This is a genomic window from Pseudomonas sp. NPDC079367 (genome assembly GCF_044542195.1).
Lineage (GTDB): Bacteria > Pseudomonadota > Gammaproteobacteria > Pseudomonadales > Pseudomonadaceae > Aquipseudomonas.
In genome coordinates this window covers 173,015-287,605 of sequence record NZ_JBITTW010000001.1, presented here as the reverse complement: position 1 = coordinate 287,605, position 114,591 = coordinate 173,015, and the positions used below count along the sequence as shown (strand labels likewise).

General features: G+C 59.2%; 100 protein-coding genes and 5 pseudogenes (1 of these 105 running past the window's edge). 48 read left to right on the top strand and 57 right to left on the bottom strand.

Annotated elements, in window-relative coordinates; translation table 11 throughout:
- The first annotated feature begins 106 nt into the window (after positions 1–106).
- Positions 107–1,432, top strand: a complete 1,326-nt coding sequence (locus ACIGDJ_RS01195; RefSeq protein ID WP_101159568.1) for a sigma-54 dependent transcriptional regulator — start codon at positions 107–109, stop codon at positions 1,430–1,432.
- Between the two features lie 89 nt (positions 1,433–1,521).
- Here the strand turns inward: ACIGDJ_RS01195 and ACIGDJ_RS01190 are convergent, their stop codons facing one another.
- The 9 genes from ACIGDJ_RS01190 to ACIGDJ_RS01150 all read right to left on the bottom strand — a co-directional run bounded on the left by ACIGDJ_RS01190 (position 1,522) and on the right by ACIGDJ_RS01150 (position 9,892).
- Entirely contained in the window at positions 1,522–2,838 is a 1,317-nt protein-coding gene (locus ACIGDJ_RS01190) for a hypothetical protein (protein ID WP_101159569.1), read from the bottom strand.
- A 45-nt stretch (positions 2,839–2,883) separates the two neighbouring features.
- Positions 2,884–3,630, bottom strand: a complete 747-nt coding sequence (locus ACIGDJ_RS01185; protein WP_397478160.1) for a hypothetical protein — start codon at positions 3,628–3,630, stop codon at positions 2,884–2,886.
- 43 nt (positions 3,631–3,673) lie between these two features.
- Positions 3,674–4,354 (bottom strand): C39 family peptidase, encoded by a 681-nt coding sequence (locus tag ACIGDJ_RS01180; protein WP_039760558.1) that lies wholly within the window; start codon positions 4,352–4,354, stop codon positions 3,674–3,676.
- Positions 4,355–4,419: 65 nt separating this feature from the next.
- The gene (locus tag ACIGDJ_RS01175) at positions 4,420–5,403 is read right to left on the bottom strand and encodes a heme utilization protein (RefSeq protein WP_397478159.1); all 984 of its coding nucleotides are present in this window, start codon (positions 5,401–5,403) and stop codon (positions 4,420–4,422) included.
- Between the two features lie 73 nt (positions 5,404–5,476).
- On the bottom strand, positions 5,477–6,049 hold the full coding sequence (locus tag ACIGDJ_RS01170; RefSeq protein WP_101159573.1) for an adhesin: 573 nt from the start codon (positions 6,047–6,049) through the stop codon (positions 5,477–5,479).
- A gap of 1 nt (position 6,050) precedes the next feature.
- Positions 6,051–6,500, bottom strand: coding sequence for a hypothetical protein (locus ACIGDJ_RS01165; protein WP_397478158.1), 450 nt, complete (start codon positions 6,498–6,500; stop codon positions 6,051–6,053).
- Positions 6,501–6,833: 333 nt separating this feature from the next.
- On the bottom strand, positions 6,834–7,358 hold the full coding sequence (locus ACIGDJ_RS01160) for an AAA family ATPase (protein WP_101159612.1): 525 nt from the start codon (positions 7,356–7,358) through the stop codon (positions 6,834–6,836).
- Positions 7,355–7,918, bottom strand: coding sequence for a nicotinamide riboside transporter PnuC (gene pnuC / locus ACIGDJ_RS01155; protein WP_101159575.1), 564 nt, complete (start codon positions 7,916–7,918; stop codon positions 7,355–7,357). The genes ACIGDJ_RS01160 and pnuC overlap by 4 nt, the downstream gene beginning before the upstream one ends.
- A gap of 339 nt (positions 7,919–8,257) precedes the next feature.
- Entirely contained in the window at positions 8,258–9,892 is a 1,635-nt protein-coding gene (locus ACIGDJ_RS01150) for a methyl-accepting chemotaxis protein (RefSeq protein WP_397478157.1), read from the bottom strand.
- Between the two features lie 303 nt (positions 9,893–10,195).
- Between ACIGDJ_RS01150 and ACIGDJ_RS01145 the strand changes: the two genes are divergently transcribed.
- Entirely contained in the window at positions 10,196–11,026 is an 831-nt protein-coding gene (locus ACIGDJ_RS01145; protein WP_101159577.1) for an undecaprenyl-diphosphate phosphatase, read from the top strand.
- The gene (locus tag ACIGDJ_RS01140) at positions 11,023–11,451 is read left to right on the top strand and encodes a DUF1294 domain-containing protein (RefSeq protein ID WP_101159578.1); all 429 of its coding nucleotides are present in this window, start codon (positions 11,023–11,025) and stop codon (positions 11,449–11,451) included. Before ACIGDJ_RS01145 ends, ACIGDJ_RS01140 begins: the two co-directional genes overlap by 4 nt.
- Positions 11,452–11,487: 36 nt before the next feature.
- Here the strand turns inward: ACIGDJ_RS01140 and ACIGDJ_RS01135 are convergent, their stop codons facing one another.
- The gene (locus ACIGDJ_RS01135; protein WP_397478156.1) at positions 11,488–11,847 is read right to left on the bottom strand and encodes an MmcQ/YjbR family DNA-binding protein; all 360 of its coding nucleotides are present in this window, start codon (positions 11,845–11,847) and stop codon (positions 11,488–11,490) included.
- Positions 11,844–12,752 (bottom strand): LysR substrate-binding domain-containing protein, encoded by a 909-nt coding sequence (locus ACIGDJ_RS01130; protein WP_397478155.1) that lies wholly within the window; start codon positions 12,750–12,752, stop codon positions 11,844–11,846. The genes ACIGDJ_RS01135 and ACIGDJ_RS01130 overlap by 4 nt, the downstream gene beginning before the upstream one ends.
- 126 nt (positions 12,753–12,878) lie before the next feature.
- On the opposite strand from ACIGDJ_RS01130, the gene ACIGDJ_RS01125 reads away from it, so the two are divergent.
- Both ACIGDJ_RS01125 and ACIGDJ_RS01120 read left to right on the top strand, forming a co-directional pair.
- The gene (locus tag ACIGDJ_RS01125) at positions 12,879–13,490 is read left to right on the top strand and encodes an FMN-dependent NADH-azoreductase (protein ID WP_312999463.1); all 612 of its coding nucleotides are present in this window, start codon (positions 12,879–12,881) and stop codon (positions 13,488–13,490) included.
- Between the two features lie 167 nt (positions 13,491–13,657).
- Positions 13,658–14,695 carry a dienelactone hydrolase gene (locus ACIGDJ_RS01120; protein WP_312999466.1) on the top strand — a complete coding sequence of 346 codons (1,038 nt, stop codon included), beginning with the start codon at positions 13,658–13,660 and terminating at the stop codon, positions 14,693–14,695.
- Between the two features lie 52 nt (positions 14,696–14,747).
- Here ACIGDJ_RS01120 and ACIGDJ_RS01115 read toward each other — a convergent pair whose 3' ends face one another.
- Positions 14,748–16,451, bottom strand: coding sequence for an amidase (locus ACIGDJ_RS01115; RefSeq protein ID WP_101159582.1), 1,704 nt, complete (start codon positions 16,449–16,451; stop codon positions 14,748–14,750).
- 308 nt (positions 16,452–16,759) lie between these two features.
- Between ACIGDJ_RS01115 and ACIGDJ_RS01110 the strand changes: the two genes are divergently transcribed.
- Complete coding sequence (locus ACIGDJ_RS01110; protein WP_101159583.1) at positions 16,760–17,875, top strand: AI-2E family transporter; 1,116 nt, start codon at positions 16,760–16,762, stop codon at positions 17,873–17,875.
- A gap of 10 nt (positions 17,876–17,885) precedes the next feature.
- Positions 17,886–19,499 (top strand): mechanosensitive ion channel family protein, encoded by a 1,614-nt coding sequence (locus ACIGDJ_RS01105; RefSeq protein WP_397478154.1) that lies wholly within the window; start codon positions 17,886–17,888, stop codon positions 19,497–19,499.
- Between the two features lie 3 nt (positions 19,500–19,502).
- Here the strand turns inward: ACIGDJ_RS01105 and ACIGDJ_RS01100 are convergent, their stop codons facing one another.
- The 6 genes from ACIGDJ_RS01100 to ACIGDJ_RS01075 all read right to left on the bottom strand — a co-directional run bounded on the left by ACIGDJ_RS01100 (position 19,503) and on the right by ACIGDJ_RS01075 (position 28,703).
- On the bottom strand, positions 19,503–20,780 hold the full coding sequence (locus ACIGDJ_RS01100; RefSeq protein ID WP_101159585.1) for an OmpP1/FadL family transporter: 1,278 nt from the start codon (positions 20,778–20,780) through the stop codon (positions 19,503–19,505).
- An 86-nt stretch (positions 20,781–20,866) separates the two neighbouring features.
- Positions 20,867–22,369, bottom strand: coding sequence for a glycine betaine/L-proline transporter ProP (gene proP, locus ACIGDJ_RS01095; protein ID WP_024013032.1), 1,503 nt, complete (start codon positions 22,367–22,369; stop codon positions 20,867–20,869).
- 331 nt (positions 22,370–22,700) lie between these two features.
- The gene (locus ACIGDJ_RS01090; RefSeq protein ID WP_397478153.1) at positions 22,701–23,999 is read right to left on the bottom strand and encodes a carbohydrate porin; all 1,299 of its coding nucleotides are present in this window, start codon (positions 23,997–23,999) and stop codon (positions 22,701–22,703) included.
- A 97-nt stretch (positions 24,000–24,096) separates the two neighbouring features.
- Positions 24,097–26,502 (bottom strand): glucose/quinate/shikimate family membrane-bound PQQ-dependent dehydrogenase, encoded by a 2,406-nt coding sequence (locus ACIGDJ_RS01085; protein WP_397478152.1) that lies wholly within the window; start codon positions 26,500–26,502, stop codon positions 24,097–24,099.
- Between the two features lie 340 nt (positions 26,503–26,842).
- A complete protein-coding gene (locus ACIGDJ_RS01080; RefSeq protein ID WP_397478151.1) occupies positions 26,843–27,859 on the bottom strand; it encodes an NADP-dependent oxidoreductase in 1,017 nt (338 codons plus the stop codon).
- 55 nt (positions 27,860–27,914) lie between these two features.
- Positions 27,915–28,703 carry an SDR family NAD(P)-dependent oxidoreductase gene (locus tag ACIGDJ_RS01075; protein ID WP_397478150.1) on the bottom strand — a complete coding sequence of 263 codons (789 nt, stop codon included), beginning with the start codon at positions 28,701–28,703 and terminating at the stop codon, positions 27,915–27,917.
- Positions 28,704–28,841: 138 nt separating this feature from the next.
- On the opposite strand from ACIGDJ_RS01075, the gene ACIGDJ_RS01070 reads away from it, so the two are divergent.
- Entirely contained in the window at positions 28,842–29,444 is a 603-nt protein-coding gene (locus tag ACIGDJ_RS01070; RefSeq protein WP_397478149.1) for a TetR/AcrR family transcriptional regulator, read from the top strand.
- A 94-nt stretch (positions 29,445–29,538) separates the two neighbouring features.
- Here ACIGDJ_RS01070 and ACIGDJ_RS01065 read toward each other — a convergent pair whose 3' ends face one another.
- The 4 genes from ACIGDJ_RS01065 to ACIGDJ_RS01050 all read right to left on the bottom strand — a co-directional run bounded on the left by ACIGDJ_RS01065 (position 29,539) and on the right by ACIGDJ_RS01050 (position 34,804).
- The gene (locus ACIGDJ_RS01065; RefSeq protein WP_397478148.1) at positions 29,539–30,651 is read right to left on the bottom strand and encodes an alkene reductase; all 1,113 of its coding nucleotides are present in this window, start codon (positions 30,649–30,651) and stop codon (positions 29,539–29,541) included.
- Positions 30,652–30,822: 171 nt separating this feature from the next.
- On the bottom strand, positions 30,823–33,057 hold the full coding sequence (locus tag ACIGDJ_RS01060; RefSeq protein ID WP_397478147.1) for a molybdopterin cofactor-binding domain-containing protein: 2,235 nt from the start codon (positions 33,055–33,057) through the stop codon (positions 30,823–30,825).
- The gene (locus ACIGDJ_RS01055) at positions 33,054–33,527 is read right to left on the bottom strand and encodes a 2Fe-2S iron-sulfur cluster-binding protein (RefSeq protein ID WP_313005868.1); all 474 of its coding nucleotides are present in this window, start codon (positions 33,525–33,527) and stop codon (positions 33,054–33,056) included. Before ACIGDJ_RS01055 ends, ACIGDJ_RS01060 begins: the two co-directional genes overlap by 4 nt.
- A complete protein-coding gene (locus tag ACIGDJ_RS01050; RefSeq protein ID WP_397478146.1) occupies positions 33,524–34,804 on the bottom strand; it encodes a c-type cytochrome in 1,281 nt (426 codons plus the stop codon). The genes ACIGDJ_RS01055 and ACIGDJ_RS01050 overlap by 4 nt, the downstream gene beginning before the upstream one ends.
- A 286-nt stretch (positions 34,805–35,090) precedes the next feature.
- Here ACIGDJ_RS01050 and ACIGDJ_RS01045 point away from each other — a divergent pair, with 286 nt between their 5' ends.
- From ACIGDJ_RS01045 to ACIGDJ_RS01035, 3 genes are all read left to right on the top strand, one after another.
- On the top strand, positions 35,091–36,293 hold the full coding sequence (locus ACIGDJ_RS01045) for an MFS transporter (protein WP_397478145.1): 1,203 nt from the start codon (positions 35,091–35,093) through the stop codon (positions 36,291–36,293).
- Positions 36,294–36,936: 643 nt separating this feature from the next.
- Positions 36,937–37,851 carry a LysR family transcriptional regulator gene (locus ACIGDJ_RS01040; protein WP_101159597.1) on the top strand — a complete coding sequence of 305 codons (915 nt, stop codon included), beginning with the start codon at positions 36,937–36,939 and terminating at the stop codon, positions 37,849–37,851.
- Positions 37,852–37,981: 130 nt separating this feature from the next.
- Positions 37,982–39,484, top strand: coding sequence for a diguanylate cyclase (locus ACIGDJ_RS01035; protein ID WP_397478144.1), 1,503 nt, complete (start codon positions 37,982–37,984; stop codon positions 39,482–39,484).
- A gap of 6 nt (positions 39,485–39,490) precedes the next feature.
- Here the strand turns inward: ACIGDJ_RS01035 and ACIGDJ_RS01030 are convergent, their stop codons facing one another.
- The 3 genes from ACIGDJ_RS01030 to ACIGDJ_RS01020 all read right to left on the bottom strand — a co-directional run bounded on the left by ACIGDJ_RS01030 (position 39,491) and on the right by ACIGDJ_RS01020 (position 43,521).
- Entirely contained in the window at positions 39,491–41,029 is a 1,539-nt protein-coding gene (locus ACIGDJ_RS01030; protein ID WP_397478143.1) for a cryptochrome/photolyase family protein, read from the bottom strand.
- Between the two features lie 590 nt (positions 41,030–41,619).
- A complete protein-coding gene (locus ACIGDJ_RS01025) occupies positions 41,620–42,741 on the bottom strand; it encodes an alkene reductase (RefSeq protein ID WP_397478142.1) in 1,122 nt (373 codons plus the stop codon).
- 102 nt (positions 42,742–42,843) lie between these two features.
- The gene (locus ACIGDJ_RS01020) at positions 42,844–43,521 is read right to left on the bottom strand and encodes a type 1 glutamine amidotransferase domain-containing protein (protein ID WP_397478141.1); all 678 of its coding nucleotides are present in this window, start codon (positions 43,519–43,521) and stop codon (positions 42,844–42,846) included.
- Positions 43,522–43,733: 212 nt separating this feature from the next.
- On the opposite strand from ACIGDJ_RS01020, the gene ACIGDJ_RS01015 reads away from it, so the two are divergent.
- Positions 43,734–44,318 (top strand): TetR/AcrR family transcriptional regulator, encoded by a 585-nt coding sequence (locus ACIGDJ_RS01015; RefSeq protein ID WP_397478140.1) that lies wholly within the window; start codon positions 43,734–43,736, stop codon positions 44,316–44,318.
- Between the two features lie 255 nt (positions 44,319–44,573).
- Here the strand turns inward: ACIGDJ_RS01015 and ACIGDJ_RS01010 are convergent, their stop codons facing one another.
- Positions 44,574–44,903: a hypothetical protein gene (locus ACIGDJ_RS01010; RefSeq protein WP_313005854.1), complete on the bottom strand. Its 330-nt coding sequence runs from the start codon at positions 44,901–44,903 to the stop codon at positions 44,574–44,576.
- Between the two features lie 216 nt (positions 44,904–45,119).
- Here ACIGDJ_RS01010 and ACIGDJ_RS01005 point away from each other — a divergent pair, with 216 nt between their 5' ends.
- Positions 45,120–47,246, top strand: a complete 2,127-nt coding sequence (locus ACIGDJ_RS01005) for a TonB-dependent siderophore receptor (RefSeq protein WP_397478139.1) — start codon at positions 45,120–45,122, stop codon at positions 47,244–47,246.
- A gap of 237 nt (positions 47,247–47,483) precedes the next feature.
- On the top strand, positions 47,484–48,890 hold the full coding sequence (gene gabP / locus ACIGDJ_RS01000) for a GABA permease (RefSeq protein WP_101160149.1): 1,407 nt from the start codon (positions 47,484–47,486) through the stop codon (positions 48,888–48,890).
- Here the strand turns inward: gabP and ACIGDJ_RS00995 are convergent.
- The 4 genes from ACIGDJ_RS00995 to ACIGDJ_RS00980 all read right to left on the bottom strand — a co-directional run bounded on the left by ACIGDJ_RS00995 (position 48,887) and on the right by ACIGDJ_RS00980 (position 53,820).
- Positions 48,887–49,099 carry a hypothetical protein gene (locus ACIGDJ_RS00995; RefSeq protein ID WP_101160152.1) on the bottom strand — a complete coding sequence of 71 codons (213 nt, stop codon included), beginning with the start codon at positions 49,097–49,099 and terminating at the stop codon, positions 48,887–48,889. The two genes, gabP and ACIGDJ_RS00995, sit on opposite strands and share 4 nt — an antisense overlap.
- Before the next feature lie 17 nt (positions 49,100–49,116).
- On the bottom strand, positions 49,117–51,168 hold the full coding sequence (locus ACIGDJ_RS00990) for a pyridoxamine 5'-phosphate oxidase family protein (RefSeq protein ID WP_313005850.1): 2,052 nt from the start codon (positions 51,166–51,168) through the stop codon (positions 49,117–49,119).
- A gap of 537 nt (positions 51,169–51,705) precedes the next feature.
- Entirely contained in the window at positions 51,706–52,482 is a 777-nt protein-coding gene (locus tag ACIGDJ_RS00985; protein ID WP_313005848.1) for an alpha/beta hydrolase, read from the bottom strand.
- A 204-nt stretch (positions 52,483–52,686) separates the two neighbouring features.
- The gene (locus tag ACIGDJ_RS00980) at positions 52,687–53,820 is read right to left on the bottom strand and encodes a lactonase family protein (RefSeq protein WP_313005846.1); all 1,134 of its coding nucleotides are present in this window, start codon (positions 53,818–53,820) and stop codon (positions 52,687–52,689) included.
- A gap of 274 nt (positions 53,821–54,094) precedes the next feature.
- Here ACIGDJ_RS00980 and ACIGDJ_RS00975 point away from each other — a divergent pair, with 274 nt between their 5' ends.
- The gene (locus ACIGDJ_RS00975) at positions 54,095–55,387 is read left to right on the top strand and encodes an Nramp family divalent metal transporter (protein ID WP_370695140.1); all 1,293 of its coding nucleotides are present in this window, start codon (positions 54,095–54,097) and stop codon (positions 55,385–55,387) included.
- 42 nt (positions 55,388–55,429) lie between these two features.
- Here the strand turns inward: ACIGDJ_RS00975 and ACIGDJ_RS00970 are convergent, their stop codons facing one another.
- The 11 genes and pseudogenes from ACIGDJ_RS00970 to ACIGDJ_RS00920 form a co-directional block, all read right to left on the bottom strand.
- On the bottom strand, positions 55,430–56,233 hold the full coding sequence (locus ACIGDJ_RS00970) for a DUF1206 domain-containing protein (RefSeq protein ID WP_397478138.1): 804 nt from the start codon (positions 56,231–56,233) through the stop codon (positions 55,430–55,432).
- 126 nt (positions 56,234–56,359) lie between these two features.
- Positions 56,360–56,665 carry a DUF6482 family protein gene (locus tag ACIGDJ_RS00965; RefSeq protein ID WP_016774774.1) on the bottom strand — a complete coding sequence of 102 codons (306 nt, stop codon included), beginning with the start codon at positions 56,663–56,665 and terminating at the stop codon, positions 56,360–56,362.
- Between the two features lie 55 nt (positions 56,666–56,720).
- Positions 56,721–57,263 carry a DUF3833 domain-containing protein gene (locus tag ACIGDJ_RS00960; protein ID WP_397478137.1) on the bottom strand — a complete coding sequence of 181 codons (543 nt, stop codon included), beginning with the start codon at positions 57,261–57,263 and terminating at the stop codon, positions 56,721–56,723.
- Positions 57,264–57,308: 45 nt separating this feature from the next.
- On the bottom strand, positions 57,309–57,866 hold the full coding sequence (folE, locus tag ACIGDJ_RS00955) for a GTP cyclohydrolase I FolE (RefSeq protein WP_101160167.1): 558 nt from the start codon (positions 57,864–57,866) through the stop codon (positions 57,309–57,311).
- 283 nt (positions 57,867–58,149) lie between these two features.
- Complete coding sequence (locus ACIGDJ_RS00950) at positions 58,150–59,460, bottom strand: NTP/NDP exchange transporter (RefSeq protein WP_397478136.1); 1,311 nt, start codon at positions 59,458–59,460, stop codon at positions 58,150–58,152.
- Positions 59,461–59,489: 29 nt separating this feature from the next.
- A pseudogene (locus ACIGDJ_RS00945) lies at positions 59,490–60,146 on the bottom strand (SDR family NAD(P)-dependent oxidoreductase); the annotation flags it as partial.
- Positions 60,147–60,334: 188 nt separating this feature from the next.
- Entirely contained in the window at positions 60,335–62,725 is a 2,391-nt protein-coding gene (locus ACIGDJ_RS00940; RefSeq protein WP_313005837.1) for a TonB-dependent siderophore receptor, read from the bottom strand.
- A 120-nt stretch (positions 62,726–62,845) separates the two neighbouring features.
- The gene (locus ACIGDJ_RS00935; protein WP_397478135.1) at positions 62,846–63,826 is read right to left on the bottom strand and encodes a FecR domain-containing protein; all 981 of its coding nucleotides are present in this window, start codon (positions 63,824–63,826) and stop codon (positions 62,846–62,848) included.
- Positions 63,813–64,331: a sigma-70 family RNA polymerase sigma factor gene (locus tag ACIGDJ_RS00930; protein ID WP_101160493.1), complete on the bottom strand. Its 519-nt coding sequence runs from the start codon at positions 64,329–64,331 to the stop codon at positions 63,813–63,815. Before ACIGDJ_RS00930 ends, ACIGDJ_RS00935 begins: the two co-directional genes overlap by 14 nt.
- A gap of 138 nt (positions 64,332–64,469) precedes the next feature.
- The gene (locus ACIGDJ_RS00925) at positions 64,470–64,679 is read right to left on the bottom strand and encodes a 4-oxalocrotonate tautomerase family protein (RefSeq protein ID WP_101160178.1); all 210 of its coding nucleotides are present in this window, start codon (positions 64,677–64,679) and stop codon (positions 64,470–64,472) included.
- Positions 64,680–65,059: 380 nt separating this feature from the next.
- A complete protein-coding gene (locus ACIGDJ_RS00920) occupies positions 65,060–66,121 on the bottom strand; it encodes an SDR family oxidoreductase (protein WP_397478134.1) in 1,062 nt (353 codons plus the stop codon).
- 101 nt (positions 66,122–66,222) lie between these two features.
- Here ACIGDJ_RS00920 and ACIGDJ_RS00915 point away from each other — a divergent pair, with 101 nt between their 5' ends.
- Both ACIGDJ_RS00915 and ACIGDJ_RS00910 read left to right on the top strand, forming a co-directional pair.
- Positions 66,223–66,855, top strand: a complete 633-nt coding sequence (locus ACIGDJ_RS00915; protein WP_101160183.1) for a dTMP kinase — start codon at positions 66,223–66,225, stop codon at positions 66,853–66,855.
- 96 nt (positions 66,856–66,951) lie between these two features.
- The gene (locus ACIGDJ_RS00910; RefSeq protein WP_397478133.1) at positions 66,952–67,341 is read left to right on the top strand and encodes a low affinity iron permease family protein; all 390 of its coding nucleotides are present in this window, start codon (positions 66,952–66,954) and stop codon (positions 67,339–67,341) included.
- 235 nt (positions 67,342–67,576) lie between these two features.
- On the opposite strand, the gene ACIGDJ_RS00905 is transcribed toward ACIGDJ_RS00910, so the two are convergent.
- Complete coding sequence (locus tag ACIGDJ_RS00905; RefSeq protein WP_397478132.1) at positions 67,577–68,464, bottom strand: LysR family transcriptional regulator; 888 nt, start codon at positions 68,462–68,464, stop codon at positions 67,577–67,579.
- A 169-nt stretch (positions 68,465–68,633) separates the two neighbouring features.
- Here ACIGDJ_RS00905 and ACIGDJ_RS00900 point away from each other — a divergent pair.
- From ACIGDJ_RS00900 to ACIGDJ_RS00850, 11 genes and pseudogenes are all read left to right on the top strand, one after another.
- Positions 68,634–69,371, top strand: a pseudogene (locus ACIGDJ_RS00900) (MFS transporter); the annotation flags it as partial.
- Between the two features lie 242 nt (positions 69,372–69,613).
- The gene (locus tag ACIGDJ_RS00895) at positions 69,614–71,431 is read left to right on the top strand and encodes a Mu transposase C-terminal domain-containing protein (RefSeq protein WP_024075432.1); all 1,818 of its coding nucleotides are present in this window, start codon (positions 69,614–69,616) and stop codon (positions 71,429–71,431) included.
- Positions 71,428–72,288, top strand: coding sequence for a TniB family NTP-binding protein (locus ACIGDJ_RS00890; protein ID WP_024075431.1), 861 nt, complete (start codon positions 71,428–71,430; stop codon positions 72,286–72,288). Before ACIGDJ_RS00895 ends, ACIGDJ_RS00890 begins: the two co-directional genes overlap by 4 nt.
- A 1,462-nt stretch (positions 72,289–73,750) precedes the next feature.
- Complete coding sequence (locus ACIGDJ_RS00885) at positions 73,751–73,909, top strand: TonB-dependent receptor (protein WP_023628987.1); 159 nt, start codon at positions 73,751–73,753, stop codon at positions 73,907–73,909.
- Positions 73,910–74,187: 278 nt separating this feature from the next.
- Complete coding sequence (locus ACIGDJ_RS00880) at positions 74,188–74,577, top strand: PepSY-associated TM helix domain-containing protein (RefSeq protein ID WP_090515957.1); 390 nt, start codon at positions 74,188–74,190, stop codon at positions 74,575–74,577.
- A complete protein-coding gene (locus ACIGDJ_RS00875) occupies positions 74,564–74,704 on the top strand; it encodes a PepSY domain-containing protein (protein WP_196448528.1) in 141 nt (46 codons plus the stop codon). The genes ACIGDJ_RS00880 and ACIGDJ_RS00875 overlap by 14 nt, the downstream gene beginning before the upstream one ends.
- An 11-nt stretch (positions 74,705–74,715) precedes the next feature.
- Positions 74,716–75,546: a PepSY-associated TM helix domain-containing protein gene (locus tag ACIGDJ_RS00870; protein ID WP_196448527.1), complete on the top strand. Its 831-nt coding sequence runs from the start codon at positions 74,716–74,718 to the stop codon at positions 75,544–75,546.
- Positions 75,547–75,709: 163 nt separating this feature from the next.
- A complete protein-coding gene (tnpA, locus tag ACIGDJ_RS00865) occupies positions 75,710–76,030 on the top strand; it encodes an IS66-like element accessory protein TnpA (protein WP_071576116.1) in 321 nt (106 codons plus the stop codon).
- The gene (tnpB, locus tag ACIGDJ_RS00860; protein ID WP_033902865.1) at positions 76,027–76,362 is read left to right on the top strand and encodes an IS66 family insertion sequence element accessory protein TnpB; all 336 of its coding nucleotides are present in this window, start codon (positions 76,027–76,029) and stop codon (positions 76,360–76,362) included. The genes tnpA and tnpB overlap by 4 nt, the downstream gene beginning before the upstream one ends.
- Positions 76,363–76,425: 63 nt before the next feature.
- Complete coding sequence (gene tnpC / locus ACIGDJ_RS00855; protein WP_033902866.1) at positions 76,426–77,961, top strand: IS66 family transposase; 1,536 nt, start codon at positions 76,426–76,428, stop codon at positions 77,959–77,961.
- A gap of 72 nt (positions 77,962–78,033) precedes the next feature.
- On the top strand, positions 78,034–78,351 hold the full coding sequence (locus ACIGDJ_RS00850; RefSeq protein WP_024075430.1) for a DUF3325 family protein: 318 nt from the start codon (positions 78,034–78,036) through the stop codon (positions 78,349–78,351).
- A gap of 897 nt (positions 78,352–79,248) precedes the next feature.
- Here the strand turns inward: ACIGDJ_RS00850 and ACIGDJ_RS00845 are convergent.
- On the bottom strand, positions 79,249–79,539 hold the full coding sequence (locus tag ACIGDJ_RS00845; RefSeq protein ID WP_023628984.1) for a helix-turn-helix domain-containing protein: 291 nt from the start codon (positions 79,537–79,539) through the stop codon (positions 79,249–79,251).
- A gap of 82 nt (positions 79,540–79,621) precedes the next feature.
- Here ACIGDJ_RS00845 and ACIGDJ_RS00840 point away from each other — a divergent pair, with 82 nt between their 5' ends.
- From ACIGDJ_RS00840 to ACIGDJ_RS00825, 4 genes are all read left to right on the top strand, one after another.
- The gene (locus ACIGDJ_RS00840; protein WP_023628983.1) at positions 79,622–80,059 is read left to right on the top strand and encodes a hypothetical protein; all 438 of its coding nucleotides are present in this window, start codon (positions 79,622–79,624) and stop codon (positions 80,057–80,059) included.
- Between the two features lie 401 nt (positions 80,060–80,460).
- On the top strand, positions 80,461–80,661 hold the full coding sequence (locus ACIGDJ_RS00835) for a hypothetical protein (RefSeq protein ID WP_370694611.1): 201 nt from the start codon (positions 80,461–80,463) through the stop codon (positions 80,659–80,661).
- 240 nt (positions 80,662–80,901) lie between these two features.
- Positions 80,902–82,146 (top strand): ATP-binding protein, encoded by a 1,245-nt coding sequence (locus tag ACIGDJ_RS00830; RefSeq protein ID WP_023628980.1) that lies wholly within the window; start codon positions 80,902–80,904, stop codon positions 82,144–82,146.
- Positions 82,147–82,378: 232 nt separating this feature from the next.
- Positions 82,379–82,612 (top strand): hypothetical protein, encoded by a 234-nt coding sequence (locus ACIGDJ_RS00825; protein WP_023048074.1) that lies wholly within the window; start codon positions 82,379–82,381, stop codon positions 82,610–82,612.
- A gap of 329 nt (positions 82,613–82,941) precedes the next feature.
- Here ACIGDJ_RS00825 and ACIGDJ_RS00820 read toward each other — a convergent pair whose 3' ends face one another.
- A complete protein-coding gene (locus tag ACIGDJ_RS00820; RefSeq protein ID WP_028688847.1) occupies positions 82,942–84,060 on the bottom strand; it encodes a site-specific integrase in 1,119 nt (372 codons plus the stop codon).
- A 117-nt stretch (positions 84,061–84,177) separates the two neighbouring features.
- On the opposite strand from ACIGDJ_RS00820, the gene ACIGDJ_RS00815 reads away from it, so the two are divergent.
- Positions 84,178–85,167: a site-specific integrase gene (locus ACIGDJ_RS00815; RefSeq protein WP_023628979.1), complete on the top strand. Its 990-nt coding sequence runs from the start codon at positions 84,178–84,180 to the stop codon at positions 85,165–85,167.
- Between the two features lie 298 nt (positions 85,168–85,465).
- On the opposite strand, the gene ACIGDJ_RS00810 is transcribed toward ACIGDJ_RS00815, so the two are convergent.
- The 5 genes from ACIGDJ_RS00810 to ACIGDJ_RS00790 all read right to left on the bottom strand — a co-directional run bounded on the left by ACIGDJ_RS00810 (position 85,466) and on the right by ACIGDJ_RS00790 (position 88,948).
- Entirely contained in the window at positions 85,466–85,750 is a 285-nt protein-coding gene (locus ACIGDJ_RS00810) for a LysR family transcriptional regulator (RefSeq protein WP_071576115.1), read from the bottom strand.
- Between the two features lie 10 nt (positions 85,751–85,760).
- Entirely contained in the window at positions 85,761–86,093 is a 333-nt protein-coding gene (locus ACIGDJ_RS00805) for a helix-turn-helix transcriptional regulator (RefSeq protein WP_223194054.1), read from the bottom strand.
- 9 nt (positions 86,094–86,102) lie between these two features.
- A complete protein-coding gene (locus tag ACIGDJ_RS00800; protein WP_023048077.1) occupies positions 86,103–86,774 on the bottom strand; it encodes an alpha/beta hydrolase in 672 nt (223 codons plus the stop codon).
- Positions 86,771–87,586 carry a class III extradiol ring-cleavage dioxygenase gene (locus tag ACIGDJ_RS00795; RefSeq protein ID WP_023048078.1) on the bottom strand — a complete coding sequence of 272 codons (816 nt, stop codon included), beginning with the start codon at positions 87,584–87,586 and terminating at the stop codon, positions 86,771–86,773. Before ACIGDJ_RS00795 ends, ACIGDJ_RS00800 begins: the two co-directional genes overlap by 4 nt.
- 462 nt (positions 87,587–88,048) lie before the next feature.
- Complete coding sequence (locus ACIGDJ_RS00790) at positions 88,049–88,948, bottom strand: LysR substrate-binding domain-containing protein (protein WP_023048079.1); 900 nt, start codon at positions 88,946–88,948, stop codon at positions 88,049–88,051.
- Positions 88,949–89,110: 162 nt separating this feature from the next.
- Between ACIGDJ_RS00790 and ACIGDJ_RS00785 the strand changes: the two genes are divergently transcribed.
- The gene (locus ACIGDJ_RS00785; RefSeq protein WP_023048080.1) at positions 89,111–89,467 is read left to right on the top strand and encodes a putative quinol monooxygenase; all 357 of its coding nucleotides are present in this window, start codon (positions 89,111–89,113) and stop codon (positions 89,465–89,467) included.
- A 94-nt stretch (positions 89,468–89,561) separates the two neighbouring features.
- Positions 89,562–90,356, top strand: a complete 795-nt coding sequence (locus ACIGDJ_RS00780) for an SDR family NAD(P)-dependent oxidoreductase (protein ID WP_023628975.1) — start codon at positions 89,562–89,564, stop codon at positions 90,354–90,356.
- A 308-nt stretch (positions 90,357–90,664) separates the two neighbouring features.
- Here ACIGDJ_RS00780 and ACIGDJ_RS00775 read toward each other — a convergent pair.
- From ACIGDJ_RS00775 to ACIGDJ_RS00765, 3 genes and pseudogenes are all read right to left on the bottom strand, one after another.
- Positions 90,665–90,839: pseudogene (locus ACIGDJ_RS00775) on the bottom strand (transposase); the annotation flags it as partial.
- A gap of 291 nt (positions 90,840–91,130) precedes the next feature.
- Positions 91,131–91,535 (bottom strand): DoxX family protein, encoded by a 405-nt coding sequence (locus ACIGDJ_RS00770; RefSeq protein ID WP_023048084.1) that lies wholly within the window; start codon positions 91,533–91,535, stop codon positions 91,131–91,133.
- Positions 91,536–91,618: 83 nt separating this feature from the next.
- Positions 91,619–92,263: pseudogene (locus ACIGDJ_RS00765) on the bottom strand (NADPH-dependent F420 reductase); the annotation flags it as partial.
- 88 nt (positions 92,264–92,351) lie between these two features.
- Here ACIGDJ_RS00765 and ACIGDJ_RS00760 point away from each other — a divergent pair.
- Complete coding sequence (locus tag ACIGDJ_RS00760; RefSeq protein WP_023048086.1) at positions 92,352–93,296, top strand: LysR family transcriptional regulator; 945 nt, start codon at positions 92,352–92,354, stop codon at positions 93,294–93,296.
- Positions 93,297–93,335: 39 nt separating this feature from the next.
- Here the strand turns inward: ACIGDJ_RS00760 and ACIGDJ_RS00755 are convergent, their stop codons facing one another.
- From ACIGDJ_RS00755 to ACIGDJ_RS00740, 4 genes and pseudogenes are all read right to left on the bottom strand, one after another.
- Entirely contained in the window at positions 93,336–93,533 is a 198-nt protein-coding gene (locus ACIGDJ_RS00755) for a 4-oxalocrotonate tautomerase family protein (protein WP_023048087.1), read from the bottom strand.
- A gap of 233 nt (positions 93,534–93,766) precedes the next feature.
- Positions 93,767–94,222: pseudogene (locus tag ACIGDJ_RS00750) on the bottom strand (IS5 family transposase); the annotation flags it as partial.
- A 214-nt stretch (positions 94,223–94,436) separates the two neighbouring features.
- Positions 94,437–95,591 carry an acyl-CoA dehydrogenase family protein gene (locus ACIGDJ_RS00745; protein WP_023048089.1) on the bottom strand — a complete coding sequence of 385 codons (1,155 nt, stop codon included), beginning with the start codon at positions 95,589–95,591 and terminating at the stop codon, positions 94,437–94,439.
- 61 nt (positions 95,592–95,652) lie between these two features.
- Entirely contained in the window at positions 95,653–96,519 is an 867-nt protein-coding gene (locus ACIGDJ_RS00740) for an IclR family transcriptional regulator (protein WP_023048090.1), read from the bottom strand.
- 236 nt (positions 96,520–96,755) lie between these two features.
- Between ACIGDJ_RS00740 and ACIGDJ_RS00735 the strand changes: the two genes are divergently transcribed.
- The 12 genes from ACIGDJ_RS00735 to ACIGDJ_RS00680 all read left to right on the top strand — a co-directional run bounded on the left by ACIGDJ_RS00735 (position 96,756) and on the right by ACIGDJ_RS00680 (position 113,765).
- Entirely contained in the window at positions 96,756–97,541 is a 786-nt protein-coding gene (locus ACIGDJ_RS00735) for an enoyl-CoA hydratase (protein WP_023628973.1), read from the top strand.
- A 3-nt stretch (positions 97,542–97,544) separates the two neighbouring features.
- Positions 97,545–99,086 (top strand): 3-hydroxyacyl-CoA dehydrogenase, encoded by a 1,542-nt coding sequence (locus ACIGDJ_RS00730; protein ID WP_023048092.1) that lies wholly within the window; start codon positions 97,545–97,547, stop codon positions 99,084–99,086.
- A 9-nt stretch (positions 99,087–99,095) separates the two neighbouring features.
- The gene (locus tag ACIGDJ_RS00725) at positions 99,096–100,298 is read left to right on the top strand and encodes a 3-oxoadipyl-CoA thiolase (RefSeq protein ID WP_023048093.1); all 1,203 of its coding nucleotides are present in this window, start codon (positions 99,096–99,098) and stop codon (positions 100,296–100,298) included.
- A 26-nt stretch (positions 100,299–100,324) separates the two neighbouring features.
- Positions 100,325–101,563, top strand: coding sequence for a CaiB/BaiF CoA-transferase family protein (locus tag ACIGDJ_RS00720; RefSeq protein WP_023048094.1), 1,239 nt, complete (start codon positions 100,325–100,327; stop codon positions 101,561–101,563).
- A gap of 56 nt (positions 101,564–101,619) precedes the next feature.
- Entirely contained in the window at positions 101,620–102,384 is a 765-nt protein-coding gene (locus ACIGDJ_RS00715; RefSeq protein WP_023048095.1) for an electron transfer flavoprotein subunit beta/FixA family protein, read from the top strand.
- Positions 102,385–103,329, top strand: a complete 945-nt coding sequence (locus ACIGDJ_RS00710; protein ID WP_023662939.1) for an electron transfer flavoprotein subunit alpha/FixB family protein — start codon at positions 102,385–102,387, stop codon at positions 103,327–103,329.
- Between the two features lie 646 nt (positions 103,330–103,975).
- Positions 103,976–105,337, top strand: a complete 1,362-nt coding sequence (locus ACIGDJ_RS00705) for a cytosine permease (protein WP_033902867.1) — start codon at positions 103,976–103,978, stop codon at positions 105,335–105,337.
- Between the two features lie 147 nt (positions 105,338–105,484).
- The gene (locus tag ACIGDJ_RS00700) at positions 105,485–106,663 is read left to right on the top strand and encodes a porin (RefSeq protein WP_397478131.1); all 1,179 of its coding nucleotides are present in this window, start codon (positions 105,485–105,487) and stop codon (positions 106,661–106,663) included.
- Between the two features lie 499 nt (positions 106,664–107,162).
- The gene (gene ltrA / locus ACIGDJ_RS00695) at positions 107,163–108,536 is read left to right on the top strand and encodes a group II intron reverse transcriptase/maturase (RefSeq protein WP_049950174.1); all 1,374 of its coding nucleotides are present in this window, start codon (positions 107,163–107,165) and stop codon (positions 108,534–108,536) included.
- Between the two features lie 300 nt (positions 108,537–108,836).
- Positions 108,837–110,582 (top strand): hydantoinase B/oxoprolinase family protein, encoded by a 1,746-nt coding sequence (locus ACIGDJ_RS00690; protein ID WP_033902868.1) that lies wholly within the window; start codon positions 108,837–108,839, stop codon positions 110,580–110,582.
- A 35-nt stretch (positions 110,583–110,617) separates the two neighbouring features.
- The gene (locus ACIGDJ_RS00685; protein WP_033902869.1) at positions 110,618–112,708 is read left to right on the top strand and encodes a hydantoinase/oxoprolinase family protein; all 2,091 of its coding nucleotides are present in this window, start codon (positions 110,618–110,620) and stop codon (positions 112,706–112,708) included.
- A 97-nt stretch (positions 112,709–112,805) separates the two neighbouring features.
- Positions 112,806–113,765: a helix-turn-helix domain-containing protein gene (locus ACIGDJ_RS00680; protein WP_033902870.1), complete on the top strand. Its 960-nt coding sequence runs from the start codon at positions 112,806–112,808 to the stop codon at positions 113,763–113,765.
- A 377-nt stretch (positions 113,766–114,142) separates the two neighbouring features.
- Here the strand turns inward: ACIGDJ_RS00680 and csiR are convergent, their stop codons facing one another.
- Positions 114,143–114,591: the 3' portion of a DNA-binding transcriptional regulator CsiR gene (gene csiR, locus ACIGDJ_RS00675; protein ID WP_023048102.1), read on the bottom strand. Its footprint extends 271 nt past the window's final position; 449 of the gene's 720 nt are visible here — the last part of the coding sequence; its start codon lies beyond the right edge, outside the window; the stop codon is at positions 114,143–114,145.

Sequence of the window (114,591 nt, the reverse complement as noted above, 5' to 3'; positions counted from 1 at the left end):
AAGCAATCGGTACAAGCCTGCGTCAATATCTTGCTAGTGTTACAACCGGGTCTGCCAAACGACTGTTTTTACGATCATTTATCAAATTTGGCGCCAAGGAACAGTCATGAGCGAAGCGCCTGCGTCGAGACGTTTACTGGTGGTCGATCCCTGCGACGACTGCCATCGCCTGTTGCCCGGATTGCGCGCCGTGGGCTGGGATGTCGACAGTTGCAATTTGGAAAACGCCGCCGCTCGCGCCTGTGATGTCGGCCTGCTGCGCCTGCAACCTTTTCATCTGGAGCGTCCCGAGGCGGTCAAAGAGCTGATCAGCCGCAGCGGCACCGAGTGGATCGCCGTGCTCAACCAGGAAGTCCTGCGTTTACAGAATGTCGGTGACTTCGTCTGTGAATGGTTTTTCGATTTCCACACCTTGCCCTTCGATGTTTCACGCGTCCAGGTAACCCTCGGCCGCGCGTTCGGCATGGCGCGCTTGCGCGGGCAGGGGACGATCCATGTCGACCAACCCGAACACGAATTGCTCGGCGACAGCAAACCGATCCGCGAACTGCGCAAACTGCTGAGCAAACTGGCGCCCACCGAGTCACCCGTGCTGATTCGCGGTGAAAGCGGCACTGGCAAGGAACTGGTCGCCCGCACGCTGCATCGTCAATCCCAGCGCCATAACAAACCATTCGTAGCGATCAATTGCGGGGCAATTCCCGAGCACCTGATCCAGTCCGAATTGTTTGGCCATGAGAAAGGCGCTTTTACCGGCGCGCATCAGCGCAAGGTCGGGCGCATCGAAGCCGCCAATGGCGGCACGTTGTTCCTCGATGAAATTGGCGATCTACCGCTGGAACTGCAAGCCAGTCTGCTGCGTTTTCTCCAGGAAAAGCACATCGAGCGGGTAGGCGGCAGTCAGCCGATACCGGTGGATGTACGCGTGCTGGCAGCAACTCACGTTGACCTGGAAGCAGCGATCGAGAAGAAGCGTTTTCGCGAAGACCTGTATTACCGGCTCAACGTCCTGCAAGTGGTGACCGCGCCCCTTCGCGAACGCCATGGCGACCTGTCGATGCTGGCCAACCACTTTTCGCATTTCTACAGCCATGAAACCGGGCGCCGGCCTCGTAGCTTCAGCGAGGATGCGTTGATCGCGATGGGCAAGCATGACTGGCCGGGAAATGTGCGCGAGCTGGCTAACCGGGTAAGGCGCGGTTTGGTTTTGGCGGAGGGGCGGCAGATTGAAGCCCGGGATCTGGGATTGATCAGTCAGCATTCCATTGCTACCCCAATGGGCACGCTGGAGGATTACAAAACCCGGGCGGAACGGCAGGCGTTGTGTGATGTGTTGAATAGGCACAGTGACAATTTGAGTGTGGCCGCGAAAGTCCTCGGAGTTTCGCGGCCTACTTTTTATCGGTTGTTGCACAAGCATCAGATTCGTTGATTAGCTGAAGATCAACGGATCGCAACCTTCTGCAGCTCCTGCACGGAACAATGTAAGAGCTGCCGAAGGATGCGATCTTTTGCTTTGCGTTAGAAGTAATACGGGAATTTCAGGCTGAACGAAAAGTCCGGTGCATCATCGGTCATGCCAATCGACAAGTTAGGCACGATCGTCAGGTTGTCCGTGGCTGCAATGGTCATGCCGACGTTGAAGTAACCGGCGTTGGCGTCACTCGACACTACCGACTCCCAATCACCGCCGTCCTGCTTCAGCTTGCTTTTGCGCTGCACCAGATCGGAGACCGAGAACGACATACTCATCTTCTCATTGAGTGCGAAGGCGATACCGGCGCCGATCTGGAAGCTGTCGCCGATGCGCACTTTGCCTGGGGTTTTCTGATTGATGGTGGAGCTGATGTCGTCGAACGACTCTTCGAGGTTGTGCGTGTAGGAAAGGCTGCCGAACAGCACCGCCGGGTCGAAGGTCTTGACCAGCGAGATGCCTGGGGTGATCGACCAGACGCCGTTGCCGGTGGGCAGGGTATCGGGGACGAACAGGTTGGAGTTGGCATCGGTCTGGCGCAGTTTGATGCCGAACGGGTCTTTGCCGGTTGGCGCCTTGACGCGCAGGGTGACAACGGCGTCCGGGGTATTGACCGACTCGTCGAGGAACTTGTAGGCGATACCGAAGTTGACGTCGCCAATGGTTGGATCCTTGGTCACGGTTTCTTCAGTAGTGACACCGGCCGCGCCCTGGTTGCCGCCACCGGATTGGTAAGTCGACTCGCGGTACACCACCGGCACGTTCAGATCGAACTGCCAGCGGTTGTCGAAGTTATAGCGGCCGGTGAGGTCCAGGGTCCAGGTGTCGGCCTTGATCCGGTCGAGGTTGATGTTGCCGAGGAAGATCGAATCCAGCGCAAGGAAACCGTTGAGGATCAACTGACGGGTGTCGTAGCGCGAATAGGTCAGGCCGGTTTCGACGCTGAACTTGCCGCCGCCAAAGAAACCGCTGGCTTCGTCATACAGGTTGGAAACGCTCTGTGCCGGTTGTGAATCATCGGCCAGTGATTGACCGTAGGACGCGCCACTGCCCCCGGCGGCGCCTCCCGATGCAGCGGCCGCACCGGTGCCTGTGGCGGCTCCGGCGGCGACGCGATTGCCTTTCATGTCGGACGGCGATTTGGCCAGCCGTTTTGGCGGTGGGGCGGCGGGTTGTTCTTCTACCTGGCGGACCCGTTGTTCAAGTACCGCCAGGGCTTGTTGTTGTACTTCGTATCGTTGTTTCAGTTCCAGAAGTTCCCGTTTCAGGGCTTCTACGTCGGCGTCGGGTGCTGCTTGCAGCATTGCCGCCGGTAGAAGGGTACTCAAACACACTGCAGCACGCAGTGATACTGATCGATACATGAATAAGCCGTCCCTTTAAGCCCAATGATCGAGACTCAGCGTAGTTCAATATCCGATATTGCGTAGGGCCCCGAGTTGAGTCAGGTTGCAGTCCAGTGCACCGGCGCTTCTGCCGTTATTGTTAAGTACGACGTTGAGTTGCGTGAGGTTGTTGACCACGTTGGCGCTGCCCAGCAAGCGGGTGTTCTGCAGCAGCCCGCCCTGCGCGACCTGTTGCAGCGCGGTGCCTTGGTTGCCGCTGGCCTGAATCGCCATTTGCACGCCACCGCCATTGGCTGAAACCGCAACACTGCCGGCGCCGTTGCTGCCGGTAATGGTCTGACCGGCGACGAGCGCCTGACCTTGCGACGGCGCCAGTGCCGGCGCCTGACTGGCTTCGCTGACATTGATCGCGACATTGTTGTTGGCGGTGTTGCTATCGCCCGCCGCGCGCACGCTTTGGGTCACGCCTTGCGTGCTGTTGAGGCCGGCGCCGCCGATGACAGTGCCGGTGCCCAAGGTGGGCGTGCCGCCGTTGCCCGACTCCTTGATGGTCGAGACATAGAACTCCGGTTTGACGGTTGCAGCCTGGATCTGCATCGAGGTTGCGGCCCCGATCAAGTCGCCGCTGGCGTTGCGCCAAGTGCTGCTCATGACAATGCCGAAGCTGATGATCCGCCCCGGCATGACGTAACGACCGCGCAGCTCGGCGAGCTCCTGGTCTTTGATTTCGATGGGCTTGAATCCGGCATGGGCAAAACCTGACGCACTCGCGGCCAGGCAGGCGGCGGCCAGCCAGTATGAGGTTTTCATCTGCAGCTCCCGGGACGTCCAGTCCCATTCTCTAACTCGGCGATTAAAAGAAGTCGCTCTGAATGAACCCGAAATCCATCAATTCCGCATCTTTGACCGGGTTGAAACCGTCCAGCGAGTTCTTCGCCGTCAGCGGCACCGGAGGGCTGCGCAAGGCGTTGGCCTTGTCGTAACCCGGGCCGACGATGGCAAAGACAATGCCGTTCCAACCTTTGACAAAGTCATCGTGCTTGTAGCGCTTGTGACCCAGAACCGGATCACCGATGTAGACCCAGTCCTTGTCCGAACGCTGCAGGACGACGAAGTGCTTGTAGCCGCGAATGTCCATCAGAACCACCACCGGAATGGTCACCGCTTCGAGTTTCTCGGGCGGGATCCGGTAGCCACGGGCGCGCATGCCGATACTCTCTACGTAGCGCTTCATGTCGAGCATGGAAAAACCCTGGGTTCGCACCAGGTCCTGGTCAGCGTTGACCAGCATGCCTTTGATGATGTGCTCCTCATCGACGTCGAGCCAATAGGCCTGGCGCAGGACCGTCGCCAGTGCAGCCGCGCCGCAGCTGAAATCGGTTTTCTGTTCGACGATGTCGGCAAACTTGCGCTCACGAATACTTTGCACGTCCTTGTAGACCAGCACGCCACCCGGCAGGGCAGCGACGGGCATTTGCGCCGCCTGAGTCAGACCGCACAGACAAAGCAGAGCGAGGAGGGCAGGAGTCCGCATGATCGAATACGCCTGGTGGAACCTGGGAAAAAGCCCCGTTGCCGGGGCTTTCGTTTCGATCGCGATTACATGCAGGCCTTGCAACCTGCAGCGATGGACAGCGAGTTGCTTTGTTGGTTGCCGACACCGGCCGAGACGTTGGCTCCACCGTTACCGGAGAAGTTGTTCATCGAGTTGGTCATGTTGGCGTTGTTGACGACAGGGGTTTTCCAGCCGTCTTTGGTCAGCACTTGTTGGGTGGTGACGCCAGCGAGGCCAAAAGTACCCACGGCTTCGAACTTGGCTTTTTGATCATCGTTACCGCCGTGGCCGCCGCCACGGTTACCCCAACCGCCATGGTTGTCGTCTTCGATGGTCGCGGTGCCTTTGGCTTTGAACGTGCCAGCGGCTGCATAAGTACCGGTAAGGGTGTCGGTTTTGTATGCCTGCACGCCTTTGTTTTCTACAACCAGGCCAGTCGAGGACTGGTTGGCTGAGGCTGCAGCGGTGGCTACACGACCGCCGGACACAGCGATGGCGAGGTTGTTTTTCTGTTGGTTGAAGTTGCCCGAGCTCACGTTGATGCCGATGTTGCCCGAACCGTTGTTGCCGGCATTGTTGAGCGTGGCGTTGTTGAAGGTGGAGGAGTTTTTCACGTAGTTGTTGTTGTTCACCTGAGTCGCGCTCGAGGCTGCAACAGCATTGCCGAAGATGAAGCTTTCGTCAGCGGTGGCCAGCGCCGCAGCGTTGTCCTGTTGGTTGCCGTCGCCGGCTGCAACGTTGGCGCCCATGTTGCCGTTGGAGCCGTTGAGCGAGTCGCTGGCATTGGCGTTGTTCAGGGTGCCCTGGTTTTTCACCACGTTGCCGTCGCTGTTTTGCGCGTCGAGTACAGCGGCGCCGGCGCCTGCAGTGATCTGCAGCAGTTGATCAAGGTTAGGTCCCTGAGGCTGGCCGTGACCATTGCCGTGACCATTGCCATGCCCGTTACCACGACCGTCGGCCTGTGCTGCCATTGCCATCACTGCTGCGAGTGCGAAAACCAGTGGTTTGAGAGCCATTGTAGGTTTCATGGTTGTTTCTCCGTCGTGCTTATTAGTTGGTTAAGTGTTGGGACTTTTCTAATTGCACTGCTTGGTGTTTGGGTCAGTCAGCGACCCGGATGCTCAGGGTGTTAGCCATGCGGTTCCCCACCCCGGCACTCTGGTTCACCTGAATTACCCCGCGGCTGCCGGTGAAGGCCTGATCACTGGTTGTGACCTGGCGACTGCCGATTGAGGTACCAGTTGCTCCTGAGCTCGGTAAAAACGCCACGTTCTGTTGCGAAAGGGCGCTGTCGTCAACGCTCTGCGGGCCGGCACTGATGCTGACCCGGGTAACGTTGGCCATTTGATTGTTGGCGCCGGCGCCCTGGTTCACGCCGAGGATGCCGTTGCCATTGCTGAAAGAGCTGCCGCCGATGTTGGCGCTCGCGTCGATGGCGCGGCTGGCGGGCGCGTCGATGTTCTGCCTGACGCGGGTGCTGGCATGGGATTCGGTGCCGATGGCAATCGCCTTGACGTTGGCTTGTTGCATTTGATCGCCGGCGGCCTGGTTGACGTTGAAGTTGCCGCGATACTGCGCACCGGAATCCTGAATATTTGCCTTGTTGACCGAAGCCGGATCGGCCATGGCGCTGGTGCAGCCGAGCAGGGCGAGAAGCAGCAGGGTGCGATTCATGTCATTGGCCTCCGGCCATGCGAGTCAGAGGCGCCAGCCCGGTGCTCATCGCGCGGTTGACAGTGTTGGAAATCGACGCGCCGGAGCCACCGCCACTGCCAGTGCGCATACCGGGCAGGCCGTTCTGGTTGGTCAGGGTGTTCATGCCGGGCAGGTTGGAACTGGGCGTGGTCATGTTGCCGCGAATCGATGAGCCGCTGGCGACGCTGGCGAAATCGCCATCGCTGAGTTCGGTGCTGCTGAGGGTCTGATTGATCCGCGCCGAAGGGTTGGCGTTGACCGTGGTCGGGTAGGGGTCTTTACCGCCATTGCGGCCGATCGGGATCGGCTGAACATCGCGGTTGAGAACGATCACGCCGTTGCCTTCAGCCTGGGCGCCGACGCTGATCAATGCGCTGGCTGCTGATCCGATCAGCAGGAGGCAGGTCAGGCTTTTATTGAATGTCCCCACGGCTGCGATTCCTTCTTCAGTGGGCTGGGTTGTTCAGCGTTGTGAAGGAGAGAGCGAAAGCTGTGCCGGTTTTGAATTGATCTGTGTTTTCAGTTACTTGGCTGATTTGCAGGATGGCCTGTAGCGGGCACTGTTTCAGCGCTGAGACACCTCAGTGGGCGAGGGAATGGCGACTGGCGTTACAAAGCTCTGGAACAAGGGTTTGCGCCGATGTGTTTCATCGACGTAACAGAGGACGTGACGCAGCCATGAACCACGTTTGGACGGGGGCTTTGCGCGCTCAGGAGTGTTTCAAAAACGGACAGATGTGCTCGAAATGGCGGCGTGTTGACCTTAATCGGACAGCAAACGCTCGACCGCCGCGAACGCTTGAGTCTGACGTTCGACCCAGTTGCCTTCGATGACTTGCAGCGACTGGTGGTGCTGAATCAACCAGGCGCGGGTGGCTTCGTAGAAGGCCATGCGATCTTCAAGATTTGGTTGGCAGCGCTGGCCATCTTCGGCCCAGTCGATCTGTTGCGGCGACAGCAGCAGGTGCAGGTCGTAATGGCGTGTGAGCAATTCGGGTTCCAGCCAGGCGGGGCAGTCACCGAACAGGGTCTGACTCCAGAGAATGTTGCTCAGCAGGTGAGTGTCGAGGATCAGCAGGGAGGGCTGTTTCGCACGCGCCAGATCTTCCCATTGCAACTGGCCTCGGGCGATGTCGGGGATATCCGCCAAACAGGTGTCGCGGGGATTTTGCTCGATGAACCGACGCACATATTCATCAACGCGCACGCCGCCGAAGCGCTGTTCCAACCCTGCCGCCAGCCAGCTCTTGCCGGTGGATTCCGGGCCCGTGAGCACGACGACTTTCATGTGCGCAACGCCGGATCGGCGCGCCATTCTCGCCAGCCTTGTACGGCGAGCAGGGTAAACAGCGCATAGAGGCCAGCAGTCAGGTACAAGCCTTTATAGATGAACAGGCCGACAAAAATGACATCCAGGACAAACCACAGCGCCCAGCATTGCAGGCGTTTCTGCGCCATCCACAGTTGCGCGACCAGACTGAAACCGGTGAGCGCGGCATCGAGCCACGGCTGCGCGGCGTCGGTCCAGTGCGCCATCGCCGCGCCCAGCAGTACGCTGCCGATCGCACCAGTGGTGAGGCCCAGCAGCAACGAGCGCGTGTCGAGGCGGCTGACTTCGCGACCGTCATGCATCGTCCCGGCGCGGGTCCATTGCCACCAGCCATAGATCTGCAGCGCGGCGTAGATCACTTGCAGCAACATGTCCGAATACAGCTTCACTTCAAAGAAGATCCAGCTGTAGAGCAACACCATGACCAGCCCGATCGGCCAGCACCACGGGTTCTGTTTGACTGTCAGCCACACGGCGATCACACCGAGGGCAGCGGCGAACAGTTCAAGCCCGGACATGAAGATTCCTTTGGGGGAATGAAGAAGGGGGCGGATTGTACTGCATTCACCCAAACACTGAAGAACCCGCTGGGAAGGAACCAGCTCGCGAAATGGCCTGTCCAGCCCACATCTTCTTCGCCTGACCGGCCGCTTTCGTGAGCAAGCCCACTCCCACAGGGGTTGCGGTTATGCGCGGATTCCCGCCAACCCCACCCATCTCATGTGGGAGCGGGCTTGCTCGCGAAGACATTGAGTCAGACACAGCAAATTCGCCTGCCCCGCCGCTTTCGTGAGCAAGCCCAGTCCCACAGGGGTTGCGGTTATGCGCGGATTCCCGCCAACCCCACAGGTTATGGGTCAGACCCGGAACTGGCGCAGCAGCCCGTTGAGCTGTTCGCTCAGTTGCCCAAGCCGCAGACTGGCCGCACTGGATTGCTCCGCCGCCAACGCCGTGCTGTGCGAAAGGCCGGCCGCCTGGGTGACGTTCTGATTGATGTCTTCAACCACATGCGCCTGCTGCAACGTGGCGCTGGCGATCGAAGCATTCAGGCCATTGAGATTACGCAACGCCTGGCCAATTGCATTGAGACTCGCACCGGCCAGTCCCGCCTGTTCAATGGTCAATTGCGAGGCCTTGCTGCTGTCGCCGATCACCTTCACCGCAGCTTCGGAGTGATTCTGCAGGCGCTCGATCATCGACTGGATTTCCGCTGTCGACTTCTGCGTGCGCTGGGCCAGCAAGCGCACCTCATCGGCCACCACGGCAAATCCGCGTCCTTGCTCACCCGCACGCGCCGCCTCGATCGCGGCATTGAGCGCCAACAGGTTGGTTTGTTCGGCAATCGAGCGAATCACTTCCAGCACGCTGCCAATTTGCGTGCTCTCGGCCGCCAGCGTGCGAATCACTTCCACCGCCTGATCGATCGTGCCGGACAACTTGTCGATCTGTTGCAGGCTGCCGTCAATGTTGATCTGCCCCTGTTGCGCCTGCGCTTCGGCATCGCGCATTTCTGCGGCGGCGTGTTCGGCGTTTTTTGCCACGTCCTGCACGCCGTAAGTGACTTCGTTGATCGCTGTGGCCACCAGTTCCATCTGCTGCGATTGCTGCTGACTGCGCTCTTGCGCCTGCGAGGCGTCGTTGCCCAGGTCACTGGAAGACTGGCCCAAGGCGCTGGCTGAAACCTGCAAATCACCGATGACTCTGCGCAACTTGGCGGTGAAAGCGTTGAAGTGATGAGCAAGCTCAGTGACTTCATCCTTGCCATGGGTATCGAGGCTGCGGGTCAGGTCGCTCTCGCCGCTGGCGATGTTGGCCATCGCATTGACGGTCTCCTGCAGCGGACGAACGATGCTGCGGGCGATGAGAATCACCAGCAGCGCCATGATCAGCGCAATCGCCAGACCGATTGCCGAGGCCTTGATCATCTGCCCCTTGAATTCGGCCTGCACATCGTCGACGTATACGCCGGAACCGATCACCCAACCCCACGGCTCGAACAGTTTCACGTACGAGGTCTTCGCTACGGGATCCGTCGCCCCCGGTTTCGGCCAGCGATAATCAACCATGCCGGCACCTTTGGCCTTGGCGATAGCGACCATTTCATTGAACACCGCAAAGCCGTCCGGGTCGCGGATCGCCGAGAGATTCTGGCCTTCGAGTTTGGGATTGGTCGGGTGCATGACCATCACAGGCGTGAGGTCGTTGATCCAGAAATAATCGCTCTGGTCGTAGCGCAGGCCACGGATTGCGGTCAGCGCCTGCTTTTGCGCCGCATCCCGGGTCAGGGTGCCGGCGGTTTCCAGGCCATGGTAATAGGTCAGCAGCCCGCTGGCGGTCTGCACAACGTGTTGGGTTTTCTGCGCCTTGGCGTGATAGAGGTCGTCGTGGATCTGCTTGAGCATCAGCACGCCCAAGGTCAGCAACATGACCACTGCCACAATCAAGATGAGCCACAAGCGTCGGCTGATCGACACACTGCGCAAGCTGTTCATAACGCTGTCACTCCGGATTCTTGTTCTTGTAATAAATGATCGCCAGCATCCAGCCGCAGCTGAGTGCTCGGGACTGCGCCAGCCAAGCCACGTCGCGCAGGGAGCGCTATTAAGGCTTGTCTGTTAGGATTTCGGCCCCGCGCGCGAAAACCTGAACCCGGTTTTGATATTTCACGGAATTTTTACTGATTCGTGTGGATCCTGTGCGCGCGCAATCGCTACAGCTTTTACCGGCTACGCTGGACGCAGTGAACGAAAAAATACTATCGGGGCATGCCTCGCGCATCGCTCTCTGGGGGATTGATGGATCTTTGGACCGCCTTGCAGGCACTGATTCTAGGAGTTGTAGAAGGGCTGACGGAGTTTTTGCCCATTTCGAGTACCGGACACCAGATCATCGTCGCCGACTTGCTGAATTTCGGCGGCGAACGGGCCATGGCGTTCAATATCATCATTCAGCTCGGGGCGATTCTCGCGGTGGTCTGGGAGTTTCGCCGCAAGATCCTCGACGTGGTCATCGGCCTGCCGACCCAGCCCAGCGCTCGGCGTTTTACGGCTAATCTGCTGATCGCGTTTTTGCCCGCCGTGGTGCTCGGAGTGATCTTTGCCGATCTGATCCACGAATACCTGTTCAACCCGATTACCGTGGCGGCAGCGCTGGTCATTGGCGGGATCATCATGTTGTGGGCCGAACAGCGCCAACACGAAGTGCATGCCGAAACCGTCGACGAGATCCGCTGGACCGATGCGCTGAAAATCGGTTTCGCGCAGTGCCTGGCGATGATTCCCGGCACCTCGCGCTCTGGCTCGACGATCATTGGCGGCCTGCTGTTCGGCCTGTCGCGCAAGACCGCCACCGAGTTTTCGTTTTTCCTTGCCATGCCAACCATGGTCGGTGCGGCGGTGTATTCGGGCTACAAATACCGCGATCTGTTTGTGCCGGCCGATTTTCCGGTGTTCGCGATTGGTTTCGTCACCGCATTTGTCTTCGCCATGATTGCCGTGCGCGGCTTGCTCAAGTTCATTGGCAACCACAGCTACGCAGCGTTTGCCTGGTACCGGATTGCCTTCGGCCTGTTCATTCTGGCGACCTGGCAGTTCGGCTGGGTGGACTGGTCGGCAGCGAAGGCATGAGTGATTCCCGCATGCGCCGCCCGCAAGGACAACCTTCGGGTGGGCGCCTTCAGCAGGTGAAGTTGAAGCTTGTGGTGCTGCTGGTCGTCTGTGCGCTACCGCTGTTCGGCTCGCTGTCGATGTGGCTGAGCGGCCTTTCACGGGTGCCGCTGGCGGCGTACGGCGCGGTCAGTGTGCTGGCGTTTCTTCTGTACTGGGCCGACAAGCGCAAGGCCCGCGCCGATGCCTGGCGCACCCCGGAAAACATCTTGCACGCGGTAGAGCTGGCGGGCGGTTGGCCGGGTGCGCTGATCGCGCAGCAAGTATTTCGGCACAAGACCCGCAAGGTGTCGTTTCAGATTCTGTTCTGGGTGATTGTGCTGCTGCACCAGGTGTTCTGGATTGACCAGATTTTTCTCGGTTCGAACCTGTTGTCCCTGTTCTGAATCCCGCCGAAATCCCCTGTAGGAGCTGGGCCGCGTTTACAGCAGCAGGCCGATTTGAGTTTTTTTAGGCAACTTGCTCACCACCAATTGATGCGAACGCTGCAACAGCCCCTGCAGTTCCACGGCACCCAGCGGGTAGGGCGGATGCATGATGATCCACTGCGCCCGCGCCAGATACGGCGCCGGATGAATCCCCGGACGGTCGCAATGGCCGAGAAACAGATCCTTGTCGACCTTGAACGCCAGCGAGTCGCCGCGTAATCCCTGCAAGGCAAACATCTTGTTGCCGGCAATCGAGAACACCCGCACGCCGCCCCATTTGTAGTCTTCCCGCGCGCCGGGCAGGGCCAGACAAAACTCGGCAACTTCGGCTTCGCTCATTTTTCCCGGTTTCATAGCAACCGCTCCCCGCAAGCATTGAACGACTCGACCAGATGATCGATCCACGCACGTACCGCTGGCATTACCCCTCGCCGGTGCGGATACACCGCTTGCAGCCAGCCGCCGGGCAATGACCACTCCGGCAGCACCTGCACCAGCGTGCCGTTACGCAGTTCGGTCTCGCAGAACATCATTGGCAGCACGGTAAAGCCCTGGCCGGCCAGCACGCAGGCCTTGCGCACCACGAAGTCATCGATGCCCAGCCGCGCCTCCATACTCAGATCGACGCTCTTGCCTTGTTGGTCGAGCAAACGTACATGGACCATGCGATCGGCTTCCAGGGCGCCGAGTACTGGCAGGGTTTTCAGGTCCTGCGGATGATTGATGATCTTGCCCTGCATGAACGCCGGGCTGGCGATCACGACCGCTTGGGCCTGACGCAAGCGCCGCGTGACCAGCAACGGATCTTCATCACCGTGATCGCGCACACGCAACGCCACATCGATACCTTCTGTGACCAGATCGACTCGGCGGTTGAGCAGCACGACCTCCAACTGCACTTGAGGAAACTTGCCGAGAAAATCGCTGATCACCGTCGGCAGCATTTCATGGGCAAGCCCGGTCGGGCACGACACCCGCAAGCGCCCGCGCGGTTCGCTGGACATGCTCGCCACGGCTTCGTCAGCCATTTCGGCTTCCAGCAACATCGCCTGACAGTGGCGCAAATAGCGCTCGCCGACAGCAGTCAGATTCAGTTGGCGCGTGGTGCGTTGCAACAGACGTGCGCCGAGGCGTTCTTCCAGTTCGGCAATTCTTCTTGAAAGCCGCGACTTTGGAATGCCAAGCAGGCGTCCAGCGGCAGCGAATCCGCCGGCTTCGACCACTTTGGCGAAATAGTAGAGATCGTTGAGGTCCTGCATGTGTGCTTCCAGCCGTTCTATCAGTGGGACGAACTATCGCATTGTCAGCGACTAATCAGCTATTGGTTTGTTGCGTAGGATTGTCTCCATTCCGTCGCCACCGGCGATTCTTTCAGGAGAACCCACATGAAACTGTTGCACATCGATTCGAGCATTCTGGGCGACAACTCGGCTTCCCGTCAGTTAAGCCGTCAAGTCGTCGACGCTTGGCAAGCCGCCGAGCCGAGCGCCGTGGTCACCTACCGCGACCTGGCCGCTGATGCCATCAGCCATTTTTCCGCCAACACCCTGGTTGCCGCTGGCACCACTGCTGAATTGCGCGACGCTGCGCAACAGCACGAAGCCGAGCTGAGCGCTTCGACCCTGGCCGAATTCATCGCGGCCGACGCCGTGGTCATTGGCGCGCCGATGTACAACTTCACCGTTCCAACCCAGCTCAAAGCGTGGATCGATCGCGTTGCCGTGGCTGGTCAGACGTTCCGCTACACCGAAACCGGCCCTGAAGGCCTGTGCGGCGGCAAGAAGGTGGTGATCGTGTCGACCTCCGGCGGCATCCACGCCGGTCAGGCCAGCGGCATCGCTCACGAAGAATATCTGAAGCTGGTGCTGGGCTTCCTCGGCATCACCGATATCGAGATCGTCCGCGCTGAAGGCCTGGCTTATGGCGAAGAAGTGCGCAACAACGCGATGGGCGCTGCGCAAGCGAAGATCAGCGAGCAACTGTTCGCCGCCGCGTAAGGCTTGCGTGAAGAACAGCTACTGTTCAGGCAATCCCCAAAAAACTCTGTATTCTGGTTCTGCAAGGGCCAGATGCGGAGTTTTTTGTTTCCGGCTGTTACATAATCTGGCCCGGGTTATGCAGTTCCGGCACATCAGACGATGTGGTCCAACAGGGTGGGGCGTTCATGAGGCATCTTTGTGCAATGTTGCTGATTTGCCTGCTGGGCAGCCTGAATTCAGTGCAGGCCGCGCCGGGACGCCACCCTGTCTGGAGCGTTGGGTATCACGAAATGACTTTTCTCGACCCGCTTGATCTGCAACCGATGCGCGCCATTGCTTTCTACCCGTCCAGCGACCGCGAGCACATGAGTTTGCTTGAGGGTTACTCGGTCGAGGCCGGCGAAGACACCAAAGTGGCGATGGGGCGTTTCCCGATGTTGATGCTCTCCCACGGCAACACAGGCACGCCGCTGGCCTTGCATGATCTGGCGACATCGCTGGCACGCAAAGGCTTTGTGGTGGTGGCGGTGATTCATCCCGGTGACAACTGGCGGGACCATAGCCGACTCGGCACGTTGAGCAATCTGTACGGGCGGCCGATCCAGATTTCCCGGGCGATCACCGCGACGCTCGCCGATAACATGCTGGCGCCGTTCGTCAATGCTGATCAGGTCGGTGTGATCGGTTATTCGGCGGGGGGCGAGACCGCATTGATACTTTCCGGAGCGCAACCGGATCTGGATCGCCTGCGCCGCTATTGCCAGGAACGCCCGGACGATCACGACGCCTGCAATACGCAGGGCGAGCTGATTGTCGATCGCGACGACTTGCAACCGGTGGCCGATCCACGGGTTCACGCCTTGCTGCTGATGGCGCCGCTGAGCCTCAAATTCGGCCGCCATACCCTCGCCGATGTGCACGTGCCGGTGCTGCTCTACAGCGGCGACGGGGACAAACTGGTGGCCTTCGATAAAAACGCTGCCGCCCTGGCGCGCAAACTGCCTACCGCGCCGGACTTCAAACTGTTGGCAGGGGCAGGCCACTTCGTGTTCCTGGCACCCTGCAATGAAGAGCAGATCCGCGCCATGCCGGCGTTGTGCACCGATGCTGATGGCGTCGATCGCGAGGACATTCACCGCAACCTGATTTCCGAAGCGGGACGGTTTTTTGCCCATGCGCTGGGCAAATCGACGCGGGCAGGAATGCAGACTGCGGATCAGTAAGCCCGCCCCCAACACCCAATCGATGCCGAGAGCGGGCTTGCTGTCGCGCTGATCAGGACAGCGGCGGCGTGCGTGGCGGGATCTGGCGCTTGCTGCCGGTGGATTCGAACGCGGCGGCGAAGCGCAACAGATTCGAATCGTCGTAAGCGCGGCCGGCGAAGGTCAGGCCGACCGGCATACCGATGTCGGCCATCACGCCCATCGGTACGGTCACGGTCGGGACGCCGAGGTGGCGGATCGCGAGGTTGCCGTTGGCCACCCAGACGCCGTTGCTCCAGGCGATGTCGGCCGAGGCAGGATTGATATCGGCATCCGCCGGGCCGACATCGGCGACGGTCGGGAACAGCACCGCGTCGAGGCCGAGCTTGTCCATCCAGTCTTCGAGGTCGACGCGCCGGGTCTGCTCCAGGCCGCGCAGGCCATCGGGCACGGTAGGAATTTCATTCCACGGCGTGATGCCACGTTCGGCCATGCGCACATATTCGTCCATGCCGGCGGCCAGATCGCCTTCGCGGTTGGGTAGGGTGCCCGGGTCGTGCGGGAAGATTTTCGGCCCGTCGACGTCGACCAGGCGGTTGAGTGTCGGGTCGCCATTGGCCTGCAGGAAATCGTCGAACGCCCAGGCAGTCAGATCCCACAGTTCATGGTGGAGGAATTCTTTCGACACTAGCCCACGGGTGAACACGGTTGGCGTGCCAGGACGGTCGCCTTCGCAGTTGGAGACCAGCGGGAAGTCGGTTTCGATAACTTCGGCGCCAGCGGCCTCAAGGGCCTGACGCGCCTGCTGCCACAAGTCGATCACGGACGCGCGGGTGTTGATGCGCTGGCCGGTCGGGCCACCGATGCCGGGGGCTTCGCTGGTGCCGGCGTCCGGGTCGGCATTGATGTACATGCGCGGGATGGCGAAGCGTTTGCCGGCCAGCGCTTTTGCGTCGGCGGCCAGTTCGCGGTACGCAGCCGGGCGTACTTCGCTGACACGCGGGATCGGCACCCAGGGTTGCAGGCGCCACAGGTCGCCACGGGTGTCCGGGTCTTCGGCAACGACCACTTCGAGTACTTCAAGCAAGTCCGCCATGGTCCGCGCGAACGGCACGACGACGTCCATGGTCGGCGTCAACGGCCAGTTGCCGCGCACCGAGATTACGCCGCGCGAAGGGGTGTAGGCGCACAGGCCGTTGTTCGACGCAGGGCCGCGACCGCTCGACCAGGTTTCCTCGGCCAGACCGAACGCAGCGAAACTGGCAGCGGTGGCAGTGCCGGCACCGTTGGACGAGCCAGAGGCGAAGGGCGCAGTGAGGTAAGCGGCGTTGTACGGACTTTCAGCACGACCATAGACGCCGCGCTGCATGCCGCCATTGGCCATCGGCGGCATGTTGGTCTTGCCCAGGCAGATCGCCCCGGCAGCGCGCAGGCGTTCGATGGTGAAGGCGTCGCGATGGGCGACCAGATCAGCGAACGCCGGGCTGCCGGAAGCGGCGGTCAGGCCCTTGACCAGATAGCTGTCCTTGGCGGTGTAGGGAATGCCATCGAGTGGGCCAAGGGTTTGACCTTTGGCGCGGCGGGCGTCGGAGGCGCGGGCTTCGTTCAGCGCTTCAGGATTGCGCACGACGACGGCGTTGAGTGCCGTCGGGGTGTCGGCGCCATCGTAGGCATCAATACGCGCCAGATAGGCTTGCACCAGCTCCACAGCGGTGGTCTGGCCGGATTCGAGGGCAGCGCGCAATTGGGCGATGCAGACTTCGGTGACTTCAATCATGGGGTCACCTGTTGAGCGTGGATGTTCTGGGCAGGGGTATTCATAGCGGTTCTCGTGGCACGGCTTTAAGCGACAAGGTCAAGACTGGCGCCTATTTAACACCATGCGGCGGGCGGAGTAATCGGTGGTGTGATGGTTTTGTTGGTAGGTGGCCTGAGCATTCGTGTTGCCTGACCTTGCGCTTTCCCGAGCAGGCTCGCTCCCACATTGTCTTGTGTAAACCGATAATCCCGCTCTCCACAGGAAGACCGCGCCAACATGTTCTAGGCTCAGCGCATCCGGAATGCTGCGCCCTCAGGAATGTTGCCATGGAAGAGAAGCCGCTGATTGCCTTCAACAGCTCAAAAGCGTTGCTCGACGTGCTGATCCGCGCCGGGTTGATCGCGACCCTGGTGCTGTTCTGCTACGACATTTTTCATCCGTTTCTCAATGTGATGCTGTGGGCGCTGATACTCGCGATCACCCTGTATCCGCTGAACCAGACACTCGGGGCGAAACTCGGCAACCGTTACGGTTGGGCGGCGATTGTGCTGGTGTTGCTGGGGCTGGTAATCCTGCTGGTGCCGCTGAGCCTGCTCGGCGCATCCGTGGCCGATTCGGTGGAGGCGGGCATGCAAACCGTGGAAGCGGGGCACTTCGAGATTCCGCCGCCTCCCGCCAATGTTGCCGACTGGCCGCTGATCGGTGCGCCGCTGTATGGCATCTGGATGCACGCTTCGCAGGACCTGAGCTGGGTGTTCAAGGAACTCGCGCCGCACCTGACCAGTTGGGGCCGGGTGCTTTTGCATCAGGCCGCCGGCGTCGGCGCAGGCATCGTGGTGTTTGTCGTGGCGCTGATTGTCGCCGGGCTGATCATGACTCACGGCGAACGTGGCCATCGCACAGCGGTGGCGATCACTACGCGGATTTCCGGCCCGGTGCGTGGCCCGCAGATCGCTCAATTGTGCACCTCGACCATTCGCGCGGTGGCGCAGGGCGTGGTCGGTATCGCCTTCATCCAGATGATTTTGATCGGCGTGGCACTGGTGATCATGGGGGTGCCCGCTGCCGGCATTCTGGCTTTGATGGTGTTGCTGCTGGGCATCATGCAACTGCCGGTTCTGCTGATCACCGTGCCGGTGGTGGTGTTCGTCTTTGCCCATGACGGCGTCGGCGCCGGGACGATCATATTTGCCGTGTGGATGGTGATCGCCGGGCTTTCGGACAACGTGCTCAAACCGATGTTGCTCGGACGTGGCGTGGCTGTGCCGATGCCGGTGGTGCTGATCGGCGCGCTGGGCGGCATGGTCACCAGCGGCATCATCGGCCTGTTCACCGGGCCGGTGATTCTGGCGGTCGGTTATGAATTATTCATCGGCTGGGTTTATCAACCGACCGACGTCAGCGAAGTGCTGGACGAAACCTCCCACGACAATCAGCCATAAGGAAAGGCGCATGCGTAACGGGCTGATGGTGCTGGCGATGATGCTGGCTGCAACACTGTGGTCCGGGCTCGGCCAGGCACTGGAAGACACCACGACAGCAAAGGACGAAGCGGTAGAACTGAAGGTGGCCAACCGCAGCATCATGCTGTTTCGCGCGACCATCCTCGGCGAGGCGCCGGCCTCACGGGTCAAGCGGGCGAAGCGGGTGATCAGTGAAGCGCTGGAGGAAGACCCGGAACTGAAGATCAGCACGGATTCGATCCAGAACAGTTACATGGTGCTCATCGGCAATACCCGGGCGTTTATCGTTGCGCCCAAGGATGTCGACAGCCTGGCCTATTCCTCGGTGCAGGAAGCCGCCGAAGGCGCAGCGGAAAAACTGCGTCAGGTGGTCAACGAAACCCGTGAAGCGCGTAACGTGCAGATGATTGTGCGTTCGCTGGCGCTGGCGGCGGTGGCCACGCTGATCTACCTGGCGCTGCTCTGGTGCCTGTCATGGCTGCGCCACAAGCTGTTGGCGAAACTGCCGGCGCTGATGGATCGCCACACCCAGGCGCTGAAGGTCGGGCGGGTGCAACTGATCGATTCGAACTTCCTCTACCCGTTGGTCAGCCGCTGTCTGCTGTTCCTGCGTTGGTTGGTGATTCTGCTGCTGACCTACGAATGGCTCGGCTTTGTGCTGTCACGCTTCCCGTATACGCGGCCATGGGGCGAAAGCCTTAACAATTATCTGGTGGAACTGGCCGGTTATCTGTTGCAGGGCATCGTCGACGCGATACCGGGCCTGGGCGTGGCGCTGGCGATTTTCTTTATTGCCCGCGGCGTGACCGCATTTACCCGACGCATTTTGCGTCGGATGGCCGCGCCGGGGACGTTCAGCTGGCTCAACCATGAAACCCTGCAGCCGACGCAACGCCTGACAGCCCTGGCAGTCTGGCTGTTTGCTCTGGCGATGGCTTATCCCTATTTGCCCGGCGCCGGTACCGATGCGTTCAAAGGCCTGTCGGTGCTGATCGGCCTGATGATTTCCCTTGGCGCCACCAGCGTCGTCGGGCAAGCGGCGGCCGGGTTGATCCTGACCTATACACGAACCTTGCGCCCCGGCGAGTTTGTCAGAATCGGCGAGTACGAAGGCACTGTTACCGAGCTGGGCATGTTCACCACGCGCATTCGCACCGGTCTCGGTGAAGTGCTGACGCTGCCAAATTCATTGATCACCGGCACCGTGACCAAGAACTACTCGCGCACCGTGCAAGGTCCGGGCTACGTGGTCGACACGGTGGTGACCATCGGCTATGACACCCCATGGCGGCAGGTCGAAGCGATGCTGCTGGAGGCGGCCAAACGCACTCCGGGCGTAATCGAAGATCCGCCGGCGCAGGTATTCCAGACCGCACTGTCGGACTTCTATCCCGAGTATCGACTGGTGGCCCAGGCCATCCCCAGCCAGCCGCGACCGCGTGCGGTGCTGTTGAGCATGCTCCATGCCAATATTCAGGACGTGTTCAATGAATACGGCGTGCAGATCATGTCGCCGCATTACCTGGGCGATCCGCAGCAGGAAAAACGCGTGCCGCCGGAGCAGTGGTACACCGCGCCGGCGCAGGCACCGAAGGAGCAGTGATCCCTAGAACCGCCAGACCATACCGCCGCCCAGCACGTGCAGGGCGGCGTTTTTATATTCGCCGGAGACCGAGCCGCCAGAGCGCGCTTTGGTCTGTTGCACGTCCATGTCGCCGAGGTAGATCAGCGTGTAGCTCATGTGCACATCGACATCGTCCTGCAATGCATAGCTGACCCCGGTCGCCAGCCGCCACGCTTCGTTCATCGGGTTGTCGACGGTGCGATCCTTGTCATCCACCGCCGAGGAGTCGTAACCCAGGCCGACGTTCCAGCGCAGTTTCGGGTTGATCTGATGCTGCGCGCCGATCGAGGCATGCCAGGTGTCCTTGTATTGGCGCTGCGCAGTTCTTGAGGTCGAGCCCAGGCCAGTGTCGACTTCCACGCCGACCTTGCCGAAATCGCTCCAATCCTGCCAGCCGAGGCTGCCGAGCAGCGTCCATTGCGGATCGAGCTGGTAGGACACGCTGGTGGTGACGGTCTGCGGCACGTTCATGTCGACGTTCAGCTGATCGGCGTCGAGACGGTTGAGCGCCAGACGCAGCAGCGGATTGGTGATTTTCTTCAGCTCGGGTTTGTCTTCGAATTTGAGCTTGATCTTGCTGGTCCAGGCCAGCCCGAGTTTTGTGCGTTCGTTGAGGTTGTAGAGCACGCCGACGTTGGCACCCGTGCCCCAGTCGGTGTCCTTGTAGCGCAACTGACCATCTTCGGCGTTGCCCAGACCGAGCACGTTATTGTTGACGGCCACTTCGGTGCGGAAGTAGCCAAGCATGAAGCGCGGGCCGAGGCCGACGGACAGGTCGTCGGTGATCTTGTAGGCATAGGTGGGCTGGAATGACACGCCGATAATGGCCGACTCCTGAGCGAAATAGCGCCCGGCCCAGTCATCGTCGTAGTCCAGCGCCAGTCCGAAATTGCCGTACATGCCGAAGCCGATCGAGGAGCGATCATCGAGCTGGTGGCTGATGAAGAAGCTGGAGCCGGGCAGGTACTTCAAGGCGTTGCCGCCTTCGTTGCCGCCGAAGGTATTGGCATTGTCTCGGGAGAAACTGATATCGCCGAGAATCAACTGCGCATTGAAGTTGATCTGGGTGCCGGCCAGTTGGCTGATGCCCGCCGGGTTGGTCATCAGAATGCTCGGATCACTGGCCATGACCGCGGAACCGGCGTTGGCCAGGCCGCTGCCTTCGTGGCCGGCTTCGTAAATCATGATGCCGCCGGCTTCGGCCTGGAGGCTGGCGAAGAGCAATCCGCCAGCGACCGAACTTTTCATCAGCTTGAACATGTGAACTCCTTGAATGGCATGCGATCCGGTTTCAAGGCTAGCTCAAGCTCGGCGCTGCGTCGGACAGATTGCCGACGCCGTACCGTTCAATCGATGCGCGGATGCTGGAGCGCCAGTTCCTTGCGCTTGGCTTCCAGCGCGGCGATTTCGGCATCGATGTCTTCGATTTTCTGCTCGATGTTGTCGTGGTGTTCCTGCAGCAGTTCCTTGGCCTCTTCGAGGTCGGAAGCCGCTGGGGCGGCGCCGCGCAGGGGTTTGTTGGCGGTTTCCTTCATGGTCACACCGGTGACCAGGCCGACTACCGCGATAACCATCAGGTAATACGCAGGCATGTACAGGTCGTTGGTGCTTTCCACCAGCCAGGCCACGGCAGTCGGGGTCAGGCCGGCGATCAACACCGAAACGTTGAAGGCACTGGCCAGCGCGCTGTAGCGGATGTGCGTGGGAAACATCGCCGGCAGGGTCGAGGCCATCACACCAATGAAGAAATTGAGCAGCACCGCGAGGATCAGCAGGCCGGAGAAGATCAGGCCGATGCTGCCGCTGTTGATCAGCATGAACGCCGGAATGGCGAAGATGAACAGGCCAATGCTGCCGACGACGATGAAGGGCTTGCGGCCGATTTTGTCGCTGATGAAACCGATCAGCGGCTGCACGAAGAGCATGCCGACCATGATCGCGATGATGATCAGCACACCGTGGTTTTCGCTGTAGTGCAGGTTGTGCGTCAGGTAGCTCGGCATGTAGGTGAGCAGCATGTAATAGGTGACGTTGGTCGCCGCGACCACGCCGATGCAGGTCATCAGGCTGCGCCAGTGTTTGGTCGCAACTTCCTTGAACGAGACTTTCGGGCCACCGGCAAGGCCTTCACGGTCGCCTTGTTCGAGTTTTTCCACGTGCTGCTGGAACGCCGGGGTCTCTTCCAGCGCGTGGCGCAGATACAAGCCGATCATGCCCAGTGGCAGGGCGAGGAAGAACGGTATCCGCCAGCCCCATTCTTCGAAGCGCTGTTCTCCAAGAATGGTCGAAATCAGCACCACGACCCCGGCGCCGAAGACGAACCCGGCGATCGAGCCGAAGTCCAGCCAACTGCCAAGGAACCCGCGTTTACGGTCAGGCGCGTATTCCGCGACGAAAATCGAAGCGCCGGTGTACTCGCCACCGACCGAGAAGCCCTGAGCCATTTTCGCCAGCAACAGCAGGATCGGCGCCCAGATGCCGATCGAGGCATAGGACGGAATCAGGCCGATGGCAAAGGTGCTCAGGGACATGATGACGATGGTCGCGGCGAGGACTTTCTGCCGTCCGTATTTGTCGCCCAGCGCACCAAAAAACAGCCCGCCCAGCGGACGAATCAGGAATGGCACGGAGAAGGTCGCGAGCGCGGCGATCATTTGCACGCCGGGATCGGCGCCTGGGAAGAAGACCTTGCCGAGCACATAGGCGACAAAGCCGTAGACGCCAAAGTCGAACCACTCCATGGCGTTGCCCAGTGCGGCGGCGGTGATCGCCTTGCGCATCTTGGCGTCGTCAACAATGGTGATGTCTTTCAAACCGATCGGTTTGACGGTGTTCTTGCGTGATTTCATTGCGATGTTCCCGCTCGCTGATCCAGATACCGCTGCGATGCCATCTCCATGATGGCGCCGGCTGTTCTGGCTCAGATACATGCGGACACGAAATAATTCACCGATCGCTGGAATTAATTTCGACATATGTGCTGCATGGCCTCGAACCCTCTGGGAGTGGGGTTGTACACCAAGGCGGTGGCGCATTCAGCATTGCAGTGCCTGATCTGGCGCTTTCGCGAGCAAGCCCGCTCCCACGGGGGATTTGTGTGTTGCCGGGGTATTGCGTACGCCGGCAAACAGTGTGGGAGTGGGCTTGCTCACGAAGGCGGCGGCGCATCCAACATAAGGTTTACAGCGCAGCTTTCACCTGCAAGCCCACCACCAGCGCATTGTCGATGTGCTGCCCGGAAAACGCCCCGGGTTCAATGATGTATTGCAGGTTCGGGCGCAGGGTCAGCCATGGGCTGGCCTGGTAGCCGTAGCCCAATTCAATCAGTTGCTCGGCGCTGTCGAGATTCGGGAACGCAGCACCTTTGGCCATTGCGTCGTCCTGTTGCACATCACGGCTGCGCGGGTTCGGCACGGCGCGGCCATAGCCTAGGGCTACGGTGTCATGCGGGCGGCCTTCGAACGGTTTGTACAAAACCACGCCGGTGCCGTACCACTTGCTGAACGGCGAGGCCGCTTTACTGGCTGCCGAATACTGGCCGAACGCATGCAGGCTGCGGCCTTCGGAGGTCGGCGAGCGCCACACCGCCTGATCGATCAGCAAATAATGCCCGCCACGCCCGGACACCTCGTCGTCGCTGCCAATGCGTTTCACGTCTGAGCTGTCGTAGTAATAGCCGAACTTGTACTCACCCGGCAGCTCGCCGGCGTGCTTGTACACCAACTCGATCGGCACAACGGTGCCGGTGGTGTGTTTCGGCCCCAAATGCCAGGCGCGACTCGAATTGCCATTGCTTTGCGGGTCGACGTTGAACGCCGCCACACGCAGTTGCCAGGAAGAGGACAGGTCATATTTGACCCGCACGCCCAAATGCGCGTTCGGGTAGTTTGCCCAGCCGCTGCCACCAGACATGTTCAGCGGATGCCCGCAGAAACCGGCGTTCATGAAGTTGCACAGAATGCCGCTGTCGAGGCCGCCGAGGTCGTTGCCCATGGCCATGTAGCCGAGCTTCACGTTCAGCGCCGGGGTGAACAGGCTGCGCTCGTAACTCAGTTCGGTCAGACGCGTGTACAGGCCGCCGTAGTTTTCCTGAATCGGCAAACGGTTGCCGACCAGATCTTCCGAGGCGCTGTTGCCGCGTCGGTCGTTGACGGTCAGTTGGATCTTTCCGGCATCGTCGACCCCATAAAGTCTGCTCAGATCGAACTGCACGCCGAGCTTGATGTTCTGCGAATAACGCGCCGAGCGGTGCAGGCCGCCGTCGGCGTTGTAAGCGGTTTCGCCGCTGTAATCGCCGGTGAACTTGATGCCGTCTTCATCGAGTTGATGGCGCAGGCCGCCCCAGTCACCGGTCAAGGTGCTGCGGGTCAGCAGATCGGAATCGCTGGCGGCCAGCGCGGGGAGGGCAGTGGCGCAGCTCAGGCCCAGCAACAGGCCAGTGGAAAGCTTGGTACGAGAAAAGCGAACAGCCGATGACATGTGAATCCTTCCTGCTGAAATCTTTAACGCAATAAAACGGCGACGCGGTGCTTTGGGGCACCGCGCGCTGGGGGGAGGTTGGTTGTGCGGCAGAGAGTTACGGCAGGGCGTAAGCCATCACGTAATCGCCACGATCGGTCGACTGGCGTGCGCCGCCAGCGGTGACGACGATGTACTGCTTGCCGGTTTTCGGCGAAACGTAGGTCATTGGGCCGCCCTGGCTGCCGACCGGCAGACGGGCTTTCCAGACTTCTTCACCGTTGCCGCTGTTGAAGGCGCGCAGGTAGAAGTCCTGAGTGCCGGCAATGAAGATCAGGCCACCCTGGGTCGACAGGGTGCCGCCGAGGGTTGGCAGGCCGATCTTGATCGGCAGGTGCATGCGGATGCCCAGGGGGCCGGTGTCTTCAACGGTGCCGACCGGAACCTGCCACGCGACTTTCTGGGTCTTCATGTCGATCGCGGTCAGGGTGCCGAACGGCGGCGCCTGGCACGGAATGCCGGCCACCGAGAGGAAGCGGTTCTTGTTCACTGCGTACGGCGTGCCTTTGAGCGGAACTGCGCCCATGCCGGTGTTCAGCGCTTCGCCACCGCCAGCGGCCTGGCCTTTGTTCTGCGACGGGATCATCTGGATCCACAGACCCAGGCGCATGTCGTTGACGAAGATGAAACCGTGCACCGGGTCAGTGGAGATGCTGCCCCAGTTCATACCACCCAGCGAACCGGGAAAGCTCAGCGATTTGTCGGTGCCCGGCGCGGTGTACAGACCGTCGTAGCGCATGCTCTTGAAGTCGATGCGGCAGAGCAACTGGTCATACGGCGTGGCGCCCCACATGTCCGATTCAGTCAGGTGCTGCGCGCCGATCTGCGGCATGCCCACGGATTTCGGCTGAGTCGGCGAGTACGGCTCGTTCGGGATGTTCGCGGCTTTCACCGGTACTTCCTTGACCTCGGTGAGCGGCTTGCCGGTGGCGCGGTCGAGCACGTAGATCTGCCCGGCCTTGGTGCCGATGACCAGCGCCGGAATACTCTGGCCGTCCTTGTCGAAATCGATCAGGCTCGGCTGCATCGGCAGGTCGAAGTCCCACAGATCGTTGTGCACGGTCTGGAACACCCAGCGTTCTTCACCGGTGCTGGCGTCCAGCGCAAGAATCGAGGCGCCGTACTTGTGGTCCAGTTCGCTGCGCTCGACACCATAGATGTCAGTGGACGAGCTGCCCATCGGCAGGAACACCGTGTTGGTCGCCGCGTCGTAAGACATCGGCGCCCAGCTGTTCGGCGTGCTGCGCACGTAGGTGCTGCCATCGGCCGGCGCGTTGCGGTCCTGCGGGTTGCCCGGGTCGAACGCCCAGCGCATGGCGCCGGTGATCACGTCAAAACCACGGATCACGCCGCCCGGCATGTCGCTTTGCACGTTATCGGCAACGCGACCGCCGACCACAACCGTAGTGCCAGCCATCAATGGCGCGGACGACAACTGATAGTAGCTGTCCGGGACGTCACCCAGACCGGCTTTCAGATCGACCTGGCCGTTGTTGCCGAAACCCTGGCAGAACTCGCCGGTGTCGGCATCGACCGCGATCAGGCGGGCATCGATGGTGTTGGTCAGCAGACGACGCTGGCAGTTGGCGGCCGGCTCAGGTTTGGATTCGATGATCGGCGAATTCGCTGGCTGCGCGATGGCAGCGGTGCGATCGAAATACGCCATGCCACGACACCGCTGCCAGACTTTCGACTGGGCGTTGATCTGGTTCTTCCAGATTTCCTTGCCGGTGTCAGCGTCCAGTGCGATCAGGTTGTTGTGCGGGGTGCAGATGAACACCTTGTTGCCGACCTGCAGCGGGGTGAGCTGGTCTTCAGCGCCATTGCCATCGCTTTCGGCGACGTCACCGGTGTGGTAAGTCCACGCGACTTTCAATTTGTCGACGTTGTTGCGGTTGATCTGATCGAGCGCGGCGAAGCGGCTGCCACCTTCGGTGTTGCCGTAGTGCGCCCAGTCTTTTTGCGCCTTGGCCGGTTCGACCGGGGTCAGGCCCGGACCGGTACCAGTGGCGGCAACCGTTGGATGGGCGACGAACATGTTGCCGGCCGCAACGGCCACACCGACCGCCAGCACCGCGGCAACGGCGTACGCGCCACGACCCGCCAAGCGGCCATTGGCGCGCGCCAGCAACGGATAGACCAGAGCGACGACCATACCGATTGCGCTGAACATGAACAGCCGCGAAAACACCGGCCAGAACACCAGCCCGGCGTCAGCCACGGCCCAGATCGCGGTGGCCACCAGAAACGCGGCGAACAGCCAGGCGCCAGTAGTTTTCTTCAGTGCGATCAGCACACCGGCAACGGTCATCGCCAGACCGCCAACCAGGAAGTACCAGGAACCGCCCAGACTGACCAGCTTCACTCCGCCGGCCGCGAGCGCCAGACCGAGCAGGGCGATGATCACGCCAAGGCCGACCAGAATGAACGTTGAAACGCCTGAGACGCGTTGACTGTGGTTCACATTGAAAGTCCCGTTTGAATGAAGCGCGGGATTATAGCGGTAACTAACCATTCAGTTAACCGCAGTTTTGCCATGAAACCCGGCACTTCTGTGAATCAAGCGTGGTGCAGGTTGAGGAAAACGCAAGCCGAGAGGGTTTTCTCCAAGGTTCAACAGGAGGAGCGTGTTGGGCGTGAAATTGCAGCGCGCATGCTCAGATACCGCAGTGAATTCAAACCTCACCTCAGCCTTCTCCCCGAGGAAAGCGAGCTGATTTGCGGCCTATGGTCACCTCGGTATTGCAGAGTCGGATTCACCCGACCAAACAACTCGGTCAGTTTGTTCCTCCTGTGGCAGAAGGCTAGGGTGAGGGGCTTTGGGGATCCATCGTGATGGCGACCTTGCCCTTGGCCCGGCCTTGTTCAACGTAGTGCAGCGCATCAACTATCTGATCGAACGGGAAGGTGCGGTCGATCACCGGTTTGATCACCCCCGCCTCGATCAGCGCGGTGATTTTCTGCAACTGGTTGCCATCGGCACGCATAAAGACAAACGAATAACCCACCCCGTGTTTGCCCGCTTTGCGGCGAATCCCGCTGCTGAGCAGACGCATGGCCAGCCCAAGCAGCCAGGACAGACCCTGCTCGTGAGCGAACTGCGCCGTCGGCGGGCCGGACAGGGAAATCAGCTGGCCACCCGGTTTCAGCACCTTCAGCGATTGTTTCAGCACATCGCCGTCGAGGCTGTTGAGCACCACATCGTAGTCGCGTAGGTCGTTGGCAAAATCCTGCTGCTTGTAATCGATCACTTCGTCAGCGCCCAGCGCCTTGACCCACTCGACATTTGCCGTGCTGGTGGTGGTCGCAACGAAAGCGCCAAGGTGTTTGGCCAGTTGAATGGCGGCCGTGCCAACGCCACCGGAGCCGGCGTGAATCAGTACTTTCTGGCCCTTCTTCAACTTGGCGACGTCGACCAGTGCTTGCCACGCCGTCAACGCCACCAGCGGCATGCCCGCTGCCTCGGTCATATCGAGATTGACGGGTTTCCAAGCGACCGCTGTCTCATCGACGGCGATGCGTTCGGCAAACGTGCCGCTCCTGTTTTCAGGTGCACGCGCATAAACCTTATCGCCCGGCTTGAAACGCTTGACCGCCGCACCGGTGCTGAGCACCACACCGGCGACATCGTTGCCCAATATCAACGGCATTTGATAGGGCAGGATCATCTTGAATTCACCGCTGCGAATCTTCAGATCCAGCGGGTTGACGCTGCTGGCATGCACTTGGATCAGCACATCATTGGCGCCGACCAGCGGCTCTGGGACGTCGCCAATGCGGCCGTTCTGCTTGCCGTAGCGCTCGATGAAAAATGCCTTCATTGCAGATGCTCTCGTTGTAAGGAACCCGCCGCAATTGCGGCGGGTTCGGTTGAGGTCAGGATTGCGTCAGATAACGCTGCGCCACTGCCGACTGGCGGATCTGCCCCAACAGGCCCTGCCGCGCGGTTTGCAGGGCATCCCAGCGTTCGCCTTCGTGCAGCGGCGGAATGGTCACGACTTCGCGACGATCAAAACCGACCAGCGCGGCGTCGACCATGTCGCCGACTTCCATGATGTCGGTGAGGGTGTTGATGTCGATTCCGGCACGGTCCCAGATCTCCGTGCGGGTGGCGGCGGGCAACACGGCTTGCACGTACACGCCCTGTGGCGACAATTCCAGGCTCAGGCCCTGGGAGAGGAACAGCACGAACGCTTTGGTCGCGCCATAAACGGACATGCCGAACTCCGGCGCCAGGCCCACCACTGAGCCGATATTGATGATCGCGCCGTCGCCAGCCTTTGCCAGACGCGGGGCGACGGCACTGGCCAGCCGCACCAGCGCCGTGGTGTTGAGCGCGACCAATTGCGCCACGCTGTCGGTGCTCTGTTCGATGAACGTGCCGGATTGCGCGGCGCCGGCATTGTTGACGAGGATGCCGATGCGCGCGTCGTCACGCAGACGCGCTTCGACGGTCTGCAGATCGCCGAGGCGGGTCAGGTCAGCCTGCAGCACCTCAACGTTGACGTTGTATTCAGCGCGCAAAGCGGCGGCGAGGGTGTCCAGGCGCGTCTGATCCCGGGCGACCAGCACCAGATCGTGCCCACGTTGGGCAAAACGTGCGGCATACACCGCGCCGATGCCAGTGGAGGCGCCGGTGATCAGAACAGTAGGGCGAGTAGTCATGGTGTTGGCTCTTTTCAGGGGAAGACTGTTTTCGGGCTTTTAGGATGATGACCGAAATCTAAGCTGTCAACGGTTTTGATTATGCCCAACATCTATGTATCATCGGCGCATGATTTTTCAGCGCTGGAGGTATCCAACATGCGCGTATCCAAAGCTCAGGCACAGGCCAATCGCGAGCACATTGTCGAAACGGCTTCCATGATGTTCCGCGAACGCGGTTATGACGGGGTTGGCGTGGCTGACCTGATGGCGGCCGCCGGTTTTACTCACGGTGGTTTCTACAAACACTTCGGCTCCAAGGCCGACTTGATGGCCGAAGCATCGGCCAACAGCCTGGCGCAGTCGCTGGCCGGCGCTGAAGCAATGAGCGTGCAGGATTTCATCGACGTGTACGTCTCGCGTGACCATCGCGACGGCCGGTCGACCGGTTGCACCATGGCGGCGTTGTGTGGCGATGCGGCGCGGCAGTCAGGGGATTTGAGGGCGGCGTTCGCCGAGGGCATCGAGCGCATGTTGCAGACGCTTGGCGAGAAATACCCGAGCGCAGCAGATGCACCAGAAGGTGAGGGCAGATCCCGAATGATCGATTTGCTCGCCCGTGCGGTCGGGGCAATCATGCTCTCGCGGGCCTGCCCGGATGACTCGGCACTGGCCGATGAGATTCTGACGGTGTGTCACGCCTCGATGACGGCGTCGTTGCCAGTCATCAAGGCGCCGGAAGATAAGCCGCAACACAGCTGAAGCAAAAGCCGCTCAGCCTGACCCCCTCTCGGAGGGAGAGGGCTGGGCGGGGGGCGTTGCCAAAGCCGTACGCCAGCGCCTTGCGTGAAGACACTCAGGCATGGAACGGGTAATCGACGTACCCGCGCTGATCGCCGCCGAAGAAACTGCTCGGATCCGGCGTGTTCAGCTCAAGCCCATCATGCAAGCGACGCGGCAGGTCCGGGTTGGCCAGGAATGGCCGGCCAAAGGCAATGATGTCGGCGCGATTGGCCTTTAGCGCTTGTTCGGCAGACTCGGCGTCGTAACCGCCAGCGAGGATCAACACGCCGTTCCAGGCCTGCCGCAGTTGGGCGATGATTGCGTCCCAGCGCGGGTCGAAATTCTCGTCCTTGACCGTGCCGACCATGGCCGGCTCGACCAGGTGCAGGTACGCCAGATTCCACTGGTTGAGCGCTTCGACCAGATAACCGAAGGTCGCCTCGGGCGTGTCATCACCCATGCCCATGAAACGGCCCATCGGCGTCAGGCGCACGCCGACGCGTTCGGCGCCGACTTCCTCGGCAACGGCGGCAACCACTTCGAGCAGAAAGCGCGCACGGTTCTCCACGCTGCCACCATAAGCATCATCGCGCTGGTTGCTGTTGCTGTTGAGAAACTGGTCGAGCAGATAACCGTTGCCGGCATGGATTTCCACGCCGTCCATGCCCGCGTTCAACGCGTTGCGCGCGGCGCGGCGATAGTCTTCAACGATGTCGGCAATTTCTGCGGTTCCGAGGGCGCGTGGTACCGGCACATCACCCCACACGCCGTTGCCGTGTTCATCGACGATAAAGGTCTTGCCCGGCACTGGCAGCGCGCTCGGGGCTACCGGCAGACCGGCGTCAGGCTGGAAACTGGGGTGCGAAACCCGGCCAACATGCCACAGCTGCATGAACACAAGACCTTTGGCCTCGTGCACCGCCGTGCTCACTTCACGCCAGGCCTGGACTTGCGCATCGGTGTAGATCCCCGGCGTCCACGCATAGCCCTGGCCTTGCTGAGAAATTTGCGTGGCCTCAGTGACGATCAGCGCGGCACTGGCACGTTGGCGGTAGTACTCGGCGTTCATCGCAGTCGGTACGTCGCCCGGTTGGCCGGCGCGTGAGCGGGTCAGGGGCGCCATCGCCACGCGATGGGCAAGGGTGTAAGGGCCGAGGGCGATGGGTTGGAACAGGCGACGGGTCATGGGTAGCTCCGGATGTCGATAAGTGGGGTTCAAGCGCGGCCGCCAGGTGCCGCGCGCCGTGCAGGTAACTTAACCGGGGGTGGCGGGGCTGATAATCCGTGGCCGGCGCTACGCAGTGTTGCGCGGCACGCAACGGCGCCCGCGCTCATCGGGCATGAGCGCGGGCGGGGTTCAGGCAGGTTGGCTGGAACGGGTCAGCGGCAGGTTCAGCCAGCGCCGGCCCGTGGCATTGCTGACCGCGTTGCCGAGCGCGGCAGCCATTGGCCCCTGAACGATTTCAGCGGCACCGAGGAAGGGTTCACCCGGTTGGTCGAGCAAGTGCACATCGACTTTTTTCGGCAATTGCGTAAACCGCAAAATCGGATAACCGCTCCAGTCGTAGCTGCGAATACCACCAGCGTCGTAGGCAACTTTTTCATAGAGCGTCCAGCTCGTCGACTGGACGATGCCGCCCTCGACCTGATTTCGCAGACCATCGGGGCTGACGATCTGGCCGACGTCGACCGCTGTCACCACATGATCGACACGGATCTCGCCGGTCTGCGGATGCACTCGCAATTTCACCGCGAGGGCGCAGTAACCCATGATGTTTTTGTAGCGGGCGAAGGCAAAACCGATTCCCGCGCCTGGCTCACTGCTCTTGTGTGGCCAGCCGATTTCGTCACGCACGCGCTCGATCACGGCACGAGCACGCGGATCGCTGAGATGAGCCAGCCGCAACGCCACCGGATTGAGCCCGGCCTTGATCGCCAACTCATCAATACCCGCCTCAATGGCGAAGATATTGATGTGCGCACCGAGCGAGCGCATGGCCGAGGTGCGAAAGGGCATGGTGGAGACGAAGTTCATGTTGATTCGCGTCGCGCTCACCTCGTACAGCGGCACCGCGTTGCGATCACCATCACCTTCGGGCAGGGCGATTGGCACCGATGGCGCCGAGGCGAAGGGTTTGGCCAATAGACGTGCCGGCAGCAGGCGTCCGGCGTTGACGATGCGCTCGTTGTGCGGCGTGGTCCACAGCTCGTAATTCCAGTCCTGCAAACGGCCCTGACTGAGGCCGGCATCGACTTCGGTGACCATCGCCGAACTGTACGGCTCCCAAAGATTTTCCTGCTCGCGCATCCATTGCACGCGCACCGGCGTGCCCGGCAGGCGCATGGCGATCAGCGCGGCATCGGCGGCGGCATCATCGGCGCCGTTGTGGCCGTAACAGCCCGACCCCTCGGTATGAATGCAGCGCACACGCTCCGGCGGCAGACGCAGCATTTCGGCGATGCCGGCGCGCAATGGATAGACGCCCTGGGTGTGGGTCCACACCGTGAGCACACCATCGTTGAACCAAGCCACCGCACAGGACGGGCCGATCGAACCGTGCATCAGATATTGCTTGGTGACCCGCGCCTTGAAGCGCGTTTCAGCCGCGCCGCCAGGATTGCCGTTGTTGCTGATCGGATAGCGCTTGGACGGCAGGTGCTTGAGCAAATCGTGGATGGTGGCGGCTTCGGGAATCGCCTCGCCACTGCTCCACTTGGCACTTTCAATGCCGGTGCGCATGGCTTTGATCGCTTGCCATTCATCTCGCGCGACCACCGCGAGATAGTTGCCGTCGCGGATTACCTTGACCACACCGTTCAACGCTTCAATGGACGCCGCATCGAAGGCCTGTAAAGCGCAGCCGGGACGCGGCGGGCGAATCACCCGCGCATGCAGCATGCCCGGCAAGCGCATATCCTGCACGAATGCCGCGCCGCCGCTGACCTTGGCCGGAATGTCGAGGCGCGGCAGGTTGTGCCCGATCAGTTTGAAGTCGGCCGCCGCCATCGCCGGTGATTGCGCCTTCGCGTATTGGTGCACGTCGACATGTTTGACTGCATCGGCGTAAGCCATGCGCTGCCCGCCCGGGCCTTCGATCACGCCATCGCGGGTGCTCAGTTGCGCAGCATCGACTTGCCAATTGCGCGCGGCGGCCTCGACGAGCATTTCGCGTACCTGCGCGGCCGCGTTGTACAGGGCGGTGCCGCTGTCGAAAATGCTGTGGCTGCCAGCGGTGTAGCCTTCGTTGGGCGTCAATGCTGTGTCGGCGGTGAGCAAGTTGATCGCGCTGGCCGGCACCTGTAAACGCTCGGCGGCGATTTGCAGCAACGCGGTTTTCACTCCGGTGCCCAGCTCGACCTTGCCGGTGTACACGGTGATGCCGTCGGAGCCGATGCGAATCCACGCGTCCAGAAAAGGGTTGGTGCGCAGGCTACCGGGCAGGTCCGGCGCCAACACCACAGTACCGAGGGTGTCGACTTCGGTGTCGGCCAACACACGCCGCGCTACCGGCATCAGCGTGAAGGCCATGAGCAACGCACCGCCGCGCAGGAAGGCCCGGCGGCTGGGGTTCAAGCCGTTTGCTTCGCTCATGTCAGGCTCCCGTTGTGCCCGGCCACCTGTTTGATCGCTTCGATGATGCGCAAATGCGTACCGCAACGGCACAGATTGCCGGCCATGTGTTCGCGGATGGTTTGTTCGTCCGGGTGCGGATCACGTTCGAGCAACGACTGTGCGCGCATCAGCATGCCGGCGATGCAGTAACCGCATTGCGCGGCCTGCTTGTCGATGAACGCCGCTTGCAGCGGGCCGGGTTTCTCCGCGCTGCCGAGGCTTTCCACGGTGCGGATCTTTTTGCCTTCAAGGCCGGCGCACGGCGTCAGGCAGGCGAACACCGGCTGGTCGTCGACGATTACCGTGCACGCGCCGCACTGGCCCAGGCCGCAGCCGTATTTAGCTCCGTTGAGGTTCAAGTGATTGCGCAGCGCGTACAGCAGTGGCATGTCCGGTTCCAGCTCCAGCGGCTGGGCGGCACCATTGACGGTGAGAGTGATCTGGCTCATTTCGTCTCCTGACGTAACGCTTCGATAGTGGAAGAGAGGTCGGCCCAGGGCTGCTCGGGTCGGGCTTGCTCACGCAGGTACGCCGCAAGTGCGCCGAGCTGCGCGTTGTCGAGGCTGGCGGCAAACGGCGGCATCACCGGGCCGGGCGCGCCGGGAATGGCGGGCACGCCTTCGAGCACGGTCTTGAGAAAATTGCGCGGGCTGGCCGCTTGCAGCACCGAGGTGCTGTGCAGGCCTGGGCGGCCGTCGATTTCGCGCATCGGCGCGGCGGCTGCGTGACACCCGGCGCAGGCACTGCTGAAGAGCAGCGCGCCGGTGCTGTCATCCGCTGGACTAGTCGGCTGCTTTTGCGCTGTGATTTCGGTCACCGCGTGCGGGTTTTGCAGGCTCAGCAGGTAGTCGGCAATCGCCTCGGCTTCGCTGGCCGGCAAACGCGCCAGGCTCAGGCTGACCGGGCGCATCGGGCCGGCGGGGGTGCCATGGCCATCGACCACGTCGGCGCGAAGATAGCCGACCAATTGCCCGCGATTCCATGGGTTGGCGCGTTGCCCGAGGCCAACCAGCGCCGGCGCTTGCCAGCCATCGACGCTGCCGCCCTGCAAATATTCCGAGGATTTTTCCGCGCCGATCAGGTTCAGCGGCGAATGGCAGCCAGCGCAGTGGCCCGGGCCGTCAACCAGATAACGTCCGCGATTCCATGCGGCGCTGTGTTCTGCCAGCGGCGTGAGCGGCTCGCCATGTAGAAACAGCAGGTTCCAGAACGACACCAGCGGGCGGATGTTCATCGGGAAATTCATCTGGTTCTGCCTGGCGGGGGCGTGTACGGCGGGGCCGTTCATCAAATACGCGTAGGCATCGGCGATGTCTTCTGCGCTCATGCGCCGGTAGTGCACGTAAGGAAACGCCGGGTAAAGAAAGTGGCCATCGCGGGCTACGCCCTCGCGCATCGCCCGTTCGAAGGCCGGTAATGACCATTCGCCGATACCGGTCTGCGCATCCGGGGTGATGTTGGTGCTGTATAGCGTGCCGAACGGCGTCACCAGCGGCAGCCCGCCGGCCAGGTATTCGCCGCCGGGACGGGTATGGCAGACCGCGCAATCACCGGCCTCGACCACCCGTGCGCCGCGTTGCAACTGCGCAGTATCGAATGACGTCGGGCGTTTGATCGGCGCGATCGCCGGGCGCCACATCAGCGCGACGGCGATGATCAGGCCGATCACCGCGAGCACGGCGACGCTGATCCACAAGGTTCTGGATTTGAGCAGATGGCTGTTCATGGTCGGCAGAACATCGCGGCGGGCAGTGGCAGGACGAGTGCAGTGCGGGTCATGGAAACGCTCCTTGTAGCAGCCGGGGAAGGGCGCCGATGCGGACGTCTGCGCCAGGAGCCAAAGCGTAGAGAAGACGCTTGCTGCGGAGAATCATCGGCCCGCGCAACAGCGCGTTGCGTCACAAGCAACGTTGCGCTCGGCGCATCAGTGCGTTGCCAGCAGCACGGATTCTCGTCGCCGCTGGCTGACCGTAGCCTTGGCAGCACATTCCCGAACTCAACGAGGTGTCACCATGCTTACGGGCAATCCTGCCGTTGCGGCCCCGGCCGAACAGCCTGCTTCACTCTCTGGCCTGATGGTCGCGTTTTTGGCGTTCTGCTGCGGCGCGGTCGTGGCCAACCTGTATTACGCGCAGCCCATCGTCGAACTGATCGCGCCGCAGATCGGCCTGTCCAGCGCCAATGCGAGCCTGATCGTGTCGCTGACGCAGTTCGGTTACGCGCTGGGCTTGTTGCTGCTGGTGCCGCTGGCCGACCTGATGGAGAACCGTCGTCTGGTGGTCGGTTTCACCGTCGCTGCGAGCGTGACGCTGCTGTGCGCTGGGCTGACTCATTCGCCGTCGCTGTTTCTGCTCTTGTCACTGCTGATCGGCCTGACGTCGGTGGCGGTGCAGATCCTCGTGCCGCTGGCCGCGCATCTGGCGCCGGAAGCCAGCCGGGGCCGCGTTGTCGGCAACATCATGAGCGGCCTGCTCTTGGGGATTCTGCTGTCGCGGCCGCTGTCGAGTCTGTTGGTCGAAGTGTTCGGCTGGCGCGGGGTGTTTTACAGCGCAGCGGCGCTGATGGCGGTGATCGCGTTGATTACCGCTGTGGCATTGCCGCGCCGCGTGCCGACGCACAAGGCCACTTACGTCGCGTTGATCGGTTCGGTGTTTGCCCTGGCCCGACGCTTTGCGGTGTTGCGTCAGCGGTCGCTGTACCAAGGCTTGCTGTTCGCCAGTTTCAGCCTGTTCTGGACGCTCGCGCCGATTGAGCTGATGCGTCATCACCGCTTCAGCCAGGCGCAAGTGGCGATCTTTGCGCTGGTTGGTGCGGTGGGTGCGATTGCCGCGCCGATTGCCGGGCGCCTGGCCGATGCCGGGCACGGTCGTCGCGGTACTTTGGTTGCGTTGCTGCTGGCGCCGTTGTCGCTGCTGATCGCCGCGCTGCCGGGCAGTGGTTACGTGTGGCTGGTGGTGTGTGCGGTGCTGCTGGATTTTGCCGTGCAACTGAACATGGTCCTCGGCCAACGTGAGGTCTACGCCCTCGACCCGCACAGCCGGGCCCGCCTGAATGCGGTGTACATGACCAGCATCTTCGTCGGCGGCGCTCTCGGCTCACTGGTCGCCAGCCCGCTCTACGAACACTTCGGCTGGAACCTCTCGGCCGTTGCCGTGGCGGTGTTGCCGGCGTTGGCGCTGGCGTTGTTCCTCGGTCGCAAGGCTGATCGGAGCTGAATTTCTGGCCCACCACAAAATCAATGTGGGAGAGGGGCTTGCTCCCGAAAGCGGTGGGTCAGCAGCGCATGTTTTGACTGGCGGAACGCCTTCGCGAGCAAGCCCGCTCCCACAGGACTTCCGGTACTCCGCACAATCGCTGACCGCCTACATAACCAGTGTGGGAGGGGGCTTGCTCCCGAAGGCGTTGGGTCAGCTTGCACATGCATTGACTGACCCCACGCTTTCGCGAGCAAGCCCGCTCCCACAAGGATTACGGGGTACACCGCCTGATCGCTGGCCCACCACAAAATCAACGTGGGAGGGGGCTTGCTCCCGAAAGCGGTGGGTCAGCAGCGCATGTTTCGGCTGACGGAACGCCTTCGGGAGCAAGCCCGCTCCCACAAGGATTACGGGCACACCGCCTGATCGCTGGCCCACCACAAAACCACTGTGGGAGGGGGCTTGCTCCCGAAGGCGTTGGGTCAGCTTGCACATGCATTGACTGACCCCACGCTTTCGCGAGCAAGCCCGCTCCCACAAAGTGAGGCACTTCGAGATGGAATTGTTTTCCGCACCCGGCGCCCTCAAGCACGACGATACAAGACGTGTGGCGGACGCTGATGCACAATCAGCGGCGCTCCCTCACCACCGGACCCCGCTTATGGACAAGTTGCTGGCCTTGAAGATGTTTGTTGAAACCGTGCGCTGCGGGGGCTATTCCTCGGCGGCGCGCAAGCTCGGGATTTCGACGTCTTCGGTGACCCGGCAAGTGGCCGGGCTGGAAAACGAGTTGGGCGCCAGCCTGCTCAATCGCACCACGCGCAACACCAGTGTCACCGTCGCAGGCCAAACCTATTTCGAAAAAGCCGTGGCGATTCTCGATGCCATCGACGAAGCCGATGCGGTGGTCGCTGATCGTGGCAGTGATGCCCAGGGTCGCTTGCGCATCAGCGTGCCGGTGGAGTTTGGCCGGCGGCTGATCGCGCCGCACCTGAGCCGCTTGCTCGAGCGCCATCCGGGGCTGGAGATCAGCCTGTCGTTGAGCGATCAGGTCAGCGATTTGCTCAGCGAGCAGATCGACGTTTCAGTGCGGCTCGGCTCGACGGTAGTCAGCGAGGACATCGTCAGCAAACGCGTCGGCCACTTTCAGCGCTGGATCGTCGCCAGCCCGGATTATCTGGCGCGCAGCGGCGTGCTGGAGCATCCACGAGACCTGCTTGAGCACCAATGCCTGCGTTTCGATTACGGCGGCAGCCATCACCACTGGACCTTCCAGGGTGACGAAGAGCCGATTCAGCTCAACGTTCAGGGTCGCCTGCAAAGCAACAACGCCGACATCCTTCGCGAAGCCGCGATCGGTGGCGGCGGGGTGACGCTGCTGGCCGACTGGCTGGTGCGCGACGATGTCGCCGCCGGGCGCCTGACGCGCTTGCTCGAGCACTACGAGGTCAACCCCGGCAGCGCCAGCAGTTGCATCAACGCGCTGTACTTGCCCAATCACCGCGGCTCGAGCCGGATCAACGTGTTCATCGATTTCCTCGTGGAAATTCTCAAACCCGCCGCACCCGCCGCTTAGCGCTGCACACACTGATGCTGCGGCCGCTTGAGACTGCTTGTATGCTTGCGCCCCGGAACACATGGCCGCCGTGAGTGCCGACGTTCGAATGATGGCTGGAATGGACACCGGACTTCCCTAAGGTACTGACGTGAAGCGTGATACTCGCCTTGTAATGCTCCTGCTGCTGGTGATCGGCTGTTCCCTGACTTCGCTGACAATCTGGAAAGTCTGGTCTTCGCGTGAACGCGCGCTGGCGGAAGTCGACGTGCATGGTTTGAACCTGACCCAGGCGCTCAACACCTACACCGAAGGCATCGTCCGGCAAAGCTCGCTGCTCTTGCTCGGGCTGGTCGAGCGTCTGGAAGCTGAGGGCGATGGCCCGGCGCAGATTCAGCGCATCAAAGCCCTGATCGACAGCCAGCAGTCATTAATGCCGCAGCTCAGCGGTATCACCATTTATGACCGGCACGGGGATTGGCTTATGTCCTCCAACCGCCCCATTCCAGCCGGTGCGAACAGCAGCGACCGCACCTATTTCAGGCACCACCGTGAAGACCCGAGCCGCGAGTCGTTCATTGGGCCGCCGATCCAGAGCCGTTCCAATCACGAGTGGGTGGTGACCATCAGCCGGCGTTTCAACGACGCCGATGGCCAGTTCGCCGGGGTGGTGTCAGTGACGCTGGGAGTTGAAAACTTTCTTCGCGTATTCGGCAAGCTTGACGTTGGCCAGGACGGCGCGATCGGTCTGTCGTACACCGACGGCACGCTGCTGGTGCGTTACCCGTTCCGCGAGCAGGACATGGGCCGCAACTTCTCCAAGTCGCCGATCTACGCCAAATACCTGATCGACCGCTCGGTCGGCACCGCCTCGTACACCTCCAGCCTCGACGGCGTCGAGCGCTTGTACGCCTTCCGCAAAAGCGAAACCCTGCCGCTGATCACCACCGTAGCTTTAGGCAAGGACGAAGCGCTCGCGGCGTGGCGTATCGAAGCGGCGTTGTCGGCGGTGGTGGTGGTCGGGCTGCTGGGGCTGACAGGGCTGATCGGCTGGTTCCTGATCCTTGATATCCGCCGCCGCACCGAGGCAGAGGAAGCGTTGCGCGATGCACAGCAGCAATTGCTCGCGTCCAATCGCCAACTGGAATTGCTGGCGATGAAGGACGCGCTGACCGGTCTGGCCAACCGCCGCTGCTTTGATGAAACCCTGGCAGTGGAAGCCCGGCGGGCGCAGCGTGACGGGAGCTCGCTGGCCCTGCTGATGATTGATATCGACCACTTCAAATTGTTCAACGATGCCTTGGGTCACGTCGCCGGCGATGTCTGTCTGCAAGCGGTCAGCAAGATTCTTGAAAGCTGCGTGCGGCGTCCGTCTGATCTGGTCGCACGCTACGGCGGCGAGGAAATGGCGGTGATCATGCCCGCCACCGACAGCGCCGGTGCGACGGTGGTAGCGCAACTGGTGCTCAAGCGGTTGCAACAGGCGAACATTGTCCATCCGGGCAGCCCGTTCGGTCGGGTCACGGTAAGTATTGGTATGGCAGTGGCAATGGGCGCGCAGCTGGATTCGCTGTCGGCGTTGATCGAGGACGCCGATCAGGCGCTGTATCGCGCAAAAGCGGCGGGGCGCAACGCTATGGCCGGACAGGCCTGAGGCGCACTAGAAAGCTTCGCCATTATCCAGTTTCGCCAAGAGCATCTGCCCGCGGTGCCACAGTGCATCCTGTTTGGCCAGCGGCATGCGGTCGAGGTTCTTGTACATCATGCCCATGCGCTGATTGCCGCGCAGGATATCGCCGTGGCGCATGAGGAAGTGCCAGTACAGCGCGTTGAACGGGCAGGCATCGTCCGCGCTGCTTTCCTTGACCTTGTAGGCGCAATCGCCGCAGTAATCCGACATCCGATTGATGTACTGGCCGCTGGCGCAGTAAGGCTTGGAGCCGAGATAACCGCCGTCGGCGTGCATGACCATGCCCAAGGTGTTGGGCAGTTCGACCCAGTCAAAGGCGTCCATGTAAATCGCCAGATACCACTCGCAGATTTGCTTGGGCGCAATCCCGGCGAGCAAGGCGAAGTTGCCAGTGACCATCAGCCGCTGGATGTGGTGCGCGTAGGCATGTTGCAGGCTTTGGCCGATGGCCTGGCGCATGCAGTTCATCTGCGTGTCACCGGTCCAGTAGAACTCCGGCAACACGCGCGAATTGCCGAACACATTGCCCTCGGCGTAGTCCGGCATCTTCAGCCAGTACACACCGCGTACGTATTCACGCCAGCCGATCAATTGTCGAATGAAGCCTTCGGCAGCGTTGAGGGCGATGCTGCCCGCCCAGTAAGCGGCCTCGACATCGCTGCATAGCTGGCGCAGATCGAGCAGGCCGATGTTCAGCGCCGCGCTGATCCGCGCGTGAAACAGGAACGGTTCATCACTGGCCATAGCGTCCTGGTAATCACCGAATCCGGCCAGCGCATAGTCGAGAAAGTATTGCCACAAGGCCTGTGCGTCGGCGTGGGTCACCGGGTAGTTGAAGTCATCCAGCGTGCCGTAATGGCTGGCGAAGCGCTCGCCGACCAACGCCAGCACCTCTTGGGTGATTGCGTCATTGGTGAAACGTGCCGGGTAGGGCGGTTTGGCGTGTTTGGGCAGGGCCTTGCGATTCTCCGCATCGAAATTCCACGCACCGCCGACCGGCGTGCCGTCGCCATTGAGCAGCAGCCGACTCTTGCGCCGCATCTCGCGGTAGAAAAACTCCATGCGCAGCTGTTTCTTGCCGCTGGCCCAATTGGAGAACTCTTCGCGGGAGCAGAGGAAACGGCGGTCTGAATGCCAATGCACAGGCAAACCTGAATCCTTGATCGACTGTTCGAGGCGCCAGTCGCCGCATTCGGTGACGTGGATTTCTTCGGCGCCGGTGAGGGTTTGCCAGCGCTGTAATTCCGCCGGGACTGTGCCGCTGTTGTCCGGGTCGTCAAGGGTGACGTATTGGACGCGGTAGCCCTGGCTGCGCAACGCCTCGGCAAAGTGACGCATGGCGCTGAAGATCAGGGCGATTTTTTGCGGATGATGGGCGACGTGGGTCGCTTCCTCCATGACCTCGACCATCAGCAGCAGGTCATGCTGGGGATCGAGGTGCTGCAGGGAGGCCAGGTCGAAAGACAGCTGGTCGCCGAGGATCAGGAGCAAACGGTGGGCAGCGTTCATTTGGGAGATCCGTTAGGGGCCTCCAATAGTTATACAAATATATAGTCATGTACAGGTTTGGGGCAGTAATGGAGTTCACATCCGGGAGGGGCTTGCTCGCGACGGCGTTGGCTCAGCTTGCACCTGCATTGACTGACCCGACGCATTCGCGAGCAAGCCCGCTCCCACAGGGATTACGGGCACACCGCGTGATCGCCGGCCCAGCACAAAACCAGTGTGGGAGGGGGCTTGCTCCCGAAGGCGTTGGCTCAGCCTGCACATTTGTTGGCTGATCCAACGCATTCGCGAGCAAGCCCGCTCCCACAGGGATTACGGGCACACCGCGTGATCGCCGGCCCAGCACAAAACCAATGTGGGAGGGGCTTGCCCCCAACGGCGTTGGCTCAGCTTGCACCTGCATTGACTGACCCGACGCATTCGCGAGCAAGCCCGCTCCCACAGGGGTTACGGGCACACCGCGTGATCGCTGGCCCAGCACAAAACCAGTGTGGGAGGGGGCTTGCTCCCGAAGGCGTTGGCTCAGCCTGCACATTTGTTGGCTGATCCAACGCATTCGCGAGCAGCTCCCTCAGGGAGGGTGTGTTGGTTTGTCAGGCTGGGTACGTCGGGTAATCGATATAACCCTCGGCACCGCCGCCATACACCGTCGCCGGGTTCAACTGATTCAACGGCCAGTCATTGGCAATCCGCGCCGGCAGGTCCGGGTTGGCCATGAATGGCCGGCCAAACGCGACCAGATCCGCCAGCCCCGACTCAAGCAATTGCGCCCCGGTTTTGGCGTTGTAGCGCCCGGCATAAATGATCGCGCCGCTGAAGGTCTCGCGCACGGCCTGGCGAAAGGCATGCGGCATCGCTGGGGCATTGTCCCAGTCGGCTTCGGCGATGGACAGATAGGCGATGCCCACGTCTTCGAGAATCTTGATCGCGGCAATGTAAGTGCTGTGCGGATCTTCCTCGACCAGACCCAGATACGTCCGCGCTTCATCGGTTGTGCTGAACAGCGGCGCAAAACGCACACCGACCTTGTCTTTGCCAATGCATTCGGCGACGCCAGCCACCACTTCGCGCAAGAAGCGCAAGCGATTGTCCAGCGAGCCACCGTACTGGTCGGTGCGCAAATTGCTATGTGCGGAGATGAACTGGTTGACCAGATAACCGTTGGCGCAATGCAGTTCGATGCCGTCGAAACCCGCCTCCATTGCGTTGCGCGCGGCCTGGATATACAGCTGAATCAACTCCTGCACTTGCTCCGTGCTCAGCGCGCGCGGAGCCGACGGCGGTACCAGTTCACCAACACCGGGCGCGGTTTCGATGAACACACTGACGCGATCCGTGGCGACCGCAGAGGCTGATACCGGCGCGTCACCATTGGGCTGCAATGCGGTGTGCGAAACCCGGCCGACATGCCAGAGCTGGGCGAAGATCACACCATCCACGGCGTGCACCGCCTCGGTGACTTTGCGCCAACCGGCGATCTGCTCAGACGTGTGAATGCCCGGCGTCCACGCGTAACCCTGGCCGCGCGGTTCGATCTGCGTGCCTTCGGTGACCAGCAAACCGGCACCGGCGCGCTGTTGGTAGTACTCGGCCATCAATTCGTTGGCGACATTGCCCGGTTGCGTGCTGCGCTGGCGGGTGAGAGGTGGCAGGACGATACGGTTTTTCAGGGCGTGTGTGCCCAATTTGGCAGGCGTGAAGAAAGCGTTGTTCATGAAGTAAGCCTTGAGTCTGATTAGACCAGTCGACTAGTGACTGGGCAAAAAAACAACGCCGGGCTGTACGCACGCGGCGTTGATCGGGGTGGAGCGACGGGTTCAGCCGAGCATCTTCAACAATTTGTCGGCAACGGCGGCGGAACTGGCTGGGTTCTGCCCAGTGACCAGTTGCCCGTCAGCCACTACATGCACCTGCCAGTCGGCGACTTTCGAATAGCGCCCGCCCAGACGCTGGAATTCGTCTTCGATGAGGAACGGCACCACGTCAGTCAGGCCGACCGCGGCTTCTTCGGCGTTGGTAAAACCGGTGACGTCACGACCCTTGACGATTGGCTGGCCGTCAGCGCGCACCACATGGCGCAACACGCCCGGTGCGTGGCAGACAAAACCGTGCGGCTTGTTGGCGCGGTCGAAGGCTTCGATCAGTGCGATCGAGGCCTTGTCTTCGGCCAGATCCCACAGCGGGCCGTGGCCACCTGGGTAGAACACTGCGTCGAAATCTTCAGCCTTCACATCTGCCAAACGACCCGTGCTGGCCAATGCTTTTTGAGCCGCCGGATCAGCGCGGAAGCGATCGGTTTCGGCAGTTTGCGCGCCGGGCTCATCGCTTTTCGGATCAAGCGGTGGCTGGCCTCCGGCAGGCGATACCAGCGTGACATCGGCGCCGGCGTCTTTGAACGCGTAGTAGGGCGCGGCGAACTCTTCCAGCCAGAAACCGGTTTTCTTGCCGGTGTTGCCGAGTTGATCGTGGGAAGTCAGAACCATCAAGATTTTCATAGAGCACCCTTGGGTTGGTCAGGCATCGGCACAAGGCGAGGAATTCGCTCAGCGTCGGCACCGCATGAATTTGTGTGTCGGGGCGCAGCATAGTTTCCAATTAGACCAGTCGTCTAGTAATTTTTTCAGAAAATGTTTTTGCCCGTCGGTTATGGCAAACTCCCGGTCCTGAAAACTATACGACTGGTCTATTGTCTGGAATTTTGCGCACCATGAAGCCGACCTTTGACGACACCCGCCAACACTTGCTCGACACCGGCCACCGGATGATGGCCGAGAAAGGCTTCACCAGCGTCGGCCTCAACGAGATCCTGCAGACCGCCGGCGTGCCTAAGGGCTCGTTCTATCACTACTTCAAATCCAAGGAGTTGTACGGCCAGGCGCTACTCGAGGATTACTTCGTCGACTACCTCGCCGACATGGAGCGCCGCCTGACATTGCCTGGGCTGTCTGCCTTCGAGCGTTTGATGGATTACTGGCAGGGCTGGCAGAACCGCTGCACCCTCGAAGGCCACGGCGATGAATGCCTGGTGGTGAAACTCAGCGCCGAAGTCGCCGACCTGTCCGAATCGATGCGCCTGACCCTGCGCGACGGCGCCGAACGCATCGTCGCGCGCATCACCGAATGCATCGAACAGGGGCAGATCGACAAAAGCCTGCCCCAAGGCGAAGCGCGCAAGTTGGCGGAGACGCTGTATCAGCTCTGGCTCGGCGCCAGTTTGCTGAACAAATTGCAGCGCACCGGTCAGTCGCTGGAAACCTCCATGGCCATGACCCGGCAGTTGTTGCGAGTCTGAGCGTGCCGGGGGGGGGGTCCTTAAGCTTGAAGGCGGAGCCACCGGCCTCTTCGCGAGCAAGCCCGCTCCCACAGGTTTTCGCGGTGGGTGCAAAACCCCGGCAACACACAAAACCCATGTGGGAGCGGGCTTGCTCGCGAAGGCGGCGGCCCATTCAACACTTTCATCGCCTGACCCAATGTATTCGCGAGCAAGCCCGCTCCCACAGGGGACCTGTGTTGATTTTGGAATTGGGGACCAGCAGTCCATTCAAACTCAGGCAGGCGCGCTGTCTTCGGGCAGTTGGGCATACCACTGCGCATACGGGGTATTGCTCACCTTGCGTCGGTTGTAATCCGGGCTGTCGTCGTCCCACCACACCGGCCCGCGTTCACCCAGCGCGACTTTGACCTCGTCCACTCGAGCTCTCGCTGACTTCAACGCCTGTGCATCGTACGCACGTTTCGCCTGCTTCACCGCACGCCGGGCCGCCATGAGATCTGCGACCAGCGACTCGCGTTCGGCGGGTGGCAGCGATGGATTGCTGCAACGCCAGAGCTGCTGCTTGACTACGAAATAGCGGCCATCGGGGGTGGTGGGGTACACGATAATTTCCTTACTCGCCGGTTCTACCAGCGTACCTACCTTCGACGTCCCCTCAGTCACGCACGTTCCGTTCAGTCCCCAACGCTGAACAGCAATCCTGACCAACATGACAAATAAGAATAAGTTTCAATTACTAATGCGCCGGTATACCATGCGCCGCGTTTTCATTGGCGGTTTTGCCCTTCGTTCTGGCCTATTCGTAAAGGTTTACACCTCATGCGTCGAACTCTGCTTTCCATCTGTGTGCTGCAGGCGTTGTCTTCTTCCTCGTGGGCTGAGTCAGCCGAACCGACTTCTTCAACGCTTGAGCTGGACGCCACCAACGTGGTTGGCACAGCAGATTACGAACGGGCAGACGGCCCGGTGCAGGGCTACCGTGCCACGCGTTCGGCCAGCGCCACGCGCACCGACACTTCGATTCATGAAACCCCGCAATCGATCAGCGTGGTGAGCAGGGATGCTGTCGAAGACCTCGGTGCCACGCGTTTGCAGGATGCCCTGGATTACGCCGGCGGCGTCGGTCGGGCGAACAACTTCGGGGGGCAGGGCCTGACCACCTTCACCGTGCGCGGTTTCACCACCGGTGAGTTCTACCGCAACGGTTTCCCGATCAACCGCGGCTACCCGAACATGCCTGACGCCAACACCATCGAGCGTCTGGAAGTGCTGCGTGGTCCGGCGACCATGCTGTATGGCCGTGGCGATCCCGGGGGAACCTTCAACGTGGTATCGAAACAGCCGTTGCCCGAGCGCACCGTCACCTTGGGCAGCCAGTTGAATGACCAAGGCATGAAGCGCGGCACCCTCGACGCTTCCGGGCCGCTGGATGAAGAAGGGCGCCTGGCCTATCGCTTGAATGTGGTGGGCGAGGGCGGTGATACCTTCCGCGATCATGTCGAGACCGAGCGCTACGGCATCACGCCGGTGCTGACCTGGCAGGCGACCGACGCGACCAAGCTGATTTTCGAAGGCGATTTCATGCGCAACAACGCGCCACTCGATCGTGGCGTGACGCGCTATCCGGCGCAGATCGGCACCGCCTCGCGCGACACGTTTTTTGGCGAGAAGGACGTCGGCAAACTGCACAACGACAACAACATGGCCCAACTGCGCTTCGAGCACATGCTCAACGACGACTGGACCCTGGGCGGTGGTTTCCAGTGGCTCGACGGCTCGCTCAAGGGCAACGCGATCGAGGCCAACGGCATTGCCGCCGACGGCCGCACGCTGGGGCGCAACTTCAACTACCGCAAGCTGGAGTGGACCGACAAGGACACCCAGCTCAACCTCACCGGGCACTTCGACACCGGCGGCCTGCAGCACACCTTGCTCACCGGCATCGAATACGAAGATTACGATTACAAGTCGATCATCCAGCGCTCCAGCGGCGCGGTCAGTGCCTACCCGATCGACATCTTCAATCCGGTTTACGGCCAGCCGCGCCCGGCGCTGACCCGTACACCGACCCACGACAAAGAAAACCTCAAGACTTACGCAGCGTTCGTGCAGGATCAGGTCGCGCTGACGGACAAACTGAAAGTGCTGGCCGGCGCGCGTTTCGAGCGCTTCGAGCATGACTACGAAACCTACGTGCCGGACGGCAAAAGCTGGCAGGCCAGCGACAATGCCGTCACCCCGCGCATCGGCGTGATTTACGATCTGAGCGAAACCCTGGCGGTTTACGCCAACACGGCGCGCTCGTTCAAGCCCAACACCGGCGCCAGTCGCGAAGGCGGCGGCTTCGCGCCGGAGAAGGGCAAGTCCTACGAAATGGGCGTGAAGTGGGAAGCGCTCGATCAGCAATTGAGCATCGACGCGGCGATCTACCAGATCGAAAAACGCAACGTGCTGACCACCGACCCGGTGGATTCGACCTTCAGCGTCGCTGCCGGTGAAGTGCGCAGCCGTGGTTTCGACGTCAACGTCACCGGCAACCTCACCCCGGAGTGGCGAGTAGTCGGCGGTTACGCTTACGTCGACGCCGAGGTGACCAAGGACAACACGCTGCGCTCCGGCACGCGCCTGCTGAACATCCCGAAAAACAGCTTCAGCCTGCTCAACATGTACGAATTCCAGGACGGCACGCTCAAAGGCCTCGGCCTCGGCACGGGCCTGAAATACGTCGACGAGCGCGCCGGGCAGACCGCCAACACCGCGTTTTCCATGGGCGGCTACACCGTGGTCGACCTGCTGAGCTTCTACAAAGTCAACGACAAAGTGCGGCTCAATCTCGACGTGAAAAACATTTTCGATCGCGACTACGAAGAAGGTGCCTTCGGTAACGTTTACGCCTATCCGGGCGCGCCAAGAACCGTGCAGGTCGGGATTTCGTACACGTTGTAAACCGCCGCAGCGGTTGTCGCCGCCCTCATGGTGGCCTGAGAGTGGCATGTCGAAATCAGACATCGGCATGCCGCACTCAGGCTAGTTGTACGGCGGTCGGGCCACGTAAGGTGAAGCATCATTTCGTCGGCAAAGCCTCTGCGTCGCTGCTTTCGCTTGGTGTCGACACAAGGAAATGATGATCGCCTGACGCTCAGTCAGTGGCCCAAACGTCGATCATGAGAACAATAAGAACCCATGAATAGCCTGAACCCCAAGGATTCCAACGGCCAGTTGGCGCAAGGTTTCAAACCGCGTCACGTCACCATGCTCTCCATTGCCGGCATCATCGGCGCAGGACTTTTCGTTGGCTCAGGCCACGCCATCGCCGCCGCAGGACCTGCGGTGCTGCTCGCTTATCTGTTCTCCGGTCTGCTGGTCGTACTGGTGATGCGCATGCTCGGCGAAATGGCCGTTGCGCATCCCGACACCGGCTCGTTTTCCACTTACGCCGATCAAGCCATCGGCCGCTGGGCCGGGTTCACTATCGGCTGGCTCTACTGGTGGTTCTGGGTGCTGGTGATTCCCATCGAAGCGCTGGCCGCCGGGCACGTCCTCAATCAGTGGTTTCCCCAGGTCGATGCCTGGCTGTTTGCCTTGCTGTCGATTGTGCTCCTGGTGATCACCAACCTGTTCAGCGTGTCGAAATACGGCGAGTTCGAATTCTGGTTCGCCATGGCCAAAGTCATTGCGATCATCGGTTTCATCGGCTTGGGCTTTGCGGTGCTGATGGGCTGGATCCCTGAGCGTGAGGCCAGTGGCTTGAGCACGCTGATGGCCGAGCACGGCGGCTTTGCGCCGAACGGCATGTCGGCGGTGGTCGGCGCGTTCATCACCATCATGTTCAGTTTCATCGGCACCGAAGCGGTGACCATTGCCGCAGCGGAATCAAACAATCCGGCGCAGAACATCGCCAAGGCCACGCGCTCGGTGATCTGGCGCATCGGGATCTTCTATCTACTGTCGATCTTCGTGGTGATTTCCGTGGTGCCGTGGAATGACCCGCAACTCGCCTCGGTCGGTTCCTACCAGCGCGCACTGGAATTGATGAACATCCCCAACGCAAAATTCCTCGTCGACGTGGTCGTGTTGATCGCGGTGGCCAGTTGCATGAACTCTTCGATCTACATTTCCTCGCGCATGCTCTATTCGCTGGGCCGACGCGGCGATGCGCCGCCGGCCTTGAAAGTGACCTCGGCGGCCGGCGTGCCACGGGCTGCGGTGATCGCCAGCACGGTGATTGGCGCGGGCGTGACCTTGCTCAGCTACTTCATGCCGGCCGGTTTGTTTCAGTTCCTGCTCGCCAGCTCCGGTGCGATTGCCTTGCTGGTGTATCTGGTGATCGCCATTTCGCAGTTGCGCATGCGCCGCCGACTGGAACGGGAAAAGGTCGAAATGACTTTGCGCATGTGGCTGTTTCCCTGGCTGACCTGGCTGGTCATCGCCTTTATCTGCGCCGCTTTGGCGGTGATGATGATCACGCCCGAGCATCGCCTGGAAGTTACCTCGACCATTGGCCTGGCATTGCTGATCTCGTTCATTGGCTTGGTCACCAGCCGCCAGCATGGGCCGGCGACCAGCGTGGCGGCGGTGGGCAAAGCCTAAGCAAACAACGCCTTGAGCCCACGGATAAACCAGCCGTTCGGGCTCGAAGGCAGAGGCTCGCGCTGATTGGATGAGCCAGTCAACGCGCAGGTTTCACCGGCGAGCGAGCCCATCAATTGCGGCAGCAAAAAGCTGCGCTCGCATTCACTGGCGGACAGTCCGGTTTTCTCTTGCGGCCAAACGACGTTGGTTTCGGCAAGCGGCTTCATGGCACACCTCCTCAAATTCAAACATCCACCACCAGGGTGTCGCTGCCCTGCGCCGGGGCGGCGCAGCAGATCAGCACTTCGTCGTCCGCCAGACGCATGGCCGGCGGGGTAAGGTAATGCACCTGGCCGCTGGTAAGGCGGGTTTTGCAGGTGCCGCACGAACCGCCGCGACAGCTGAACTCGGGGTTCAAGCCACGCGCCTCGGCCAGTTCCAGCAAGGTGCCGCTGCCCGGTTCCCAGCGTGCTTCCTTACCGGACGTGGCGAACAACACCTTGACCGGTTCTTGCGCGACCGGCACTTGCGGCGGCGCCGGGGTGCTGATTTCGACATCGCGGATCAGCGTCGACGGGCCGAAGGTTTCGGCGTGGATGCGATCGTCGGCAATGCGCATTTTGCGCAGGCCGTCGTACAGCGCCTGGGTAAAACTGCCCGGGCCGCACAGGTAGAAATCGTAGTCATCCAGCGGCAGCAGGCTTTTCAGCAAGGCTATGTCGATGCGCCCGGCGTGATCGTAACCCTGCGCTGTTGCCGCCAGCGGCGGTTGGCTGACCACGCGCAGCACTTTGACCTTGTCGCTGGCACTCGCCGCCAAGGCATCGATTTCTTCGCGAAAGGCCAGATCCTCAACGGTGCGACTGCTTTGCACCACCCAGGTCGGGCGCATGCGGCTGATGCGTTTGCCCTGATACACCACTTCGCGCAGCATCGACAGCAATGGAGTCACCCCGACCCCGGCGGCCAACAGCACCAGTGGCCGGCGTTCGGTGGCGTCGACGGTGAAGTCGCCCTGTGGAGCGCGGGCTTCGATCAAGTCCAATGCCTGAACCCGATCATGCAAGTGTGAAGAAACCTTGCCATCACGTTTGACGCTGATGCGCAGGAACTCATCGGACGGTGCGCTGGACACACTGTAAGTGCGGATCGACGCGGCGTCCTGGCCGTCGAGCAAGACCTTGATCGGCAAGTGCTGGCCCGGTTCGAAGCGCGGCAGGCCGAAGCCGTCGTTGGCTTGCAGGTAAAAGGAGCGGATCTGCGAACTCTCATCGACCACCCGCGTGACGTGCAGCGCGCGCCATTGATTGCGCAGCACCTCGGCCTGCAGACGCTCGCGGGTCTGTTCCCAGCTGCCGGTCATTTGCGAATTGGGCGAATCGCCTTCCGGCTGCTCGGCCCAGCGCAGCGGCAACGCGGCCTGACGGTAAACGATGCGCTGCGGCTTGAAGCGCCACAGACGCTCGGCGCCCTGGAACGCAGCGATCTGCGGATCGTCGAGCAGCACTTCTGCGCTGCCGGTCATCTGCAACAGATCACCGCTTTCGAAATCGATAAACGTCAGCCCGGCGCGCGGGTTGAGCAGGATGTTGCCCAAGGTGTTGAAGAACAGATTGCCGGAGAAATCCGGGATGGTCAGGGTGCCGTCCTCGTCCATGTGCACGAAGCCGGATTTGCCGCCGCGATGGGACACATCGACCTGGCGCTCGCCGTCGCGCACCACGTAAGTGGCCACGTAGAACGAGTCGGCGGCGGTGATCATGTCGCGCACCAAGGGTTCGCTGACCGGCAAGTCGAGCGCGGTGTCGGTGGTCTCGTCGACGAAGGCGTAATGGCGCAGATTGATGTAGCGCGGGCAGTTGCCGTAAGCCTGGGTCACGCCGATCTCAAGGATGTTGTCATCGCGGCGGCTGATGTTGCCGTTCATGCGATTGCGCCGACGGGTGTGCAGCTCGATGCCGAGCATGCCGATCGCGTCGCCGGGCTGCAGGCTTTGATTCGCCGGATCGTTAGGCTGGGCGTCGAGTTTGATCTTCAGCACCTGCGGCGACGGCGAATCCATGAAGCCCGGTTGGCCGGTGCGCAGCGTCGCCCACGGGTCGCCCTGGCCATCAACGGCGCCGAGCACGACGAAGGGCAGTTGCGCATAGAACTCGCGGTGCTGGTCCGGCATCCAGTCGCGGGCCAGTTGCCGCTGGCCGACACCGACCATCATCTCCACCGCGCCAACGGCACGTTGCAGGGTCAGCTCACCTTCATGCCAGGGCGAGGGCTGCGGTTTCGACGCTGTGTCCATTTCGATTCTCCTCGGGGTGCAAACGGGCCGGTGAGCCGCCAGGGGCTGAAGCTCAAGTGGGCTCATGTTCGCCCTCGGCCGGTTGCGAGGGAATGGCCAGAAACTGCAATCCACTGTTTCAGTCAGTGAAATGATCCATGCGCTCGCTCAAGGAGCAGTGTGTGACTTAACCCCGTGCAGTGCACGGCGGTAAGCCTGCAAGGCACTTGATGTCAGCACACGCCAAACCTCTGTGGGAGCGGGCTTGCTCGCGAAAGCGGTGTGTCAGTCAGGATCGATGTTGACTGAGCTGACGCCTTCGCGAGCAAGCCCGCTCCCACAGGTACAGCGTGCACCCTACCAAACGCAGTGTGTGACTTAACCCGGTGCAGTGCACAGCGGTGGGCCTGCAAGGCACTTGATGTCAGCACACGCCAAACCTCTGTGGGAGCGGGCTCGCTCGCGAAAGCGGTGTGTCATTCAGAAACGATGTTGACTGAGTTGAAAGCCGTGAACAGGGTTCACGGCTGACGCTTCAAGGTTCACCTCAGCGATGGATCACTTCGCGGTCGCAGCGGTTTCGATCAGGCTGGCGACGGCTTTCGGGTTGGACACCATCACCACGTGCGACGCGCCTTTGACCACAACGGTTTGCTTGGAGTGAGCGCGCTCGGCCATGAATGCCAGGGCTTGCGCCGGGATGTTCTTGTCCTGGTCGCCGTAGACGAAGTACGACGGCACGGTTTTCCACGCGGGCTCGGTGGCGGCTTCGTTGAGCGCGGCGACGGTCACCGGACGTTGGGTCGCGGCCATCAACTTCGCATCTGCTGTGGAAACGTCGGCAGCGAACTGTTCGTGGAACTTCTCCTGCTGGATGTACAAATCCTTGCCGCCATCGGCCAGCTCAACCGGGGCCGACAGGGTCGGGCCGAGGGTGCTGCCGGGGAAACGCCCGGACAGCTCTGCTGCGGTTTCACCTTTTTCCGGGGCGAACGCGGCGACGTACACCAGCGCTTTGACATTGGTATTGCCATAAGCGGCTTCGCTGATCACCGGGCCACCGTAGGAGTGGCCGACCAGTACCACCGGTGTTTTCACGCTGGCCAGCACATCCGCCACCGATTGCGCGTCACTCTTGACCGAGCGCAGTGGGTTGGCGGCGGCGATCACCGTGTAGCCATCCTTCTCGAGAATCTTGACTACGCCGTTCCAGCTGCTCGAATCGGCGAAAGCGCCGTGTACCAGCACCACGGTAGGTTTGACCGGCGCTGCGAACACGGCAGTGGTACCGAACATGGCTGCGGTGAGGGCGAGGGTAGCGAATACTTTGTTCATGGTGATGTCCTGTCGATTGATTAAGGTCGGAATGAAAACGACAGGGTTATTTAGCGCGCTAAATGTGTCAGTTCTGTGTGCGCATGACCCAACTTCGCATGCGCGTGTATCCGTGTCGGCGAATGCTACACAGTGATACAAAAGCCGCTGACAGCAACGCCGTTCAGAGGCCGGACAGCGGAGCAGTTGCTGCTCCGCACATATTCATGCATCAGGCGTTTGCAATATCTCTATCCATAAGGCGCCTTTGCCTGATGCGGCTTCACCGACCCGCTTCAGTGCGCCATTGTTGCCTACCGCGTAAGTAGCGACCTTGGCGCTTTTTTCGCCAGTCACCAGCAACCAGCGGCCATCGGGGGAGAAAGCGATGTTGCGTGGTTGCTGTTCTTGCACCGGGTAGCTGTCGAGAAACTTGAGCCCTCCGGTTGCCGGATCCACGGAAAATGCCGAAACGCTGCTGCTGGTCCGCTCGCTCATCAGCAGCAGTTTTCCATCCGGTGACATGCGCAGGTCAGCGGCCCAGATGCGCGGGGTCGGGTCGTCTTTCAAGTCGTTGTTGCGCGCATCGCGGACTTCGCCGTGGGCCAGTTTCAAGCGCTCGGGAATGCCATTGGCTTCAGCGATTCTCGTCAACGCGCCGCTGGCTCCGTCGATGGAAAACGCAGTTACGGTGCCGCTCATTTCGCCAACGACGTATAGAAATTTGCCGTTGGGCGAGAACGCCAAGTGCCGAGGGCCGGTGTTGTCCGGGACGCTGACCGAGCCGCTGCCGATCGGGCTGAGCTCGCCAGTCTTGGCGTCCAGGCGATATTGCAGCACCTTGTCGGTGCCCAGGTTGCCGGCGTAGGCAAAGCGATTGCTCGGCTCGGTGCGAATCGAATGCGCATGCAGGCCGGTCTTGTAGCGAACGATATCAGCGGAAGGTTGTTGATCTTCGCCGATCGCTTGAACGCTGAGCGTATCGGCGCCATAGGATGCCGCGAGCAGGTAGCGACCTTTTCGATCGGTCGACAGATAAGCCATGCTCTCTGCCAGGGGCGCTTGGGTAAATGGTGTCAGGTGGCCGCTTCTGGAATCGATCCGATAGCCCAGGACCTGGAAGGGTTTGACCCGCAAGGCTGCAAACAGCACTTTGCCGTCCGGGGACAGGGCCATGGGATTGACCTGATCACCGGCCCGGATCTGCTCGATGAGGGTGAGCGCCCCGTTGGCCTGATCGAGGCGGTACTGCGAGATCAGACCGTCACCGGGACTTGAGATATACGCGTAAGTAGCGGCGTGGGCAGACACGCTCAGCGCCGAGGCGAGGGCAGCGATCAAGAGGGGTTTTTTCATCATTTCCAGCCTTATTGTTTTTGTGATCAGTCATCCTATGAGTGATTTACCGGGACATCAATGGCTTTCCGGTAAGCCTGCAACGTCGCCAAGCTTATTTAATGTGCGCGTAATAGATGGCTATGATCAGAAGAAATGATCGAAGAGCGTAGTCGTCATCGAGGTTTGACACATTTTTACATACTCTCCCATTAGCGTTGTTGTACGACATCCTACCTAATGTGCGCAGTGCAACAACTCTCACAAAAACAATAACGGAGATACCCCTATGACGAGCATGGCTCCACTCGATCATCAGGCCGCTGCGAAACCGCAAAACCTTTTCCTGCGAACGCTGAAACTGCTCGGCCCCGGCATTATTGCCGTGCTGTCGTGGCTCGGTGCGGGCGATCTCATCACGTCTTCAGTGGCCGGTGCGAATTACGGCTACGCCATGATGTGGGTGCTGGCCGTCTCGTTGTTGCTCAGATACCTGATCGTCAACATCATTGCCCGTTTCCAGTTGTGCAATAACCAAGGCATGACCATTCTGCAGGGCTACGCCCAGCTCAACCCGGTGTTTGCCTGGTTCATGCTGGTTTATGCCCTGTTGATGGGGCACTTGATGAACGCCTACATGATCAAGGGAGCAGGGGAGTCGCTGGCGATGCTGTTCAAGATCGACCAGCCATTGCTGTGTTCGGTGGCGGTGGTGCTGGCGGTCTGGATGTTGGTTGGGCGCAACATCTACACGATGATCGAAGGTGTCATGAAACTGCTGCTGGCGATCATGACGCTCGCGTTCATCGCCTTGGCGGTGATGTCTGGTCCGGATGTCAGCGGCATCATCAAAGGCACCATCGGCTTCAGCATCCCGCCTGATGAAGGCGTGCATGGCGCCTTGCTGGTGGCCGTCTCGGTGATTGGCGCAGTTGCCGGTTCGATCGCCAACTTCGTGCACCCCTATGTCATGCGTCAGAAAGGCTGGACCGGGCCGCAGCACAAGCGCATTCAACGTAACGATCTGCTGTTTGCGGTGTTCGTCGGGATCATCATCAACCTGGCCATCTGGATCGTCGGTGCGGAAATCCTGCGGCCCAATGGCATCGAGGTGAAAACCTTGGGCGATCTGGGCAAGGCGCTGGAAATCTTCTTCGGCCCGATCGGCTGGTACGTGTTCTTCATTGGTGTGTTCGCGACGTTGTTCGCCAGCATTTCAGGCAAGACCACGGCGTTTCCGATGCTGATCACCGATGCCTTCCAGCATGTTCGTCCTGAGCGTCGCGAGAAGTACGGCAAAGAGTTCCATCATGACCCGATGCACAAGTGGTTCATGCTGTTCATTCTGGTCACGCCGCTGATCTGGTCGATGCCGGGCATGCCGGATTTCGTCACGCTGACCATCGGTGTCAGCGCATTGAACATCATTGGCTTGCCGGTGATTTCCCTGGGCTTGCTGATCATGTCCAACCAGAAATCACTGCTGGACAAGCAATACCGCAACAACCTGTTTGAAAACATCGCGCTGCTGTTTGCTACCGGTCTGGCACTTTGGGTGGCTTTTCAACTGGGCGTTGATCTGTTTACTTGATAAGGAAAAACCGAGGGGGCAAAAGCCCCCTCGAATTGCCGCTTACAACGGCAGGTCCATCTCGATCCTGCGCCAGGCTGCTTCGGAAAAGCTGTACACCGAGAATGCGATCAGCCCCAACGCCATCAGCATCAACAGCACACCGCCTGCCGGCAGATTCTGCAAAGCATCCAGCGCTTCCTTCATGCCGGGTGGATTGGTTGCCTGGTAAACCGAGCCGCTGACCGCCATCAACACTGCAATCTCGATAAACACCACACCTCGGGCGATCAGGCCAAAGCGCGACACCGGGCGCACGTAGCGCATCACTTCTTCATCGGCTTCGAAGTACTTCTCGAACGAAGCCTTCCAGCCTTTGATGATGTGCGCGATACCGACGCCAAGCGGAATCAGCGCGATCAGGTAGATCAACAGGTTCGAGTGCTCGAATGACAGCAGATGCGCAAGCAGATCCTTGGTCTTGCCATCGCCGGAACCGCCCGAACTTCTGAGGCCGCTCACCAACAGGCCCAAGGCAAAGAGAGCCAGCGCCGCGTTAACCATGCCGCCAGCAAGCAAACCTGCGCGAATGACCAAGCCTTTGAACTCGGTGCCGTGGTGGTCGACATCGCGGATTGCTTGCAGCGCACGCCAAGCGGCGAAGGCCAGCAGGCCGGCAACCACAATCCCGATCAACATGTAGCCGAACGGCTGACTGAGCAATGCTTCGAGGCTCTTGTGGCTGTCTTTCGGTTTGGTGGAATCGTGGGCGGCGAGCAGCGCGAAGATGCCAATGATCAGATACAGAACGCCGCGCGCGGCGTATCCGCCTCGGGCAAGCAGGACAAGTGTGTGTTGAGTGGACATGGGGTTTACTTCCAGGGAATCGATGTGAAGCAGACCCGTGGACGGGGCAGGGGTTCGATAAATGCGTCGCCCGTTGGCCACGCGCGCCTTATCAGCCTGCCATTCAGCGCTCGCCAAGCTTCTGCGTCATAACGGCGTGGTCAGCGAAAATGGAATGCGCAGCTCTTCGACTGGCCCTGAATCCCGACCGCACATTTCGTCGTGCACGCATTGTTGCACCAGCACGCAGGGAAACGCCGGAACGGTCTGCAGCAAGTCGCGCAAGTGGGTGATCGAACGCAAATGCATCGGCTTGGCAGCGTCATCGAGCAAGGTGAACTGGCCTTGATCCACGCGAATCCTCGCCAGATAAAAACCACCTTCGAGTGACAGCAGCTCCAGTTCGCGAACTTCACTGTTGGCCGCACGTTCGGTGAGGGTTTGCAGGTTCATGCTTCACTCCTTGCCTGCCGGGGCAGGCGCTTTTCATCGTCGAGGTACGTGCGGTTCATGGGTTCGCGTCAGCGCTCTGACGACGGAAGAACACCGTCACCTGGCCTACCTCCACACCCAACTTGGACATGCTGGTGCGGTTGATCAATGTGTTCTCGTCGATCAGGTACATCCAGTCGTCCATGCTCATCTCGTAGGTCGAGTCGTCGACTGGCAGGTTCAGGCGATAACGCCAGTGGAAGGTATTTCCAGCAATCTGACCCTGTGCAACACCGATCACATCATGCGCGCGGCCGCTCCACTGACCATTACCCCCGGGAGTGAGGGTCCAGACTCTACGCTCACGACTGCCGTCGCTGTACACAAAGCGCTCGTCGAGGATCAGGTTGTCGCCTTCGCGACGACTGACAATGTCGACCTCGAAACGCTTGGCGACTTCGCCATTGCGCTTCTGGAACATGCCCCAGGCTTTGACGGGCTGGCTGAAAAAGTGCTCAAGACTCAGTGCCGGTTGCTGATCTGCGTAACGAGCAACATCGACACTGCCGCAGCTTGCGATGCTGAGCGCCAGGCCTAACAGCAGGAGGAATCGGGTCATCTTGCTACTCCTTGAGCTTGTACAAACAACAGGATGTGTATAGGCCTAGCGCCGCCCGATGAGCTGGAGAAATTCCTGTCGGGTCGTCGAGCTGTCGCGGAAGGCGCCGAGCATCACCGAGGACGTCATGATCGAATTCTGCTTCGCGACACCACGCATCATCATGCACATGTGCCTGGCTTCAATAACCACCGCAACGCCGGCGGCATCGGTGATCTGCTGGATAGCTTGAGCAATCTGTTGAGTGAGGTTTTCCTGGATCTGCAGGCGCCGCGCGAACATATCGACCACCCGCGCGACCTTCGAGAGCCCTAGCACCCGGCCAGTGGGGATGTACCCCACATGCGCCTTGCCGATAAATGGCAGCATGTGGTGCTCGCACAGGGAATAGAGCTCGATGTCGCTGACGATCACCATTTCATCGCTCAGCGATTCGAACAGGGCACCGTTGGTAACGTCTTCCAAACTCATCGCGTAACCGTTGCACAGATACTGCATCGCCTTGGCGGCTCGCATGGGCGTATCCAGCAGACCCTCACGCTCGGGGTTTTCACCCACGCCAACGAGGATTTCACGGTAATGGCTGGCTAATTGTGGGCTCATTCGGGTTACTCGTGGCGGTTCTGAGTGAGGGCAAACGTGGTGGCGAAATGTTGTACGTTAGCGATGCATTTGTATAGGTTTTATTGAAGATAGGCTGAAATAGATCAACTGACAACGAGTCGGTGGTTTTTTTGTGCGGGCTTGAATTTTCAGGCGGGACAAACCGAAGGGCAGGTTTAGTAAATGGCTTGCTTGAGGCGGACATAGAGCAAATTGGACAGGGAACGTACACAGCGACTGAGCCAAACAGTCATTCGTCCGCGATCTCAATGTCCCTTGAACGCTAGGCGGGGGTTTGTCGCGCTGCCGACACACTGGATCGTCGGTCCGCCCACTCGCCGAGCCGCCACCCCAGCACAGCCCAAAGCAATGCACACAACGCGCCGACCAGCGCTGCCATGCCTGCCCCCTGGCCGAGCGCGTCCAGCGCGCTTTTCGCCCAGGCACTGATGGCGTCGCCGGCGCGGTAGACCACGGTGTCGATGACGTTCTTTGCCTTGTATTTGCTTTGAGCATCGAGCGGGGCAAACAGCATCTCCCGGCCTGGGCGCACGAAGGCGTATTCACCGATGCGCCGCACGATCATCAGCGCGGCGATCAGACCAAAGCTGGGGGCGAAGATCAGCCCGATAAACCCTGCGCACATGACCAGCGGCACCATGGCCAACAGCACGCCGACGCCGAGCCTTTGCGCGAGGCGTCCAGCGATGAACAGCTGACAGAGCAGGGCGCCCGCCTGCACGACGAAATCGATGATGCCGAACACGCGCACCTGCGCCTCGCGGTCCGGAAAGTGTTCGGCGACGACGCGTGCCTGCTCGAAGTAAAGGAAGGTGGAGACAGTCGCCAGCAGCACCACAAAGGCGCAAATGCCGAGCAGATAGGATGATTTCAAAATGGCCGTCATACCGCTGAAGGGATTGCCCGGCAACGGCCTGCGAGGGCTTTCGCTCGGCGCGGCATCGGGGCGTCCTGCGCCACCGCGTTCACGCCAGCGCATCAACTGGCGCTTGAACCACATCGCAGCGCCGAGCAGAACAGCGGCCAACAGCACCAGGCCGGACTCGCCCACTGGACCGATCAGCAAGGCACTCAGTGCAGGGCCACTCAAGCCGCCAACGCTTGCGCCCGCTGCGATGAAAGCAAACAGGCGTTTGGCCTGGGCACTGTCGAATACATCGGCCATCAGGCTCCAGGCGACCGATACGACAAACAAGTTGTAGACCGATATCCACACATAGAACACGCGCGCCAGCCACGGGCTTTCCTCGCCCAGGAACAAGGCGGCGAATAACAGCAGGTTGGTGCAAAAAAATCCGTACACCCAGTCCACGAAATGCAGGCGCGGCACGCGTGCGCTGAGCCAGGCGAACAGCGGAACGGCCGCCAGCATAACGAAGAAGGTTGCGGTGAACAGCCATTGCAAGTTCTCGATGCCGGCAGTGATGCCCATCGATTCGCGGATCGGACGGAGCATGAAATAGCCGGCGAACAGGCAAACGAACAGCAGAAAACCATAGATCGCAGGGCGCAGCTCGTGAGCCTTGGCATTGATGACGGCGCTGGTGCGGTGGGCGAGAAGGGACATATCCATGTTGCGCTCCTGTAGGCGTGCCAGCGGGCTCAGCGGTAGGTGACGCCGGTCAGTCGCTCGGAAAGTTGCCACAGCACGTCGGAGTTCGAGCGATCGGCAGCGGCTGCGGGCATCTTGGCGAAGCCCAGCGGCCCGCGCTTCTCGTTGTCTCCGGTGGGCCCGTAGTAAGCGCCGCCAACAGCCTCCAGCGCCGTCGCTGCATACAGCGTGGGCAGCGCGCCCTGCGCTGCGCAATGATACCTGTCGCGCTCTACAGCCCATTGTTTGCCGAATTCACTGTCCAGGCCAGGCCCACGGGCGATCAGCTCGGTCACGGCAACGCCGGGGTGAGCGGCGATGCTGCGTATCCCCCAACCGGCGGCATCGCTGCGCTGCTGCAGCGTAATACTCCACTTCAGAACCGCCAGTTTCGATTGGCTGTAGCTGGCGAAAGGGTCGTAACTGCGCTCAGCCTGCAGGTCATCGAAGTTCAGGCTTGCGCGCCCGGCGGCGATGCTCGACAGGCTGACCACCCGACCATCGTCGCTTTGGCGCAGCAGAAGCATCAGCAGGCCGGTCAAGGCGAAATGCCCCAGGTAATTGGTCGCCAGCTGCATCTCGTAACCGTCGGCCGAAACGCCTCTAACCGGCGGCGACATGATCGCGGCGTTGTTGATGAGCACGTCGAGCCTTGGCAGGCGCTCTTGTCGCAGAGAGCTCAGGCGCCTTCAGCATCGTTTCGTAAGGCCAATCACCCATTGGCCGGTCGTTGCCTGTTTTGTATTTCTCTGCGTGATTCATTCAAGCGTAGATCAACTCGAGTATGCCCGTAGTTGACGGTGCCCGCGGTAAGGCGGGCACCGCTTCCAGCATTGGAAAAGGCTCACCCGCCTGTTTACCAGTTGTAACTCAGTTTGGCGGTAATCTCGCGGCCCGGGTTGTAGAAGTTGGCTGTACCGGAACCGACGACGTGCTGCTCATCCAGCAGGTTGCTGACGTTCACCGCCAGGTCGGTGCCTTTGGCGATCTTGTAGTTGAAAGCGGCGTCGAACAGCGTGGTGCCATCGCTCTTGCCGGAGTTGGCTGCATCGAAGTAATAAGCGCCAACGTAACGCGCACCCAAGCCAACGCTGACATCAGTCGCGGGCACGTCGTAATAGCTCCAGAGCGACGCGGAGTGCTTGGGTGCCGTGGCGAACTCGTTACCCTTGAGCGAGCTGCCGTCGTACAACGAACCGCGTAACACCTCGGATTCCATATAGGAATAGCCGCCGATCAGGCTGAGGTTCTGTGTCACTTGTGCCTTGGCTTCCAGGTCGAGGCCACGCGCCCGTGATTCGCCCACCGTCTGCTGCTCAATGATGCCGCTCGGCAGCACCACGGCGATGGTGACGTTTTCCTGGGTCAGGTCATACACGGCGGCGGAGAACAGTGCGTCCATCCCCATCGGCGCATACTTCACGCCGACTTCGTACTGCCTGCCTGTCTGCGGTGTCACGCCAACCTGAGGCGGCGAGACGGATTCGACCATGCTCACATAGGTCGACACTTCATCGTTGACGATGTAGGTCAACGCACCTCGGTAGGAGGTCTCGGAGAAGGTGTCTTTCTCAGTCGATTGCAAGCCTTTGCTGGTCAGGTCCATCGAGTCGTTGCGCACACCCCCGGTGACGATGAAACGCTCGTAGAACGACAGGTTCTGCTGAAGGAATACGGCTTTGGTTGTCGCGTCTCGTTTGTTGACGGCATACGGCGTGATCGAGCGTGGCACACCCGTAAACACAGGGTTGGCAATGTCGATCGGGGTCGTCAGCGCGTAGACCGAGCTTTCCTTGGTGGTCGAATCCAGGTATTCCACGCCCACCAGGCTGCTGCTGTCGATGTTCTCGAAGCGGGCATCGTATTGCAGCATCAGATTGCCGTTGAACTGGTCGGCGTCAGTGTCCGTTCCAAACAGGTACCGATCGACGCTGGTACCGACACGTGCAGCGCTGTCGCTGAGGTACACGTAGCCGAAATCATCGGTCAACTTGCTGTAACGCAGATTGCTGCGCAGTACGAAGCCGTTATCGAAGTCATGGGTGACGTTACCGCTGAGGCTGGTGCGCTCGACGTCATGGAAGTTGTAGCTGGGCTCACCGTAAAACTTGCTGCGGTCGTACTCCCTGTCCAACGGATAACCGCCGCTGTTGGGCGAACTTTCGGTTTTCAGGTAGTCCAGAATCACCGTCGCCGATGTGTAATCCGTCGGGGCCCAGGTCAGGCCACCCATAAACAACTGGTTGTCGTCCTGTGAGTGATCGTACTCGCGGTCGCTGTTCTGGCCTTTGGCAGTAAAACGGCCGGCCAGGGTTTTCTCGTCGTTCAGCGCATCGCCGACATCGATGCCTGTCTCGACATGATCGAACGAGCCGTAGGTGACATAGCCCTGGCCAAACTTCTCGAAGCGCGGCTGCTTGGTCACGAAATTCACCGAACCGCCCGGGTCCGCTGGGCCGAACAGCGTCGAGTTGGCACCGCGCAGAATCTCGATGCGCTCATAGGCGAACGGATCTTCGCGTACGCCGCGCATTGAACTCAGGGTCAAGCCGTCACGGTAGGTGGTGGCCTGAAAGCCACGGATCTGAAAATAGTCGTTGCGGTCATCGGTACCATAGAAATCACTGACCACGCCCGGCGTGTATTGCAGCGCCTCTTCCGTGGTGCTGACGCTGCGTTGCTGCATTTCCTTGTTGGTCACCACCGACACCGACGCCGGTGTATTGAGAATGCTGGTTGCTACCTTGCCGCCGACCCAGAGCTCCTTGGCGACCACCGAGTTGGTGTCGTCGTCGGCACTGACCCTGACCTTGGCATTGATGATGAGCGGGGCGAGGCGGTAGTCCTCGACAGCCGTTGCGTCGAGTTCCAGCGGGCCGGCGACTTTTGCTTGAGGGGTCAGCAGGTAAGCATTCGGGCCTTGCTGTTCGATCTGCAATTCGCTGCCCTGGAGCAACGATGACAGCGCTGCCGATGTATCGAGCGTGCCATTCACGCCAGCCGTGTTGCGGTTCGCCACACTCGACGCGTCGAAGGAAAGACTGATGCCAGCCTCGCGTGCAAAGCGGTCAAGCGCCGGCGCCAGTGGGCCGGGGGCGATATTCCACTGTTTGACTTGATTGCTGTGATCAGCGCCCGAGGTTTGCGCCAGCGATGGCAATGCATAGCTGCTCACGATCAAACCCAAAATCGCACCGTGCATGGCACGACTTAATGGATGGCGCTGCGAAACAGGGGACGAACTCATTTTCTCGCTCCAAGAAAGGACATCGGCAGACTGGCCTGTATTCCGGCCTTCCTTAGAGGTCGAACGAGAATGAGAAACCACCTCATTATTTTTCAAGTAGCAGAAAATATTCAGGTGGACTCAGGTGGCAGCGCTCACGGTGACCCAATAACGGGTTCGGTAATCAATGTGCAGGCGCAGTGACTGGGCGACCAAAGCCAAGACCCGATCGTTGTCGGCGAGCTGGAAAGTACCCGAAACGCGACGATCGGCGACCTCTTCGGCGCAGCGCAAGACTCCGGGGCGATAACGCGACAACTCCGCGATGAAGTCACCAAGGCGCATATGGTTGGCACTGATCACACCGTCACCCCAGCTCCATAGATCCAGGCCGTTGTCGCTGAACATTCGGGTGCCGCTTGATGTGAACAGCAGCTGGTTTCCTGCCGAGACGCTTCGGCTCGCAGGCGTTTGGCTGGTTCCGGGGAAAACCGTAACCGACCCTTCCTGAGCTGCGACCAGAGTGCCGTCGTCACGCTCGCGGACCAGAAAGCGGGAGCTATGGGTTCGCATGATCCCGTCGCGTGATTGCACCCACAGCGGTCGCGCTTGAGGCGAGTGTTGATCTGCGCCGACGTTCACGATCATTTCACCACGTCGCAGGATGATCAGCCGCCGCTGGGCGTCAAAATCGCTGTCGACGGCGCTATCGCTATTGAGCTGGATGAGGCTGCCATCATCGAGTTCGAAACGTCGTTGCTCGCCGGTGCTGCTGCGCTGTTGTGCAAGCAGGGCGGGCAGGGGGGTGTAGTCGCGGCCGAGCCAGGCTGCCGTGCCGACGGTCGCCAATACGCCCAGCAGCTTCAGGCTTTCCCGCCGGCGCATTCCATGCTTGGCGCCATCAAGGGTCTTTCGAGCCAGTTGAGCTGGCACGCCTTCGAATTCATCTCCAAGCGTTTCCATACGCTGCCATGCCAACGCATGCTCTGGGCGCTGCTGCAGCCAGTGCTCAAAAGAGCGCTGTGTCTGTTCATCGGCTTGATTGAAGCGAAGGCGCACCAGCCATTGGATCGCCTGCTCGACAATGGCCGGATCCAGCGCCTCGGGCTCAGGCCTCGACATAACGCAAGCGATAGCAATGTTGCAGGGCCGTGGCCAGGTCGCGTTCCACCGTCGCGCGGGAGACACCGAGTTTTTCGGCGATTTGTGCGCAGGTCAGACCGTCGAGCCGGGCAAATAAAAAGGCCTGGCGAACTCTTGGTTTAAGCGAGTCGAGCAGACGGTCTATGCGCTCGAGCGCATCGAGAATCATCAGCCGGCTCTCTTCCGAGGGAACCTCGTGATGAGGCAGCAAGGTGATGCTTTCCAGGTAAGCACGTTCGAGTTCGCGACGACGATACTGATCAATCATCAGTCCGCGAGCAATGCTGCTCAGATAGGCGCGTGGTTCGCGCAGGGCGCCGGACTGATGACGGTGTTTGAGCACACGGACGAAGGTGTCTTGCGCCAGGTCTGCGGCGTTATCGCGACAGCCGATGCGGCGGATCAGCCAGCCCTGTAACCACGAGAAATGGGTGCGATAGAGCAGCCCTGGATCTGCAGTACCTAGTGTTTCGTCGCTACGCATCGGCATCCCGGGACATACATGATTGATAATGAATCGCATTCTACTCACGCGATGGGCCCGAGAGCAAATACGTCGCGTTCGGCGTCTGTTTTGGGTGAAAAGACGCCTCAGGTTCCTTTCTGACGGGGACAGTCACGTCTACGACTCCGTCAGTTGCTGGCGGTACTCAGTGGTGGTAATTCCGGCATAGCCCCAGTTATCGGTGTCGACCTCTTCAATGACGATATGAGTGAGGTGCGGGTCCTTATTGAGCACGGTTTGCATGGTTCTGGTTATCTGAGCGATGACTTGAGATTTCTGTTCTTTGGTGACGCCATCGCGAGTGATGCGAACGCTGATGAAAGGCATGGGAAAGTCTCCTGTTGGCGCCCCATCGACATGATGAGGTGGCAGTGGATGGACTTTAGGGCGTTGCTTTCAATGAATAAATGAGGGGCAGAGAACATCACTTACAACGCTGTGTAACCAATGACGGCCTGGCCTGTGGCATTGGTTTTTTGCTTTGTGTCTGGATATCCGATCGGCTGCGTTCTGCCGCTGACACGCGGGAGGATTTCACGGCGCAGTCTTTCCCATGCGCAGCGACGAAGGCTGTGGAGCATGGGAATGACTGGATGCCGCAGAGGAGGGCTGGGCGAGGGCGCGTAGGTGGAGTTTCGCAATGGGCCACTCGTTGTAGCAACTCAGGGGCTGCCGACAAGTTCCGCTCCATCTCTGGTCGAAACCGCCTACGGTATCAAGCGCATCTCGCGTAGTTTGTCGAACACGTCAAAAAATGCCTGATCGCTTGCCTGGTAGGCAGTAAAACCCATCATGCGACTTTTCGACATGTCCGTGACTACTTCGATGGGGCGGCCGAGGTCTGCATCGGTGTGCCATGGGGAAATCAGGCGATCAATGTCGGGTTCTTTCAAGCCGTGCTCCGCGACTATTTGCGTCCATACGGCATGATCGTCAGCCATCTGCTTCTCGAGGGGTGAAAGCGAAGCGGGATAATCGGCAGCAGGCAAGTTGAAGTATTCGGCGATCCGGCTCCACATCCATTTCCACCGGAATACGTCGCCATTAGTGACATTGAATGCCTGGTTGGCCGCAGCCGGCGTGGTGGCTGCCCACAATTGTTGTTTCGCCAACTGCCGCGCGTCCGTCATGTCGGTGAGGCTGTCCCACTGCACTCTGGATCCTGGAAACACAAAGGGGCGATGGGTGTGTTTGCAAATCGAGGCGTAGACAGCGAGGGTAGTCGCCATGTTCATCGCATTGCCGACAGCCACCCCAGTGACGGTGTGAGGGCGATGAACGCTCCAGGTGAAGCCGTCCTTTTCGGCAGCGGCGAAGAGCTCGTCCTCTTGGGCGTAATAGAAATTCTCGACATCCAGACGGCCCTGCTCCTCGCGAAACGGTGTCTGCGGCAGGCTGCCTTTACCGTACGCTTCGAACGGGCCCAGGTAGTGTTTCAGGCCAGTGACCAGTGCGACATGCTTGACACTTTTGGCTGGGCGAATGGCGGCGAGGACGTTGCGCACCATGGCGGCATTGACGCGTATGTTCTGCGCTTCCGTGGCTTGGCGCGACCATGTGGTAATAAATACATGAGTGGGCTTCAAACCCGCCAGCGCGCGGTCCAGCGAAGCCGGATCCTGAAGATCTGCCGCGACAGGGATCACGCCTTGCGCTTGCGACGGGTGCCTCGATAGCGCGGCGACTTGCCATTGGTTGTCGATGAGTAACTGCGTGATGGCGCTGCCGACGATGCCGCTGGCGCCCACGACTAAAGCGGTCTGGGTCATAGGTTTCTCCTGGATTCAGATGTCGGAGTACGTCCGGGTAACAGAGGTTCAACCTGAAATCCGTTAGAGTGTCCGCTCCCCCCCGTTGAAGCCTGTGAAAAATGAATCGTCCGCTGTTTGTCGCTCTGGATGGCCCCAAAGGCGTCGGCAAAACCTCGCTGTTGGAGGCCATCACTGAAGTCTTGAGGGCGGACAACCAGAAAGTCATCCGATTGTGCGAGAGAAAAAGCGACCCGTTCAGGGGCGAGACGATGCGTTTGGTGAACAGGCTCGTCCGGCATCCTGACCGGGATCTGGAGCTGGAAGTCTGCCAACGCCTGGCTGATAGCCGCAGCTGGATTTCCCGGCACGTGCTGAGCAAACAACCCACCGACAGCATTATCCTGATCGATCGCTGGTATCCCTCCGATGCTGCGTTTCGCCGGATAGTCCCGTTCGCCGAAATCCTGCAATTGAACCTGGATCGCAGCGTTCAGGTGCCAGACCTGCATGTCGGGGTGGTCACAGCGGCGCAGATTTCGTGGGCGAGGGCGGGGGCACGACGGCGCGGCTTGAGCAGTACAGTGCTTCGTGGCCTGGAAGAGCATGCCGCTTGTACTCGGGCGTTTGAGCAAGCCGCTATCGATCAGGGTTGGTTTTTATGCCGGAACGAGGGAACGATCGAGGAGGCGACGAGGCGGGTGGTCGCGCAGATAAATCAGGTGATGAGCTCCCGGTGTGTCCCCTTGGTCTGACGGCAGACCATGCCCTGCCGACGAGCGGCGCAAATATGACAAAGTATTTCACTGTTGAGCGAGGTCAAGTAATCAGGTTTATTCAGAGGTATCAAGATGAGATTTGCACGCTTTTGCCAGGCACTTTCCACGTGGGCAGGTAGCCCGAAGACCTTTTTGACTGCGATCCTTTTGATCATCGCCTGGGCTGGAACAGGGCCGTATTTTCATTACAACGACACTTGGCAACTCATCATCAACACCTCGACCACGATCATCACTTTTCTGATGGTGTTCCTCATTCAAAACACCCAGAACCGCGACAACGATATTTTGCATCTGAAGATCGATGAGCTGATACGAGCCACGAATGAAGCTCAGAATGCCACGTTGGGCCTGGAGAAGATGGAGGCGCGCGAACTCAGAAGGCTCCGTGATCGATATCGCGCGTTAGGCGAGTCGAGTCAGGTCGATGTAGCGCCTGCCCATGACGATCCGGGTCGTTAGAATACTGGCTGCGAGTTTTTTTTCGCCATCGTGACGATTCACAAGCGGCAATGTTTGCGGTCTTCAATCGTTCAGCACGGCTGGAAAATGCGCGCTCTGTTCCGGGGTAGTTCAGCGGTATAACACTCGGCGTCAAAACTCAAGGGATCGGGTATTTTCAGGATGTACTCACGCGCCTGCCAACTCAGCGCGCGAGTGCCGTTGGACAACTGTTGCCACTGTGGGCCAGTCCGGATCAGGTTTTGAAAAGCTCCGCGCCCATGAAATCGATGAATGCGCGCAGCTTCGGCGACCGGTGCTTGCTCGATGGCCAAAGCATGCGGAAGGTGCCCTGATGCTGGTTGAAGTCGTCCAGCACCGTCACCAGTTCGCCGGCCGCAATGGCATCACGCACCATGAAGTCCGGCAGGCAGGCGATTCCAAGGCCATCACGGGCGACGTGAAACAGGGCCTCGGTGGTGTTGCATACCATCGAGGCCAAGAGGACGGGTTCTGCCTCGCCCTCCTGCCTGCGCAAGGGCCACGACTCGAGCTTTCCGATACTCGGGAACTTATGTTGCAGGCAGGCGTGGCCCGTCAGGTCGGCGGGCTCGCGCGGAGTGCCGCGCGCGGTGAAGTACCGGGGCGAGGCAACTAGCAGCAGCTTGAAAGTGCCCAGTGCGCGGGACATCAGCCGGGAATCAGTCGGGTCTCCGGTGCGAATGACCGCATCGAACCCGTCCTCGATTACGTCGACCATCCGATCCGAGAAATCCACGTCCAGTTCGATGGCGGGGTAGCGGTGCATGAAGGCCGTCAGCGCCGGCATGACCAAGCTGCCTACCAACGGCATGCTCAGGCGCAGCTTGCCTTGGGGCGCTTGCCGGGTTTGCGACAGTTCCAATTGCGCCGCCTCGACCTCGCAGAGGATGCGTCTGCAACGCTCCAGGAACAGCGTGCCCTCGGCGGTCAGCGTGATACTGCGCGTGCTGCGGTGCAGCAGGCGTACGCCCAGTCGCTCCTCCAGCCGGGCCACGCTCTTTCCCACGGCGGAAGACGAGACGCCGAGCACGCGCCCAGCTTCCGAAAAGCTACGGGCTTGCGCCGCCTGCACGAAGAACGCGATGCCATTGAGCGAATCCATTCTTCACCGTTCTAGGAAAATTTGTCCGATATGTTCGGAACCTTAGCCCATTTTTCTTAATCGAGCCCGCACTTACTCTCACGGCTGCACAGGTTGGATGCGGCTGTCCTGGCTTTCGAGATATGTGACGCCTGCCTGACCCTCTAATGACTCTTTGCGGATGTTTCCCATGACACAATCCCTGACCGCCACAAGCGGTACCACCGGACGCGACTGGCTGCAACTGCTTGCCGCCTGCCTTACCGGCATTCTGATCCCGCTGTGCTTCACCGGGCCGGCCGTCGTGCTGCCGTCAATCAGTCAGGAACTGGGCGGGACGGCGGTGCAACTGAACTGGGTGGTCAACGGCTACATCCTGACCTACGGTAGCGCCATGATGGCGGCCGGCAGCCTGACCGACACCTATGGCCGCAAGCGCGTGTGGCTGGTCGGCCTGGCGCTATTCGTGCTGATAACGTTCTCGATCCCGCTGGCGCCGACGGTCGGCTGGATCGACGGGCTGCGCCTGGCGCAAGGGCTGGGCGGCGCAGCCGCCTTCGCGGGCGCCATGTCCTCGCTGGCACAGACCTTCCACGGCCCGATCCGTACACGCGTGTTCAGCCTGCTCGGCACCACGTTTGGCATCGGCCTGGCCTTCGGCCCGCTGGCGGCAGGCTTGCTGGTGGAGGTGGCGGGCTGGCGCTGGGTGTTCCTGGCGACGGCGCTGATCGGCGTGGCCGGTTTCCTGCTGGTGTGGGTCAGCGCCACAGAGTCGCGCGACCCAGACTCTACCGGCCTGGACTGGCCCGGCGCCCTCAGCTTCACCGCCGCGCTGAGCTTGTTCACCTACGGCATCCTGCTAGCGCCGGAAGAAGGCTGGCGCAGCGCTTCGGTGCTCGGCACGTTATTGGCCTCAGTGGTGCTATTCATCGCCAAGGTTTATTGTGATGCCCGATCAAAAAAAAGAATATCATTTATCTCTAATAATCAATCACATACCTTGATTAACTTTTAAAAAATAGACTGACGCGGCAGAAAAGCTAGCAATAGTCTATTTTTTGAACGTGACGTCGTATCGTGTTCGGCAGCCAATTTCGATCGTTGATAGAGACTGATGTAAGTCGCCGCTCGGCAGACTTCGCCTAGATTAGCGTTGTGGAGAGTACATCCATGGCAAATCAGCTAACCCCTGGGGAACTCATTGTCGCCAAGGGAAAAGTTGCGAAAGTCAAACAGGTATTTAGTGACAAAACGATAAGGGTAACAATTGTCGACTCTGGTGAAGTAATACTGGTGTCGGCGCGCGACATTCAGCGAATCCCTAGTGTTACGGCAATTAATGGTAGTGATCATGGGGAGGGTTTGAATGTCAATGATTACACCGTTGATCAACTTTCATTGGCAGCTGAGCGTTTTGAAATTATCAGAAAGTGGAAGGTTGAGGGAGGGGTAGTCACTAAGTACTGTTCTTTACTGGGTGTATCAAAGAGTTACTTCTATCGTTTGGCTAAAATTTTTGACGCTGACGTAGGCCCACTATCTTTAATTGCGCAGACACGGGGTGTCAAGAAAGGCGTTACGAGACTGGATGAGTCGGTTGAGGTCATAATTTTCAAGGCTGCTAAAAAATTCAAGTCGAAAGGAGCCAGCTACAGCAAAGTGTGGAGCGAGGTGGATGTTGCATGTAAGGAGCAAGGTTTTTCATGCCCTTCCAAAGATACGGTATTGAGGCGTGTACGCTTAATCCTCTCAGAAAAAACAAGAATGAGAATTAAAGAAGGTCCTGATGCCGCGACGCAAGAATTTTCAGCTCGCCCGGGTAAAAAAAATCTTGAAAGGCCGCTGCAATGGGTACAGATGGATCACACCCTCGTCGATATAATTCTGTTGGCTGATGATCGCATAAATATTATTGGACGCCCGTGGCTGACAATTGTAATTGATGTCTATACCAGGGTTATTCTTGGTTACTATCTTAGCCTTTACGTCCCGTCTACTGTTTCAGTGGCTTGCGCTCTTAGTCATTCTGTCCTTCCTAAAGTAAACTTTTCGGCAAGTGTTGGCTTGGATCCAGAAGACTACCCCTACTATGGAAAGCCTGAAGTCCTTCATATGGACAATGCCGCAGAGTTCACCAGCCCAAAATTTAAAGTAGGGTGTGAATCTTTTGGGATTTCCCCCGAATACCGACCTGTAGGAAGAAAACATTTTGGCGGTCATGTTGAACGGCTGATAGGCACGTTCATGACTACTAAGGTGCATTTCTTGCCGGGGACTACAATGTCAAATTCTGTTGCGCGCAGAGGACTTAACAGCGAAAGAAATGCAACCATGACCTTCTCTGATTTTTTTCGCTGGTTCTCTCGCGAAGTAGTTGTCTATCACTCAACAGTTCATAGCGCATTAAAGTGTAGCCCGCGACAAGCGTGGACAAACTATTTCGCGCCCAACGGAGGGCTTCCTTACCCCCCGGCAGGCTTGAATTCCGAGCAATTAAAGATTTGGTTCATGCCTCAAGAAGACCGAAAAATTAATCCTGGTGGCATTAATTTGCATGGCCAAGTTTATTGGGATCCTATATTGGGGTCTCATGTGGGGACTAGAAATGTCATAGTCAAATATGACCCGTACGATATGAATGTTGTATGGGTGAAATTGGATGGCCAATTTTGCCCAATACACCTGTCTGACGTAACCGTTGAGGCTCCTACCTATGAGGAATATCGTGCCGGCAAGCTCTATCGTCACCCAGTCCGCATCGGAGCCATAGATAGTGATGGCGGGTTAAAAGCCTACAGAGGGAAGCAAAAAATTGAAGAGGAAAGTAAAAAGTTAACGCAGAAGGAAAGACGCCGAGAGGCCGCTGAAAAAGTCTATACTGAGGCAAATCCAAATCCTAGAAGTAGTAGCTTTAACGCTGACAGGGAACATATCAAGCCAAATTATTCAGCCTCTCCAAAAAAATTTCGACCTGGGGATGAGTCATGAGTGATGAGCACGTCCGGTCGGACATCAGAAAATATTTGTCTTCTAATATTGATACGCGAATAGCCTTAATTCATCAAGAAATATGGGTGAACAATAACTCTAGTGCAGCTGTTTTTCGCATGATGAATAATATCGCGGATGTACCAGATCGTATGAGTGCGCCTGCTTTGCTTGTGGTTGGCCCAGGTGGCTCTGGAAAGACGGCTATAATATCTAAGATTCCAAACCATGTAAAAAGGAGTGCAGGGTTGATTTTTGTCTCCTTGGCTGCATCCCCAGAAATAGATACCAAAAAAAGCCTTAAAGATGAGATAGCTTTAGCGCTCGGAATACCAGTTGGCTCTGGCTCAAGTCGCCGAAGTAGCTCTGACCTGCCAAGCGAGATTAGAGAGGTTATTAGGCTGAGGCAAATTTGGGGGCTGGTGATCGACGAGTTTCATGATGCACTGCTACGCTCGAAGCAAGAGCAGCGTTTTAACATGTCTATTCTTAAAAAGCTGCTCGGCCCTGAATATGGATTGAAACTATTTTGCTTTGGCACTGCTAGTGCGCGCAACGCACTTAAATCCAATTATGAATTTAAGAGACGTTTTCACGAAGTTGCTCTTGATGACTGGATAGAGAGTGAGGAGTTCAGGTCATTCCTCTTGGAGGTAGAGGAGTCCCTACCGCTAAAACAGCCATCACATTTGTACTCTGAGGAGATGGTAGGCACTATTTTATCTATGTCGAATGGGCGCATGGACAAAACACTCGAATTGATAAGGGCGGCTGCCTGTTATGCCATAAAAATGGGGGGGGAGAAGGTGGATGTTGATATGCTGCGGCGAGCAAACAAGAATCCTTGGGGCTATTAGTAGTGAGTTTCTCTGGCTTGCCAACACCAAGTTCTGAAGAAACACTTTCATCTTGGTTGTTTCGATGCAGCATTAATCCAAACGCCGCTGGCTTCCCTCGATTATCATCAACAGAACGCCCAGCGTATTGGTGGGAGGGTGTGGAGATCAAATATTCGGACCCAGACTCAGAATTCTTATCCGCCAGCCAGCGATTAAGTTGTGTAGCCGGGGACATTACCCCTGAACTATTACGAAATTTTTTTTGCCTTCGAGGCGATAAATTAGTCGAATGGAGGTATCGCCGTTTTTTTTGCCCTGATTGCTTACGCGATGATGTGGCGAATGGTCGTTTGCCTATATGGCGGAAGGACTGGTGTTACATTTATTCTTGTGTCTGCGCTGCCCATGATCGAGAGTTGGTGAGACTAGTTGATACACCGCGTTACTCAAGGGCATGGGATGCGTTTGTCCAAAGCTGCAATTCGATATCAAACAATGCCTCCATAGAGGAAACTCTATTCTTTCGTTTTTGCTCAAGTACCTTCACAAAGATTGAGCATGCTCTGATCAGTAGAGACAATCAACAACCTACATTGCACGATTTATTTTATAGGCTATTCAATATTTTCCTTCAATGTCCCTTTCGTGGTAGTAGAGGCGGAATCGCTAGAATCCACTTGCAAACGAGGAAAGATGCACGAGCACCCGACGCAAGCTCTTTTGAGCAGAGTATATTATTGGGGGCGTCCACGGCCGATCCATCAAGTAGATTTGGTAGTTTGGTCTTAACCGCATCACTACTGGAGATTATCCCCTACTCAAGGTTTTTGATATTTACTAAACTGTGTGAGAAAAGAAGGGGCGGGATGCTGATCCCAAGAGACCTGCATAAGGCAGCGATTTTTCCATATATCAACAGGGCAGGCTATGAAACCTTGTACCGTTTTTTAGGGGGTTTCCCTAGGAAAGATTTTCCGTTGCTAGATCGCCATCTTCAACTTCAAGAACATTCGTATGTTCAAGATGGTGTCCTTGGCAAGCGTCTATTCGGATACTCACAATGAGCTATTAAATGCGCATGCCTATCGTTGCCGGCTGGCTGCAAGGAGAAAAACTCCACATGCTAGATGCACGCAGGGCTTTTAACATTTAATTTCCTGCTAGTTAATGTAAGGATTATGCCGAGATTAAGGAAAATCAGGACATAAGACCTGTATATTATTGATATAAAGCAGTTTATATATTTGCGCCTTGCCCCTCCTGCGTCATACCTGCGAGCGTCTATGCTGATCTTTTTGCATGCTTGGGTGCTAAGCGATGGCTGCTTTGGAGAGAACGGCATACCCACGACTCCGCAGCTATTCGTTTCCTCAGAAGAGCTTGGCTGGATTTCCAGAACAGCGCAATCCTGCTCTTTCGCTTGGGCTGACGGTTCAGTTCAAGGTATTTCAATGACACCGGCGAGAGCGAGGCGACGACCTTGTTTGATGCAGCCTTCAATTACCAGATTGCCAAGGACACGGATCTGGCGGTCAATGTCAGTAATCTTTTGGATGAGCAGCATGTCGTGGGCTCCGGAACTGCGGATTACTACAATCCGGGCCGAGAACTCACCGCCAAGCTGAGCTACAGCTGGTGAGCCTGTCAGTAATGGCTCCTGTTGTGGTGGTATCTCGTGTTCTGGCCGCGATCTTCGGCTGCTATGCATTCGTCTAGGGCGTGGCGGCGCTGAATGGGGTTGGGGTCGATTACCATGCCGCCGAGCAGGCGATGATGATGCTGGCCTTCGTCCTGTATCTCGCGCTGTTTCCGCAGCCAGTCTGTGGCGGGTCTCGATGGTACTGGCGCTCGGCAGCGTCTTGATGCTGGCTGTTGCCTGGCAGCTGCAGCGCATGATCATCGGATAGGAGCAGAGCCATGCTGAACAACTTTCGCCAATCCATGGCCTGGGTACACACCTGGTTCGGTTTGGTGCTGGGCTTCGTGCTGATGGTCGTCTTCTTTTTCGGTGCACTGTCGGTGTTCGACCGCGAGATCGATCGTTGGGCGATCCCCGATACGCGCTTCGAGCCGCAGCCTATGCCGTCCTACAACAACCTGCTGAAACAGGTATTTGCCGATCTCAAACCGCATCCGGTGGATATGGCGGCAACCAAAGGGCGGGTAATCGGCGACCTGCCGGCGCCGGAAACCATGCCCATGGTCTCGCTCTATGCCTACACCACCCACCGAGATCCCGTGCTGAGCATTGGTGGCGAGTTTGGTATCCCCAACCAGCCAAAGGACCCAGCGGATGATCAATCGTAAGATCTTCAAGGAGTTTTTCACCTTCCGTCCGCGCAAGCGGACCCAGCGCAGCGCGCTGGACCTGCATAACATGACTGGCGTGGTGGCGTTGCCGTTCCACTTCTTTTTTGCCTTCACCGGTTGGTGATCTTCGCGTCGATGTACTACTTCCCGGTCTCCGGGACCTTGCTCAAACCGCTGCATAATCGGCATGAGGTGATCGAGGCGGCGCATACCGGCTTGCCCCATGATGAGGCCGGTGTGCCCGCGAAGATGGCCTCCGCCAATGCCATGGTGGCCGAGGCCAAGCGCATCTGGGCTACGCGCGATATGCCGGGAGAGGTCGGGCTGCTGACTATCGAGCATCTAAATGACGCCAACGGCTACGTCAGCATCTACCGCGCCGGCAGTGATCGTGTGGCGCTGGTCGGGGAGGGCATTCACTTCAAGGCCAGTACCGGCGAGCTACTGCGCAACGACCCGCCGAGTGACCCGGTTGGTTCCGTCAATCAATTTCTCACCGGCTTGCACCTGCAGCACTTCGAACACTGGGCGCTGCGCTGGCTGTACGTGGCGGGCGGTCTGCTCGGCTGTGTGTGCATCGCCAGCGGTTTTGTGTTCTTCGTCGAGATACGCAAGCAGGAGCACGCCCGACTCGGGCTGCAGGGCTGTCGGTTGGTTGACGCCATGGCAGTCACCACGGTTACCGGCATGCTGCTGGCAGCGGTCGCCATGCTGGCGGCCAACCGGCTGCTGCCTGAGCCCATGCCTGGCCGTGGCGAATGGGAAAAGTGGGTGTTCTGGGGTGCCTGGCTGCTGAGTTTGCTGCATGCGCTGTTGCGTAGTGCACCAGTGGCCCAGGCGCGGCACAATCCGGCCTGGCGCTGCTCTGCGTCGCTGCGGTGCTGCTCAACTGGATCACCACGGGGGACCACCTGGTCAAAAGGATGCTGCTTGAACCCTACTGGGCCGTGGCCGGCGTCGATCTGAGCCTGTTGGCCTGCGCGCTGATAGCGCTACTCACCGCGCGTCGTCTGGCAAGGCCGGTTGAGGGTAAGCGTCCGGCGAACTCACCTTCCGAACTCCAGCATTAAGGGCGATGGTGTCCGCGTATTTTTAAGCGGACGCGATCACCCTTATCGCCAGGATTTCCATGCGCCAACGAAGCTCTTATCCCAAACCATTCAAAGCCCAGGTCGTTCAGGAATGCCTGCAACCTGGCGCAACCGTGTCCAGTGTCGCCATCAGCCACGGCATCAATGCCAACGTCATCCGCAAATGGCTGCCGCTCTATCGAGATCAGCCCGCAGCGGCTTCACTACCGGCTTTCGTCCCGCTAAAAGCCCCACCTAAACGGTCAGTCGAAACGTCAGTGATCATCGAGTTGCCCGTGGCCGGGCAAGTGATTACGGTGAAATGGCCAGCCTCGGATCCCGAGGGTTGTGCGCAATTTATTCGGGCTGTCGCTCAATGATCCGCATCGATGCCATCTGGCTGGCCACCGAGCCGATGGACATGCGCGCTGGCACCGAGACGGCATTAGCCCGGGTGATTGCGGTGTTCGGTGCGGCGAAGCCGCACTGCGCTTATCTGTTCGCCAATCGCCGGGCTAATCGAATGAAAGTGCTGGTGCACGATGGCGTCGGCGTCTGGCTCGCAGCGAGACGACTGAACCAAGGCAAGTTCCATTGGCCCGGCATTCGCCACGGCGGCGAGGTCGAACTCGACAGCGAACAACTCCAGGCATTGGTGCTGGGCCTGCCGTGGCAGCGCGTCGGTGCAGGCGGTGTGATTAGCGTGCTGTAAACGCCGGCCATTTGGCCGGTCTGCTTGTCGTCGCCCCGTGCCTGCTCTGGCACAATTGGCGGCATGACTTTCTCGCCCAGCCTCGACCAGATGACCCCGGAACAGCTTCGTGCCTTGGCGGCACAGGCGTTGCAGTTGCAGTCCCAGGTCGAGGCGATGAGCAGGAAGATTCAGAACGATGAAATCCTCATCGAACAGTTCATGTTCGAAATCGCCCTGCTCAAACGGCACAAGTTCGCCAAGCGCAGCGAACAAATCAGCCCGGCGCAAAGCAGCTTGCTGGATGACCTGCTCGACACCGACCTTGAGGCTATCGAGGCCGAGCTGAAACAGCTTCTTCCCGCTGCGCCACAGGTCGAACCACGGCAATCGCCGAAACGTGCGCCATTGCCGCCACAGTTTCCACGCACGGTGATTCGTCACGAACCCGAAAACACCCAGTGCGCCTGTGGCTGTCAACTTCAACGCATCGGCGAAGACGTCAGCGAGAAGCTGGATTACACGCCGGGCGTGTTTACCGTCGAGCAACATGTGCGGGGCAAATGGGCCTGTCGCCAGTGCGAAACCCTGATCCAGGCGCCGGTGCCGGCGCAGGTTATCGACAAAGGTATACCGACCGCAGGCCTACTGGCCCACGTGATGGTGGCCAAGTTTGCCGATCACTTGCCGCTGTACCGGCAGGAGAAAATCTTTGGTCGCGCCGGACTGGCAATTGCGCGCTCGACCTTGGCGCAATGGGTCGGAGAAACTGGCGTGAGACTTCAACCGCTAGTTGATGCTCTGCGTGAGGCGGTGTTGAACCAGCGTGTGATTCACGCCGATGAAACACCGGTGCAAATGCTTGCGCCAGGCGAGAAGAAAACCCACCGGGCCTACGTCTGGGCCTACAGCACGACGCCGTTTTCGGCGCTCAACGCGGTGGTTTACGACTTCAGCCCAAGCCGTGCCGGACAACATGCACGCAACTTCCTGGGCGACTGGAACGGTAAGCTGGTTTGCGATGACTTCGCTGGCTACAAGGCCGGATTTGAGCAAGGCATCACTGAAATCGGCTGCATGGCTCACGCCCGTCGCAAGTTTTTCGATCTGCACGTGGCGAACAAAAGTCAGCTGGCCGAACAAGCGCTGCACTCGATCAGCGGCTTGTACGAAGTCGAACGCCAAGCGCGGGAAATGAGTGATGAAGATCGGTGGCGAATACGTCAGGAACTGGCGGTACCGATCCTCAAAAAACTGCATGACTGGATGTTGGCCCAGCGCGACCTGGTGCCCAACGGATCAGCCACGGCCAAAGCCCTCGACTACAGCCTGAAACGCTGGGTAGCGCTGACGCGCTACCTGGACGATGGAGCTGTGCCGATCGACAACAATCAAGTCGAGAACCAGATACGGCCCTGGGCACTCGGGCGCTCGAACTGGCTGTTTGCCGGGTCGCTACGCAGTGGTAAACGGGCTGCGGCAATCATGAGCCTGATCCAGTCGGCGCGTATGAATGGGCATGATCCGTATGCCTATCTCAAAGATGTGCTGACTCGGTTGCCAACACAGAGGGCCAGTGAGATCGGGCAGCTGCTGCCACATCAGTGGGTGCCTGCCTAACTTACGCAAGGTGAGTTGGGCGGACGCTTACGGTTGAGGTCGCGGACCGGACTCGCATCGGTGGGGTGGCCTATGAGTAATGCAGGTCTGTGGTTGCTGGGTGCCGCCGCCAGCATGGGCTTGGCGACCAGTTGGTTGGCGTTGTCCCTGCCGGCGCACTGGCGCCAGGTGTTCAGCGCCGACGAGGTTGCGCCGGACTATCTACGCAGCCTGGGCTGGCTGGCGCTGATGGTATCGGCTGTGTGCTGCTTCAAGGCTGACCATCCGTCGATGGCGGTGCTGGTCTGGCTCACCCTGTTGCCGGTCGCCGCCGTAGCAACGGCCATAACGCTGAGCTACCGGCTGGGGCTGCTGCGCCTGTTTTGCCCGTTATTTCTGCGCACTCGATAAGAGTGCGCGGCTTCTGTATCTGCAACATTGTGGTTGATCCGATCGTACTGCTCACCTCAAACCGGGCGAGCTTGTTCACACTGGATACGCCGACCATCCCATGTCACCTCGTTGTGGGATGCTTGCAGGATCGAGCGACGCGAACTCTTACCAACGTATTTGCGCTCTAGCGTCGGCAACAGTTGGCTGACCTCGGTTCGTTTCCGGCTAACACCCGCCCCCAACGTTTAAAGGCGCTAGACGCGATGCAGGTCGAGCCGAACGACATTCTGGCAGGAACTGTGTTGAAGTCGCAATCCGGGTTGTACCGTCCGCTTCTGGCCGTTTGCGGAAGCTAGAGGTATTTAGCCCGACAGTAGGATCACTGTTACGGTGAAAAGTGTTCGTAGGCGTCAGAGCGTCCCTTGGGCAGATCTGCCTGCTGGAGCACCCGCCGCAATCGGGAAAGAATGTTCCGTTCAATACCCTGTTCCCTGCGGCAAAATGGCCGACATCACACCTTACCATTCAGAACGGCGGTACCGAACACTTCCCATATCAAGAGCAGATGGTCGGCGTGTCGCTATCTCAGGCGCCCTCGAAGGGTTAGACATCGCATGTGCACAGGCCCTCCGGAACAGCATGGAACGCCTGCCGAAGGTCCCTTGGGGAGTAGCCTTGCCGGATCAGTGGAGGCGTGACTCTTCAAGGCTTGCGTCACGCTAAGCACGTGTCATCGATGTTTGTTGCGATGGGCGAGGTCTATCACTCGAATTCATGCAGTGGCTATTCGCGACTGAATTCATGCTCGCTGTTGATTGCGAGCAAGAAAGCCCGCGCGCCGGGCAGCAGAGCAACTGGCGACGTTGCGATCAAATGCTTTTTGGGATCGGTTGCCGATTCGATTCCATGTCGAACCTACTCAAGTCTCAGGCAACCCTTCAAGCTCGTGATTTCTCGATGGATTTTTTTCAGTAAGTCTTCGGGTTTTAGTTCGGGTGTTTGCCTTTGATAAGCCAGGAACAGAAGCGTTAGGGGATGAATGCCAATGATCTCAGCAATCTGCTCAACCTTTTCAATCGATGGTTTCCATTTGCCGCGCTCGATCGCACTGATATAGCTCTGACTAGGCCCAAGCCCTTCCTGAGGCATATCCTTCGAAATACGTAGATTCCTGATCACCAAACCAAGCGCTTCATTCAGTTCCATTTGCTGTCTCGCAAAAGGAACGATGAAGCCTTTTTAGTGCTTCTGGAGCTATGCTATATACAGCTTAAAAGAGGGTGTGCTGATGTTTATTACGTACAAGCGCGCTGAAATCATGTATCCAGCGCTGTTTGGAGACGACTCCCAGATGTGGCGATTCGTCGAGCTCGATGATCATCGCCCTTGGTTTTACGTGATGATTAACCGCCGCCAGAAGGCAGCCGCATGGAGGACGATGCTCTTGATTCCAACGGAGGATGAGTTCGAGCAGATGCTAGTGAAACGCGCTGAAGGAACACTGATTGAGGCAGTTCAGGTGGTGTTGCCATCGCGGCTGAATGGATCCGGTAATTGGACGATGGAGATGCTCATAGAGCTCGTTAGGGTCTATGATCAGGACGAGCGAGTCATGGGTTACGACTTTAAGACGGCCTCGGGCCATACCTACTCTCAAAGAGACTGCCGCCACACCTTGGCTGCAGCAAAGCAACAAATTTACTGCTCTTCGATGCGTCTTGTTTGAAGGAGGGGTCGCTGACTGGAGCAAGCCTTGAAGGAGTGCTAAAGACGCCCACGTCAGCGCCATGGCATCAGTGGCGCGCATCGCGCACATGCAATTTGCTAGTTCGTCCAGAACGGATAGCTTGGATCGTCTGTCGCCGATCAGCACTGCCCCAAGTGCGGTCTTATCTGCGCCGCAAATGCTGCACAAAATGGCGTCCGCCATTAACTCGATCTGCCGACCGTACAACAGGCCATGCCGAAAGGTACGCATGGCGAGATAGGGCGGGATCCGGGCTCATTGTGGTCCGCCTGTGCCAGGCGTTGGCGACGCCTGACCGTACAGGCGGTTACCGGAGTGATGCTGGCGGGTCGCAGGCTCGCTGCAGCAAGCTGATTCACTGGACCCAAAGGAGCCTCTCAATGAAAATCACAGCGGCGGAACAGTTCGAATGCGTCAGTGACGTCCTTTGTGATGTTTGCGGCGATAGTACGCGTGTTGAAGGATATGGGTTGCAATTTGGGACCCTTCAGGGCAGTTGGGGATTCGGCTCGGTTCATGATGGTGAGCGTTATGAGGTCCATCTCTGCGAACCCTTTTTTTCAGAACAATGGCCGACCTGAAGAGCGCGCGGATGGTGAATACCATGTTCATCGACGTCGACGAAGACTTAGGCAATTTCGGACGGGTCGCTCGCGATGATTTTTTTCAATGACGGAGGCAGCTTGGCTTGATAGGTAACTCCAGCTGGACCAACATTTGCCGAGTCTCGGGTATGCAGGTGATGGCGGGGTGAAAAGCTTGGATTTAGCTGTTTATCGGCCCATTCCCGCTGTTCGCTATTCCTATTAACGCGGGTGCATATGGACCCCGTCTGCAATCCGTACTCCCCTGGCGCTGGTACGCCTCCACCTGAGCTGGCAGGTCGCGATCAACTGCGCGAGCGGGTCCGTCAGTCGATCGGGGGAATTCGCGTGGGCCGACCTGCCAAAAGCGTAATCCTGGTTGGGGTGCGGGGTGTCGGCAAAACAGTACTGTTGAACCAGATGCTGCGAGATGCCGAAGCCTCGGGCAATCTCGCCGTCTACGTTGAGTCATCCGAGTATCGCTCTCTGCCAGCGATACTCGCGCCACAGCTCCGTCTCGCCTTGCTGCGGCTGAGCTGTATCGTACCTGCCAAGAACGCAGCGATAACTGGACTGCGAGCCTTAGCCGGTTTTGCCAAGGCTTTGGAGCCGAAGTTCAGCGATCTCAAGGTCGGTATTGACTACGAAGCCGAGGCAGCTCTGGCGGGCAAAGGTGATCTCGAGGAGGAATTTACAACCCTGCTGACTAAACTCGGTGAAGCCGCCAAAGCAGCTCACACCGTCCTTGTTATTTTCGTGGATGAGCTGCAAAACGTAGCAGAAGAACAGCTCGCCGCGCTTATCGCAGCGCTGCATCGCGTCTCGCGATTGATCTTGCCGGTTGCCCTCGTCGGTGCAGGCCTCCCACAACTCCGACACCCTGCTGGACATGTGAAAAACCACGCGAAGCGCCTCTTCGACTACCTAGAGGTCGGTTCGCTGGAGCCACACCAGACGCGTCTGGCCTTTGTAAAACCAGCGGAGGCCGAGGGCGTGACTGTAGACTCAGAAGCGGCCGACATGGTTGCTCACCTCACACGCGGCTACCCTTATTTCATTCAAGAGTGGGGCAGTCATGTCTGGGACGCAGGGCAGAATAACCACATCACGCTTGCAGACGTCCAGAAGGCGTCCGGGCACGTTATTGCTGCTCTGGACGAAGGTTTTTTTAGGGTAAGACTCGACCGAATGACCGTGGCAGAACACATTTATTTGCGCGCCATGGCTTCGCTTGGGGAGGGGCCTCATCGTTCGGGCGACATTGCGGCATCCCTGGGCCGTACAAGCCGATCTCTCACCTCAATTCGCAACTCCCTGATTAGCAAAGGGATGATCTGGTCGCCGCCCCACAACGGCGCCGCTTTTACCGCGCCGCTGTTCGATCTGTACATGTGCCGGATCATGCCCGGTGACAGCTGGCGGTCTAGCCTTCCAAGGGCTGACGGCATTTTTTGTCCACCTGAAGAGGGCTCAGATGCTTAGAAGCGAATGCACTCATCTTGCTACGGCTACGATGGTTTGTTCACATCAAGGCTGCTGTCACATCGACTCGAATTTGCACGTACGCTGTGGAGTGCTGAGCGGCTAAGTCGAGGCTTCACTGTGTGCGTCAAAAATGGGATCGACTTACCTGTGATCGGGGCGTAGGGTCGCTCATGGATATCTTTTCTACGGGCAGCATCGACATCAGGCTGGCAGGAGCAGAGAACAGAGCATGAGCGAACTCAGTGATGATGAAATAGACCGACTAGAGGCAATGATTCCTAAGCTGGCCGCCGTCGCCACTAATGCTGCGTATCTGCGTGCGGTTGCCGCAGGGCATTCACTGATAATGGCGAAGGATGGCGTGCTCGTACAAATTCATCCTGACGGTTCGGAAAAAAAGCTTCGCGACTTGTGCAGCAAGCACAGGGTCGAGTCTGGTAAGACTTTCAGTGTGGGTATTTGAAGCGCACCTGCCGACCAGGCGTATTCATAAGGCGAGCGCAGGCCACAGCGACTGGTAAGCACTTGACTATCTTGCCCCTGCGACGGAGCCTTCGCTGTCTAGCGCAGGGCCGCCAGCTGTTTGCTTAACTACCCGAGTAGACGAAGCATGCTGAGATGCTGGCTGCTTGGGCGTCGCCATGCGGTCATGTATTGGTTACACCCGGAGTTGCGAGTGCCCAGCTGGGGTTGCGCATCAATTCCGCTACCGTGCAATGGACTCATAACCAGGAGCTCCACCTCTCAATAGGACACGCGTGCGCGGCATTTTCCGACGCGGTGCGTCGACCGCTAGTCAGGCTGGTTGGTTGGGCCTGATGGGGCGGGCAGGGGTTGAAGCAACATCGAGGCGCGGCTGCTCAGCAGCACTCCGGCTTGGAAGTAGCCCATAACGGTTTCGACACTGCGATGTTCAGTCATGGCCATCACTTCACCCAATGGGGCCCCCTGGCGACCCGCTTCCGTTACAAAGCCCGAGCGTAAGCTGTGCGCGGCCCAGTCGCCGTCGAGGCCAGCCAATTTGGCGCGGCGCTGAACGATCCGTGCTACCTGATCAGACGATAGTCCGAACGGGCTGACTTTGCCGCCCTTGTAGAGGCGCCGAAAAAGCGGACCGGTATCGGCGGGCGCGGCGATGAGCCAAGCCGTCAACGCGTGTGCAGCGCGACCCAGCAGAGGTTTTTCGCGACGGGATCCCGTGGTGTCTGTTTTGGTGACGCCCAGCGTATAGAGCCAAGTGTCTTCATCCAGTTTGCGCACATCGTCGACCTGCAGGCCGGTCACCTCGGATCGACGACGCCCGCCGCCACTCCACGCCATCAGGAGGAGGGCGCTATCACGAGTACCGCGAATGCCATCCGTACAGGTCGCCAACATGGCCTCCAGAGCCTCCACCACAGCTGCCGTCTTTTTGCGGACAACTACCCCCTGGCGCGCCTGGGCTTTTCGCGCATCTCGCAGCAGCGTTTTCACTGCCAGTGCTTCAGTTGGGCTTTCCCAGTTGTTGAAGCGATGCCACCTGCCCAGTGCCGAAAGCCGATGACATACCGTGTTGTAGCTCAGAGGTCCCGGCTTTGCCTTCACACGTGCCGCGACTAACGCGGCATCGATGGTCGGCGGTAGCAGATAGGTCCATGCACCATTTGCCAGTGGGCGCGCCAGGTGATCCACCACGAACTGAATGACTACAGTCGACTGTACAGGCGCATCGCCCATCGCAACGCCGTAGCGCAGGTGCAGCCAAGCCGACCAGTAGGCGAGGGCGCTGCGATAGCTCCGTACCGTGTTTTCGGCGGTGCCGCTGGCAACAAAGCCTGCGGCCGCCTCCTGAGCCTTCAACGCCAATCTACTGGGGTCTAGGGTGGGCTCGTCGATCAACGGCATCTGATCAGTAATATATGATACGTCCAACGTATTATATTTCCACTATCCAATAAATAAGGTCGGATAATCTTTAATTATCCAAGGTGAGGCGATTTTTTCGTCGTTTGGCAGTCGCTCACCAGTACATCAAGGGGATGTGCGTCGATGAGCCACGAGATCGAGCGGTACCTGCAGGCCGGTACCCGCCCCAACACCCGGCGCAGCTACCGGCAAGCGCTCGAGCACTTCGAGGTCGCCTGGGGCGGCTTTCTGCCGGCGACCAGCGATGCCATCGTGCGTTACTTGGTCGATCACGCCGCCACGTTGTCCAGCAACACCCTCAAGCTGCGCCTGGCGGCCTTGGCGCAGTGGCATGTCAGCCAGGGCTTCCCGGATCCGACCAAGACCCCGCTGGTTCGTCAGATCCTCAAGGGCATTCGTACCTTGCACCCGAAGCCGGAGAAGCAGGCCGAACCGCTGCAGCTGCGCGAACTGGAGCAGTGCGTGGCGTGGCTGGAGCGGGCGGGCGAGAAAGCACTGGACGAGGGCGACCTGCCGCAGCTGTTGCGCTGCTGGCGTAATCGCGCATTGCTGCTGATCGGCTTCTGGCGCGCCTTTCGCAGCGACGAACTGTGCCGCCTGCAGGTCGAGCACATCCAGGTACGGCCGGGGGAGGGCATGCAGCTGTTCCTGCCGTGGAGCAAGGGCGACCGTGACAACCAGGGACAGACCTACAGTGCGCCGGCGCTGGCCCGCCTCTGCCCGGTGCAGGCCTACAACGACTGGATCTGTGTCGCCGGCATCGCCCGCGGTCCGGTGTTCCGCGGCATTGACCGCTGGGGTCACCTGCGCGAGCAGGGCCTGCACCCGCACAGCGTCATCCCGCTGCTGCGGGCGGTACTGAAAGCGGCCGGATTGCCCGCCGAGTTGTATAGCAGCCACTCCCTACGCCGTGGCTTTGCCACCTGGGCCACGCGCAGTGGCTGGGACCAGAAGGCGTTGATGGGCTATGTCGGTTGGCGCGATGCCAAGTCGGTACTGCTCTATGTGGACAGCACCGGCTTTTTCCCCGGGCAACTGCGGCCGATGGTGCCAGGCCTGGAGGCGGAGGCTTTGTCGAGTTTGCCTCGTCCAATTGCACTGCCGGGCAGTTGACCGCCTCAAGCCATTCAGCACTTCCGGTGATGGCTGCTTTGTTTCCGCGGAGCAATTACACCCAATGCTGGGCTTTGGCCTTGATGTGGCTGGTGTTATTGATACGTATCGAAAGGGCGACGGTAAACCATGAGAGTTCGCCATCAGATGATTGCTCAATTACAGACAGGAATGTTCAGCTTGCGTCGGCATAACATGATGCCACCAGCGACATAGACTCCAGTCATCTGTCAGTCCACCTGACACCGCCAGTCATGAGAGGTTAGAGCAGGCCAATAGTGCTCTGCTGCAAAGAGGATTATCTAAAGTTCGATGCTAGTGTGGCTGTAATCAGTCTCATCGCTGGACATAATTCAGAAGCAATTTTTTTCGCTTTCGGTGTTGCCACAATACCCCTGCCCGAACGAGTAAAGAGCGGATCATTAAATTTGTCACGTAGCTTGACCAGCGAATTGCTTACGGCTGGCTGTGTTACGCCAAGACTCTTGGCTGCTAACGTTATACTTTGTTCCTTGTAAATACACATAAAAACCACCAATAAATTGAGATCGATGGATGCAAATGTGTCCTCGCGAATAGTCATGGCAGAGCTCTCAAATCCCCTTTACAGCATCGCTTTCAATGTTTTCACCAGCATTTCGATGGTGTATTCGCAGCGTTTGAAAAAAATGGATCGGGCCGAGCTTTTGGCAAGTAATCAATCCTGTGCGATGCAGCGTGCGCAAGTGATCGGACACGGTCGATTGGGCCAACTTGCACTTGCGCTCAATCTGGCCGGCACACACACCGAGCAGGAATGCATGTTCCTGCTGCGGAAAGTGTTTCTCTGGGTCACGGAGCCACTCAAGGATCAACCGGCGCTGGGGGCTGGCTAACGCTTTAAGAAGTAGATCCACTTCCGTAAGTTTACTGCGGGAGTTCACCATCAAGGTCGCTCAGGCGATGTTCAATACAGGCTTCAGCCACTGAATGAAATCTTCCACTTCTTCATTGGTGATTTCGTGGCCCATGTCGTACAGGTATGTTTCATGATGCACGTTCAGTTGGTGCAACCAGGCATCCGCTTTTTGTGCCCAAGACACGGGGAGCTTGTTATCACCATAGCCATGAGCAATAAACGCCGATAGCGAACTCAATGCTTGAGCGCTGGCAATGTGTGGTGCCAGCTCAGGGAGAATTCTGCCGCTGAACAAGCCAAAGCCTAGCACGCAATGAGGGGCGCTAAGCCCGACGCTTGCACTGAGAATACCGCCCTGGCTAAAGCCAGCTATCACTGTAGGCATTTGTGGTAAGGCAGTTACAAGCTCCACTAGTTTCTGGCGGCTGGTTTCCGCTTGCTCTTCAACGATCACCGGGCCTTCGTTGGTGAAATTTACCTGAAACCAGGCAAAGCCCTCAGCTGCGATTTGCAGGCGGCTGCGTACCAGCAATATTTCAATTCCTTCTGGGATAAAGCCGGAAAGGCCTGCCAGATTGGTTTCATTACCGCCTACACCATGCAATAGCAGGAGACGTGCACGAGGGGCAGCAGCACGGATTACCCGACGATAGACAAGGCCGGATTGCGGTTCTTGCTGCAGTTCTGAAATGGCTAGTGGCAGGTTCATGCTTGAGTAATCTCCTGAGTGGCGGTTGGGCTTTTGAACAGGTAGCTGTCCATAGCCAGTACGCCGTCGGCGACACCGCCCTCTAGCACATCCACGGCGTAGTGCTCGCCTGCGGCACCGAGCGCCAGAAATAGCGGCAACAAATGTTCTTCACTGGGGTGCGCACGCTCGGCCTCCGGGGCATTGCGGCGGTAGGCGAGCAGCGCTGGCAGGTCACCGGCTTGCAGGGCGTCACGGATCCAGTCGGAAAAACGCGCTACGTACTCAGCCGGGTCGCCGTAGTTGCTACGGAACTCATAAAGGTTATGGGTCAGACTGCCGGAGCCAATGATCAGCACGCCCTGATCGCGCAGCGGCTTGAGTGCCTGGCCAAGCTGCCAGGCACCCAATGGATTGAGCGGGTGGGGCATGGACACTTGGACCACCGGGATATCCGCAGTGGGCAATAGGTGCAGCAACGGCACCCAGGCGCCGTGGTCCAGGCCTCGATTCGATTCGGTAGTTGCGGCAATCCCATTGCGGGAAAGCAGGTTGCAGATTTGCTCGGCCAATGCAGGATTGCCGGTTGCAGGGTATTGCAGGCGATACAGTGCTTGCGGAAAGCCTCCGAAGTCGTGAATGGTTTCCGGCGCCTTGCTGCTGCCTACACGCACGCTCCCACGGGTCATCCAGTGAGGAGAGACGATTACGATGGCGCTAGGCCGTGGCAGCGCTCGGCCTAGCTCAGCCAGGCGTGCCCCGGCCTGGCCGGGTTCGATGGCAAAGGTTGGTGCTCCGTGGGACACGAACAACACTGGATAGGCCAGACTCATGGTTGAAATCCTGCTTAGATATTGGGGCCGCAGCAGCAAGAGGTGGACTGATCGGCGTTGCAAAGCGTGTGCGCCGCTCACTGACCTGCCTACCCACAGCGCACTGATTGGCTGGGGATGGCTCAAAGTTTATAGATTCGATTTTGGAGATAAACTCAGATATTGGTGAATAACTATCTCGAAAACCGGGATAATTGGCGGTCACTTGTCGACTCTTCAGGCCGCTGCCAGCCGGAGCGCTGAGCTACACATCAAGGTGCCAATATTGCCCCCTGCGCCTGGCCAGAACGCAGGTTGGTGAGTAGATCCCTGGTCGGCGGGCTCTAGTATTTGGGGGCTCCCTGGCTTTGTTACAGATCAGTCCGCGCTCATCGCTATGGCTGCTGAGTGGCACCCTGAGTTAATGGGGCTGGCGTTGATCAACCCCGCGCCAAGGTCGCGCAGTAGCTGTCCGTTCTGCCGTTAGCTGTGGCCATACAGCTTCAATAACTCGTCGACCAGGTAACGAATTTTGGGCCGCAGATGATTGCTCTTCGACCATAGTGCGTGGACCTCGACAGGCGCCGGTTCAAAGGGCTCGAGTACCGTAACAACAACCTGCTGGGCGATGTCCTTTTCAAATAGACAGAGCGGCATCTGGCAAATACCGAGGCCGGCTCGCGTGGCTTCAATCATCGCTTCGGCATCGTCAAACTGATAGGTCGGTGGTGGCGAGAACTTCAAGGATTGCCCGGCCTGGGCCATTTTCCAGGGCATTAGGCTGCCGCGGCGATAGCCGACGATGCTGCGGTGCTGGCCCATGTCCTCGAGCGTCAACGGCGTACCATATTCTTCCAGATAACCCGGCGCTGCACAGGTTACCCAGCGGTGTGACGTCAGGCGTCTGGCCACCAGGCCGGGGACGTTGTCGACGCTGCCAAAACGAATGGCCAGGTCGATACCTTCTTCCGTCAGGTCCACCAGTTGGTCGCTAAAGGTCAAGGTCAGTTGCAACTGCGGGAAGCGTTTGCTCATCTCCAGTAGCACCGGCAGTACCACCTGTTTACCGAACGCGACCGGCATGTCCACCCGCAAGCGCCCTGTGGGCACGCCTAACTTGTTGCCGAGGTTGCTCTCGGTGGCCTTGATCTCCTCCAGCGCATTGGACCACACGGTGAAGTAGGCCTCGCCATCCGGAGACAGGGACAAGCGGCGGGTCGAGCGATAAAACAGGCTGGTACCCACCCGTGCCTCCAGCCGTGCAATCGCCTTACCTACGGCCGACTTGGACAGCCCCAGGCGCTCGGCTGCCTCTGTGAAGGTCGCAGAGCGGGCGGTGGCGAGAAAAATATGGATGCCGCTGAAGGAATCTTCGGAGGTCATTGCCGTTTTCCTAGGCGCAAGAGTTGGTAGCAAATTACGCTACCTATCTGTGATTTCAAGGTTGTTTATCAGCTTGCTGCTCTACCTTAGCATGGCTGCTGACTCAGCAACCCTCTGCATCTATCGCATGGGGTTGGTCATTTACTTCTGTGAGGACGCCCCATGAAAGACGAAGTCATCAGCATTTTTACCCTAAGCCTGGCTCCGGAAGACTTCCCTGAATTTAAAACGCTGGTTGCCAAGATTGTCGCCGCTACGAGCGAAGAGCCTGGCACCTTGATGTACGAATACAGCGTCAACGAGGCTCGCACTGAGGTGCACATTATCGAGCGTTACCGTGCCGATGCTGTCGTTAACCATATTGAAGAAACCTTCGCGCCGTTCGGCGAAAAGTTTCTCGAGCTGGTGAAAATCACCAGCCTGCTAGTTTATGGCAACCCAGACGCGCCGACGCGCAAGCACCTGGATGCCTTTGGCGCGGTGTACATGAATCCGTTTGATGGGTTTACCCGGACCTGACACCGCCAGTCAGTAGCCGGCGGACAAGACCGCTGACTATTCAGCAACCGATCTAACCTGCCGGGTACTACCTGGCGCTAGAGGGTCAATACGCATGCACATCAATCTTGCCGGCAAGACCGCTTTGGTTACTGCCTCCACAGGCGGCATCGGCTTCGCCATTGCCCATGGCCTGGCGCTCACCGGCGCTATCGTGATCATCAACGGGCGGAGTGACAGCTCGGTCGAAAAAGCCCTGGCACGTTTGAGCGAAGCGGTACCGCAGGCCACCTTCAGCGGAGTCGCGGCTGATCTGGGCAATGCCGACGGCGTTGGCGTTCTTACAGCTGCGCTTCCCACCATCGACATTCTGGTCAACAACGCCGGCATCTATGGTTTGGCCGATTTCTTCGAGGCCGATGACGACTGCTGGGAAGACTATTGGCAAACTAACGTAATGTCCGGTGTTCGCCTGAGCCGCGCGTTGGTTCCAGCCATGGTCCAACGAGGTTGGGGTAGGGTGGTGTTTATCTCCTCGGAGTCAGCCCGAAATATCCCGGCCGATATGGTTCATTACGGCGTAACCAAGACGGCGCAACTGGCGTTGTCGCGTGGCTTGGCCAAACGTGTGGCCGGCAGCGGCGTAACCGTTAACAGCGTGCTGCCAGGCCCGACACTGTCTGATGGCTTGGCTGAGCTGCTCAAAGGAGAGTCTGCCCGCTCCGGCAAATCCTTGGAGGCCGTCGCTGCCGAATTCGTCATGACCCACCGTCCCACCTCGTTGATTCAACGTGCGGCCACGGTCGATGAGGTCGCCAATATGGTCGTCTATATCTGCTCCACCCAGGCGTCAGCCACCAGCGGCGCTGCGCTGCGGGTCGATGGCGGCGTGGTGGACGATATCCTCTGAACCCTTGACTACCTGGCACGTGTGTTCCGCACGGGTGACCTGAAGGTCACCGGCGCGCACGCTGTCAGTGAGTGAGCAGATCTCCAATCGATTCCGCTGCCAGTTGATACGAACGGCAACGCGCCGTCGGGTCGTAGATGCGCGCATCAATCATCAGTTCGTCTACGCCGGTGGTAGCACTAAACAACCACCGACTGAAGTCGGTGGGTTAGTGAATTACGGATTGAAAGTCCGGATACGCGTCGGCTGAACGACGCGTCGCATTAGTCCGGCTCCATCTTGAAATTATCGTTCGGGCTCGGCTCTGGCATCAAGTGACCCTCCACGATCCGGCACTCACGCTGCCTCGCCAACTCATGTAGCACCTCCCCCCAGGTGCTTGCGGATCGCTCCGAAGATCGCCTTCTTACGCCTCTTCGGGATGAATACAACGTGGTACTTACAGTCCCACTTCGTGTGAGCAAGGCTTTGGTAATCTCTCATTGGGTACCCCTATCTCTTGGTCGAGATAGAAGGTTCCTGATGACCGCATCACACGGTCAACCTCAAGGAGTCCCTCGGCTAAGCCGGGGGATTACCTTGTTTATTTAAGACTTGAAAGCCAAGCGGATAGATCGTCCAACTGCCTCGATATCCCATGCCCACTCGACCCTTTCATGTGCTGCGTACGCCGGACCGGGGCATGACACCAAGGCTGAAAAGCTTTCTGGATTTTACCCTTGCCAAGTTTGGCGAGAACCCGGCAAAGGCAACCTGGCCGAAAGCAGCGAGCGGTTAGTTACGTGCTGAACGTTTCAAGGCGAAGGCTCCGTCATCCAGCAGCGCCAAGGCCAGTGCAGTGAATGCCAGAAAGACCGGGTATTCCCAGCCACCATTGGCGTTGGTGAAGCTCCAGCCATTACCGAAGTGCACGCTTGCTGCCACCAGCAGTTGCACGGTGGCTAGGGCCGCTACCCAGCGAGCGAGTACACCAAGGATCAGGAACAGGCCGCCGACCACTTCAAAGGCAATGACCGGATAGGCAAGAAAGCCGGAGAAGCCAACGGACTCAAAGAAACCTGCTGTGCCGGCCGGGGTGAACACCAGCAGCTTGGTCAGGCCATGAGCGAGAAACATCACGCCAAGGATTAGGCGTAGTACCAGGGCGGCATAGGGGAGGGTGCGGCTAGCGGCGGTCATGGGTGTTTTCCAATACGGGGAGTGTGGGTTGCCCGGGGCCACAGCTGTTTCGGCCGTGGCGCCAGGCATTGGGTAAGTGGGAATTAACGATTGAGCCAGACCGGCGCGATCTGCGTGCCGAGCCCTGCGCCATAGCCGAGGTAGATGTTCAACCCGGCCAACGCTTCCAGATAACGCGCGTTTACCAAACCGCCGGCATCCACGGTTTTCCAACCCAGGCTTTGCGCAAGAGCAACGGCGGTTTGTTTGGCTCGTGCGCTATCGCTGGCCAGGAACACGCTGCCTTGCTGCTCGTTGGCAAATGTGGGACCGCTGGCCAGCACTTGGGCGAACAGGGTGTTGAAGCCCTTGACCAGCTCCACACCTGGCAGCGCCTTGGCGATTTCCTCCGCTGCACTGGTGCTGTGGCCGATGGTCAGACCCATGTAGTCGGCTGTCAGCGGGTTGGTGATGTCGATGACCACTTTGCCTTCGAGACTGCCCAGACTTTTCAGCGCGGTTAAGGCGTCCTGGTAAGCAGTGGCGACGATCACCACTTCGTTCTGGCCAAGGGCCTGATCAGCGGCGAATGCTTCGACGTTTTGATGCTGCGCGGCGAGGGCGTGCGCCTTGTCCAGATCACGGCCGGTGATACGAACATGGTGTCCAAACTGGGACAACTGTTGAGCGAAAGCCGAGCCCATGTTGCCGGTACCGATAAGGGTAATGTTCATGTCTTTTGCCTCGTGCTGTGTGTGATGGGATCCAGTTTAAAGATTCGATTTACGAGATAAACATGATTTAATGTGACTTATAGTTCCGATAAGTGAGGCAATAATGGATCGCGCGTTGGAGATGCAGGTGTTTTGCGCCGTGGTCGACAAGGGCAGCTTTGTCGGTGCCGTCGATGCGCTGGAAATGTCCAAGGCCGCCGTTTCCAGGCATGTAAATGCGCTGGAGGAACGCCTGGGCGTACGCCTGCTGCAACGCACCACGCGACGCTTATCACTGACCGAAGAAGGACGGGTTTTCTACCAGCAAGCGCGGGAAGTGCTGGCGTTGATGGGGGAGGCGGAAAGCGCTGTTTCTTCGGGCAACCATGAGCCTGCCGGCGTGCTGCGGGTCAATGCGCCGGTGAGTTTTGGTGTGTTGCACCTGGCGCCGCTGTGGACTGCCTTTTTGGAGCAAAACCCGAAGATTGAGCTGGATATCAGCCTGAACGATCGCCAGGTCGATTTGGTGGAGGAGGGGTATGACGTCGCGGTGCGCATCGCCCGGTTGGAAAGCTCTTCACTGGTGGGGCGCCGGTTTGCCAGCACGCGGATGCGCCTGTGTGCAGCCCCGAGCTACATCAAAAGCCATGCACCAGTAGAAGTGCCGCAAGACCTGGCCGAGCACCGGGTGATTGCCTATAGCAACTTTTCCAGTGGGAACGAATGGAGTTTTACCGGGCCCGATGGCGAGCATAAGGTCAACACGCGTTCGGTCATTCGCTGCAATAACGGTGATACATGCCGATCTATTGCGTTGACTGCTGGCGGCATTTTGCTGCAGCCAAGCTTTATGGTAAGTGAGGATCTTCGGCGGGGTGATCTGGTGGAGTTGCTACCGGAGTATCGCTCGGTAGAACTGGGTATTTATGCCGTCTACCCAACCCGCAAACACCTGGCATCCAAGGTGCGGGCATTTATCAATTTTCTGGTCGAACAGTTTGAGCAGGTCGACTGGGAGTCCGGCTACCCAGCACAAAAGAGCCAAGCCCGGGCTGCAAAGAAGATGTAACACTCCTTGCAGCCCACTGGCCATTAACGCCGAATGACCTTAGGTCTTCTTCGGATCGTCGCCGAACAGCTTGCCTGCACCGGCCCAATCCGATGGCGCCACGTCTTCAAAAATGACGTAGATGTAATTGGCATCGGTACCGGTGTTTTTCACGATGCTCTGGGTGATTTCTGCAGCGACAGCTTCCTTCGCGGCGTGGTCTTTTCCTTCGAACCAGCTGACTCGTACAACGGGCATGGAGTGATCCTCTATTCAGGTTGGGTTTAGCGCGATTAGGGCTAACCATGCGGTCAGTCCGGGCTCAGCCAATCAATGCAGCAGAGCAGTCGAGAGAGAATAGGAGAGATACAGAAGGCGATAAACACGCTGTAAATCGCCTATATGTAGAAATTATTTCTCCAATCAGCCCGCCATTTACCGGCGCACCGGCGATCAACAGTTGCTAAGTACCGCTAGGGGCTGTTGCCATTTCACATGGGTAGCCATAGGAAGGCACAGGCCATGGCCACCACGCTCTCGTAATTTCTCTTGAGCTTGTCGAATCGAGATGCCACCGCCCGGTAATGCTTCAGCCGGGCAAAGGCGTTTTCCACCAGGTGCCGATTGCGGTAAAGACCTCTGTCCAGATCCGCGTTGCCTTTCACGGAGTTACGCTTTCTCGGGATCACGGCCTTGGCCCCTTGTAGCTCAACCTGCTCCCGGATTCTCTCGCTGTCATAGCCCTTATCCGCGACGATGGTTTCTGCCGCCGGGAGCTTGGAAATCAACGCGGGTGCCTGAGTGCAGTCATTGATTTGGCCACCTGTGATTTCAAACTCGATGGGCAAGCCGTGGGCGTCCACCGCCAGGTGAATCTTGCTGGTATTGCCAGCTCGACTTTTCCCTATAGCCTCATCGTTGCCGCTGGCAGCGCCTGCACTGTGCTGTGCGACCTACTGTGGCGTAGTTGGAATTCCAGTTTCGTGCAGCTACCCCGCAGTTCATCTGGGGGTAGGTTGACGGGAAGCTCGCAGGCTGAGGCTTTCGGGACCACACCAGTGGAACACGCACTCATGTCGAACAACTACCTTGAAGCCAGGATGTGGCGCTATTGAGTCTCGGCGCGACTGGAGCCCAACTGGTGTCAGAGCAGGTGCCGTGTCACCGCTGCGCTTCGCGGATCATGTTACGGGCGATAACCACCTGCTGAATCTGTGTGGTGCCTTCGTAGATACGGAACAGCCGCACGTCACGGTAGAAGCGCTCAATGGCGTACTCGCTGACGTAGCCGGCGCCACCGTGGATCTGCACGCAGCGGTCGGCGACACGACCGCACATCTCGGTGGAGAACATCTTCGCGCAGGAGGCTTCGGTACTGACGTTCTTGCCCTCGTCGCGCTTGCGCGCGGCATCCAGCACCATGCAGCGGGCCGCGTAGATTTCGGCTTTGCTATCAGCCAGCATCGCCTGGATCAGTTGGAACTCCGCGATGGGCTGGCCGAACTGTTTGCGGTCCAGCGCATAGTGCAGGGCATCGTCCAGCATGCGTTCGGCTGCGCCGACACTCAGTGCAGCGATATGCAGGCGGCCCTTATCCAGCACCTTCATCGCGGTCTTGAAACCAACGCCTTCGACGCCGCCTATCAACTGGCTGGCGGGCACTCGCGCATTTTCAAAGATCACGTCGCAGGTATGGGCGCCTTTGTGGCCCATCTTGTGGTCCGTCTTGCCCAGCGACACGCCGGGTGTGCCGCGCTCAACGATAAAGGCGCTGATACCGGAGGCGCCTTTGATTTCCGGGTTGGTACGGGCCATCACCGTGTAAATGCCCGCGTGTGGCGCGTTGGTGATGTAACGTTTGGTACCGTTGAGGATGTAGCTGTCAGCGTCACGCACAGCATTGGTTTTCAACGAGCCCGCATCGGAGCCGGCATCTGGCTCGGTCAGGCAGAACGAGCTGAGCAGCTCGCCGCTTGCCAGTTGCGGCAGGTACTGGTTGCGCTGCTCCTCTGTACCGTCAAGCAAAATGCCGATTGAGCCAATGCCGTTGTTGGTGCCGATGTAGGAACGGAAAGCCGGTGAGGTGCGACCCAACTCGAAGGCGATGTTTACCTCTTCCTCCATAGTCACGCCCAGGCCGCCATAGGCTTCCGGAATCGTTAACCCGAACAGGCCCATCTCGCGCATCTGATCGACGATGTCCTTAGGGATCGCATCCGTTTCAGCCACCTCGTTTTCCCGAGGAATCAGTACCTCACCGACGAACTGGCGAAGAGAATCCAGCAGAATCTGCAGGGTTTCGGTATCACGGATCATGTGCGCTCCTCTGGGCCCGGAAGTGGGCCGATGTAGTACGGTGCACCGTCACCCTGAAGGGTTACCGAGCGGCGGCGCCGATGTTGTTAACCATGTTGATCAGGCGAGGCCCGATATCGTCAGTGAGCTTGTCCCGTGGAAGCTGGAAGCTCGGTCCACCGCAGTTGAAGGTCAGTAACCCGAACTGCGGGTGTAACAGCGGCACGGCGACTGAGTTGACGTCGCGGTGCCACTCGCCGATCGATAGGCAAAAGCCGTAATCGGTGTAATCGCGAAACGCGCGATCCAGGCCCTTGCGGATCACCGGCCACTGTGCTGCTTCGCGTTGGCGCATGTGGTCGAGGAGAAACTCTCGCTCGCTCTCTGGCATCGCCGCCAGGCATGCGCGTCCCGCCGAGCTTTGCGCCAGTGGCAAGTAGCTGCCGATCTGCCGCCGCATCGTGGTATTGCCTTGGCCCTGAACGACGTCCAGGTAAACCATCTGCAGGCGATCCCGGGCCGCCATTGCCACTGCGGCTTGAGCGTGATTGGCCAGCTCTTCCATCAGCGGGTGCGCCACCGAGCGAATCGACAGATTCGACAGCATGGCGTAGCCGAACCCCAGCACACCGACATCCAGCTGGTACTTGCCCGAGTGCACCTCACGCTTGAGGCAGCCAAGGCGCATCAGGGTGTTGGTCAAGCGCGTCACGGTCGGCTTGGGTAGCCCGGTCATCCGCGCCAGTTCCTGATTGCCCAGCACGTTGTCGCGCGGGGTAAAGCACCGCATCAGCTCCAGCCCACGTGCCAGCGCAGTCACGAACTGGCCGCTGGTTTCGTCCTCACTCGACGCACTGGCCGGGTCGAGCATGCCCATCTTCAGTAAAGCGATTTCATCCGCTCCAGTGCTGCTCTCAGCCTTCTGCTGATCCGCTTTGTTGCGTGCCATGGTAGAACCTCATTTTTGGAAATTGCAAGCAAATAAAAGTACGTTTCGTCAGGCGAAATTATATTTGAGCCGAGATGAAATGCAAAACGCTCATTTTTAGATAGATAATATATTGATTAATAAAGAAATAATAAAATAGTTCAGATTTCTGATTTACATGAATTCGCGACCCTACCTATGATATCTCGTAAATACGAAATGCAATTTCGTATAGCGAAACGTGTTTAGAGGTGGGTATGAGTCACGAACCTGAATCTGTAGTGAACCTGGAAATTCGAGAAGACGGCGTTGCCGTCGTACGCATCGACCGGCCAGAAGCCAAGAACGCGCTCAATAGCGCGGTGCGTGAACAACTCGCCGAGCACTTTCGGGCACTGGCTCGCAATGGGCAGGTGCGGGCGATTGTACTTACCGGCGGTGACACCTGTTTTGTGGCCGGAGCCGATATCCGCGAGTTTGCCCAAGCGCGCCCGATTGAAATGTACCTGCGCCATACCGAGCTGCTGTGGGAAGCCATCTCCCGCTGCCCCAAGCCGGTCATCGCTGCAGTGAATGGTTTCGCCCTTGGCGGCGGCTGTGAGCTGGCCATGCACTGCGACATCATCGTCGCCGGCGAGTCGGCGCGCTTTGGCCAGCCAGAAGTCAAACTCGGCCTGATGCCGGGCGCCGGCGGTACTCAGCGTCTGATCCGCGCGGTCGGCAAGTTCCAGGCAATGCGCATTGCCCTTACCGGGTGCTTGGTCTCGGCCCAGCAAGCCTTGGCCATGGGCATGCTGAGTGAAGTGGTGGGCGACGAGCAGACCATTGTCCGTGCACTAGAGCTGGCCACTGAAATCGCCGCCTTGCCGCCGCTAGCCGTCGCGCAGATCAAAGAAGTGATGCTGGCCGGTGCTGACCTGCCGCTGGAGAGCGCGCTGGTGTTGGAGCGCAAGGCCTTCCAATTGCTATTCGATTCGAGCGACCAGAAAGAGGGCGCTCAAGCCTTCCTGGAAAAACGCAAAGCGATCTTCTCAGGAGAATGAGCGATGACACGTGAAATTAACCGGATGGCGGTTGTTGGCGCCGGAGTCATGGGTACAGGTATTGCTCAGATCGCCGCTCAGGCGGGCATTCGCGTCACGCTGTTTGATAGTCGCGAAGGCGCTGCGCAGGGCGCCCGCGAAAGCTTGAAAGGCACGTTGGACAAGCTGGTCGACAAAGGCAAGATTGCCAACGCCGATGCGCTGGCCACGCTCTCCCGCGTGCAAGTGGCGAGCGCCCTTACGGAACTGAGCGACGTCGACCTGGTAGTGGAAGCCATTATCGAGCGCCTCGACGCCAAGCAGGGCTTGCTCGCCGAGTTGGAAGCCGTGGTTGCCGATGACTGCATTCTGGCTACCAACACCTCATCGCTCTCCGTCACCAGCATTGCTCGCAATTGCCGACTTCCCCAACGCATCGCTGGCTTTCATTTTTTTAACCCTGTGCCGCTGATGAAAGTGGTGGAAGTCATCGATGGTCTGGCGACTGACCCGCAGGTAGGCGACAGCCTCCGAGCCCTGGCTGCCCGCATGGGGCATAGGGGTATTCGGGCGAAGGACACACCAGGGTTCATCATCAATCACGCCGGCCGTGCATATAGCACTGAGGCTTTGCAAATTCTCAAGGAAGGCGTAGCCGAACCCGCCGAGGTAGACCGTATCCTGCGCGAGGGTCTGGGTTTTCGCATGGGGCCCTTGGAGCTGTTTGATCTGACGGCTCTTGATGTTTCCCATCCAGTCATTGAGTCGATCTACAACCAGTTCTACCAGGAACCGCGGTATCGGCCTGCAGCGCTAACACGCCAGATGCTGGATGCCGGCTACGTCGGGCGCAAGGTCGGGCGTGGGTTTTACCGATACGCCGACGGCCAGATGATCGATCCACCCGCCGCACAGGCAGTACCTGCGCTGGAAGCATTTCCGCCGGTTTGGCTTGGCACTGAAAACCCCGAGGATCGTGCACGTTTCACCGAGCTTCTTCAGCAGGTGGGCGCGCGGGTCGAAGAGGGCACGGTCCCAAGCAGCGAGGCCCTGTGTTTGCTGGCACCTTACGGTCTGGATGCCACCGGCGCCGTCGGCCTGTTTGGCACCGATCCTGAGCGCACGGTGTGCATCGACCCGCTGCTGGATATCGCCCGCTACCGCACGCTGATGCTAAATCCCGCTACCCATGCCGACATGCGCGATGCCGCCCATGCGCTGTTGGGCCGCGATGGCGTGGGCGTCAGTGTGATCAATGACAGTGTCGGCTTTGTGGCCCAAAGGGTACTGGCCATGATCGTCAACCTGGCGGGCGATATCGTTCAGCAGCGTATCGCCAGTGTCGATGACCTGGATGAAGGCGTGCGCCGTGGTCTTGGTTATCCGCAAGGTCCGCTGGCCTGGGGCGATAGTGTCGGGCCCAAGCGTTTGCTCACCACTCTTGAACGCATGACCGAACTGACGGGCGATCCCCGTTATCGGCCGGGTCCCTGGCTGCGGCGACGGGCCGCCTTGGGCCTTTCATTGCGTCACAACGAACCACTCCCGACTGAACCTCAACGCTAGGATTTTCCCATGCTCGACGCCTACATCTTCGCGGGACTGCGCACGCCATTTGGCCGCCACGGCGGCGCACTCGCTTCGGTACGCCCAGACGACCTCGCCGCCCATGTGATCCACGAATTGCTCGCTCGCCACGCCATCCCTGGCGAAGCCATCGAGGACGTGATTCTGGGCAATACCAACCAGGCAGGGGAGGACAGCCGCAACATCGCGCGTCACGCCGCACTGCTTGCAGGCTTGCCCGTGACCGTACCTGGGCAGACAGTTAACCGCCTGTGCGCCAGTGGTCTGGCGGCGGTGATCGATGCCGCCCGCGCAGTGACCTGTAACGAAGGCGAACTGTTTGTCGCCGGCGGGGTGGAGAGTATGTCCCGTGCACCCTTTGTCATGGCTAAAGCAGAAGCGGCCTATAGCCGCGAACTGACGGTGTTCGACAGTACCATTGGCGCCCGTTTTCCCAACCCGAAGATCGTCGCCGAGTTTGGCAACGACAGCATGCCGCAAACGGGCGATAACGTGGCTCAGGAGTACGGCATCTCCCGTGCTGAGGCCGACGTCTTTGCTGCCGGCTCTCAGGCCCGTTATGAAGCCGCACGTAGCGCAGGTTTCTTTCAGGAAGAACTGCTCGCGGTCAGCGTGCCCACCGGGCGCAAGACGCCACCCAATGTGGTGGAGCAGGACGAGCACCCGCGCCCGCAATCGGACCTGATCGCTTTGGCTCGCCTGAATCCTCTCTCCGAAGGTGGTGTGGTTACCGCCGGCAACGCATCAGGCGTCAACGATGGCGCGGCGGCATTGCTGATTGGCTCGGCCGCGGCGGGCGAACGGCACGGCTTGGTTCCGATGGCGCGCATTCTGTCGGCCGCCGCCGTGGGTGTGGCCCCGCGCATTATGGGCGTCGGCCCGGTGGAGGCTATTCATAAGGCATTGGCTCGCGCGCAGCTCAGCCTGGCGGATATGGACATTATCGAGATCAACGAAGCGTTCGCCAGCCAGGTGCTGGGCTGCCTGAAAGGTCTGGGTGTTGCGTTCAACGACCCGCGGGTAAACCCACACGGTGGCGCCATCGCCGTCGGCCACCCATTAGGTGCATCCGGTGCGCGCCTGGCCCTGAGCACCGCTCGCGCGCTGCAACAGAGCGGCAAACGCTACGCTGTGGTGAGCCTATGCATCGGCGTGGGCCAAGGCCTCGCCATGGTGATGGAGCGTGTGTAAGTGCGCGCAAGCAAAGGTGAAATGAAATGGGTGCTTTGACTGGGTATCGCGTGCTCGACTTGAGCCGCATTCTGGCTGGTCCCTGGTGCGGCCAAACTCTGGCCGATCTGGGTGCCGAAGTGATCAAAATCGAACGGCCGGGCGCGGGTGATGACACCCGTGGCTGGGGGCCGCCATGGATGAAGGGGCAGAACGCCGAGTCCACCGGCGAGGCTTCTTATTACCAGTCCACCAATCGCGGCAAGTTGTCGGTGGCGCTAAACATCGCCAGCCCCGAGGGGCAGGAAATGGTGCGGGCCCTGGCTACCAGTTGCGACGTACTGATCGAGAACTACAAGGCCGGTTCCTTGGCCAAGTACGGGCTGGATTACGCTAGCCTCGCTGCGCTCAATCCACGCCTGGTGTATTGCTCGGTGACGGGTTTCGGCCAGACCGGGCCGCGCGCCGCAGAACCGGGTTACGACTTCATCATTCAGGGTATGGGTGGAATGATGAGCATCACCGGCGAGCGCGACGATCTGCCCGGTGGCGGCCCGCAAAAGGTAGGCGTTGCCTTCGCGGACCTGATGACCGGCCTGTACTCGACGGTGGCTATCCAAGCTGCGCTGCTCAGCCGAGAAAAGACCGGGCTTGGTCAACATATCGATATGGCGTTGCTGGATGTTCAGGTCGCCACACTGTGCAACCAGAGCCAGAACTATCTGGCTTCCGGCAAGCCGCCCGGGCGTTATGGCAACGCCCACGCCAACATTGTGCCGTACCAGGTGTTTCGCGCCAGTGATCGCGACTTCATCATTGCCTGCGGCAACGACTCACAGTTCGTCGCACTGTGCGACGCCATCGGCCTGCCAGAGCTGCCGAAAGATCCGCGTTTCGCGCGCAACGCCGACCGAGTCAGCAACCGCGAGGAGATCGTTGCCATCCTGTCGCGTCACTTTCTCGGAGGGCTCGCCGATGAGTGGGTAGGGCGCATTCACCCGCAGGGCGTACCGGTAGGGGCCATCAACAGCATTGCCCAGGCGCTGGACGAACCACAGATACTGGCGCGCAACATGCTGGTCAACATTCCCCATCCCTTGAAAGCCGACTTCGTCACGGTCGGCAGTCCGATCAAGTTGTCTCGCACACCGGTCGAGTACCTGCGCCCCGCGCCGATGCTGGGTGAGCATACCGATGAGGTGCTCAAGCGCCAGTTGGGTCTCGATGATGAGCGCCTGGCCGAGTTGAAGGCACAAGGCATCATCGAACAGCTTGGTGAACGCTGAACCTGCCATGCCCCGGCCAGCCAGCTTGCCGGGGCAATTTTTCCCATGGAGCCTTTATGAAAGTCCTCGTAGCGATCAAGCGTGTGGTCGATTACAACGTCAAGGTTCGCGTCAAGGCGGACAACAGCGGCGTCGATCTCGCCAACGTTAAGATGTCGATGAACCCCTTCTGCGAAATCGCCGTGGAAGAAGCCGTACGCCTGAAAGAGAAGGGCGTTGCCAGTGAAATCGTCGTGGTGTCGATCGGCCCGACGGCGGCGCAAGAGCAGCTGCGTACTGCTTTGGCCCTCGGTGCCGACCGCGCCATCCTGGTCGAGGCTGTCAAGGAAGAGGGTGCTGACGAGCTGAACTCCCTGGCCGTGGCCAAGCTGCTCAAGGCCGTGGTCGACAAGGAGCAGCCGCAGCTGGTGATCCTCGGCAAGCAGGCCATCGACAGCGACAACAACCAGACCGGCCAGATGCTCGGCGCGCTGACCGGCTTCGGCCAAGGCACCTTCGCCTCCAAGGTCGAAGTGGCGGGCGACAAGGTCAACGTGACCCGCGAGATCGACGGCGGCCTGCAGACCGTGGCGTTGAACCTGCCGGCGATCGTCACCACCGACCTGCGTCTGAACGAGCCGCGCTACGCCTCCTTGCCGAACATCATGAAGGCCAAGAAGAAGCCGCTGGAGGTGCTCACCCCGGACGCCCTGGGCGTTGCCACCGCGTCCACCGTGAAGACCCTGAAAGTCGAAGCGCCGGCTGCCCGCCAGGCCGGCATCAAGGTCAAGTCGGTGGCGGAACTGGTCGAGAAACTGAAGAACGAGGCGAAGGTAATCTAAATGACTATCCTGGTTATCGCTGAACACACCAATGCCGCCCTGGCGCCGGCCACTCTCAACACCGTGGCCGCTGCGCAGAAGATCGGTGGCGACATCCACCTCCTGGTTGCCGGTGCCGCCTGTGGCGCCGCCGCCGAAGCGGCTGCCAAGCTCGCCGGCGTGGCCAAGGTGCTGGTGGCCGACAACGCCGCCTTCGCCCATCAGCTGCCGGAAAACGTTGCGCCGCTGGTAGCTGCTCTTGTTCAAGAAGCAGGGGGCAAGGGTTACAGCCACATCCTCGCCGCCGCCACCAGCAACGGCAAGAACATCCTGCCGCGCGTCGCCGCCCAGCTGGACGTCGACCAGATCTCCGAAATCATCGCCGTGGAAAGCGCCGACACTTTCAAGCGGCCGATCTACGCCGGTAACGCCATCGCCACCGTGCAGTCTTCGGCGGCGGTGAAGGTGATCACCGTGCGTGCCACCGGTTTCGATCCGGTGGCCGGCGAAGGCGGCAGTGCTGTCGTGGAAGCCGTGGCCGTTGGCGGCGACGCCGGCATCTCGGCCTTCGTCTTTGAGGCGCTGGCCAAGTCCGATCGTCCGGAACTGACCGCGGCCAAGATCGTCGTCTCCGGCGGTCGCGGCATGCAGAACGGCGACAACTTCAAGCACCTGTATGCCCTGGCCGACAAGCTCGGCGCCGCCGTCGGTGCTTCGCGCGCTGCGGTCGACGCCGGTTTCGTGCCCAACGACATGCAGGTTGGCCAGACCGGCAAGATCGTCGCGCCGCAGCTGTACATCGCCGTCGGCATCAGCGGTGCCATCCAGCACCTGGCCGGGATGAAAGACTCCAAGGTCATCGTGGCAATCAACAAGGACGAAGAGGCGCCGATTTTTCAGGTGGCGGATTACGGTCTAGTGGGTGACTTGTTCGAGGTCGTGCCGCAGTTGCAGCAAGTGATCTGAAGCCCTAAAGGAATGTGTTGCAATACCTATAGAATTGTGCTATGCGTGCATACTCAAGTGGCGTGCGGGTTTCAGGGCTAATGCATTTGAAACATAGAGTTGACGTGCGGGAAAGACAATTTTTTGACTTACACGTTATGCGGTAAGTCTGATGCTTGAGCGTTTGAGCTTAGGCATTCTGGTTGTTTTCGTTATTCTTTGTACCCGGTTTTGTACCCGGTTTTGACTTCTTGTAGCATGTAGTGCTGGTTGCTGGCTTAGGGTGGTTGTGCCGAGATTGAATCGGCCTCGAGCCCGTCATTGAGTGCTTTGCTTGTAGTCCTACTGGCTTGAAACGTTTAAGCGCTATGTTGTCTGTCTGGCTATCACGCTGAGTGTAGGTGTTGTTAGGTGACTCGCTCGCTAATAACGCTCTCTCGGAAAGAGATGTAAGCCATAGCGTCATTGAGGTCTTTTATTCTGACTTGGACAGCCTGAGAGATTTTCTCATCGCTTTCCGCTGGAGGAGTTTCGTCTGGGTGGGCCATCTTCCAGAGAGCAAGAAGCTTCAGGTATGACAAAAGAGAGTGCGCTCAGCAGCAAGTGGTCGCCCGCCTGAAGTACTTATGATCATGACTCCACTCATTACAAAAACAAGAGAAGAGCCATGGCCGGAAACATCAAAAAACAGGTCGATAGTATCGACTACAGCACCGTCGCGGTTCCGGAAGAACACCGCATGAGCAAAGGCTCACTGACGATGGCTTGGTGGGCCATCTGCAGTGCTATGTTTTGGCTGGTGGTGTCCGCCACCCTGGCAATGAGCTTTGGTACGATGAATGCCATAATCGGCTTACTCTTGTCGGTCGTAACTTATGCGGCCATCAACGGGGTCATTGCCCGCTACGCCATTAAGACCGGATTATCGGTCGCACTCTTCTCCCGGGTGCTATTCGGACGCGCCGGCGCAGCACTGGCCACCCTGATTTTCTTCGCCACGGCGATCTACTACAGCGTGTTTGAAGGCTCGGTGATCGCCATTGCTATCCAACACTACGTGTCCGACATCACGCTCAATCAAGCCTACCTAATAGTGGTGCTATACAGCGTGCCACTGGTGTTCGGTAGCGTGCAGACCTGGCTGGATAAGTTCAATGGCGTGCTGCTGCCGCTCTACCTGATTGGTCTGATTGCCGTAGTAGCGATGGCCGTCGGTGAATACGGCTACAGTTCTGCCTGGTTGGAAATGGGGCCTGAGAGCGGGCCAGTAAGTAATGGCTGGTGGGACTGTTTCACCTATTTCATGGGAGTGTGGATTCTCATGATGTACACCTGGGACTACGCACGCTTCGGTCGTAAGCAGGACGCCAGCTACCACGCTAAATTTAACTTCGGCCTACCATTCTATATCTTCACCTTTCTTATTAACGGTCTGGTCGGCATCTTTCTCGCCGCCACCATTCCCGCAGAGGGCGGCCTGTCTGAGGTCTCGGTGGTGCTGGCCATTGTCGAGCTGATGGGTATCTGGGGGTTGTTGTTCGTTTGGGTCAGCCAGACCCGTATCAATACCGCAAATTTCTTCATGGCCGCTAGCAACATGCATGCGTTCTTCGGCCGTTTTGGCTTGGCGGCTGTGCCTTATATGGCATGGGCCGTAGTAGTTGGCATCGTGGTCTACACAATGATGTTGCTCAATGTGTTCAGCTACATTCTGCAAGCCCTGGCATACCAGAGCATCTTTGTAGTGGCTTGGGTAGCGATCGCTTTGGCGCATATTTTCTCGCCGAAATATACCCAGCTGTTCGAGGGCAATATTGAATTCGCTCTCGAACGAGTCAACGCCTTCAACCCGTGCGGCTTGATCGCCTGGTTCTTTGCCGCTGGCCTGGGGATAGTGCTGCTGAATTTCGGCGGAGCAACGCTGGCGACCTTCTCAGCGCCGGTGACCTTTGTCTGCGCGTTCGCCAGCTACTGGCTGCTACTCAACAGCGCCAAACGCAGCTGGTTTGTCCGCACCAGCTGCAGCTGAAACCAATATCGGCGCCCACCGGGCCGATGTATTCGGCTCCGGCAACTTGCTGCAGCTACCAAACCCGATCCAAAACTAAGCCGCAACACCGCAGCGGCTTAGTGCTGCGTAGCTGAAAAAAAGACTAACAATGCTAAGAGCCAATTCATGAAAATGATCAACCTGCACCCACAAGCAACTCTCATATTACTTCCATTGTTGGCATCGCTCGCGCTACCCGCAGGTGCGGTGGCTATCAATGACAACTTGGACATTGGCGGCGCCGTGCGTGCGCGTATCGACTACGACCCCGACCGGGATATCGAGAAGCTGAGTTTCGATACTGCCTTTCTCACCGCTACCTACAACTCCGATAGTTGGATCGGCGCGGCTAAATACCGTTTCTATGGCGACGCTTACCCTTTCGACTATACCGACAAGATCGGTGACATCGCCTTCGCCGAATATGCATGGATCGGCTACAAGTTCGATGAGTCGCGTCAGATTCAGGTGGGACTAAACAAGATTCCGTTCGGCCTGCTGCCCTATGCCGGCAGCACTTTCTTCTTGACCTTGGGCAGCATGATCGGCCTGGAAGACATTGCGAACCTTGGTGTTAAATACATCCAGCAGCAGGATGACTGGAACTTCCAACTCGCTTACTACCTAAGCCCGGCTGATCAGGGTCAAGGTACAAGCCGCGGCGGGCGGACCTATGCAGCCAGTGTTGCTACGGCAGATGACTACGTCGTCGACGGCAGCGATAACCACGAGCGCGACATCTTAGTCGGGCGTCTGGCCCGCAACCTAAAGCTTGGGAGCTGGCAGTCGGAGATCGGCGCCTCGGCATTGACCTCGACGCTGCAGAACCAGGACAGTCGTGATAGCGGCCGCCGAAATGCCCTAGCAGTCCACTACTCGGGCAAGAATGGCCCCTGGGGCGTGCAACTGCAAGCCACTCGCCAGGACATGAGCCCGGAGAATCCCGGCAGAGACAAGCTGGTTAGCTTCGGCAGCTTCGACGGCACCTTTAACGTTGCCGCCAAGGGTAACCTCTATGTAGCCGACCTCAGCTATGACATTCCTGGCTCACTCGGGTGGCTCTCTGGTGTCAAGGTTTACGGTAACTACAGCCTGTTCGACAAGGATGAGTCCAGCTTCGAGGATTCCCAGCGCTTCATCCTTGGCACATCTTTCTCGCTGAAAGACCTATGGATCGCCGTCGAGTGGTTGCACGGCAAGCACGATCCCTACATCGGTGGCGGTAGCTACACCCAGAGCCTGGGCGCCGGCGGTAGCGAACGCTGGGAAAACCAGTTGTATACCAATATCGGTTACTACTTCTGAGGCAATAAGCGCCCCTAGCAACCACTCACGCTCCTATTTTCGCCAGCCATGTGCTGGCGTTTTTTTATGGTGCGCCAGGCATGGCGCGTAGCGCCGTGACTGGCGCTGTCGGGTTCACTGTGGTGGTGAGCCTGGCGACTTGGAGGTGAAAGTCCTCTACACACCCGGCAAGGGGAAGTGTTAGCTGAAGGCAAGGGTGTCGCGGGCGACTGCGAATCTGAAGGAAGCCCGAGACAAAATGCTGGCCTGACGAACAGGAAGCGGATGAGGCGGCGCAGCGGGGTGAGGTGGCCATAATCGCCAAAGCCCGATACTTGCACGGAACGCTGCGACGTAGATCCGACAGGCATAAGCAGGAAGGTCGCGCGAATTACCCTGGGAGATCTGTACGCTTGCCATTGTGCTACCGATTGTCGAGAGGCGACGGGATGGGCGTGCAGAAGTCAGCCGAGGCCGTAGTAAGTGGCGGTCAACCACGCCATCAAGGGCCGAACAGGTCATGCCGCCAGTAGGCGTCAGCGTCTCGTCGATAACCGAAATGCAGAAATTTCTCCAAGAGAAGACTGTCACCCCGAGTCCCGGCCAGAGGCCGAGGATGACGCCTGACAGCGCAGAGGTATCGGCGGCGTCGGTGACGTGGATGAACGCGGAGCCGGACACGCTGATGGAGCGGGTGCTTGCGCCGCTCAATCTCAAGCGTGCGTATCAGCGCGTGGTCAGCAACAAGGGGGCGCCGGGTGCCGATGGCATGACGGTCGCCGACTTGGCAGGCTACGTGAAACAGTATTGGCCCATCCTGAAGGTCAGGCTGCTGGCAGGTGAATACCATCCCCAGGCAGTGCGGGCGGTCGAAATTCCCAAACCGCAGGGCGGTATGCGGCAACTGGGCATTCCCAGTGTCGTGGATCGCCTGATCCAGCAAGCCCTGCTGCAACAGCTCACGCCGATCTTCGATCCGCTGTTCTCGGACTATAGCTACGGCTTCCGTCCGGGCAGAAGCGCTCACCAGGCTGTCGAGATGGCCCGCACCCATGTGGCGGCGGGTCATAGGTGTTGCGTGGAACTCGATCTGGAGAAGTTCTTTGATCGGGTCAACCACGACATCCTGATGTTCTGTGTTGAGCGCCATGTCGAAGACAAACAGGTGCTCAGACTCATCCGCCGTTACCTCGAAGCGGGCGTCATGTCGGGCGGGGTTGTCAGCCATCGGCAGGAGGGGGCGCCGCAAGGCGGCCCGCTTTCGCCGCTGCTGTCGAACATCCTGCTCGATGAACTCGACCGTGAGTTGGAGCGGCGAGGCCATCGCTTCGTGCGCTATGCCGATGACGCGAACATTTATGTCCGTAGTCCGCGTGCTGGCGAACGAGTGCTGGCCAGTGTCGAGCGGTTCCTGAATCACCGTCTGAAACTGAGACTGAATCGGGACAAGAGTCGCGTGGCTGGGTCGTGGAAATGCGACTACCTGGGGTATGGGATGAGTTGGCACTCGCAGCCTAGACTGCGAGTGGCAACCATGAGCCTGCGCCGTGTGCGCGACCGTCTCAGGGAACTGCTGCGAGGGGTGCGGGGCCACAAGATGGCGAATGTCATCGAGCGGGTAAACCCGGTGCTGCGAGGCTGGGCAGGCTACTTCAAGCTCAGCCAGAGCAAGCGTCCACTGGAAGAGCTGGATGGCTGGGTCAGGCACAAACTTCGCTGTGTCATCTGGCGGCAATGGAAGCAGCCCTCTACGAGGGCGCGCAACCTGATGCGCCTGGGATTGAGCGAGGAGCGTGCCTGCAAGTCGGCCTTCAATGGCCGAGGCCCGTGGTGGAACTCAGGAGCGCCGCATATGAATCAGGCGCTGCCGAAGAAGCTATGGGACAGACTTTGACTGGTCTCGATACTGGATACGATCAATCGGCTTAACCGCATGGCCTGAACCGCCGTGTACGGAACCGTACGCACGGTGGTGTGGGAGGACGGCGGCCGTGAGGCCGCCTCCTACCCGATCGCAGCGTTCCGGCCTCCCGGCATTAGATCTTGAGTAGATGCACCAGTAGAAACAGTTCACTTCAGGCCAAAAAACGGTGCGCTTGAAGACAAGCCAGCCGCTAGGCCCGCGCGTAGCTTAGCGATGTGGGCAAGACATCCGTCACGCCTCCCCAGACAAAAACAAGATTTGTGGTGACCCATGAACATAGTAGACCCGATCACCCTGGCAGTCGTGCGCGGTGCGCTCGAAACAGCCCAGCGAGAAATGACCCTGACGCTGGAAAAGACCAGTCGCTCGAGCGTGTTCAACCTCGCCCACGACTATTCCAACGCACTCTTCGATCACCTCCCGGAAATGATCCTGCAAGGCCAGGACCTTCCTATTCATCTCGGTTCGCTTATCCCAGCGATGAAATGCGTTGCTGGCTTCTTCGGTGATGAGATTGCCGAGGGCGATGTTATTTATCATAACGATCCAGCCTACATGGGCAGTCATATCCTCGACTGCTGCATGTACAAACCGGTGTTCTATAAGGGCGAGCTGGTGTTCTGGACGGTCTGCAAGGGCCACCTGACCGATATTGGCGGCCCGGTACCGGCCGGCTACAACCCGGACGCAAAAGAAATCTACGCAGAGGGCCTGCGCATCCCGCCTGTCAAGTTGTGGGCCCAGGGCCAGCGCCGGGAAGACGTAATCAACCTGCTGCTGACCAACATGCGCGCCCGCGCCTATCAAGAAGGCGATCTGAATGCCCAGTACGGTGCTTGCAGCGTGGGCGAGCGTCACCTGATCGAGTTGCTCGATCGCTATGGCGTCGACCAGGTCCGAGCGTGCATTACCGAGCTGAAAGATATGGCAGACCGTCATATGCGCGCATTGTTGCGTGATGTGCCAGACGGTTTCTACAGCGGCACTGCCATTCTCGAAGACTCCGGTCATGGTCTGGGAGAATTGTCGATCACTGCCCAGGTGGAAATTCGCGGCGACGAGGCGCACGTTCTGATAGAGAGCCCGCCGCAGGTGCCTTACTTCATCAACTCCTACGCGGGCAATTCGATCTCCGGGGTTTACCTCGGACTGATGATGTTCGCCCAGGTGCCACCGCCCTACAATGAAGGCCTCTATCGCTGCGTGAGTGTAGACCTTGGCCCGTCCGGTACTCTGTGCAACGCCCAGGAGCCGGCACCGCACGTCAACTGCACCACTACTCCGATGGAAACCCTCGCCGATGCCGTGCGTCTGGCCCTTGAACAGGCGGCTCCGGAGCGTGTGACCGCCTCCTGGGGGCATGCCAGCGGGATCAATATCGCTGGGCACGACCCACGCAACAACAACGATGAATATGTGACCATGGTGCTGGCCTCGGTCATCTCCGGCGCTGGCGCTAACAAGGCTATGGATGGTTGGCCTGCTTGCGGCCCGCTGTGCTGCTTCGGCGCGCTGACGTCCGGCGATATCGAACTGCTTGAGTACTCCTATCCGGTACTGATACACCGCTACAGCCTGATGACCGACAGTGGTGGCGCCGGTGAATTCCGCGGTGGCTCTGGTACTCGCCTGGAGCTCGAGCCGCTGAAGCACGCCATGACCGTGGTCGGTTTCGGTGAGGGCCGGCAGCTGCCTACCGCCGGTGCGGCAGGGGCGAAGAATGTTCTGCTCGAGCCCAAGCTCGGCCGCTTGATCCATAGACATGTCGACGGTGAGGAAGACCATTACATCCAGAACACTCTGCTGACCGCACAACCAGGTGAGCGCGTAATCAACGTCAACCCGGGCGGTGGTGGCTATGGCGACCCACTACGTCGTCCGCTGGCCACGGTTCTAGCCGATGTGCGCAACGGCTTGGTCTCGATTGACGGCGCGCGCCTTGAATACGGCGTAGTGATTGACGGCAACGGCCAACTCGATGAAGCCGCAACCCACGCACACCGAGCCGCGCACTGAGCACAGCCCCTTTGAGCAATGCAGAGAATTCGAAAATGAGCAAACAACAATATCGCCTGGGCATCGATGCCGGCGGCACCTTCACTGATTTCATCCTCGCCGACCATCAGGGCAACGTGCAGTTGTTCAAGGCGCCGTCCACCCCACATGACGGCACCCTGGCCATACGCAACGGTCTGGCGCAAATCGCCGATGCCCTCGGCCGTACACCAGCCGAGATCATTGCCGACTGCGATCTGTGCATCAACGGGACGACTGTGGCGCTCAACGCACTGATCGAAAAGACCGGGGTCAAGGTGGGCCTGCTGTGTACCGATGGCCATGAAGACAGCCTGGAAATTCGCCTTGGCCACAAAGAAGATGGCCATCGCTATGACGCCACTTATCCACCGGCGCATATGTTAGTGCCGCGCCACCTGCGCCGTCCAATCGGCGGGCGTATTATCAGTGACGGCAGCGAGTTCAGCCCGCTAGACGAGGCGGCGATTCATGCCGCCATCGACTACTTCCGCGAACAACAGGTGCAGGCGGTGGCGATCTCCTTCGTCTGGTCGGTGCGCAACCCTAGTCACGAGCAGCGCGCTATGGCTATGGTGCGTGCGGCTTTACCTGACGTATTTGTCTGCAGCGGCCACGAGGTGTTCCCGCAGATTCGCGAATACACACGCACCTCGACAACCGTGGTCAACGCCTACCTTAGCCCAGTGATGGGTCGTTATATCGAACGCATCGACGCGCTGTTCGAGGAGCTGGGCGCGCAGCAGCCTACCCGCTATTTCCAGTCCAACGGAGGTCTGGCTCCTGGCGTGGTAATGCGTGAGCGGGCGGTCAACGCGATCAACTCCGGTCCGGCATCTGCCCCGCAAGCCGGCTTGTGCGTGGCCCAGCCATTCGGTATCGACAACGTAATCACCGTCGATATGGGTGGTACCTCGTTCGACATCACTCTTAGCAAAGGCGGTCGCACCAACTTCAGCAAAGACAGCGACTTCCTCCGTTACCGTATCGGCGTGCCAATGATTCAGGTGGAATCCCTTGGCGCCGGCGGTGGCTCGATCGCCCACCTTGACGACTTCGGCATGCTCCAGGTCGGTCCACGCAGTGCCGGGGCTAACCCCGGGCCTGTGTGTTATGGAAAGGGTGGGGTCGAGCCGACTGTAACCGATGCTAACCTGGCGCTCGGTTATCTGGCTGATGGTGCACTGCTCGGTGGCAGCATCCGTCTAAATCGACAAGCCGCGATCGATGCGATCCGCAGTAAAATTGCCGAACCGCTGGGTATCAGTGTCGAGCGCGCGGCCGTCGGTATCATTACCCTGGTTAACCTGAGCATGGTTAGTGGTATCCGCCGCGTGTCCATTGAGCGTGGTTATGATCCCCGTGACTTCGCCCTGATCGGTGCCGGTGGTGCAGCGGGCATGCACGTGATGCGACTAGCTGAGGAAATCGGCAGCAAGGTTGTGCTGATTCCCAAGGTGGCTTCGGGGCTGTGCGCCTTCGGCCAGATTCTCTCTGACATCCGCTATGATCAGCTGACTACTTTGCCGATGCGTTTGGATGACGAGTTCGTCGATTTGGAGCAACTAAACCAGGCCCTGCAGCAGTTACGCGAGCGTGGTATGACGAACCTGCGAGACGATGGTTTCGGTGGTGACAATCGTATTGAATGCCAGTACAGCCTGGAGATTCGTTACCTCGGACAGATCCACGAGTGCAGCGTCGAACTGAGCTGCGACCGGCTCGACCGTAGCAGCCTGGCGGCCCTGCGCGAATCCTTCCACCAGCGGCACAAGGCGCTGTTTTCCTTCAGTGAGCCTAACAGCCCGGTCGAACTAGTTAATCTAGAGTGCTCGGTGATCGCGCGGTTACAGCGTCCACCAATGCCTGAACTTGCAACCCCGCTCAAGGCAACGGCCGCGATTCCGGCTGGTCATCGTCCGATGCTGTTCAATGCGCAAGACGATTGGCAGGACACGCCTGTGTACAACGGCGACCGCATAGAAGTAGGGCAGATTATTCAAGGTCCCTGTGTGATTGAGGAAGCGACCACAAACATCGTTGTTCCACCGGGCTGGCGGGTCAGTCTGGATCCCTCGGCCACATATGAACTGACTCCCGGTCATTGACCGTCAGGGATTTTTAACAAAGGATTGTGTAACAACGGCACCGACGGCATTCACCGTTGGTGCCGCCCTCATAATAACTACAAATTGAGGACCTTTCATGACAGATCAATTGTCTACGCGGTATTGGCCTGAGGGAGAAAGGCAATCGCGTTGGGCCGAAGCCATCGGCAATACATATTTTCCATTGTCGTTGGAGTTCAATTCCAGCGCCATTTTCCAAGGCAGCCTGAAAATTTGGAAAACGGGCAGTACGCCGTTGGCGTTATCGCGCCTGCGCTCCAGTCAGCTAGGCTATTCGCGCAGCGAGAGCCAGGTTAGCGAAGATACTGAACCCTGTTACCTTGTAACAGTGCCGCGCCTTACCGAAGTACACTTCGAGCAAGACGGTCGTGAGCTCCATTGTAAGCCAGGTGGGTTCATCTTCGAGCGAGGCGATGCGCCTTATCGTTTTCACTACTCCTGCGACAACGACCTTTGGGTATTCAAGCTGCCTGAGCGCGCGCTACATGGACAGATACGTGGAGCCGAGCGCTACACCCGTTTCTGTTTCGAGGCTCGGCGTGGATTGGGACGAATTTTTGTTGATCAACTGGCGATGTGTGCCGCGCGCTTCGACGAATGCGATGCGGATGCCCGTCATATGCTGCTGGAACAGGTGCTTTCGACGTTGTTAATGGCTCTGCGCCAAGATGAGCGCGTCCTTAATAGTGAGAGTTCGAGTCTAGCTGCCCTGCATTTGCAGCGTATCGAGCACTACATCGACCGAAACTTGTGTTCAGCTGAACTAAACCCGCAGCATATTGCTCAGGCCTGCGGCTTATCGGTTCGCTATTTGCATAAATTATTTTTCAGTACGCCCTACAGTCTCGGTGAATGGATTCGCCTGAAACGATTGGAGGCTGTATATCAACGCCTACGTGATCCCCACTGCCACCTATCAATCGGTGAGCTGGCATATCGTTGGGGGTTCAGTGATCAGGCACAATTTTCCCGGCATTTTCGCCAGCACTTTAGTTGTACTGCCAGTGAAGCCCGAGCCGTTTCGTTAAAGCCGTAGCCGGTTACTTTATTGTCAATGTGCTCTGGGGGATTAGAAGTCACTCGGCGTAGCTCCCCATAAAGGCTCCACGCCTTTTCACCGTTGCGGGAGTACCAGTTATATATCGGCGTCTGATATTCCATACGGGCGCTAACTTGGGTAAGCCTTTGTCGTCTGCATTGGCAAACTCATGCGTAGCTGGTGTTGCTGATCAAGCCAAGCTTATTGTTTTAGGTTCACGCGAGCGGGCTGAGAGCGGCGCAGGCTTCACAAGCGTAAGACGGAACCATGCTAGGTGCAAAGCTATGGTGTTGGGTAGTAATTGCTTCAGGTCTGTCCTGCAAAAAACATGCTGAAATTCCGCAGGCACCCCCTCTAAGGGCGAGACACGGTAACTATCCCATGATTTCAGGGGCGGACTGGGATGCTCTCAGGTTGCTGTTGCGCATGATCCCTTCGATGATCGGTACTGGTGTCATCAGATGAGCCTGCATCATGGCGCTTGCTCGCGTTGCGTCACGGGCAAGGATAGCTTCTACCAGTTCGCTGTGCTCTTGACGTTTCAGGGACAAGGCCTCCTCGGATAGCACCGTGCGCCGCAGCCACAGCTGGCGATAGCGCTCGGCCTGATCGAACAGATAGGCGCGCGCCTGCAGCAGGTGTCTAGACCCACAGCCGGAGGCTATAGCTGTATGGAAGGCCTTGTGTCGGGCATCCCATATTTCCAGCATCTGCTCCTGGGTCTTGACCTCCATTACCTTGGCCAATGTATGCGAATAGGCCAACACCTGGGCCTCCCAGGCGTCATCGCCGCGTTCGATGGCGAGCTTAAGTACCAGCGCTT

Coding starts and splice junctions, on each gene's coding strand:
- ACIGDJ_RS00875 (WP_196448528.1), top strand. CDS start 74,564: ATGATCAATCGTAAGATCTTCAAGGAGTTTTTCACCTTCCGTCCGCGC.
- ACIGDJ_RS00730 (WP_023048092.1), top strand. CDS start 97,545: ATGACACGTGAAATTAACCGGATGGCGGTTGTTGGCGCCGGAGTCATG.
- ACIGDJ_RS01115 (WP_101159582.1), bottom strand. CDS start 16,451: ATGATTGAAGTCACCGAAGTCTGCATCGCCCAATTGCGCGCTGCCCTC.
- ACIGDJ_RS01105 (WP_397478154.1), top strand. CDS start 17,886: ATGCGTAACGGGCTGATGGTGCTGGCGATGATGCTGGCTGCAACACTG.
- ACIGDJ_RS01045 (WP_397478145.1), top strand. CDS start 35,091: ATGCTTACGGGCAATCCTGCCGTTGCGGCCCCGGCCGAACAGCCTGCT.
- ACIGDJ_RS00790 (WP_023048079.1), bottom strand. CDS start 88,948: ATGACCTCCGAAGATTCCTTCAGCGGCATCCATATTTTTCTCGCCACC.
- ACIGDJ_RS00830 (WP_023628980.1), top strand. CDS start 80,902: ATGGACCCCGTCTGCAATCCGTACTCCCCTGGCGCTGGTACGCCTCCA.
- ACIGDJ_RS00925 (WP_101160178.1), bottom strand. CDS start 64,679: ATGCCTTTCATCAGCGTTCGCATCACTCGCGATGGCGTCACCAAAGAA.
- ACIGDJ_RS00780 (WP_023628975.1), top strand. CDS start 89,562: ATGCACATCAATCTTGCCGGCAAGACCGCTTTGGTTACTGCCTCCACA.
- tnpA (WP_071576116.1), top strand. CDS start 75,710: ATGCGCCAACGAAGCTCTTATCCCAAACCATTCAAAGCCCAGGTCGTT.
- ACIGDJ_RS00965 (WP_016774774.1), bottom strand. CDS start 56,665: ATGAACCTGCAAACCCTCACCGAACGTGCGGCCAACAGTGAAGTTCGC.
- ACIGDJ_RS00950 (WP_397478136.1), bottom strand. CDS start 59,460: ATGGATATGTCCCTTCTCGCCCACCGCACCAGCGCCGTCATCAATGCC.
- ACIGDJ_RS01185 (WP_397478160.1), bottom strand. CDS start 3,630: ATGAAAACCTCATACTGGCTGGCCGCCGCCTGCCTGGCCGCGAGTGCG.
- ACIGDJ_RS00880 (WP_090515957.1), top strand. CDS start 74,188: ATGCTGAACAACTTTCGCCAATCCATGGCCTGGGTACACACCTGGTTC.
- ACIGDJ_RS01120 (WP_312999466.1), top strand. CDS start 13,658: ATGAGGCATCTTTGTGCAATGTTGCTGATTTGCCTGCTGGGCAGCCTG.
- ACIGDJ_RS00725 (WP_023048093.1), top strand. CDS start 99,096: ATGCTCGACGCCTACATCTTCGCGGGACTGCGCACGCCATTTGGCCGC.
- pnuC (WP_101159575.1), bottom strand. CDS start 7,918: ATGTCCGGGCTTGAACTGTTCGCCGCTGCCCTCGGTGTGATCGCCGTG.
- ACIGDJ_RS01030 (WP_397478143.1), bottom strand. CDS start 41,029: ATGAACGCTGCCCACCGTTTGCTCCTGATCCTCGGCGACCAGCTGTCT.
- ACIGDJ_RS00905 (WP_397478132.1), bottom strand. CDS start 68,464: ATGGATTCGCTCAATGGCATCGCGTTCTTCGTGCAGGCGGCGCAAGCC.
- tnpB (WP_033902865.1), top strand. CDS start 76,027: ATGATCCGCATCGATGCCATCTGGCTGGCCACCGAGCCGATGGACATG.
- ACIGDJ_RS01020 (WP_397478141.1), bottom strand. CDS start 43,521: ATGAAAATCTTGATGGTTCTGACTTCCCACGATCAACTCGGCAACACC.
- ACIGDJ_RS01090 (WP_397478153.1), bottom strand. CDS start 23,999: ATGTCATCGGCTGTTCGCTTTTCTCGTACCAAGCTTTCCACTGGCCTG.
- ACIGDJ_RS01075 (WP_397478150.1), bottom strand. CDS start 28,703: ATGACTACTCGCCCTACTGTTCTGATCACCGGCGCCTCCACTGGCATC.
- ACIGDJ_RS00740 (WP_023048090.1), bottom strand. CDS start 96,519: ATGGCACGCAACAAAGCGGATCAGCAGAAGGCTGAGAGCAGCACTGGA.
- gabP (WP_101160149.1), top strand. CDS start 47,484: ATGAATAGCCTGAACCCCAAGGATTCCAACGGCCAGTTGGCGCAAGGT.
- ACIGDJ_RS01065 (WP_397478148.1), bottom strand. CDS start 30,651: ATGACCCGTCGCCTGTTCCAACCCATCGCCCTCGGCCCTTACACCCTT.
- ACIGDJ_RS01195 (WP_101159568.1), top strand. CDS start 107: ATGAGCGAAGCGCCTGCGTCGAGACGTTTACTGGTGGTCGATCCCTGC.
- ACIGDJ_RS01040 (WP_101159597.1), top strand. CDS start 36,937: ATGGACAAGTTGCTGGCCTTGAAGATGTTTGTTGAAACCGTGCGCTGC.
- ACIGDJ_RS00995 (WP_101160152.1), bottom strand. CDS start 49,099: ATGAAGCCGCTTGCCGAAACCAACGTCGTTTGGCCGCAAGAGAAAACC.
- tnpC (WP_033902866.1), top strand. CDS start 76,426: ATGACTTTCTCGCCCAGCCTCGACCAGATGACCCCGGAACAGCTTCGT.
- ACIGDJ_RS01070 (WP_397478149.1), top strand. CDS start 28,842: ATGCGCGTATCCAAAGCTCAGGCACAGGCCAATCGCGAGCACATTGTC.
- ACIGDJ_RS00680 (WP_033902870.1), top strand. CDS start 112,806: ATGACAGATCAATTGTCTACGCGGTATTGGCCTGAGGGAGAAAGGCAA.
- ACIGDJ_RS00845 (WP_023628984.1), bottom strand. CDS start 79,539: ATGGAACTGAATGAAGCGCTTGGTTTGGTGATCAGGAATCTACGTATT.
- ACIGDJ_RS01150 (WP_397478157.1), bottom strand. CDS start 9,892: ATGAACAGCTTGCGCAGTGTGTCGATCAGCCGACGCTTGTGGCTCATC.
- ACIGDJ_RS00795 (WP_023048078.1), bottom strand. CDS start 87,586: ATGAGTCTGGCCTATCCAGTGTTGTTCGTGTCCCACGGAGCACCAACC.
- ACIGDJ_RS01110 (WP_101159583.1), top strand. CDS start 16,760: ATGGAAGAGAAGCCGCTGATTGCCTTCAACAGCTCAAAAGCGTTGCTC.
- ACIGDJ_RS00915 (WP_101160183.1), top strand. CDS start 66,223: ATGAATCGTCCGCTGTTTGTCGCTCTGGATGGCCCCAAAGGCGTCGGC.
- ACIGDJ_RS01170 (WP_101159573.1), bottom strand. CDS start 6,049: ATGAATCGCACCCTGCTGCTTCTCGCCCTGCTCGGCTGCACCAGCGCC.
- ACIGDJ_RS00735 (WP_023628973.1), top strand. CDS start 96,756: ATGAGTCACGAACCTGAATCTGTAGTGAACCTGGAAATTCGAGAAGAC.
- ACIGDJ_RS00800 (WP_023048077.1), bottom strand. CDS start 86,774: ATGAACCTGCCACTAGCCATTTCAGAACTGCAGCAAGAACCGCAATCC.
- ACIGDJ_RS01080 (WP_397478151.1), bottom strand. CDS start 27,859: ATGAAGGCATTTTTCATCGAGCGCTACGGCAAGCAGAACGGCCGCATT.
- ACIGDJ_RS00910 (WP_397478133.1), top strand. CDS start 66,952: ATGAGATTTGCACGCTTTTGCCAGGCACTTTCCACGTGGGCAGGTAGC.
- ACIGDJ_RS00785 (WP_023048080.1), top strand. CDS start 89,111: ATGAAAGACGAAGTCATCAGCATTTTTACCCTAAGCCTGGCTCCGGAA.
- ACIGDJ_RS00985 (WP_313005848.1), bottom strand. CDS start 52,482: ATGAACAAAGTATTCGCTACCCTCGCCCTCACCGCAGCCATGTTCGGT.
- ACIGDJ_RS00825 (WP_023048074.1), top strand. CDS start 82,379: ATGAGCGAACTCAGTGATGATGAAATAGACCGACTAGAGGCAATGATT.
- ACIGDJ_RS00745 (WP_023048089.1), bottom strand. CDS start 95,591: ATGATCCGTGATACCGAAACCCTGCAGATTCTGCTGGATTCTCTTCGC.
- ACIGDJ_RS00715 (WP_023048095.1), top strand. CDS start 101,620: ATGAAAGTCCTCGTAGCGATCAAGCGTGTGGTCGATTACAACGTCAAG.
- ACIGDJ_RS01135 (WP_397478156.1), bottom strand. CDS start 11,847: ATGAAACCGGGAAAAATGAGCGAAGCCGAAGTTGCCGAGTTTTGTCTG.
- ACIGDJ_RS00930 (WP_101160493.1), bottom strand. CDS start 64,331: ATGCGTAGCGACGAAACACTAGGTACTGCAGATCCAGGGCTGCTCTAT.
- ACIGDJ_RS01160 (WP_101159612.1), bottom strand. CDS start 7,358: ATGAAAGTCGTCGTGCTCACGGGCCCGGAATCCACCGGCAAGAGCTGG.
- ACIGDJ_RS00840 (WP_023628983.1), top strand. CDS start 79,622: ATGTTTATTACGTACAAGCGCGCTGAAATCATGTATCCAGCGCTGTTT.
- ACIGDJ_RS01175 (WP_397478159.1), bottom strand. CDS start 5,403: ATGAAACCTACAATGGCTCTCAAACCACTGGTTTTCGCACTCGCAGCA.
- ACIGDJ_RS00920 (WP_397478134.1), bottom strand. CDS start 66,121: ATGACCCAGACCGCTTTAGTCGTGGGCGCCAGCGGCATCGTCGGCAGC.
- ACIGDJ_RS01005 (WP_397478139.1), top strand. CDS start 45,120: ATGCGTCGAACTCTGCTTTCCATCTGTGTGCTGCAGGCGTTGTCTTCT.
- ACIGDJ_RS00935 (WP_397478135.1), bottom strand. CDS start 63,826: ATGTCGAGGCCTGAGCCCGAGGCGCTGGATCCGGCCATTGTCGAGCAG.
- ACIGDJ_RS00890 (WP_024075431.1), top strand. CDS start 71,428: ATGAGTGATGAGCACGTCCGGTCGGACATCAGAAAATATTTGTCTTCT.
- ACIGDJ_RS00960 (WP_397478137.1), bottom strand. CDS start 57,263: ATGACCCGATTCCTCCTGCTGTTAGGCCTGGCGCTCAGCATCGCAAGC.
- ACIGDJ_RS01100 (WP_101159585.1), bottom strand. CDS start 20,780: ATGTTCAAGCTGATGAAAAGTTCGGTCGCTGGCGGATTGCTCTTCGCC.
- ACIGDJ_RS01125 (WP_312999463.1), top strand. CDS start 12,879: ATGAAACTGTTGCACATCGATTCGAGCATTCTGGGCGACAACTCGGCT.
- ACIGDJ_RS00870 (WP_196448527.1), top strand. CDS start 74,716: ATGTACTACTTCCCGGTCTCCGGGACCTTGCTCAAACCGCTGCATAAT.
- ACIGDJ_RS01145 (WP_101159577.1), top strand. CDS start 10,196: ATGGATCTTTGGACCGCCTTGCAGGCACTGATTCTAGGAGTTGTAGAA.
- ACIGDJ_RS01015 (WP_397478140.1), top strand. CDS start 43,734: ATGAAGCCGACCTTTGACGACACCCGCCAACACTTGCTCGACACCGGC.
- ACIGDJ_RS00980 (WP_313005846.1), bottom strand. CDS start 53,820: ATGATGAAAAAACCCCTCTTGATCGCTGCCCTCGCCTCGGCGCTGAGC.
- ltrA (WP_049950174.1), top strand. CDS start 107,163: ATGCCGCCAGTAGGCGTCAGCGTCTCGTCGATAACCGAAATGCAGAAA.
- ACIGDJ_RS00710 (WP_023662939.1), top strand. CDS start 102,385: ATGACTATCCTGGTTATCGCTGAACACACCAATGCCGCCCTGGCGCCG.
- ACIGDJ_RS00805 (WP_223194054.1), bottom strand. CDS start 86,093: ATGGTGAACTCCCGCAGTAAACTTACGGAAGTGGATCTACTTCTTAAA.
- ACIGDJ_RS00990 (WP_313005850.1), bottom strand. CDS start 51,168: ATGGACACAGCGTCGAAACCGCAGCCCTCGCCCTGGCATGAAGGTGAG.
- ACIGDJ_RS00720 (WP_023048094.1), top strand. CDS start 100,325: ATGGGTGCTTTGACTGGGTATCGCGTGCTCGACTTGAGCCGCATTCTG.
- ACIGDJ_RS00770 (WP_023048084.1), bottom strand. CDS start 91,535: ATGACCGCCGCTAGCCGCACCCTCCCCTATGCCGCCCTGGTACTACGC.
- ACIGDJ_RS01025 (WP_397478142.1), bottom strand. CDS start 42,741: ATGAACAACGCTTTCTTCACGCCTGCCAAATTGGGCACACACGCCCTG.
- ACIGDJ_RS01180 (WP_039760558.1), bottom strand. CDS start 4,354: ATGCGGACTCCTGCCCTCCTCGCTCTGCTTTGTCTGTGCGGTCTGACT.
- ACIGDJ_RS00895 (WP_024075432.1), top strand. CDS start 69,614: ATGGCAAATCAGCTAACCCCTGGGGAACTCATTGTCGCCAAGGGAAAA.
- ACIGDJ_RS00940 (WP_313005837.1), bottom strand. CDS start 62,725: ATGAGTTCGTCCCCTGTTTCGCAGCGCCATCCATTAAGTCGTGCCATG.
- proP (WP_024013032.1), bottom strand. CDS start 22,369: ATGAAATCACGCAAGAACACCGTCAAACCGATCGGTTTGAAAGACATC.
- ACIGDJ_RS01060 (WP_397478147.1), bottom strand. CDS start 33,057: ATGAGCGAAGCAAACGGCTTGAACCCCAGCCGCCGGGCCTTCCTGCGC.
- ACIGDJ_RS00970 (WP_397478138.1), bottom strand. CDS start 56,233: ATGTCCACTCAACACACACTTGTCCTGCTTGCCCGAGGCGGATACGCC.
- ACIGDJ_RS00690 (WP_033902868.1), top strand. CDS start 108,837: ATGAACATAGTAGACCCGATCACCCTGGCAGTCGTGCGCGGTGCGCTC.
- ACIGDJ_RS01190 (WP_101159569.1), bottom strand. CDS start 2,838: ATGTATCGATCAGTATCACTGCGTGCTGCAGTGTGTTTGAGTACCCTT.
- ACIGDJ_RS01140 (WP_101159578.1), top strand. CDS start 11,023: ATGAGTGATTCCCGCATGCGCCGCCCGCAAGGACAACCTTCGGGTGGG.
- ACIGDJ_RS01050 (WP_397478146.1), bottom strand. CDS start 34,804: ATGAACAGCCATCTGCTCAAATCCAGAACCTTGTGGATCAGCGTCGCC.
- ACIGDJ_RS00975 (WP_370695140.1), top strand. CDS start 54,095: ATGGCTCCACTCGATCATCAGGCCGCTGCGAAACCGCAAAACCTTTTC.
- ACIGDJ_RS01055 (WP_313005868.1), bottom strand. CDS start 33,527: ATGAGCCAGATCACTCTCACCGTCAATGGTGCCGCCCAGCCGCTGGAG.
- ACIGDJ_RS00685 (WP_033902869.1), top strand. CDS start 110,618: ATGAGCAAACAACAATATCGCCTGGGCATCGATGCCGGCGGCACCTTC.
- ACIGDJ_RS00850 (WP_024075430.1), top strand. CDS start 78,034: ATGAGTAATGCAGGTCTGTGGTTGCTGGGTGCCGCCGCCAGCATGGGC.
- ACIGDJ_RS00810 (WP_071576115.1), bottom strand. CDS start 85,750: ATGACTATTCGCGAGGACACATTTGCATCCATCGATCTCAATTTATTG.
- ACIGDJ_RS00760 (WP_023048086.1), top strand. CDS start 92,352: ATGGATCGCGCGTTGGAGATGCAGGTGTTTTGCGCCGTGGTCGACAAG.
- ACIGDJ_RS00755 (WP_023048087.1), bottom strand. CDS start 93,533: ATGCCCGTTGTACGAGTCAGCTGGTTCGAAGGAAAAGACCACGCCGCG.
- ACIGDJ_RS00700 (WP_397478131.1), top strand. CDS start 105,485: ATGAAAATGATCAACCTGCACCCACAAGCAACTCTCATATTACTTCCA.
- folE (WP_101160167.1), bottom strand. CDS start 57,866: ATGAGCCCACAATTAGCCAGCCATTACCGTGAAATCCTCGTTGGCGTG.
- ACIGDJ_RS00835 (WP_370694611.1), top strand. CDS start 80,461: ATGAAAATCACAGCGGCGGAACAGTTCGAATGCGTCAGTGACGTCCTT.
- ACIGDJ_RS00705 (WP_033902867.1), top strand. CDS start 103,976: ATGGCCGGAAACATCAAAAAACAGGTCGATAGTATCGACTACAGCACC.
- ACIGDJ_RS01130 (WP_397478155.1), bottom strand. CDS start 12,752: ATGCAGGACCTCAACGATCTCTACTATTTCGCCAAAGTGGTCGAAGCC.
- ACIGDJ_RS00815 (WP_023628979.1), top strand. CDS start 84,178: ATGAGCCACGAGATCGAGCGGTACCTGCAGGCCGGTACCCGCCCCAAC.